The following is a 111,388-nucleotide window of genomic DNA, read 5'->3' as shown; positions in this document are numbered from 1 at the left end:
GGGTGAACAACAAGATCAAAGTGATAAAGCGCATGGCATATGGATTTAGGGACTCAGAATACTTTTTTCTGAAAATCAAGGCGGCCTTCCCCGGAAAGCCGCGATGAACCTGAAAAAAGGGGCCCTGAGGCCCCTACTCACCATCCGTTGCAACCGGGTCTGGCGACATCAGACCGCCTTTCGCAGGATCTGCTCCAGATAGTGCGCGAAGCTGTGGCCGTGGTGCTCCAGCAGTTTCGGGAACATGGAGATGGAGGTCATGCCCGGGAAGGTGTTGATCTCGTTGAGCAAAATCTCCCCCTCTTCGGTCAGGAAGAAGTCGATGCGCGACAGGTGGGTCAGCTTGAGCTGACGGAACGCCTTGAGCGCGTACTCGTGAATGGCGTCAGCCTGCGCCTGAGTCAGTCCCTCGGCCTTGAGCGCGGTCTCGGTGTGACTGGCACTGCTGTACTTCTCTTCATAGGTGTAGAACTTGTCCTGGGGTACGCAGATCTCCCCCGGATAGGTGGCCACCAGCTCGTCACCATACTGGTAGACCGCCACTTCCAGCTCGCGGGGCTTGACCGCTTTTTCGATCAATACCTGCTCGGAGTAACCGAAGGCATCGGCAATACCCTTCACCAGGTCTGCCTCGTTGCTGGCGGAGTAGCAACCCACGGAAGAGCCCTGGGAGGCCGCCTTGATGAAGACCTTGCCCCACTTGGCCAGCGCCGCTTTCGCCTCGATCAGGCTCGCCTCGCCTTGCTCGGTCAGGAACAGGTAGGGGGTATTGGGGATGCCGATGGCGGTGAGCCACAGCTTGGTGGTGATCTTGTTGAAGCACACCTTGCTCGCCTCGGCGTCACAACCCAGATAAGGCAGGCCGGCCAGCTCGAGGAAGGATTGCAGATCGCCGGTCTCACCGGGATAGCCGTGGATGCAGGGCACCACGTAGTCCACCGGACGGGCCACGCTGTCGAACGAGAGCAGCTTGTCCAGCCCCAGCTTGCACTCGCGACCGTCGGCGGAGAGCCAGCGGTCGGCAAACATCTCGACCCGGGTCACTTCGATACCGGGCAGGAGCCCGAGCTGTTTTTCGAGGAAATTGGCGCTGCGCAGCGAGACTTCGTGCTCGGAGCCGCCACCGCCGCACAGCAGCAAGACATGCATGTTCTTCATTAGATGTGATCCCTTGGGAGAAGCGGCTTCGTCATCACCATGTCAAACCCAACCGCATGAAAACCGGACGAAGCCAGAAACGAACATAAGTGCGGGCAGTGTAGCAAGGGAGGGGAAGCCTTGTCAGCCGATGGGGCGCACCTCCCCCTGCCCGGACAGATAAAAGTCTCTTCCTGTGTCAGAAACAGGATGAAATGCGCTCAGCGGGGGGGATCGACCCGCCCGGCGCCATTGCCGTTGACCCGAAACCAGCCGGCAATGCTGTAGCGCTCCCGGCTTGCGGGCAGCACCTCGTGGGGAAACTCTTCAGACAGGAAGAGCACCAGCCGCCCGCCCCGGGGGGAGACATCCATCAGAAACTGCTCGCTGTCGTCATAGACCCGCAATATTCCCCCCGCCTCTGGCTGCCAGTCGTTGTTCAGGTAGAACACCGAGGTGAGCCGGCGGTTGGATCGCCCGGCGAAGGCGTCGCGATGGGTGACGTAGAAGTCCCCCTGACGGTAGCGGGCAAAGTGGGCCTCGTAGTCGAACAGCCCCAGCATCAGGCTGCGATTGGCGGCCAGACGCAGGGACTCCATCCGGGCCAGATAGTCGGCCACCGGCGCGCCGAGGGAGGCGTCGAGCCAGTGGATCTGATCCCGACGGATATCGCGGTTGTCCTGATGCAGGGTCTCGCGCCCGATCCCCGCCGGTCGCCACTCGTCCGGCAGGCAGGCCTTGAGGGCATCCACCTCGGCGGCGGTTAAAAATTCATCCACTATCACCCAACCCCGGGTGTAGATGGCATCCATGACGGCTTGATAATCCAAGATAGGCTCGCAGCGAGGGGAGAGAGTGCGCTTTGTAGCGACTTCGGACCATCGGCACAAACCGGATTGCTTCTCTTGAGAAGTCCCGCCATCAATAGGAGTCTGGGGGGAACAGACGCCCTCCCCCTTGCTCCCCGGCCCTCGGCCCGTTAACGTGCAAGGATTGTCCCCGGGCGCCTTGTCGCCCCTCTTGCATCAGGAGAAACCATGCCCCTGCCCCTCATCCCCCTGCAACGACTCGATGGCACGGCCTGGTCCACCGCCGATCTGCAGGGCCGTGTCGTGCTAGTGGTCAACGTGGCAAGCCGCTGCGGTTTTACCCCCCAATACACCGGGCTTGAGGCCCTCTATCGCCAGTTCGGCCCCCAAGGCTTCGAGATCCTGGGCTTTCCCTGCGATCAGTTCGGCCATCAGGAGCCGGGCGATGCCGAGGAGATCGCCCGCTTCTGCTCGCTCGACTACCCTGTCAGCTTCCCCCTGATGGCCAAGTGCGAGGTCAACGGCGCCGGGGCCCACCCCCTCTATCGCTGGCTCAAGGAGCAAAAGCCCGGACTCCTTGGCAGCGAGGCCATCAAGTGGAACTTCACCAAGTTCCTGATTGACCGTGAAGGCCGGGTGATGGACCGCTTCGCCCCCCAGACCAGGCCGGAGGATCTGGTGCAGGCCATCGAGGGACTGCTCTGACGGGCGTGCGCCGAGGCCAGGGGGGCCCCTCTTAGCGCCCCCTGGCCTTTCCCTGCCGGGATGGCCGTGGCAACCCTGCTCGCGACACGGCTGCTGCGCGTGCGCCTCGCATCTGCTATATTACGCGCCCACTGTCTCTTGTGCGGTCGCTTTGCCGGGCTCAGGCCCAGCCTCGATGGCGGCCCACCCTATTTTCCATGTCGTGACGGACCAAGGCTGCCGTCACCCGTTGAGCCCAAGGCTCGGAGTGTCCCTCGAACATGTCATTCAATGAACTGGGTCTGTCACCGCACATCCTGCGGGCCGTCAAGGAGCTGGGTTACGAACAACCCACCCCCATCCAGCAGCAAGCCATTCCCGCCATCCTGGCCGGGCAGGACGTGCTGGGCGGCGCCCAGACAGGCACGGGCAAGACGGCCGGTTTCACCCTGCCCATGCTTCATCGACTGCTGGCCAACCACGGCCGTGGCGGTCGTCGCCAGGTGCGAGCCCTGGTGCTGACCCCGACCCGGGAGCTGGCCGCCCAGGTGGGCGAGAGCATCATCAAATATGCCCACCACCTGCCGTTTCGTACCCTGATCGCCTATGGCGGCGTCAGCATCAAGCCGAACCTGGACGCCATCAAGCTCGGGGTCGACATCCTGGTCGCCACCCCGGGCCGCCTGCTGGATCTGCTGACCCAGGGCGCCCTGACCCTGAGCGCCCTCGAGGTGCTGGTGCTGGATGAAGCGGACAGAATGCTCGACATGGGGTTCATCACCGACATTCGCCGCATCATGAAGGCCCTGCCGGAGGAGCGTCAGACCCTGCTCTTCTCCGCCACCTTCTCCAATGACATCAAGGCGCTGGCGGACGATCTGCTCAAGGATCCCACCCTCATCGAGGTGGATCCCAGCAACACCGCCGCCGAGCAGGTAAGCCAGCGCATCATCCAGGTCGATCGGGAACGCCGCCGGGAGATGCTCTCCCACATGATTGGCCGTGGCAACTGGCAGCGGGTGCTGGTGTTCGTGCGCACCAAGCAGATTGCCGACAGGCTCGCCCAGCAGATGCAGAAAGATGGCCTGGATACGGTCGCCATCCACGGTGACAAGAGCCAGGGGGCCCGCAACCGGGCGCTGGCGGATTTTCGTGAAGGCAAGGTGCGGGTGCTGGTTGCCACCGATATCGCCGCACGGGGTCTGGACATCGATCAGCTGCCCCACGTGATCAACTTCGAGCTGCCCCAGATGGCGGAGGATTACATCCACCGCATCGGCCGCACCGGCCGTGCCGGGCGCGGCGGCGAGGCCATCTCCCTGGTGAGCCAGGACGAGCTGGGTCAGCTCAAGGAGATCGAGGCGCTGATCGGCCAATCCCTGACCGTGGAGATCCTGGAAGGGTACGAGCCGAGCGGCAAGCCGAGCCGCCAGACCCTGCCGGGCAGCAAGCCGGTGCAAAACCCGCCCCGCGCCCGTGGCCATGCCAACGCCAAGGGCAAACCCGCCGCCGGGAAAGGCAAGGGGGATGGCGCCAAGAAGCCGGCCCAGCCTGCGCAAAACAAGTCCCGCAAGCGGGAAGTGGTGGGCGAGGACATCGGTTTCGCCCCCATGCGCCGCCTGCCCAAGGCCCAGCGGGGCGACTATCAGGACAACTCCAACGAGGAGTGAGGCGGCGCGAGCACTGCGTCCTGAACAACAAAAAACCGCCCGAGGGCGGTTTTTTTATGCTCTGGCGCCCTTAACCGGCGGCCAAGGCCATGTGCAGCAGGGGATAGGGCTTGCCCTGGCCATCCAGGGGGGAGCGCCCCGTCACCTCGAAGCCCAGGTGCTGGTAGAAGCCGACAGCCTGGGCATTCTGTTCGTTGACGTCCACGCGAGTCGCCCCCAGACAACGGATGGCGTGGTCCACCAGCTGGCGGCCGACCCCGCCCCCTCTCGCCTCGGGAGCGATGAACAGCATCTCGATATTGCCCTCAGCCACCCCGATAAAACCGACGATCACGCCATCCTGCCTGGCGCAATAAAGGCGCACGGCATCGAAATAGTGTTCGAGGATGAGAGGCTTGAGGGTGGCGATGTCTTCCTCTTGCAGGAAGTGATGGGTAGCGCGTACCGAGGCCTCCCAGAGAGCGATCAGGGCCGGGTAATCCTCGGTTTGTGCTGGTTCTATCTTCATGAATTGTTGGCTCAATTTATGGCAAAAGCGCCGATGCTAAGCCTTGGGGCCGAACCTCGTCAAGGTGCAGCCCTGGGCCTCTGCCTGCTTGATGACAAACCCCTTCTCGATGCCCGCCTTGAAGCCCAGCTTCTCATAGAGGCGATGGGCTTCATCGCGCCCTTCCCCCGAGAGCAGCATCACCTTGTAGCCATCCAGCCCCCAGGCCAGGGAGAGCGCCTGTTCAAGCACCTTCTGGCTCAGCCCCTGGCGTCGGAACGCAGAGGCCGTTACCACGTGCTCTATGATGCCAAAGGGCCTGCCGCCGTTGCTCAGGGTCGGGATCACCCCGAGCTGGCAGGTGGCGGCGAGCTCACCGCCCACCTTCGCCACGATGATCCGCACCTCGGGCCTGGCCAGCAGGCTCGCGAGCGTCTCCCTCGCCATGGAAAGCGGCATCACGGGATCCCGTGGTCTGAGCTCGGCGTAAAGGCTGAGCAAGCCGCCAGATCCTGCTCCCTGCACTCTCTGATCACCACCATGGCAACCCACCTGATCTGCCACTCCTCTTTCGGCTGATCATGCATGACGCCAGCATGGAGTGTGCGCAGGCATAATAGAGAAAGAAGATGCCTCCCCAGGTTGGGAAGGCATCGCGATCAACGGGTCTTGACCGCCTGGAGCAGGACAGAGACATCGGCGCCAACGCGGCGGGTCGCGATGGCTTCGCGAATGTCGCTCTCGCTGTAGCGACTGGCGGGGTAGACCACCACGCAGGCGGTGTCACCGGGAGCGAGGAAGTGTGTCTCGCCAAAGGGGGTGTAGCGGGTGGCGCCAATGCTGATGAGCGCATGGGCCGGGCGCCCCGCCTGGGCCAGCAGCCCCTGGATATGCTCGGCCGGGCCTTCGTCCTGCTGATGGTTGAACTTGTCGATGGCCCACGCCAGCAACTGACCGTGGAAGTAGCTGTAGTCCACCGCCGCGCTGTCGATCCCGTAGGGGTGCAGCTCCCCGTCCCGCTCCAGATAGCAGGCGATGCGGTAGTCATCGAGCTCGCATCCTGCGGCAAAGTGGGTCAGGGGCAGCAGGTTCGCGGCCAGCCCCTTGCTCTCTTCACCCCAGTTCTTCTTCTCGCTGATCTTGTTGGCATTGGGGCGACGGATGGAGCAGTCGTTGTAGGCGCCAAACGCCTTGGGATGGATGGCCACCACCTGCTCCCCCGCGTACTCCAGCTCGCACCACAGTGCCACCTCGGGTTCAATCTGCACCTTCTCGTCCCCGCTCACCGCCGCCTCCGGCAGGAAGATGGCATCGCCGCTCAGGGGAAAGACCCCGAGCTGGCCGGGATGGTTCGGCACATAGAAGGGGAACAGCGCCTTGGGGGCGACCTTGTCGTCAACCTTGACGGCGACGAAGTCCGCCGCCTCCCCTGCCTGCTCCAGGTGACCGGCGAAGTTGCCCGCCACGCCCAGTCCGATAAAGGGGGGCTGTGAGGTGATCTGCATCTGTGGCTCCACTGGCGCGGCCGGGGCCGCCGCCTCGTTGTCGTTGTTCAGGGCGGAAATACCGCCAAAGAGGGAGCTTATTAGAGCACAGCCCCCGTACGGCGCCCAGCCACCGGGCCACAAGCTGTGCACCAGGGCGGATTTCCCCTCACCATCTGGTCATAAAGTCGGCAGTCGATGCGAAGCTGTGATCCCGATGCTTGGGAGAGCCCGGCACTTTTGCTAGGCTGCCCTATTCATTTGCCGTTCGGGAGCCGTCGCAAGGCCATGGCCACCCACTTTCAGGGGCGCTTCGAGGTGGAGTTCAAATACCGCCTGACGGACAGCGCCGCCTTTGTGCATACCCTCACGGCCCTCAGCCCCGAGGTGATGGTGGCGGACAATCATGAGCAGGACTGCTACTTCGACACGGCAGATGGCGCCCTGGCCCGGGCAGAGAAGAGCCTGATCATCCGCACCATGGCCCCCAGCGGCATCCGGCTCTGGATAGTCAAAGGACCCGGACCCGATCGCTGCGAGGCGGTCAACATCACCGATGCGGACAAGGCGGCCAGCATGGTGCGCACCCTGGGCTACCAGCCGGTGCTGACCATCGACAAGCGGCGCAGCATCTATTTTCTGGGGGCCTTCCACGTCACGGTGGATCACCTGGCAGGCGTCGGTGATTTTGCCGAGCTCGCCATCATGACTGACGACGAGACCGCCCTGCCCGCCTACCGCGCGCAGTTGCTGGCGCTGGCTAGCCGGCTGGGACTGGCGCCCGAGATGCGGGAAACCCGCTCCTATCGCACCCTGTGCGAGCAGCGAGCCCCCCCCTTTGACAAGCGGCAACAAGAGGAATCTGCCCATGATCGACAAACTCGCCTGGCTGACCTTCAAGGAGGGACAACTGCTGTGCGCCCGCTCCCACGGCAAGGACATCTACTACATTCCGGGGGGCAAGCGCGAGCCGGGCGAGAGCGACGAGGCGGCCCTCGTTCGTGAAATCGAGGAAGAGCTCGCGGTCATCCTGAAACCCGACACCCTGGCGTTCGCCTGCGAGTTCAGCGCCCAGGCGGACGGCAAGCCGCAAGGGGTGAATGTCAATCTGCGTTGCTACACGGGGGACGCCGACGGCACGCCCGTCGCCTCGGCGGAGATCGCCGAGCTGCGCTGGCTGGACAGCCGCCACCTGGCCGAAGTCTCCCCCGTCTCCCGCCTGCTGTTCCAGTGGCTGGCAGCGCAGGGACTGATCCATTAAGAGACGGCGCACCTGACCGGATGATAATAGCACCGGCAGGAGAGTCCGCGCCCGAGACGTTAATCCCCCACGTGGGCCAAGAGAGAAGATGAGGACATTCAATGGAGATCCTTGAGGTCGAGAGCACCAGAGGCATCAAACCGGCGCTGATCGCCCTGCTGCAAGATTGCGTGGCCAGCGGTGCCTCGGTGGGCTTTCTGCCTCCCCTGCAGGAAGAGCAGGGGCTGGCGTACTGGCAAGGCATCGAGGGGGAGCTGGCGGATGGAGTGCGCAAGCTCTGGGTGGCGTTTGATCAGCACCATCTGGTGGGCGCCCTGCAGCTCTCCCTGTGCACAAAGGCCAACGGGGGCCACAGGGCCGAAGTGGAAAAGCTGATGGTCCACAGCCAGGCCCGTGGCAAGGGGGTGGGCCGCGCCCTGATGAACGCCATGGAGCAAGGGGCCCGGGACGCCAGGCGTACCTTGCTGGTGCTGGATACCCGGGTCGGCGACGTGGCCTCCAGCCTCTATCGCCAGCTCGGCTATCAGGAGGCCGGCCAGATCCCGGACTTCGCCCGCAATGGGGACGGCACCCTCGCCGCCACCCAGTTCTTCTACAAGCAGCTCTGAGGCAGACGGCCTGGCAAGACCGGACAGCGTGCCGGTCTTGCCCCCTCCAAGGCTCGGCGTACATAGGTTTTTGGTTCAATCAGACTCATCGGCAAGGAGCCATCATGATATTGGAAGTCGCCCATCTGCAGATCATTCCCGGCAAGGCCACTGACTTCGAGCAGGCCTTCGCCCGAGCCCAGCACATCATCAGCGCCATGCCCGGCTACCTGGGCCACCAGTTGCAGCGTGCCCTGGACGATCCCCATCACTACCTGCTGCTGGTGCAGTGGGCGCGGCTGGAAGATCACACCCGGGGGTTCAGGGGCTCCCCCCGGTACCAGGAGTGGAAGGCCCTGCTGCACCACTTCTACGACCCCTTCCCCAGGGTCGAACATTTTCAGGATGCAACACCGATCAGTGCCGCAAGCTGAACCTTGATCAGCTCGTCCCGTCACGGGCTGATCAATGGCGTCAGGCCAGGCGCTCGGCCCTGTGGGCAATCTGCGGCTCGGCAAAGGCGCTCTGGGCCGCGATGAGCTGCAGCTCGTAGGCATTCGCCTCCCAGGTCTGTCTCAGCACCGCATCCACCGCGGCGTTGGTGCGCTCGAAGGCGCTCACCCCATCATATCCCGCCTGCAGGTTGGCCAGCATCAGGGCGCTGATGAGATCCCCCACGCCCACCGGTTGGCGCGCGAAATCGTAAAGGGGACGGGCGATCAGATAGTCTCCCTCGGGGGTGGCAAGCAGCATCTCGAAGCGGCCGGGGACGCTGGCGGCGCGACCCAGGTGCTTGACCAGCACCATCTTCACCCCCTTCTCCAGCAACTGGCGTGCGGCGACCCGGGTCTGGGCCAGGGTTGTCAGATGGACATCGCACAGGGTCTCCAGCTCCAGCAGATTGGGGGCCATGATGTCCGCCACCGGCAGGGCCTGCTCGGTGAGAAAGCGGGTGACGCCCGGGGCGACGATGCACCCCTTCTCCGGATGCCCCATCACGGGATCGCAGAAATAGAGGGCCGCCGGATTGGCTCGTTTCACCGCCGCCACCACCGCCAGGATCTCGTCCCCCTGCTCCGCCGAGCCCAGATAGCCACTTAGCACCGCATCGCAGCGCGCCAGCACCTCGATATTGCAAAGCCCCTGGCACAAGGCGGCAATGTGGCCCGCCGGCATTGCCATTCCCTGCCAACCCGCCTCGTACTGGGTGTGGTTGGAGAACTGCACCGTATTGATGGGCCACACCTCCATGCCGAGACGGCGCATGGGGAACACGGCGGCGCTGTTGCCGGCACAGCCAAACACCACGTGGGACTGGATAGAGAGAATGCGTTTCATCGACACCACCGGACAAGAAGCCTGAGGAAAAGAGGCAATATATCGGATGAAGAGACGGCTCTTCCAGCAATTAACGCCCTGACTCCCTATTTATGCTTCTGCAGGCTTAACCTGCCGCATATTTGACCCCCGCTACCCTGTTTCTGTACAACCCTGGAGCCATCTCCCCGCTGCTGCGGGGTGATAAATGTACTTGTACGTCTCTTGTCTGATGGCATACAAGGTGATTTTTAAACCAGCCATGAACAGTCGGGATCAAGGATGAGGTCCGATGAAAAGGCGCCAGTCGGCAGTCGGCAGTCGGCAGTCGGCAGTCGGCAGTCGGCAGTCGGCAGTCGGCAGTCGCAAAGTAAGGCAACAAGGGCAAGGGTCAAGGAGACGTCGGAAGATCACAGGACAAAGGCGGCCTCCCCTTGCCTGACACCGTTGCAACGGCAAGCCATACGCAGTGGCGACAGCAAGTCACGTCACCAGTGCCGTGACTGCAGCGAGTCGCCAGCAGTCGTCAGAGGGAGCGCGGTGCTTGGGCGTCTCAATCCCGGGCGAAGTGGTAGACCCAGCCTTCGTCCGGTGCCATCTCCTCCGGCAGGTCCACCAGAGCAGGCAGCGAGGTGACGGCCCCTTCGGCCGCATATTGCAGGGCCATCAGGGCGCAGAGCGCGGCATCATAGGGATCCGTTCCAGGGATGAGGGACACCGGCAGGTGGGGTTGCAGCTCGGGCCGCACCGCAGAGGCTTTGCCCCCCATTTTGGCCAGGGCGGGATAGACCTCCAGCACCGCGCGCCCGGCAGCCCTCGCCTGTTTTGGCACCAGTTGCAGATCCCCGAGACGCGGCAGCATGGAGAGGGCCAGGGTGGCATTATTGCCGAGCCTGTCGAAGGTGGCGGAGAGGGGCTTCTTGCCATAGTGCTGATGGAGCCAGCGCTCGCAATCCCGGTAGGCGTAAGGGTTGTCAATCTCCCGCTGAGGCACGGGAAAGCCGCTCCCCCGCCCCGCCAGCAGATCGGCGAGGGCGCGGGGAAAGGCCAGGGGCGCATCGATGCCGAGAGCAAGGCGCGGGCAGGCCAGCACCTGCATCAGCGCCACCTCGTCTTGCAGGGCCGGGCGCAGCAGGGCATCCAGATCCGGCGCGACCCGGGAGCTCAGCCGAAACAGGGGGGAGATCCCGAGCCAGTGCAGACGCGACTCCCGGGCCTGCCAACCCACCACCGCCACCGCCTGGGCATTGCCCTGCCAACCCCTCACGTCCCAACCGATGCCGATGGCGTCCATGTGTTCCGTTGTCATGCCCCTGTTACCTCTGTGCAGCCTTGATGGAGCACAGGGTAATGGCTGCCCCTCCTAAAGCAAGGGCAAGTTGGTCCCTAGAAGGATTTCTTGAAGTTGATCAGGGGCAGAATGGGGAAGATGCCGTTCTCGGCGTAGTTGGCCAGGCCAATCTGCAAGCCGTCCAGGTGCTTGGTGGCATTGACGAATCCCAGCTGGAAGGTGGTGCGTTCGGCATAGTTGACGAAGCCGACGTTGGCCAGGGCATTGCCCTGGGCGATGTTGACCGCCCCCCAGTTGAGCCCCTTCACATTGTTGGTCAGGTTGACGAAGCCCAGATTGAGGCCGGTATCCTGCCCTTCGTGCCAGTTGACGGCGTTGATGGCGACCCCGCCAAACTGGTGGCGCACCCGGCTCGCGCCAAAGAACACACCAAGCTGCAGGCCGGTGAACTGATCCACATCGGAGAGGGCGAACACCGGCAGATCGATCCCCTTCACCTGGCCGGTGCGGCCGTAGAGGAAGGAAGCCCGTGCCCCTTCCACCTGATTGGACGAGGGCAGGTTGATACCGGGCAGGGAGATCTGGACCGGCGTGCTGGCCTGGGCGACACCGGCGAGGGTCAGGGCACCACAGCCGAGCAGCAGGGCGAACGGTTTCATCGGGGATTCCTTGTGAAGAGGGTGTGGCTCAAGGGTACCAGCGCAGGCCCCGAGGGACGAGACCCCGACCCTTTCCCTGCGTCACCTCTCGTCTGAATCCGGGGATGGCTCTCTCGGCGGATTGGAAAATTCAAACAGAAACTAACATTTATGTCATTTACACCAAAGGTGGATTGGTTGCAGAATGCTCAAACGTGTGTTTGAACAGAGCAAACAACACGTAACACAGGGATGACGTGCTGTACCCGCAAGAAGGGTCGATTGACCCGCAAAAACAGTGTTCTGCCGAACCGGAGACCCATGATGAATATGGACGTGATCAAGAGCTTTACCGAGCAGATGCAAGGCTTTGCCGCCCCCCTCACCCGCTACAACCAGCTGCTGGCCAGCAACATCGAACAGCTGACCCGGTTGCAACTGGCGTCCGCCAATGCCTACGCCGAACTGGGGCTCAACCAGTTGCAGGCCGTCGGCAAGGTGCAGGATGCCCAGAGCCTGGCGGCCCTCGGCACCGTGCAGCTGGAGAGCGCCAGCCAGCTCTCCCGCCAGATGCTGGATGACATCCAGAAGCTCAGCGCCCTCGGCCAGCAGTTCAAGGAAGAGCTGGATGCCCTGACCGCAGATGGCATCAAGAAGAGCACGGGCAAGGCCTGATAACCCCTGGCTGCCCGTCTTGCGGGCAGCCACATCTCCCCACGACTCGACAGAACGGGCAAGTGCCCGCCCCGGGTGTGGGTGAAGGAGAACACATGAGCCAATCATCTTACGGCCCGCTGTTCGAGGCCCTGGCCCACTACAACGACAAGCTGCTGGCCATGGCCAGAGCCCAGACAGAGCGCACCGCCCAGGCCCTGCTGCAGACCAGTCTGGACGATCTGGACAAGGTGCTGGAGCAGGGCAGCCAGCAGCCCTGGCAGCTGATCCAGTCCCAAATGAACTGGTGGCAGGATCAACTCAAGCTGATGCAGCACACCCTGCTCAAGAGTGCAGGCCAGCCGAGCGAGCCGGTGATCACCCCGGATCGCAGCGATCGCCGCTTCAAGGCCGACGCCTGGAGCGAGCAACCCCTTTATGACTACCTCAAGCAATCCTATCTGCTGACCGCAAGACACCTGCTGGCGGCGGTGGATACCCTGGAGGGCGTGCCCGAGAAGAGCCGGGAGCGACTGCGCTTTTTCACCCGCCAGTACGTCAACGCCATGGCTCCCAGCAACTTCCTGGCCACCAACCCGGAGCTGCTCAAGCTCACCCTGGAGTCCGACGGCCAGAATCTGGTGCGCGGCCTTGCGCTCCTGGCCGAAGATCTGGAGCGCAGCGCCGATCACCTCAACATCCGCCTGACCGACGAGTCCGCCTTCGAGCTCGGCCGGGATCTGGCGACCACCCCGGGCCGGGTAGTGCTGCGCACCGAGCTCTTTGAGCTCATCCAGTACAGCCCGACCACGGCGACGGTGGGCAAGACCCCGGTGCTGGTCGTGCCCCCCTTCATCAACAAGTACTACATCATGGACATGCGCCCCCAGAACTCCCTGGTGGCCTGGCTGGTCGCCCAGGGGCAGACGGTCTTCATGATCTCCTGGCGCAACCCGGGGGTGGCACAGGGGCAGGTCGATCTCGACGACTACGTGGTGGACGGGGTCATCGCCGCCCTGGACGCCGTGGAGGCGGCCACCGGCGAGCGGGAGGTGCACGGCATCGGCTATTGCATCGGTGGCACTGCATTGTCACTCGCCATGGGCTGGCTGGCGGCGCGGCGCCAGAAGCAGCGGGTACGCAGCGCCACCCTGTTCACCACCCTGCTGGACTTCTCCCAGCCCGGGGAGCTTGGCATCTTCATCCACGAGCCCATCATCGCGGCGCTGGAAGCCCAGAACGAGGCCAGGGGCATCATGGACGGGCGCCAGTTGGCGGTCTCCTTCAGTCTGCTGCGGGAGAACAGCCTCTACTGGAACTACTACATCGACAGCTACCTCAAGGGCCAGAGCCCGGTGGCGTTCGATCTGCTGCACTGGAACAGCGATAGCACCAACGTGGCGGGCAAGACCCACAACAGCCTGCTGCGCCGACTCTACCTGGAAAACCAGCTGGTGAAGGGGGAGCTCAAGATCCGCCACACCCGCATCGATCTCGCCAAGGTGAAGACCCCGGTGCTGCTGGTGTCCGCCGTGGACGATCACATCGCCCTCTGGCAGGGAACCTGGCAGGGCATGACGCTGTTCGGGGGCGAGCGGCGCTTCATTCTGGCCGAATCCGGGCACATCGCCGGCATCATCAATCCGCCGGATGCCAACAAATACGGCTTCTGGCAAAACGGGGCCGAGGCGGACAGCCCGGCGCAGTGGCTGGCGGGGGCGACCCACCAGAGCGGCTCCTGGTGGCCCGAGATGATGCGCTTTATCAAAGACCGTGACGAGGCAGAGCCCGTCCCCGCCCGGCAGCCTGTCGAGGGGCTGGAGGCGGCCCCCGGCAGCTACGTCAAGGTACGGCTCAATCCGGTGTTTGCTGGCGTCAGGAAGCAAGAAGAGGAACCCGCATGAGTACACAACCCCTTGCCGTGGGCATGAAAGCCAGCCTGACCAAGCGCTTCGGCCCGGCCGAGGTGGCCGCCTTCGCCGCGCTGTCGGAGGACTTCAACCCCCTGCACCTGGACCCGGACTTCGCCGCCACGACGGTGTTCGAGCGCCCAATCGTCCACGGCATGCTGCTGGCGAGCCTCTTCTCCGGGCTGCTCGGTCAGCAGTTGCCAGGCAAGGGGAGCATCTATCTGGGCCAGAGCCTCTCCTTCACGCTCCCAGTGTTCGTGGGGGACGTGGTGACGGCGGAGGTGGAGGTGATTGCCCTTCGAAGCGACAAGCCCATCGCCACCCTGGCCACCCGCATCTTCACCCAGGGCGGCGCCCTCGCCGTGACGGGGGAAGCGGTGGTGAAACTCCCTTGAGCGCCAGTGGCCCCCAGAGACACAACCAGCCCGGTCGGGCTGGTTTTATTGCCTGTGCTCGCCCCTTTTTCGGGGCAATTCGGCCCGGGCCCTTTCCCTGCCCCGCCTAACTGCCTAGAATGAGCCCCCGCTGTTTCAGCCATTCATCCAGCTAGAGGATTTCCCATGGAGACGTTTCTGCTCGAAGGTCACCCCTTCGTTGCCTTGTGTGACCTGATCAAGCATCAGGGTTGGGCCGATTGTGGCGGTGCCGCCAAGGCGCTGGTCGCCGAGGGCCTGGTGGAAGTGGACGGTCAGGTCGAGACCCGCAAACGCTGCAAGATAGTCGCCGAGCAGGTGGTCAACTTCAACGGCATGAAGGTAGTCGTGAAAGAAGGCGTCAGCCCCGAGATCCTCTGATCCTGACGCCCTGCCACGCAAGCGCTACCCAGCACAGTGGCCGAGCGGGCGGTCAACTTCAACGGCATGAAGCATGAAGGCCGTGGTGAAGGAAGGGAGCAGTCCCGAGATCCTTTGATACCGGCTTGAACAAGGGCGCCAAGCGCCCTCTGGCCTTCAGCTTGCCTTGATGGAGAGGGTCAGCACAAAGCGGGCCATGGCCTCGTCGCCGTTGCGCGACGGGCAGGTGGCCACCACCTGGATGGGGCGGTTGATGCGCTGACCGCTCGCCAGGGACTCGTCGATCATGGCGTCGATAAGCTCCCCCGCCGCGCAATCAAACTGCACGTCCCCCTCCGGGCGCTTCAAAAACTCCCCTTGCACATCCTTGAAGGCAAAATGCACCTTCTTGCGCCGCGCCCGCCCCTTCTCCATGACCAGGAGCCCCCCCACCAGGTCGGCACCGGTGGCGAGCGCCCCGAAATACATGCTGCCCAGGTGGTTGCGGGTGCGCCAGCCCAGCGGAATGCGGATGCGCAGCGCCCTGGCGTCCATCTGCTCGATGACGGGGGCACAGAAACCAATGACGGGAATGTAGCGCCAGGCGAACAGACGCAGGGCGAGGTTGGCTTTGAGGCGTTGCAGGTCCATTGCAAACTGATCCGATGAGTAAATGTGATACAAATGTTGCCAGTCTGCTTCCCGATAGACAAGCCTCCCGTGCCATCCCTGTGAGCGGCCCCCCAAAGGGTATTTGCAAAATTCATGCAATGGCCAGGTTCTATTTGCCTGGCAAATGATAAAACCGGCCTTTCCTGACCCCGGGTCGCCCCTCTCTTTTCCCTTTTTCCGATTTTTTTCAAGGTCCCGCCCCGGATGACGGGACCATGACGGCCATATCCGAATGAAACACAACGAGAAATACTCCCCGTCTGGGGGCTAGCCCAGGATCCCGCCCCCGCCACTGGGATTATTCGCAGTAACCAAACCCCCTCTCCCTCGCTAGGCTGTGTTCTCAAAATGCTGGTTTTCTGTCCACCAATAGCTCTCGTAAGTAACGAAGGCAGAAAGCCAGCTTGATAAAAGCAGCAAAACTTCCCGCCAGCTTTTCATATCTCGTTGAGAATCGGCGAAACTTCTTCAGCCATCCGAAGCACCGCTCGACCACATTTCGCCTGCGATAACGAGCTTTGTCTAATACCAGAGGTCGTCCCTTATGGTGCCGCTGCTGGTCGCTGCGCTGCGGGATGACTGCTTTTATCCCTCTGCGCCGGAGTTCGGCCCGCAAAGCCCTGCTGCTATAGGCCTTATCTGCGGCAAGATGCGTTGGTCGCGTGCGATAACGGCCTGATGAAGTCGGGATCCTTGCCATGGCCAACGCACTTGTCGCATATCTGATTTCCGCTGATTGCTCCGGCGAAAGGCAGAACCCCAGCGGTAAACCATTACCATCAGTGACCAAGTGAATTTTGCTGCCAAAACCACCACGAGAGCGACCAAGTGCTTGATTCACCGGAGTGTTTTTTTACGCGCTCCGGCAGCATCTTTGGATACCCTGACATTGGAGCCGTCCAGGCACCACAGGTCGAAATCGATGAGCCCTTCTTCATTGAGCTTGAGTTGCAGCGCTTCCAGAATGGCATCAATCCGGCCTGCATCCTGCCAACGCCGGAAGGTGTTGTAGACCGAATTCCATGGTCCGAAACGTTCTGGAAGGTCTCGCCAAGGAGCTCCGGTGTGGAGTATCCAGAGAATGCCATCGAGCACTTGGCGCGGTTCATGGGTAGGGCGCCCGATCAGGCTTCGAGAAGGAAACTGGGGCTCGATAAGCCCCCATTGTGCATCAGTCAGCTGATAACGGTGGGACACGGAATGGATCTTAAGCTGTTGAGAAGATGTGAGATTATATCTTCATCACTTTAAGAACACAGCCTAGGCTGTTGCTGGCCAGGAAGTAGCCACTCGGCACCGGGTCAACCCGTCTACCAATCTCACCATAAGGATAGAGAGATGAGTCACGTGCAACAGTTGTTCAACGGGGGCGAGAGCGCCGGTACTTTCCAGCTCAACTTCAACAACAACCGTGCCTACGAGCTGTTTGGCCGGGAGTACCTCAAGTGCTATGCCAACCTCAGCGCCAAGGGGAAGATGAGCAAGCCCCTGCCCACCGGGCCGCTGAGCTACACCGTCGACTTCGCCATGGATTGCGGCTGCAGTTCGGTGCTGTTTGACTTCAACCTCGCCTACAAGAAGACCTTCGGCAACCAGTTGCAGGCCCCCCTGTGGCGCGAGTCGGACTACGAGGCCGTAGCTGGTGCTCTGCCAGCTGGTGCGCGAGGCACCGGCCAACCGCCTGAGCAACCATGATCAGTTCGCCGAGGCCGAGGCCTTCTTCAACGACGTCAATCTGCCCGACACCGTCCGGGCGGTGGGCAGTGATCCCTATGCCGACAAGGACGGCCTGGTGGAGTTCATCGTGGCCAACGAGCTGCTGGACGATCCCGCAGTCATGGCCAAGCTGGCGGAACAGAAGGCCTACCTCATCGCCATCACCTCCGTGGTCACCGCCTACATCAACCGTTACGCCGAAGCCTATGGCGAGCAGTACAAGACGGACGCGGATCTCTGGGCCAGGGCCCTCTCCAAGATCCCCCTGATGGGGCCGAGCAAGATCGATCAGCAGAGCTACAGCCGCCACATCAAGGGGCTCAGCATCGCCACCGACTTCATCAACTTCATCATGGACGTGGTGGTGAGCCAGGGCACCACGGCGCTGGCCAGCTTCAACAAGTTCCTGCAAAAGCAGGGGGATGCCATCCGCTTCGGGGTGGAGAACAACAAGGACTTCACAAGACCATCACGGTGGGGGTCACAGTGGAAGTGTTCAAGGTGGGCAACGAGCTGGTCTATGTGCCGAAGATCAAGCAGTACCGCGTCAACTTCGACCGCCAGAACAGCAAGTTCACCTCCGCCTGTGCCAGCGCCGAGTTCGTCGACATCTACTTCAACTACCTCTATGCCGCCAACGTGTTCGACTACGAGGCCCTCAAGGACCCCGAGATCAAGCGCGACTTCGACAACTTCATCCAGAAGCAGCGCAAGGCACAAATTGAAGAAGCGGATACCTTCTTCAACGATGACTTCCCGCCCCTGGAGCCCAAGCTGGTCAGCCGCAGCAAGGTCACGGTGTAACCCTGCCTGTCAAAAAAAACAGCCGGCAGATGCCGGCTGTTTTTTTAGGTGGGCCTCAGGCCCGTTTCTCTTCAAGCCAGGCCCCCTGGCTCTGCATCTCGAACAGCTGGGCATAATGCCCCCCCAGCGCCATCAGCTCGCCGTGGGTGCCGCGCTCGCTCACCCACCCGCGGGAGAGCAGCAGGATTTCATCGGCATCCACAATGGTGGAGAGACGGTGGGCGATGGCGATGGTGGTGCGGCCACGGCGTGCCGCCGAGAGCGCCTGGGAGAGGGCGAGCTCGGTCTGGGAGTCCACGCTCGCGGTCGCCTCGTCCAGGATGAGGATGCGCGGATCCCCCACCAGGGCGCGAGCAAAGGAGAGCAGCTGGCGCTGGCCAGCGGAGAGGTTCTTGCCCCCCTCCTCCATCAGGGTGGCCAGGCCATCGGGCAGGCGGCGCACGAAATCGGCCAGCTGCACCTCCTCCAGGGCCTGCCAGAGCCGCCCATCCTCGATGCCGTCACGCCCAAGGCGCAGGTTCTCGGCCAGGGTGCCGACGAAGATGAAAGGATCCTGCTGCACCAGGCCGATGCTGCGGCGCACCGCCGAGAGAGCCAGGCCGTTCATGGGGTGATCATCGAAGTGGATGCTCCCCCGATCCAGGGGGTAGAAACCCATCAGCAGGCTGATGATGGTGGACTTGCCGCTGCCGGTGTGGCCCACCAGCGCCAGCATCTGGCCCGGCCGGGTGGCAAAGCTCACATCTTGCAGCACCTGCTGCTCCCCGTCGTAGGAGAAGCCCACCCCGTCGAAGCGTACCCGTCCCTCCAGGGGGCGCACCTCCCCGTCGGTGCTCTCGCGGGTTTCATCGAGCAGGGCGAATACCCGCTCCCCCGCCACCATGGCCTGCTGCAACTGGTTGAGCTGGTTGGTCATCTCGATGAGGGGCTCGATCATCCGCCCCAGATAGCTGATGAAGGCGTAAAGCACCCCCACCTGAATGGCCCCCGCCGTGCTCAGCCCCTCGTGGGCAAACAGGGCCAGCAGACCGATGAGCACCATCATGTAGAAGAGATCGATGAGGGGGCGCAGCAGGATGCCGTTGATCTTGAGGCTCTTGATCCGCGCCTGCCAGTGCTGCTGGTTCACCCCCGCAAAAGCAATGGCGAAGTGGCGCTCCTGCACCATGGCCTGGATCACCGGCATCCCCTGCAACGACTCGTTGAGACGGCTGTTGATGTCGGAGAGCAAGGATCGGGTCGCCCGCACCACGGGCACGCTCAGTTTCTGGTAGAGCCACATCACGGCCCCCACCGCCGGCAGCAGGGTGGCGCACACCAGCATCAGGTGAAAGTCCAGCAGCGCCATGGAGAGCAGGATGCCGCACAGGAGCACCACTTTTTGCACCAGGAGCCCTATCACCTGGACATAGAGGTTCATGATCGCCTCGGTGTCGTTGGTGATGCGGGAGATGAGGGAGCCCGAGCGGTGCTTGTCGAAATAGCGGGCAGGCAGGCGGATGGCGGTGGCGAACACCTGCTCGCGCAGACGCTGCACCACCGCCTGGGCGATGCGGTTGAAGCGCAGGGATTGCAGGTAGAAGCCGGCCGCCGACAACACCTGCAACCCCAGATAACCGGCGGCAAGGGCGGCGATGATGCCCCACTCCAGCCGGCGCGGCGCCAGGTAGTCATCGATGAAGAGCTTGATGAGCAAGGGACCCGCCACCTCGGCGCCGGTGGCGAGCAGCAGGCAGATGCCCGCCTGCACCAGCCAGCGGGGGTAGCTGGCGCAGTAGGCGAGCAGCCGTTTGATGGTTGGATTCACAGACTTGCCTCCAGCGCAACGTTCCACGGGAATTGACTCTCTTTGCTCCCCTCTCCGCTCGCGGGAGCCGGGCGGGGGGTGAAGGAAACCAGGGGCCTTGTCATCCTGTTCACAGGCTCTCCTCCACGTCCTGCTCCAGGCGCTGGTAGCGGACCATGTCCGCGTACCAGCCGTTCCTGGCCATCAGGGTCTCGTGACGGCCCCGCTCGCTGATCGCGCCCTGTTCCAGCACCAGGATCTCGTCCGCCTGCTCCACCGCCGTCATGCGGTGGCTCACCAGCACCAGGGTGCGCTTGTGGACCTTGAGGGCCAGCAGGATCTGCTGCTCGGTGTGGGCATCCACCGCCGAGAGGGCGTCATCCAGCACCAGGATAGGGGCATCCAGCAGCAGGGCGCGGGCGATGGCCAGACGCTGCTTCTGACCGCCGGAGAGGGTCACCCCCTTCTCTCCCACCTCGGTTTCATACCCTTTGGGGAAGCGACTGATGTCGTCGTGAACGCAGGCGATGCGCGCCACCCGTTCAATCTCCTCCCGGCTCGCCTCGGGGCGGCCCAGGGCGATGTTGGCCGCGATGGTGGTGGAGAACAGAAACGGCTCCTGGGGCACATAGGCAAACTGGCTGCGCAGCTCACCCAGCGACAGTTGCGAGATGGGCACCTCCCCCATGCGGATCTCCCCGGCCGTGGGGTTGGCCAGGCGCATCAGCAGCTTGAGCAGGGAGCTCTTGCCTGCCCCGGTGCGTCCCACTATCCCCAGCATGGCGCCAGCCTGCAGGGTGACATCCACCCCCTGCAACAGGGTGCGCTGCTCCAGCCGGTAGCCCAGCCCCAGCACCCGCAGGGGAAAGGCCGAGGCCAGCGCCATGGGATGGGCCGGCTCCTCGATGTCGCTGTGCTCCCCCAGCAGGCTTTCGATGCGCGAGTAGGCGGCGCTGCCCCGCTCGATGATGTTGAACAGCCAGGCGATGGCGAACATGGGCCAGATGAGCTGGCCGAGGTACATGGTGAAGCTGGTGAGCTCCCCCAGAGTCAGCTTGTCTTGCAGCACCAGGGCGCTGCCCCCTGCGACAGCCAGAAAATAGGAGCAGCCGATGCACAGGTAAATCACGGGGTCGAACTTGGCGTCGATGCGGGCCACCGCCATGTTGCGCTCCCCCGCCTGACGGGTCAGCTCGGCAAAGCCCTCGTCCTCTAGGGATTCGACCGCGTAGGATTTGAGCACCCGCACCCCGGAGAGGGCCTCCTGGGTCTTGTTGTTGAGGCGGGAGAAGGCCCCCTGAGCCGCCTTGAACTCCTTGTAGATCTGGGTCCCGAAGCGGTTCATGAAGAAGGCCATCACCGGCAGGGGCAGCAGGGAGAGCAGGGTCAGCTGCCAGGAGTACTGGCTGCACATGATGGAGAGCACCAGGATGCCGACGATGAAGGAGTCCACCAGGGTCAGTACCCCTTCCCCTGCGGTCATCTCCACCGCCTGGATGTCGTTGGTGGCGTGGGCCATCAGATCACCGGTGCGGTGGCGCTGGTAGAAATCCGGGCTCATGCGGGTGAAGTGGCTGAACAGCCGGTTGCGCAGCACGTAGGCGAGCCGGTAGGAGGCACCGAACAGCATGACCCGCCACACGTAGCGCAGCAGGTAGATAAGCAGTCCCAGGCCAAAAAGCCCCGCCAGATAGCCGGTCAGGGTGCCGCTGTCCAGGTCACCCTTGGCGATGCCATCCACCACCCAGCCCACCACCTTGGGGGGGATCACGGTAAACAGGGCCACCAGCATCAGCAGGGAGATGGCCACCAGATAACGCCGCCACTGATCCTTGAAAAACCAGCCAAGCCGCAAAAATACGCTCACAGAGAAGTCCTTGGTCGCGGCGCGCTGCCGCGTGATCATGAAGAGAAGCTCAATACAATCGCCCCCTGGCGGGGGCGAACGAGTGGGTCATCATAGCCTGAAGCGGGTGACTTGAGAACGATTGCTATCTTGCCCTCCCTCAGAGCCGCTTGTCGGGGGGCGAAAACGGGAAAGCGACCGACTCCTGCTGCTCCCCGGTGAGCAGGAAGTGGGAGACCTCCTCCCGGGTCTGGGTAAAGACCTGCTGCAACTGGTTGAGCTCCCCCTCGCTCAGCTCCTCCTGCAGCCGCAGCCGCCACTCCAGTTCCCCGGCCAGCAGTTGCAGGCGGGAAGCGGAGATGTTGGCCGAGACCCCCTTCAGGGTATGCAGCAAGCGGCACGCCACTTCGGGCTGCTGGCGACGCAGGGCGGTGCGGATGTCCCACAGATCGTCCTTGTGCTCGGAGAGGAACAGCTTGAAGAGGATCTGCAGCGCCTCCCTGTCATGCTCCAGCCGGCGCAGGGCATCCTCCAGATCCAGCACGCCCATGAGGGCCGGCGGCTTGACCTCGATGGGCACCTTGGGCTCCCCGCCGCTGCTCTTCACCCATTGCAGCAGGTTGTTGTAGAGATCGAGCTTGCTCACCGGCTTGGTGACATAGCCGTTCATGCCGACGCCAAGGCAGCGCTCCCTGTCCCCCGGCATGGCGCTGGCGGTGAGGGCGATGATGGGCACATCATGCTTGTCCACCATCTTGCGGATCTGGCGGGTGGCATCCAGCCCGTCCAGCACCGGCATCTGCAGATCCATCAGGATGACGTCGAACGGCTGCTCCGCCACCTGCTCCACCGCCTCGCGGCCGTTGTCCACCACGGTGACCTTGGCCTCCACCCGGCGCAGGTACTCCAGAATGAGCTGCTGGTTGACCCGGTTGTCCTCGGCCAGCAGCACCCGGGTACCACGCAGCAGCTCCCGGAACTGCTGCTGATCCCCCTGTGCCTCCGCCTGGCGGACCTTGCTGTCATGGGAGCTGCCGTTGAGCAGTTCGTCCACCTTGGCCAGCAAGGCGTTTTCGGTCATGGGCTTGGCCAGGAAGTGGGTCAGTCCCATGCTTTCCATCCGCCCGTGCAGCCCCTCCCTGGACCAGGCGCTGGTCATCAGGACAGGCAGGCGCCGCCACTGGCTGTGCTGGTACATCTCGAGGGCCAAGTCCAGGCCATCCTCCTGACCCATGCGCCAGTCGAGGATGGCGAGGCGGATGTGATGCCCCTCTTCACGCAGCACCTGACGGGCGCGGGAGAGGCTGTTGACCGTGATGACGGACGCCCCCGCCCGCCCCAGGATGTCCTTGGCCAGTTCCAGCACCAGCTCATTGTCATCCATCATCAGGATCAGGGGCTGGTGATCGAAGAAGACCCGGCGCCCCGAGACCCCGTACACCGCTTGGGAGATGGGGATCTCGAACAGGAAGGTGGAGCCCACCCCGGGTTTGCTCTGCACGGTGATCTCCCCGCCCATCAGCCCCACCAGGCGCTGGGAGATGTTGAGGCCAAGCCCGGAGCCGCCATATTTGCGGGTATTGCCCGCCTCCAGCTGGGTAAAGGGCTGGAACAGCTGGGCCTGCTTCTCCGGGGCGATGCCGATGCCGGTATCCCGCACGCTGAAACAGACCCGCATGGGATGCTGGCTGGTGAGGGTGATGGCCACCTCCACCTCGCCCCGCTCGGTGAACTTGATGGCATTGTTCACCAGGTTGACCAGTACCTGACCGAGGCGCAGCGGATCCCCGCGCAGAAAGTCGGGCACGGCGGGAGACTTGTTGATGATGACCTCGATGTGCTTGCGCTCCGCCAGATCCGCGAACATGGCGGCGAGGGAGTCGAGCTGCTCGCTGAGATCGAAGTCGATCTCCTCCAAGGTCAACTTGCCGGACTCCACCTTGGTGAGATCCAGAATGTCGTTGATGAGCAGCAGCAAGGTGTCCGACGAGGATCTGATCTTGTTGAGATAGTCCCGCTGCTGGGGATCCAGACTGGTTTGCAGTGCCAGGGCGCTGAAGCCGATGATGGCATTCATGGGGGTGCGGATCTCGTGGCTCATGTTGGCCAGGAAGTCGCTCTTGGCCTGGGCCAGCAGCGCGGCATGGCGAGAGAGCTCGCTCAGCTTCTGGTTGCGACGCCACAGGGTCGCGGCCACCAGCGAGAAGCAGAGCAGCGCCCCCCCCAGCACCATCAGGTAGAAGCGGCTCTTGAGGGAGGAGGCCCGCTCCAGCTTGCTCTGCTTCCAGGCGGGCAGTGAGCTCAGCCCCTTCATCTCCACCACCTGATTGCGCAGGCGATGGTACTCCATCACCTGCTGATTGAACTCCTGGCCCAGCCGGACGAGGGCCGTGACCCTCGGCTGCTCGCCATAGCGGTCAAGCAGGTGCTGCTGGAGTTGCAACAGTTGCCGCTGCTCGTTCTGATCCCAGCTGCGTCGGAGGTAGTGGTGCAGGCGCATGAGTTCGGTAAGGTCGCGGTACTGCGCCTCACCGACCGGCAGGGTGCCTTGCAACGCCTTGAGCTGGCCCTGGAAGCGGGGAGCCAGATACTCGATGGTCATCTCCATGGTGTAAAGCCTGGCGAGATCCAGCAGATAACCGTCGATGTCCCGCTGCAACGCCTGGGAGCCGGGGTCGTCCACCGACTCCGGATCCTCGTGCACCAGCCTGACGAACCTGTCCAGGTGACTGGAAAGCAGGCTCAGACGTTGCTGTACGCTGCCATCGCTGGCCTTCTCGCGCCCCAGCAGATAGACGGTATCGGTATTGACCCGATTGAGCACCATCTCAGCCGCCACGCTCAAATCGAAGGCACGCTGCTGCTGGCTGAGCAACTGCCAGCAATAGGCAGAAAAGCCCACCAGCGATACGATGATAAGGCCAAAGACAACACGATTGCCCCGTGCAACACTCTTCATCCCGTCTCGATTCTCATGTCATGGTCGGCCATCCGGTGACATCAGGTCACGGCCGGAGGCCAACTGTGAAAAACCACTGAGTGCTATGTTACCGTTAGTCGGCGCTCTGATTGCAATAAAGATGTTGCCGGGCCATGAAATAAGGAAGCAATTATGTCACTTGTCACCACCTATTGTAGCCAATGCTTTACCCGCAACCGCCTGCCTGTCGAAAAAGCAGACTCAAACGCGAAGTGTGGCCGCTGCCGTCACGCCCTCTTCGAACAAACCCCGGTGGCGGGGCGTCAGGCCAGCTTCGATGCCCTGATCCAGTCCGACATCCCGGTGGTGGTGGACTTTTGGGCAAGCTGGTGTGGCCCCTGCCTGCAGTTTGCCCCCGTCTTTCAGGAGGTCGCCCGGGAGCTTGAGCCCCGCCTTCGCTTCGTGAAACTCGATACCGAGCAGGAGGCCGCCATCGCAGGTCGCTATGGCATTCGCAGCATTCCTACCCTGATGGTCTTCCAGCGGGGGGAGATCCTGGCACAGCGCAGCGGCTCCCTGCCCAAGAGCCTGTTCAAGGAGTGGCTGCTCTCCTTCACCTCCCCTGTCAAATGAAAATAAAATGTTTCATTTCTGTTTGATTGAAGATCCATCTTCACTTGACTCTGTGAGTCGCCACATGATTTGACCATATCCCCCTGTTTCAAACAGGGGGATATATGTAACCTCGGCATCACAACAACAACCATAAATTAACCGAGAGAACGTTATGCACACATCGGCTGTACCTCCGACTCCCCCCTCACGCTGGCTGGACATCAAGTCCGGGATCGTCATCCTGGATCTGCTCCTGCTCTGCGCCATGCTGGCATGGCTCCCGTTTGACCCCATGGTCAACAAGGGGCTGGCCATCCTAATCTTCATCGCCATCCTCTGGCTGACCGAGGCGGTGAACATCACCATCACTGCCATCTCCATCCCGGTGCTCGCCACCCTGCTCGGGGTGTTCGACATGAGCAAGTCGCTGACCGACTTTGCCAACCCCGTCCTGTTCCTCTTCTTTGGCGGCTTTGCCCTCGCTGCAGCCCTCTCCAAGCAGGGACTCGACACCCAGATCGCCGGCAAGGTGATGCAGCTCGCCAAGGGACACCTGGGCTGGGCTTCCATCGTGCTCTTCACCATCACGGCCGCCCTCTCCATGTGGATCAGCAACACCGCAACCGCGGCCATGATGATGCCGCTGGCCCTCGGCATGCTGAAAGGGCTGGACGTTCACAAGGAGCGCCGCACCCTTGTCTTCGTGCTGCTTGGCGTCGCCTATAGCGCCAGCATCGGTGGCATCGGCACACTGGTGGGCAGCCCCCCCAATGCCATCGCCGCCGCCCAGATGGGCTTGGGCTTCACCGACTGGCTGGAGTTCGGCATCCCCGTGGTGATCATCTTCATGCCGGTAGGCATCGGCCTGCTCTACTGGGTGACCCGTCCCAATCTCTCCCACCAGGTCAGCACCGAGCAGGTCACCATCGAGTGGACAGGTCAGCGCAAAGTGACCCTGGCCATCTTCCTGACCACGGTGCTGCTGTGGATTGGATCCCAGCCTCTTGCCAAGGCGCTGGGCGGCATTCCCCAGTTCGATACCCTGATCGCCATGGGCGCCATCCTGGCCATCGCCGTCAGCCGCGTCGCCAGCTGGGATGACATCAACCAGAACACCGACTGGGGCGTGCTGCTGCTGTTCGGGGGTGGTCTCACCTTGAGCGCCATCCTCAAGCAGACCGGGGCCAACGCCTTCCTGGCGGAGCACCTCTCCAGCAGCCTCTCCTCCATGCCCATCTTCGTGATCCTGCTCTGCCTGGCCGCCTTCGTGGTGTTCCTGACCGAGCTGGTCTCCAACACCGCCACTGCCGCGCTGCTGGTGCCGCTGTTCGCCGGGGTGGCCGAGGCACTGGGGGTCTCCCCCATTGTGGTCTCCGTGCTGATCGCCGTCGGCGCCTCCTGTGCCTTCATGCTGCCGGTGGCAACGCCTCCCAACGCCATCGTCTTCGCCAGCGGCCATATCCAGCAGCGGGAGATGATGCGGGCCGGCCTGGTACTGAACCTGGTGTTCACCGTCATCCTGACCATGCTGGCCTATTTCATGGGGGATATCCTCCACTGAGGTTCGCCCCCTAATGCCCCTCCAAGCCCCGCATCGCCGGGGCTTTTTCTCGCCCCGAAACCACCGCACTCCCTACCCGCGACATCACGGCGACATTAACTTGCACTTAAGAAATCGCCTCCATGATGCTGACAACGGCCATCACGCAGCCATGGCTGACGATGGCGATGATCATGGACATCACGACAAGGGGATCACCTCATGGGTAAGACGATGCAGAACAACCGTGAAATCAAGGTATGGGATCCGGTGGTCAGGGTATTTCACTGGGCCACTGTGCTGTTGTGCGTGCTGAATCTCTTCATCCTTGAAGAGGGGGCGCGCAACCACCGCTATGCGGGATATGCGCTGGCCGGACTGCTGGCACTGCGCATCGTATGGGGATTCATCGGCTCCTATCATGCCCGCTTCGCCCAGTGGCTGCCGACACCGACCGGCGTCATCACCTATCTCAAGGAGACGATCAAGGGGCGCCACCCCTACTACGCCGGTCAAAATCCTTTGGGGTCCTTGATGATACTGCTGCTGTTGACCTGCCTTGTCGGCACCGCCGCCAGCGGGATCATGACCGAATACGGGCCGCTCTCCGGCACCCATCGCATGGAAGAGATCCACGAGTTCTTTGCCAAGGGGCTGCAGGTGGCCATCTTCGTCCATGTACTGGCCGTCATCGCCCTGGATCGTCTGGTACGGGGTGATCTCGTCAGGGCGATGATCACCGGCAAGAAACGGGTGCCGGCGGACACCCGGGTGGTCGACAGGCCCTGAGCCTCCCTCAGCCCGACAGATGAAAAAAAACCCCGCATCGCGGGGTTTTTCACAGGAGCAGACATCAGCCGACGCTGCAGCTCGTCAGTTTCCAGATACGGTCTACGTAATCCTGGATGGAGCGGTCGGAGTTGAACTTGCCCATGGTGGCAGAGTTGATGATGGCTTTCTTCGCCCACAGGGCCGGATCCCGGTACCAGGCATCGATCAGCTTGTGCGCCTCGGAGTAGGACTCGAAATCCGCCAGTGTCAGGTAAGGGTCTCCCCCTTCCAGCAAGGAGCGCTTGATGGAGGCCAGCTCACCCGGACGACCCGGCGTGAAGTAGTCGGTATCAAACCAGTCCAGCACGGCTTTCAGCTCGGAGTTGGCGTAGTAGAAGTCATACGGGTTGTAGCCGCGCACCTTCAGGGACTTCACCTCGTCCACATTCAGACCGAAGATGGCGCAGTTCTCGGCACCCGCCTCTTCGGCGATCTCGATGTTGGCTCCATCCAGCGTCCCGATGGTGATGGCACCGTTCAGCGCCATCTTCATGTTGCCGGTACCGGATGCTTCGTAACCTGCGGTGGAGATCTGCTCGGAGACATCCGCCGCCGGGATCAGCTTCTCGGCAAGGCTCACGCGGTAGTTCGGCATGAACACCACTTTCAGCTTGCCCTGAATACGGGCGTCGTTGTTGACCCGCTCCGCCAGCTTGTTGATGGCGTAGATGATGTCCTTGGCCAGCTTGTAGCCGGGCGCCGCCTTGGAGCCGAAGATGAACACCCGCGGATGCATGTCATAGTCCGGGTTCGCCAGCAGGCGACGGTAGAGCGCCATGATGTGGATGAGGTTCAGTTGCTGGCGCTTGTACTCGTGCAGACGCTTGATCTGGACGTCGAAGATCGCCTCCGCACTCACGTCGATGCCGGTTTCCGCCTTGATGACCTTGACCAGCTTCTCCTTGTTGTGGCGCTTGATGGTCATGAACTGCTGCTGGAACGCCTTGTCGTCGGCAAACTTCACCACGCTGCGCAGCTTGTCCAGTTGCAGCGGCCACTCCTTGCCCACCACCTCGTTGTAGAGTTCGGCCAGTTCCGGGTTGCAGGCCAGCAGCCAGCGACGGGGAGTCACACCATTGGTGACGTTGCACATCTTCTCGGGCCACAGCTCGGCATACTCGGGGAAGAGATCTTCCTTCACCAGCTTGGAGTGGATCTCGGCCACGCCGTTCACCTTGGAGGAGCCGATGACGCACAGGTTGCCCATACGCACCTTGCGCACGTCACCCTCTTCGATGATGGAGAGCTTGGCCTTGATGGCATCGTTGCCCGGCCACTTGGGCTCCACCAGCTCGTTCAGGAAGCGGGCGTTGATTTCATAAATGATCTCGAGGTGACGGGGCAGTACCTTCTTGAACAGGCTGACGGACCACTTCTCCAGCGCTTCCGGCAGCAGGGTGTGGTTGGTGTAGGAGAAGACCTGATAGCAGATGCCCCAGGCGGTATCCCAGTTCAGCCCCTCTTCGTCCACCAGCACGCGCATCAGCTCGGGGATGGCCACGGTGGGGTGGGTATCGTTGAGCTGGATGGCGATTTGCGCGGCAAAGTTGCTGAAGTCACTGCCATGCACCCGCTTGTAGCGACGCATGATGTCCTTGATGGAGCAGGCGCAGAAGAAGTACTGCTGGATCAGGCGCAGCTCCTTGCCGGCGTCGGTCTCATCGTTCGGGTAGAGCACCTTGGAGATGGTCTCGGCCTGGGCCTTCTCGGCCTGGGAGTCGATATAACCACCGGCGTTGAACACGTCCCAGTCGAAGAACTCGGAGGCGCGGGATTCCCACAGACGCAGGATGTTGACGGTGTGACCACCGAAGCCGACCACCGGAATGTCCCAGGGCACCCCTTTGATCTTGCGACCGGCGTGCCACACCTTCTTCAGGCCACCCTTGTCACCAAAGACGGTCTCCACGTAGCCGTAGAGCGGGATCTCCTGCACCGATTCCGGGCGGCAGATCTCCCAGGGGTTGCCATATTCGCGCCAGGAGTCCGGACGCTCGATCTGACGGCCATCCTGAATTTCCTGACGGAACAGGCCGTGCTCGTAGTGGATGCCATAGCCCACCGCCGGGTAGTTCAGAGTGGCCAGGGAATCGATGAAGCAGGCAGCCAGACGACCCAGGCCGCCGTTGCCAAGGGCCATGTCAGGCTCTTGTTCACACAGATCGGTCAGTTCCAGACCAAGTTCACCCAGCGCCTCTTCACAGACTTTGTAGAGGGAGAGGTTGTGCAGGTTGTTGGAGGTCAAACGCCCCATCAAAAATTCAGCAGAGAGATAGTGAATCGCACGAGTATCTTTCTTGAAGTGAGCCTGCTGAGTACGGGTCAGGCGCTCGTACACCTGTTCATTGACGGCGGCAGCGGTCGCTTTCCACCAGGCATCCGGAGAGGCTTTCTGTTCGCTTGTACCCAAGGTAGAACGCAGGTGACGCACGATACTCGCCTTGAGCTGATCTTTATCCAGTTGGAGATCCTGGTCTGTCTTCTTCTTGGTAGCCATAAACCATTTTCCTTCGTTACAAATAAAAAATGTCATCCCATCGGGTGGACCGGCGCTGTTGTTATCTCAGAATATGCTCCGGCGGGGGCATACTAGCTAAAGCCAAGGGTTTAAAAGTTAACGTGAGTCACACTTTAACGCATAAAAATGACAGTTTCACCATGAAAACCCTTTCCTTTAGCCAGCCTGAATGAAATATAAATTTCGTTTTAAATCATAGTGATATAAGAAAACAAAAAAGATAGTTTCATGAATAGGTTTTCAATGATTGCCTGTGACTGAAAATACGTGAAAATAACCGCCGACTAGGGAGAAATTGAAAGCGCTTTCAATTCACACCCCCTCGTCAGGTAATAAAAAGGATGCCCCAATCGGAGCACCCTTTGATTTCAATTAACCATGTGCCTTGAACTGATTGCTCATAGGGTCGTAGTGATACCCGATCTGTTGCAGACGTGTAGCCAGCTGATCTTCTGTCATGTCGTAGTAAGCCAGCAGCTCTTCCAGACCATCACACTCCAGCCGCAGCTTCTCGTTGATGATCCCGAGCAGAATGTTCGCATCCAGTCGTTGCAAGGTACTAACGTCCATCTCGCTCCCTCCTCTCCCTATACAGGACTGTATAACCATGAGCGCCGACCCGAAGTTTGTCTACAGGTTAAAAAACACCCTGTATAAGGAAGATATAAATATCCTTTTTAATCATGTAGTTAAACTCATCTCCTGTTAATCGGCTCACACTTTTAGCCACAAATGACTTGTCACTCCTTGCGAACAGAACTACTGTATGCGCATACAGCATGGTTATTCATACAGGAACGACATATGAGCCAGCCCCTGAATCTTTGCCCCCCCTCCTCCTCTGCCGGTCTGATCACCACCTGGCCCACTCGCCATCAGAGCAAGATGGGACAAGAGCAGCGGCGCGGCCCTCTCCATCAGGAAGCGCCGCTGCTGGATGCCCTGGGGCAACTGAGTCAGTCTGACAGTGGCTGGATCCTGCTCGTCGCCCCGCCCGGTCTGCCCGCCGCCGCGCAATTGCAGGCCAGAGGGATCAATCCTGCCAGGGTGCTTGTCGTGCACGCCCCCAAGATCAAGAATTGGCAGCGCCTGCTGGAGCAGAGCCTGATCAATGGTCACTGCGCCGCCGTGCTGACCTGGCTGCCCGAACAGGTCGCCCTGGACCGGAGCACATTGAGCACCCTGGGCCAGCGTGCCGGTGTCCTGACCCGCTTCTTCGAGCCCGCAACCCCTCTGGGTGGGGCACTGAGCTACGGCGGCCAGGATATCTACCTGAACCACTGATCGCCCCTTCGGCGTGACAGCCAATGCGCCGGCATTGCCCACCGGGTTATCCAGGCTTCCGACCCGGGATGCCATGGCGACAAAGACAAAGACAAAGCAGCACAGCAGCACAGCAGCACAGCAGCACAGCAGCACAGCAGCACAGCAGCACAGCAGCACAGCAGCACAGCAGCACAGCAGCACAGCAGCACAGCAGCACAGCAGCAGTAAATTTGCTCAGGCCCAGACCGTCAAATGGGGCCCGCAAAAAAAGGCGACCCGAGGGTCGCCTTTCAACATGCTGCTGTACGGGGGCTAATCGCCCTCCGTTTGCATCGAAGTCCGATTGATCAAGCCAGCTTGGTCTCCAGCTCGGCAATTTTGGCGGACCAGTAGGCCGGGCCGGTCTCGTGGATGTTGTTGCCCTGGGAGTCGACCGCCACGGTGACCGGCATGTCTTCCACCTCGAACTCGTAGATGGCCTCCATCCCCAGATCGGCAAAGGCCACCACGCGCGCCTTCTTGATGGCTTTCGCTACCAGATAGGCGGCGCCGCCCACCGCCATCAGGTAGACAGCCTGGTGCTGCTTGATGCTCTCGACCGTCTTGGGGCCGCGCTCGGACTTGCCGATCATGCCGATAAGGCCGGTTTCTCCCAGCATCATGTCGGTGAATTTGTCCATCCGGGTGGACGTGGTGGGGCCAGCCGGGCCGACCACCTCGTCACGCACCGCATCGACCGGGCCCACGTAATAGATGAAGCGGTTGGTGAAATCGACCCCTTCCGGCAGTCCTTCACCTTTTTTCAGCATGTCGGCGATGCGCTTGTGGGCGGCGTCGCGGCCGGTCAGGATCTTGCCGGAGAGCAGCACGGTATCACCGCTCTTCCAGCTGGCAAGCTCTGCCTTGGTGATGCCATCCACGTTGACCCGGCGCACATTGCCACCGGACTCACGGGTGATCTCCGGCCAGTCTTCCAGCCTGGGGGGTGTCAGCTCCGCCGGGCCGGAGCCATCGAGTTCGAAATGCACGTGACGGGTGGCGGCGCAGTTGGGGATCATCACCACGGGCTTGGAGGCGGCGTGGGTCGGTGCGGATTTCACCTTCACATCCAGCACCGTGGTCAGGCCGCCCAGCCCCTGGGCACCGATCCCGAGCTTATTGACCTTGTCATAGAGCTCGACCCTCAGCTTCTCTTCGGTGGTCTCGGGACCACGGGCAATCAGCTCCTGGATGTCTATGTGCTCCATCAGAGCTTCCTTGGCGAGCACCGCCGCCTTCTCGGCGGTGCCGCCGATGCCGATGCCGAGCATGCCGGGCGGGCACCAGCCAGCCCCCATGGTCGGCACCGTCTTGAGCACCCACTCCACGATGTCGTCGGAGGGATTGAGCATCACCATCTTCGATTTGTTTTCGGAGCCGCCGCCCTTGGCCGCGATACTCACTTCCACCTTGTTGCCCGGGATCATGTCGATGTGCACGACAGCGGGGGCATTGTCTTTGGTGTTCTTGCGGCTGCCGGCCGGATCCGCCAGCACGGAGGCGCGCAGCGGGTTGTCCGGATTGGTATAGGCGCGGCGGGTGCCCTCATCCACCATCTCCTGGACCGTCATGTCGCTGTCCCACTGTACCTGCATGCCGATCTTGACGAAGCAGGTGACGATACCGGTGTCCTGACAGAGCGGGCGATGACCTTCGGCAGACATGCGGGAGTTGATCAGAATCTGGGCCAGGGCATCTTTGGCGGCCGGGTTGATCTCGCGGTCATAGGCGGCCTTGGCGGCCTGCACGAAATCGAGGGGGTGGTAGAAGGAGATGTACTGCAGGGCGTCAGCAATGGAATCGATAAAGTCCTGTTTTCTAATGATGCTCATATCATCCTCACTGGTCCTTGTTATCGCTTGCGCGAGCAAGGGCTTCCATATGAGCCGGGCCTTCGGCAGGTGGCAAATGCACCTGGAGCCGGCAGACTGCGGCGTGTTTTTATAACGGTGTTTTTCTTAAAAATGCCGGCGGCCATGATACGCTTGACCACCCGAACCGGCTAGGGAGCCGGGCGCAAACTGTTGCCTATGTAACAAAAAATGAAACCAAGACTGCATATCCACCATTTCGACCCGCAGGCCTCGCTCCACACCTGGTTTGCCTGCCTGCAACACCAACCCTGGGCCATCCTGCTGGAATCCGCCGGCCCCCTGGGGGCTGACAACGGTTTTGACATCATCAGCGCCGATCCGCTTGCCACCCTGGAAACCCGGGGTACCAGCACCTGCCTCACCCAGGATAACCACCAGCACCATCATGACGGCGATCCCCTCGCCCTGCTCGCCAAGACCCAGCAAGCCCTGCTTGGGGAGCGCGTTGAGGATGACTCGGGATTGCCGTTTATCGGGGGAGCCCTGGGACTCTTTGGCTACGATCTGGGCCGACGATTCGAGCGTCTGCCCGCAGTGGCGCAACAGGACATCCAGGTGCCCGACATGGCGGTCGGGATCTACGACTGGGCGCTGCTGCGAAATGTCGCGACGGGACACTGGCAACTGGCCCACTGGGGTGATGAAGCCGGCCTCGCCCGCAGGCTCGACTGGCTGATGGCGCAGCGCGAACGACCCCCCCTCCCCCTTCGCCTGACCGGCCCCTGGCAGAGCAACATGACGCGGGCCGAATACGGAGACAAGTTTGCCCGTATCCAGGCCTATCTGGCGGCGGGGGATTGTTACCAGATCAACCTGACCCAGCGCTTCAGCGCCCCTTATCAGGGGGATGAATGGTCCGCCTATCTCGCCCTGAGCGCCGCCAACAAGGCGCCGTTCTCCGCCTTTGTCCGCCTGCCGCACAGCGCCATTCTGAGCCTCTCCCCGGAGCGTTTCCTGCTGCTCGACAAGCGCCATATCGAGACCAAGCCCATCAAGGGCACCCGGCCTCGCCACCCTGATCCCGCCCAGGATGCCAGGGTGGCCGAGTCGCTCGCCAGCGCCGACAAGGACAGATCGGAGAACCTGATGATCGTCGATCTGCTGCGCAACGACATCGGCCGGGTGAGCCGGCCGGGGTCGGTCACGGTCCCGCACCTCTTTGCCGTGGAATCCTTCCCGGCGGTGCATCATCTGGTTTCCACCATTCACGGAGAACTGGATGCGCGCTGGCAAGAAGTGGATCTGCTGCGGGCCTGCTTCCCCGGCGGCTCCATCACAGGGGCTCCCAAGATCCGGGCGATGGAGATCATCGAGGAGCTGGAACCGGTGCGGCGCAATGCCTACTGCGGCAGCATCGGTTATCTGAGTCAGCACGGAAGGATGGATACCAGCATCTGCATCCGTACCCTGATCGCCGAAGCCGGTCAGCTGCACTGCTGGGCGGGGGGCGGCATCATCGCCGACTCCGATCCCGACGCCGAATATCAGGAGACCTACGACAAGGTGGCCCGCATCCTGCCACTGCTCGATGCCCTTTGACCCCATCCGGCCCTGCGGGGCCGACACAAGGAGACCCATGGAGATGACGAGTGCCGAGCTGCTGACCCGCTTTTTGCTGCAGCGCCCCGCCCCCGCCCATCGCCTGGCACTGGCCGGGCTCAAACCTGCCGCCGTGTTGATCCCCCTGGTGGAGCGCCCCGAGGGCCTGCACCTGCTGCTGACGCGCCGCAGCGCCGCCCTGCGCCACCACCCGGGGCAGATCAGCTTTCCCGGCGGGCGCCAGGACCCGGAAGACCGGGACCTCATTCACACCGCGCTCAGGGAAACCGAGGAGGAGCTTGGCATTCCCCCCTCCCAGATCCGGATCATCGGCAGCCTCACCCCTCTCAATACCGTCTCACGCTACGATGTGCTGCCGGTCCTCGCCATGCTCGACCCAGGCTACGGGCTGACCCTGAGCCAGGACGAGGTGGCCCAGGCCTTCGAAGTCCCCCTCGCCCACGTGCTGGATCCGGGGCAGCACATAGCCCTGAGCCTGCCAAGGGCGGACGGACGTCACACCATCTATTGGATCCCTTGGGAGCAATCTTTCATCTGGGGGGCCACTGCCAGCATGATCCGCCAGCTTGCCCAACACATCTCGACATAACATTTCGACAACATGATGAGGTGGGAAATTATCCAGTTAACATTCAAATAACACTGCATTTGATAAATAAATTTTGATTTTTTATTCTTTTGATCACATTTCTACAAGAAAGTACGGGTTTTAGCCGCACAAAGGTGAATTTGATCAACATTTTTGATTAAAAAGAAAGTATTCTTGCGCCGACTAATTAAAACCACACATTCGGGGTGAGACACATGTCCAATACTGTCACTGGCGCACAGGATGTTGCAGCCGCACAGGAGCAAGGAATCAGCTCGGTCCAATCTCGCGGTTGGAGTAAACAAGACACCACCTGGGTGATCAGCCTGTTCGGTACCGCCGTCGGTGCAGGTATCCTGTTCCTGCCCATCAACGCCGGCATGGGTGGCTTCTGGCCGCTGGTAGTGATGGCGCTGCTGGTCGGCCCCATGACCTACCTGGCACACCGTGGTCTGGCGCGCTTCGTGCTCTCCTCCAAGCAGCCCAATGCCGACATCACCCAGGTGGTGGAAGAGCACTTCGGCGTGGGTGCCGGTAAATTGATCACCCTGCTCTACTTCTTTGCCATCTACCCCATCGTGCTGATCTACGGCGTGGGCATCACCAACACGGTGGAAAGCTTCCTGGTCAACCAGTTGCAGATGACGCCGCCCCCGCGCTGGATCCTCTCCATCGTGCTCATCATGGCCATGATGTCCGTGATGCTGGCTGGCGAGAAGCTGATGCTGAAAGTGACCGAGTTCCTGGTCTATCCGCTCATCGCCATTCTGGCGGGCATCTCCCTGTACCTGATCCCGGACTGGACCGGTGCGGCCCTGAATGAAATGCCGAGCACCAAGGATTTCGCCACCACCCTGTGGCTGACCATCCCGGTGCTGGTGTTCTCCTTCAACCACAGCCCGGCCATCTCCAGCTTCGCCCTGGCTCAGCGCCGTGATCACGGTGAGCATGCCGTCGCCAAGTCCGACGCCATCCTCAAGCGCACCGCCATCATTCTGCTGGGCTTCGTGATGTTCTTCGTCTTCTCCTGCGTGATGAGCCTGACGCCGGCCCAGCTGGCAGAAGCCAAGTCCCAGAACATCGCCGTGCTCTCCTACCTGGCCAACCAGCATGCGAGCCCCATCATCTCCTACTTCGGTCCGCTGGTTGCCTTCGTGGCCATCGTCTCCTCCTTCTTCGGCCACTATCTGGGTGCCCGTGAAGGTCTGAAAGGGATGATCGTCCAGAACATGCGCAGCTCCGGCAAGGCACCGAACCACAAGAAAGTGGAGCTGTTCATCATCGCCTTCTTCATCCTGACCCTGTGGGGCGTGGCCGTGATCAACCCCTCCATCCTCGGGATGATCGAATCCCTGGGTGGCCCCATCATCGCCACCATCCTGTTCCTCATGCCCATGTACGCCATCAAGCGCGTCCCGGCCATGGCGAAATACCAGGGTCAGATCAGCAACGTCTTCGTGGCGACCATGGGCCTTATCGCCATCTCCGCCATCCTTTATCAACTGGTCGGCTAAGCCTTCCTGCGATACCGTCGGGCCAGCATCTGGCCCGGCGCCTCCCACAGCCCGGCAGATCTCCTCTGCCGGGCTGAGTTCGTTGTGATCATAAGGTACTGGGCTCAGATGATCAGAGCCCCCTGCCCTCAAATCAGAGACAGCCCTTTCACCCACTCTCTTTCCCCTTGGTGACAGCTTGCCGCTCATATTCCTTCCCCAATGACACACGACCAAGACGTACTGTGTTATCCCGTCATCTGCTGCGCGCCATCGGCCTTGCCAGACAGAACACCAGAGCCCTTGTCCTTACCAGGAACGCCCGCTCTTCGGGGTTTAGCCCAGAGAGCCGACACCCCCACCCAATGGAGCCTTTCTTCAAGGTACTCAGGGAAAGTACCGGCTACAGGGCGCAGGCAAACCGCCGAGAGGGCCTTGACCGGGCTTCCCGTACAGCGTCCGAAGAGCAGATGACCCCTTCGGTCACCAGAGGGGATGTCACACGCCGCCATGCTGACAGCACAATCAGCCCGATATGCCCGGCGAATGCAGCGCCGGGCACGTTTGTACAGGGAATGGCTTGTTGGCGGTGGCGAGAACACGTAAGGCAGCCAACGGGCCCCTCCCGAGAAATCACACAGGGGGATCCGAGCACTGTCAGTGCCATGACACGGCGAGAAGGTGCAGGGCGCCTGACGCGCGCGCAAATAAAAAGCGCCCTCCGAAGAGGGCGCCTGTGCAGAGCGGAAAGTCTGAGGGGATCAAGCTTCGCGGCTGGGGACCGGGGCGGCATCCAGCAGGCTCTCATCCTCGGCCATGCAGGCCGCCGCAGTGAACAGCACGTCGGTGGAGCTGTTGAGGGCCGTTTCGGCGGAATCCTGCAACACCCCGATGATGAAGCCAACGGCCACCACCTGCATGGCGATGTCGTTGCTGATACCGAACAGGCTGCACGCCAGCGGGATCAGCAGCAGGGAGCCGCCCGCCACACCGGAAGCGCCACAGGCACTGATGGTGGCGACGACGGAGAGCAGAATGGCGGTTGCCATGTCCACTTCCATCCCCAGGGTATGCACCGCCGCCATGGAGAGCACGGTAATGGTGATGGCGGCGCCGGCCATGTTGATGGTGGCACCCAGCGGGATGGAGACCGCATAGGTGTCTTCCGGCAGGCGCAGCCTCTCGGCCAGGGCCATGTTGACCGGAATGTTGGCGGCGGAGCTGCGGGTGAAGAAGGCGGTCACACCGCTCTCTTTCAGGCAGGTCAGCACCAGGGGATAGGGGTTGCGCTTGATCTTCCAGAAGACGATGAGCGGATTGACCACGAAGGCGATGAACAGCATGCAGCCGATCAGTACCACCAGCAGCTGGGCATAGCCAAACAGCGCATCGAAGCCGGTTTCAGCCAGGGTGGAGGCAACCAGGCCCAGGATGCCGAGCGGAGCGCAACGGATCACGGCCTTGACGATGGCGGAAACCCCGTGAGACACATCGGAAATCAGTGATTTGGTGCTCTCATTGGCGTGACGCATGGCGATACCAAGGCCGATGGCCCAGGCCAGGATGCCGATATAGTTGGCTTCCAGCAGTGCTTTCACCGGGTTGGTCACCACGTTGAACAGCAGGGTCTGCAGCACTTCCGTGATGCCCCCCGGCGGCGTGATCTCGGTAGCGCCTGCCACCAGATGCAGGTTGGAGGGGAAGAGGAAGCTCGCCACCACTGCCACGGCAGCCGCCAGGAAGGTACCCAGCACATAGAGCAGCAGGATCGGTTTCATGTTGGTCTTCTGACCCTGCTTGTGGCCGATGATCGCCGACATCACCAGCACGAAGACCAGCAGCGGCGCCACGGCCTTCAGGGCGCCGACGAACAGGCTGCCGAGCAGACCCGCCGCCTTGGCCCACTCGGGCATGAACATCGCAAGAAGGATACCGAATACCAGACCGACTAGGATCTGGCTAACCAGACTGGTGCTGTTGACCAGTCGAATGAGGGGGTGTTGTTGTGTCATCAAGTAGTCCCTGTGCACTCATGGTGCGTGAATCATTAGTCCTGTTGGCAACCAGCCCCGCGCATTGGCACCGGTCCGTTGACGGTGACGCCGTGGGCAGCTCTTCTGGTGGATCTGTCCCGTTCGCGTGGGGTTGCGGACAAGAATATCCCATCTGCCATGGTTTTTTTCCACATAATCACTGAAAAATATCAGGGTTACCTCACAAAAAATCTACAACAATGTGATAACACAATATCAACCACGGTCAAAATGTCACCAAACCAGTCCGATCATCGGCCACCACTGGGCCAGAAGTGATATGATGACGCCCTTTTTCAGGGAGCCTTGCCATGATCACCTCTTTATTGACCCGACACTTCGGCTTTGATCGCTTGCGGCCCGGGCAGGAAGCGGTGATCAGTCGTCTGCTGGCCGGCAAGAGCGCCGCAGCCATCTTCCCGACTGGCGCGGGGAAATCCCTCTGTTATCAATTGCCCGCCCTCGCACTGCCCCACCTGACCCTGGTCATCTCTCCCCTGCTGGCCCTGATGCACGATCAGCTCGCCTTTTTGCGCAGCAAGGGGATCGCCGCCGCCACTCTGGACTCCAGCCAGACAGCGGAAGAGAGCCGGCGCGTGATGCAGCAGGCCAGCGATGGCCAGCTCAAGATCCTGATGATTTCGGTGGAGCGCCTCAAAAATGAGCGCTTTCGCCGCTTCATCGCCCACATCCCCCTGTCACTGCTGGTGGTGGACGAGGCCCACTGCATCTCGGAGTGGGGCCACAACTTTCGCCCCGACTACCTCAAGCTGCCGGATCATCGCCGTGAACTGGCCATCCCCCAGGTGCTGTTGCTGACCGCCACCGCCACCCCGGCCGTCATGGCGGACATGCAGGCAAAATTTGCCATCGACCGGGACGATCTGGTGGTCACCGGTTTCTACAGACCCAATCTGGATCTGGCCGTCCTCCCGCTGGCCGGCAGTGCCCGCGATACCTGGCTGCGCGAGGAGCTGCACCGGGATCCGGCCGCCCCCACCATCGTCTACGTGACTCTGCAACACAGCGCAGAGCAGTGCGCCGCGCAGCTACAGGCCAGCGGCATCCGGGCATGCGCCTACCATGCGGGGCTCGATCCCGCCCTGCGCAGCCAGATCCAGCATGACTTCATGGCTGGCAGACTCGACTGCATCGTGGCCACCATCGCCTTTGGCATGGGCATCGACAAGGCCGACATTCGCCGGGTCATTCACTACGACCTGCCCAAGTCCATCGAGAACTACAGTCAGGAGATAGGCCGCGCCGGACGTGACGGGCTTCCCTCCCGCTGCACCGTGCTGGCGAGCCGCGCCCAGTTGCCGGTACTGGAAAACTTCGTCTATGGGGATACGCCGGACAGGGACGCCATCGCGCACTTGCTCGATATCGTGCGCCAGAGCGGCGCTGAGTGGGAATTCAGCCTGCTGCGCCTCTCCAACGAGACCAACATTCGCCAACTGCCCCTCAAGACCCTGCTGGTCTATCTGGAGATGGCGGGGGTCATTGCACCGGCCTACAGCTACTTTGCCGAGTACCGCTTCAGGTTCGTACTGGAAAAACAGGCGATCCTCGCTCGTTTCAATTCCGAACGCCGCCAGTTCCTGGAGCAGGTCTTTGCCTGCGCACCCCAGGCGCGCACCTGGTGCACCATGGACTTCGAAGCGCTGTGGCAGGGATACCAGGGGGAACGCCAGCGCGCCGCGACGGCGCTGGACTACCTGCAGCAGCAGGGTTGGATCGAGCTTGAAAGCAAGCAGATGACCGAGGTCTATCGGGTGCTGAGCCAGCAAATCGATACCGCGACCCTGGCCGAAGAGCTGCATGGATTGTTTGAAAAGAAAGAGCAGAGCGAACTGGCCCGCCTTCAGGCGCTGCTGGCCTTTTTCACCTCGACCACCTGCCTCAGCCATGAGCTTGCCCGCTATTTTGCCGACGACGCGGCCCCCGAGCGGTGCGGGCACTGTTCCGTCTGCCGGGGAGAGATCGCCGTGTTGCCGCCGCTTGCATCACCGGGCTTGCCCAACGAGCACGGTTTGCGCGCCTGGTGCGATCCGCTGATCGCCCTGTGCCATCAGCGCCATCCCAGGATCCTGACCCGTTTCCTGTGTGGCATCGCCACCCCGCTGACGACCCGTCTCAAGGCCAGGGATCTGGCCGGTTTTGGCCAGTTGGCGGACCATCCCTTCGCCGAGGTGCTGGCGGTGGTGTCAGCCCTCTATCCCGCCGAATCCTGAGCTTGCAGGTTTGGCGCCGTTCAGGCGCTGAAAAAATAAGACCCTCGCGGATGCGAGGGTCAAGCCAACGGAAACGTGCTTAAACAGAGCTTAGTATCTGCACAATCACCCACTCTCTTGCTAAAGCGATGACTGCTCGACACAGGGCCAATCTAGAGCAGCCAGAATGTAGCGTCAATGTAAAAATTAGAGCAAAAGCATCAAACAAATAACGTTACGTTAACGTAAGCGACACGTCTTTTTACCCTCTATTCCCTGCCGCCCTTGCCCTTGCTGGCACCGCCCCCTGACAAAACAGAGCGTCACCATTTTCTCCCTCTGGCACACAAAGATTTATTTTTTATGTCTTTGACATTTGCATCACTGTCGTGGCAAAAATAATTTAACAGTCAGTAACATAGGTATGTCACTTACTGCTTCTTCCCGCACGAGGATCGGGAAGCTCCCGCACAAACTTAAACCAATGATGGCGATGGATTACTGGGGGCTGTTGACTAGGCTTAAGAGGTAAACAGAACAAAAGTAGTGATCCACTCTTTTTCAGGGCAAGCGACTATAACGAGGGCTAAGTTATGGGCATCTTCGAGCACTATCAACAGCGGTATGAGAAGGCCAGAGAGGAGGAGTACAGCATCCAGGAGTTTCTGGATATGTGCAAACAGGACAAATCCTGCTACGCCTCTGCCGCCGAACGTCTGCTGACCGCCATCGGCGAGCCGGAAATGATCGACACCTCGACCAATCCACGTCTCAGCCGTCTCTTTTCCAACCGCGTCGTCGCACGTTATCCCGCTTTCAAAGACTTCTATGGCATGGAAGAAGCCATCGAACAGATTGTCTCCTATCTCAAACATTCCGCTCAGGGTCTGGAAGAGAAGAAACAGATCCTCTATCTGCTCGGACCGGTTGGCGGCGGTAAATCCTCGCTGGCAGAGAAACTCAAATCCCTGATGCAAAAAGTGCCCATCTATCGCATCAAGGGCTCACCAGTGAATGATCACCCCTTCTGCCTGTTTGACATCGACGAAGATGGCGAAATCCTCGAGAAGGAGTACGGCATCCCTCGCCGTTATCTGCGCCCCATCATGTCTCCCTGGGTCGCCAAGCGCCTTCACGAGTTTGGCGGCGACATCACCAAGTTCAAGGTGGAGAAGGTGAACCCCTCCATCCTCGATCAGATCGCCATCGCCAAAACCGAACCGGGGGACGACAACAACCAGGACATCTCCTCCCTGGTCGGCAAGGTCGATATCCGCATGCTGGAACACTTCGCCCAGGATGATGCCGATGCTTACTCCTACTCCGGTGCGCTATGCAAGGCAAACCAGGGGATGATGGAGTTCGTCGAGATGTTCAAGGCCCCCATCAAGGTGCTGCACCCGCTGCTGACGGCGACGCAAGAGGGGAACTACAACGGTACCGAAGGGCTCTCCGCCCTCCCCTTCGACGGCATCCTGCTGGCCCACTCCAACGAATCCGAGTGGCAGCAGTTCCGCAACAACAAGAACAACGAAGCCTTCCTCGACCGTGTTTACATCGTCAAGGTGCCCTACTGCCTGCGCGTCTCGGAAGAGGTGAAGATCTATGAAAAACTGCTGTTCAACAGCGAGCTGACCGAGGCCAAATGCGCACCGGGTACTCTGGAGTTGCTGGGCCAGTTCTCGGTGCTGTCGCGGCTCAAGGAGCCGGAAAACTCCAGCCTCTATTCCAAGATGCGAGTCTATGACGGCGAGAGTCTCAAAGACACGGATCCCAAAGCGAAAAGCTATCAGGAGTACCGGGATTATGCGGGGGTTGACGAGGGCATGAACGGCCTTTCCACCCGTTTCGCGTTCAAGATCCTCTCCCGTGTCTTCAACTTCGACCACGCGGAAGTGGCAGCCAACCCGGTGCACCTCTTCTATGTGCTGGAGCAGCAGATAGAGCGCGAGCAGTTCCCGCAAGAGCTGCACGATCGCTATCTGGAGTTCATCAAGGGTTACCTGACTCCGCGCTACGTCGAGTTCATCGGCAAGGAGATCCAGACCGCCTACCTCGAGTCGTATTCAGAGTACGGTCAGAACATCTTCGATCGCTACGTCACCTACGCCGACTTCTGGATCCAGGATCAGGAGTATCGTGACCCAGAAACCGGCCAGCTGTTTGACAGAGCGTCTCTCAACAGCGAGCTGGAGAAAATTGAAAAACCTGCCGGGATCAGCAACCCGAAAGATTTCCGCAACGAAATCGTCAACTTCGTGCTGCGTGCCCGGGCCAACAATGCAGGCCGTAACCCCAACTGGACCAGTTACGAGAAGCTGCGCACCGTGATCGAGAAGAAGATGTTCTCCAACACGGAAGAGCTGCTGCCGGTTATCTCCTTCAACAGCAAAACCTCGGCTGAGGAGCAGAAGAAGCACGATAACTTTGTCGAACGGATGATGGAGAAAGGCTACACACGTAAACAGGTGCGGCTGCTCTCCGAGTGGTATCTCAGGGTACGCAAGTCATCCTGACCCTGCCGTGTTCAAGGGGGAGTTATGGCGCATTTTATCGACCGCAGGCTCAACGGCAAAAACAAAAGCGCTGTCAATCGGCAGCGCTTCATCCGCCGCTACAAGAAGCAGATAAAACAAGCGGTCTCGGATGCTGTCTCCAAGCGCAGCATTCAGGACGTGGACAAGGGTGAGAGCATCAGCATCCCGACCAAGGACATCGGGGAACCCCATTTTCATCAGGGTCATGGCGGCAAACGGGAGATGGTGCATCCAGGCAACGACCAGTTCGTATCTGGTGACAAGATTGACCGGCCCAAAGGGGGTGGCGGCGGCCAAGGGAGTGGCGAGGGCCAGGCTTCGGATCAAGGAGAGGGAGTCGATGATTTCGTCTTCCAGATCTCCAAGGACGAGTACCTGGACTTGCTGTTCGAGGATCTGGAGCTGCCGCGGCTGCAAAAGACCCAGCTCAACCAGCTGATGGAGATGAAGACCTATCGGGCCGGCTACACCTCCAACGGGGTGCCTGCCAACATCAACGTGGTGCGCTCCCTGCAAAATTCGCTGGCGCGGCGCATGGCGCTGCAGGCAGGCAAGAAACGTCAGTTGCGTGAACTGGAGGAGCGCCTGGCCCAGCTGGCTTGCGAGCCCAACGACCATTTCGCCGAAATGGCGCAACTTGAAAAAGAGATCAGGGAGCTGAAACGACGGATCGATGCGGTCCCCTTTATCGACACCTTCGACCTCAAATTCAACAACTTTGTCAAACGGCCCGTCCCCTCGAGCCAGGCGGTGATGTTCTGCCTGATGGACGTCTCCGGTTCCATGGATCAGGCTACCAAGGAGATGGCCAAGCGTTTCTATATCCTGCTTTATCTATTCCTGAGCCGGACTTACAAGAATGTCGAGGTGGTCTACATCCGCCACCACACCCAGGCCAAGGAGGTGGACGAGCACGAGTTCTTCTACTCCCAGGAGACCGGCGGCACCATCGTCTCCAGTGCGCTCAAGATGATGAACGACATCATCAACGAACGTTATCCCGCCAACCAGTGGAACATCTATGCGGTGCAGGCCTCTGATGGTGACAACTGGGCCGATGACTCACCCCAGTGCAGGGAGATCCTGATGCGCGACATCATGCCGCGGGTGCGTTACTACTCCTACATCGAGATCACTACCCGCGCCCACCAGACCCTGTGGCACGAATATGAGGCGGTGGCAGAGCAATACGCCCACTTCGCCATGGAGCACATTCGCAAGGTCGAGGACATTTATCCGGTGTTCCGGGAATTGTTCAAGAAGCAAGCGGCTTGAGGGATCACATATGGTAGAAACCGCAAGAAAGATAGCGCCGCTGGACGATGGTCCTGACTGGAACTTCGATCTGCTGGAGCTTTATCACCAGGAGATAGCCCGGGTCGCCAAATTCTATCGGCTCGACACCTATCCCAACCAGATCGAGGTGATCACTGCAGAGCAGATGATGGATGCCTACTCCAGTGTCGGCATGCCCATCGGTTATCAACACTGGTCATTCGGCAAGCGCTTTATCCACACCGAACGCAACTACAAGCGCGGCCAGATGGGACTCGCCTACGAGATCGTCATCAACTCGGACCCCTGCATCGCCTATCTGATGGAAGAGAACACCATGCCGATGCAGGCGCTGGTCATGGCCCACGCCTGCTATGGTCACAACTCCTTCTTCAAGAACAACTATCTGTTCAAGGCCTGGACCGATGCCTCCTCCATCATCGACTACCTGTTGTTTGCCAAGAACTACATCACCGAGTGCGAGGAAAAACACGGCATCGATGCGGTGGAGAAACTGCTTGACTCCTGCCATGCCCTGATGAACTTCGGGGTGGATCGTTACAAGCGGCCCCAGAAGATTTCTCTGGCCGAGGAGAAACGGCGCCAGAAGGCGCGGGAAGATTATCTGCAAACCCAGGTCAATGAGCTGTGGCGTACCCTGCCCAAGCAGCACAAGATTGCCGGGGTGGAAGACAGGCGCTATCCTGCCGAGCCTCAGGAGAACATCCTCTATTTCATCGAAAAGAATGCCCCCCTGCTCGAGCCCTGGCAGCGCGAGGTGGTGCGTATCGTGCGCAAGATCAGTCAGTACTTCTACCCGCAGAAGCAGACGCAGGTGATGAACGAGGGCTGGGCCACCTTCTGGCACTACACCATTCTCAACCACCTCTATGACGAGGGAAAAATCAGCGATCGCTTCATGCTGGAGGTACTGCACAGCCACACCAACGTGGTCTATCAGCCCCCCTACAACAGCCGGTATTACTCGGGGATCAACCCCTACGCCCTTGGCTTTGCCATGTTCACGGACCTGCGTCGCATCTGCGAACACCCGACCGAGGAGGACAGATACTGGTTCCCCGATTACGCTGGCACCAACTGGGTCGAGACATTGCATTTCGCCATGCAGAACTTCAAGGACGAAAGCTTCATCAGCCAGTTCCTCAGTCCCAAGGTGATGCGCGACATGAAGCTCTTTGCCATCGATGACGACGATCTGAAGAACCACCTCAAGGTGTCCGCCATTCACAATGAAGAGGGCTACCGACTGGTGCGTAGCACCCTGTCCGCTCAATACAACCTGAGCAACCTGGAGCCCAACATTCAGGTCTACAACGTGGCAGTGAAAGGCGATCGCTCCCTGACCCTGCGCTATGTTCCCCACAACCGCATCCCCCTTGGCGAGTCACGCCACGAGGTGCTCAAGCATCTGCATCAGCTGTGGGGCTTCGATGTGGTGCTGGAGCAGGACAATGGCGAGCTATCCGCAGATATCATCGGCCGTTGTCCGGACCGCAAGAGCATGACCTGACGTCAGTGCCGGGCATAAAAAAACGCGCCATCAGGCGCGTTTTTCTTGGATCAGGGCAATCAGTTGTCACACAGGTTGCTTGGCATGTCCTGACGCAGACGGGTCCAAAGCTTGCCAGACTCGATGCCGTACTGGCGTACCGTCATGAACACGGCTTCGTGATCCTTAGTTTCGGCCAGCTTGCGCAGCGTCTTGTAGTAGGCATCTGCGGTTTCCCGCGCCTGTTTGTCCGAGAAGTAGTAGCGGCCAACCCGGCTATATAAGCCCTTGAAACCGTTGAGAATCAAGGCATAGATGGGGTTGCCCGAGGCAAATGAAAGCTGGTGATGCAAACGGTAGTCGAAGTCCGCATAGGCCTCGGCCGTGTTCTCCACATCATCGGCACCCCGCAAGATCTCGGCGGCCTGTTCCGGGTTGTTGCGAATGGCGCCACGGATGAAGATGGTGCAGATGTTGGTCCGGGCGGAGAGCAGCTGTGCCACCAGATCCGGCACCTTGTCCTGATCGAGACGTGCCAGTGTCTCCAGAATGTTGAGACCGGAGGTTTCCCAGAAATTGTTGACCTTGGTCGGTTTGCCATGCTGGATGGTGAGCCAGCCATCACGGGCAAGGCGCTGCAACACTTCACGCAAGGTAGTGCGAGTCACGCCGATCAATTCGGACAGCTCGCGCTCCGCCGGTAGAATGGATCCAGGAGGAAAGCGATTGTTCCAGATGGACTCGATGATGTATTCCTCGGCAAACCCGGCAGGGCTTTGCGCTTTAATGACCATGTAATGACTCTGTTGTAGTGCGTAAAAAGGCCCCCGAATAATAGCAAAGCCGGTCATGCTGGCAAGCAGAAGGTCGGTCCTCTGCTCACATTACCCCGATCTTTTTGTTAAAAATATGTATGCGGCGACAAGTGAGGAGTCAACCAACACCAAATGATGGGAATATAAGCGTTTGCTCGCTGGGCAAGTTCAGCGACCTTATTTATAGTTATCGCTCCCTTGATTAAAATCATGTGCAATCAATCTGATACAGGTGAATATCCGGATGTTCGGCTCGGGTCGGGCTCGACTGCATAGACGCAGATATCAACAACAGAACAGAGAACCATCATTATGCCAATCAGCCTAGGGCGCGCGTTTACAAAGAACTTTTTGGGCAATGCTCCGCGATGGTACAAAATTGCCATCGTTCTATTCCTGCTGATCAACCCGATCATTTTCTACGTTGATCCCTTCCTGGCCGGCTGGCTGCTGGTTGTCGAGTTTATTTTCACCCTGGCCATGGCCCTCAAGTGCTATCCGCTGCAACCGGGCGGACTCCTGGCCATCGAAGCCGTGCTCATCGGCATGACCTCCGCCAACCAGATAAAACATGAGCTGGTGGCCAATATCGAAGTGCTTCTGCTGCTGGTCTTCATGGTGGCCGGCATCTACTTCATGAAGCAGTTGCTGCTCTACGTCTTTACCAAGATGCTGGTGCGCATCCACTCCAAAACGTTGCTTTCTCTCGCCTTCTGCCTGGTGTCTGCATTCCTCTCCGCGTTCCTTGATGCCCTGACCGTGATCGCCGTGGTCATCAGCGTCGCAACCGGCTTCTACGCTATCTACCACAAGGTGGCCTCCCGGGATGAGTCCGGCAATCTGCATCATGATGACGAAGAGATTGACGAGCTCTCCCGCCAGCATCTGAACGAATTTCGTGCCTTCCTGCGCAGCCTGATGATGCACGCCGCCATCGGTACCGCCCTGGGGGGCGTCTGCACCCTGGTCGGCGAACCCCAGAACCTCATCATCGGTGAACAGGCGGGGTGGCACTTCGGTGAATTTGCCATTCGCATGGCGCCAGTCACCATCCCGGTCTTCATCTGTGGCCTGCTGACCTGCATCCTGGTCGAAAAATTCCGCTGGTTCGGTTATGGCGCCCGCTTGCCCGAGCCCGTGCGTCACATCATGGAATCCTACGAGCGAGACGAAGACGCACAACGTACCCCGCAGGACAAGGCCAAGCTGATCGTCCAGGCGCTGATTGCCACCTGGCTTATCACGGGTCTTGCCCTCCATCTGGCTGCAGTTGGGCTGATCGGCCTGACGGTCATCGTGCTCGCGACGGCGTTCACCGGCGTGACTGAAGAACACGCGCTTGGCAAGGCATTCCAGGAGGCTTTGCCGTTCACCGCCCTGCTCACCGTCTTTTTCAGCGTGGTGGCGGTCATCATCGATCAACAGCTGTTCAAGCCGGTGATCCAGTGGGTACTGGCGGCCAAGCCGGAGGATCAGCTTGCCCTCTTCTACCTGGCAAACGGTCTGCTCTCCATGGTCAGTGACAACGTCTTCGTCGGCACCGTCTACATCAACGAGGTGAAGACCGCCCTGATCAACGGCGCCATCAGCCGCGAGCATTTTGATCTGCTGGCCGTGGCCATCAACACCGGCACCAACCTGCCGTCGGTCGCCACCCCCAATGGCCAGGCCGCATTCCTGTTCATGCTCACCTCGGCCCTCGCTCCCCTGCTGCGCCTCTCTTATGGCCGCATGGTCTGGATGGCGCTGCCCTATACCCTGGTGCTGGGGCTTGTCGGCTTTTTCTCCGTGGAACTGCTCCTCGGTCCTGCAACCGAATGGTTCTATCAGGCAGGATGGTTGCTGGATCATGGGGCACTGCCACTGCCCACCCCGTCCACACACTGATCATGAAAGGGGCTGTTCGGCCCCTTTCTTTTCAGATGGGGCTCTGCTCTAATTCAGCCACTATTTTTCTATGAGATATCAATCAGATGATCGAGTATCTTCGCCGCATTGCCAGTCATCGTCTGGCCTGGGGATTGCTGGCAGCCTCCGCTTTCGCGCTGGAACTCTGCGCCCTCTTCTTCCAGCACGTGTTGGGTTTGCACCCTTGCGTGATGTGCATTTATGAACGTATCGCCCTCCTCGGCGTACTCACGGCCGGCCTCCTCGGCATGGTCGCGCCAGAGCGCTGGTACCTGCGCTGGAGTGCCATGCTCCTGTGGGGTTACAGCGCCTTCTGGGGCCTGAAACTGGCGCTCAAGCATGTGGATTACCAGATGAACCCCTCCCCCTTCAACGTATGCGAGGGATTTGTTGACTTCCCTGCCTGGGCACCACTGGATAAGTGGGTTCCCTGGATGTTCTACCCGGACGGCGACTGCAGCGAGATCAGCTGGCAGTTCCTCGGTTTCTCCATGCCGCAGTGGCTCGTGGTCATCTTTGCCGCCTATCTGCTGGTGTTCGTCATCGTGGCTGCTGGCAACCTGATAAAAGGGCGCTGCTGCAACTAGTTCGTCACTCGACCCTAAGAAGGGAGCCCATGGCTCCCTTTTTATTTCCTCTTTATCGCCTCACGACCCCATGCCCAGAGGGCCGGATCTCCTTCTCCCTGTTCTGCCAATGAAGTGGCTGCCTGCGGGTGTGCATCATCGTAACAGGCCACAAGCGGGTCAAAGGGCGCAGCAGCGACCTGCCACTCGGCCTACCAACAAGAAGGGAGCCATCGGCTCCCTTCTTTCATGTCGTGCACGGCGATGTCACGCGCCTTCGGAGGTAGCCTTGCTGGCACTTCTCCTGGCCTTCACCATGCCGATCACCATGGGCAACAAGGAGACCGCGATGATGCCGAAGATGAGCAGGGTAAAGTTGTGGCGCACTACCGGCAGATTGCCAAAGAAGTGGCCGGCATAGACGAAGGAGAGCACCCACAAGAGCCCCCCCACCAGGTTGAACGCCAGGAAGCGGGGATAGGTCATGGCCCCCATGCCCGCCACGAAGGGGGCGAAGGTGCGCACTATGGGCAGGAAGCGGGTGATGATGATGGTCTTGCCGCCATGCTTGGCATAGAAGGCATGGGTCTTGACCAGATAGTCCCGGCGAAAGATTTTGGAATCGGGGTTGCGAAACAGCTGCTCACCGAAGAAGTGGCCTATGGTGTAGTTCACCACGTTGCCGAGCACCGCGGCGATGATCAGCACGGCGGCTAGGGTGTGCACGTCCAACACGCTGCCCACGGTGAGGGCACCTGCAGCAAACAACAGGGAGTCCCCCGGCAGGAAGGGAGTCACCACCAGCCCGGTTTCACAGAAGATGATGAGAAACAGGATGGCGTATACCCAGACGCCATAGTTCTCGAACAGCTCTTTCAGATGCACGTCAACGTGCAGAATAAAGTCGATGGCAAAGAGGATCAGATCCATTTTTTGGTACCCATGAAGTGAACGGCGTGGAGTCTACGCCAATGAGACCTGGCTCACAATCTCCCCATGGTCCCCTTTTTCGAATCCCATGAAGGGAGTCATTCAGTCCCCCCTTCTTTTCCCCTCTCCCTGAACGTAGGCTTCTGCTCACTCGGCCTTGTCCAGAGCGGCAAGCACCTCGCCGGGCAAGCATTTCTCCCAGCCCCACAAGAGGAGCAGCAACAAGGTAGCGTCGTCGAGCCAGCCAAGGAGAGGCACCACATCGGGGACAACGTCCACCGGGCTGATGCCATAGAGCAGAATAAGGATCACCAGCCCCTTCGCCCACCAGGGCGTGCCTGGGTGGCGAAAGCCTTGATAGAGGCGGCGCAAACGCCGCCAGATGAGCCAGCGTCTGGTGCTCATGACTCGATCAGCTCGCCGCGCAGCCGCTGGATCTGATCCCGCAGCGCCGCCGCCTGTTCGAACTCCAGATCCCGCGCATGCTGGAACATCTGCTCTTCCATCCGCTTGATCTCCTTGCTGATCTCGCTGGCAGAGCGGGCATGGTACTCCCCTTGCGGTTCGGCAGCCTTGCGACTCCCCTTGCCCGCCTTGCCCGCCGTGCGGCTGCCCCCCATGTCCATCACATCGCCGATGGCCTTGTTGAGCCCCTTCGGCACGATGCCGTGTTCCAGGTTGTGGGCGTGTTGCAGGGCGCGGCGCCGCTCGGTCTCTTCGATCGCAACCTTCATGGAGTTGGTGATGGTATCCCCGTAAAGGATCACCTTGCCGTTGAGGTTGCGCGCTGCCCGGCCGATGGTCTGGATGAGGGAGCGGGTGGAACGCAGGAAGCCCTCTTTATCCGCATCCAGAATGGCCACCAGGGAGACTTCCGGCATGTCGAGTCCTTCGCGCAGCAGGTTGATGCCCACCAAGACGTCGAACTTGCCAAGGCGCAGGTCGCGGATGATTTCCACCCGCTCCACGGTATCAATATCCGAGTGCAGATAGCGCACCCGTACCTCGTGATCCGCCAGGTATTCGGTCAAGTCCTCCGCCATCCGCTTGGTCAGTGTCGTGACCAGCACCCGCTCCTCCACCGCCACCCGCTTGCGGATCTCGGAGAGCAGATCGTCCACCTGGGTGCTGACCGGCCGCACTTCCACCTCAGGATCGAGCAGGCCGGTGGGACGCACCACCTGCTGCACCACGTCACCGCCTGACTTCTCCAGCTCGTAGGGGCCGGGGGTCGCCGAGACGAACACCGTCTGGGGCATCAGCGCCTCGAACTCGTCGAACTTGAGGGGCCGGTTGTCCAGCGCCGAGGGAAGGCGGAAGCCGTACTCCACCAGGGTCTCCTTGCGGGATCTGTCCCCTTTGAACATGGCGCCGATCTGCGGCACCGTGACGTGGGATTCGTCGATGATGAGCAGGCCGTCCCCCGGCAGGTAGTCAAACAGGGTGGGCGGCGGCTCACCCGGTGCGCGGCCGGAGAGGTAGCGGCTGTAGTTCTCTATACCGGAGCAGTAACCCAGCTCCTGCATCATCTCCATGTCGAACTGGGTGCGTTGGCTGATGCGCTGCTCCTCCACCAGCTTGTTGAGGTTCATCAGCTGCTCGCGCCGCCCCTTGAGCTCCTCCTTGATGTGCTCGATGGCACCCAGAATGGTCTCCCGCGGGGTGGCGTAGTGGGTCTTGGGGTAGATGGTGTAACGCACCACCGTCTGCTCGATGGCGCCGGTCAAGGGATCGAACAGGGAGAGGCGTTCTACCTCTTCATCAAACAGCTCCACCCGCAGGGCCAGCTTGTCCGATTCGGCGGGGTAGATGTCGATCACCTCCCCCCGCACCCGGAAGGTGCCGCGCTGGAAGGCCATGTCGTTGCGGGTGTACTGCAGTTCGGCGAGGCGGCGCAGGATATCCCGCTGATTGATCACGTCCCCCACTTTGAGGTGCAGCATCATGCTGAGGTAGGCCTGGGGATCCCCCAGACCATAGATGGCCGATACCGAGGCGACGATCACCACGTCACGCCGCTCCAGCAGCGCCTTGGTGGCTGACAGCCGCATCTGTTCGATGTGATCGTTGATGGAGGCATCCTTCTCGATGAAGGTGTCCGTGGTCGGCACATAGGCTTCGGGCTGGTAGTAGTCGTAATAAGAGACGAAATACTCCACCGCGTTGTCGGGGAAGAACTCCTTCATCTCCCCGTAGAGCTGGGCCGCCAGGGTCTTGTTGGGGGCCAGTATCATGGTGGGACGATTGAGGGTCGCGATGACGTTGGCCATGGTAAAGGTCTTGCCCGAACCGGTCACCCCGAGCAGGGTCTGATGGGCCAGTCCCGACTCGATGCCATCGAGCAACTGGGCGATGGCCCTCGGCTGATCCCCGGCGGGTTGAAACTGGCTGGCCAACTGGAATAACTTGCTCATGACGACTCCCGGCAAAAAACGGCAAGGGAGCAGTGTACCCCGAGTTGAAGGAGCTGGGTATCCGCTCACCCTCCCTGATGGCTATTGACCCCGAAATACGACCTCTGTATGATGCACCTCCTTGCCTGATATTCCCCCGTAGTTCAGTCGGTAGAACGGCGGACTGTTAATCCGTATGTCACTGGTTCAAGTCCAGTCGGGGGAGCCAATTCCTCACCATCTCGGTGCAAGTTATCCACTTTAGTGCTTTTCTCTTCCAATTTTAATGCACAAGCCCTTCCCTGCGGCCTGACTCCCTTTTGATCTCCCGATACTGACCAGCAGCGTTTTGTTCTGCTGCACATAACTATTTGATTTTTATAGAAACAATTTATTGCAGGTATTTTTTGAACAGTCCTTGCAGCCCAGTATCGGCGCGGCTTTCAGCCTGATCGCCAAGTTTCATGAACAGGGTTATCCACAGTTTCTGTGGGTAACTTGACCAAAGCCACGGTTCATCTGGGCTGGCAGCCATTGTCCCCGGTTTGCGCTGGCTGCCCCCGCTCTTCCCCATTTTCTGCTGTTTTTCCCTTCCCCCCTAAATGGGATGAATCGACTCGCGGTGCTGCCCGTGGGGGATTTTTTTTCGCTATGCCGCATCCTGCGGGTCAGCCCTCGCCGGATGAGTCATAAGTCTCTTTTGTAACCCTTCAATTTCCTCAGTGGAAAATGCTGAAAAACGTGCCCGTTTGCTCCCCATGCAGCAGGTAATAAATTGTCCACAGGAGTGTCATCCCCTCTCTGCTCGACAGCATATTTCACTCATTGACAGCGGGCCTTGCAGCGTAAAATAGAGGTGTTTTCCCCAGCCCCCCCTCACATCCCTATCTTCACCGAAGAGACCAGCACTTAACTGGCTGTTAATCCGCTTTGGCGCTTCTTTCTTGATACAGGATCCGGCACAATATCGGCCCCACTTTTTTCCTCGGTTTTTCCGGGCATGACCATAGATTTCGTGACATTGCTACATCAAAGCGACTCCCTGCTGCTGTTCGTGGTACTAGCCTTCGGGCTGCTGCTGGGCAAGGTACGCATCGGCAACTTCCAGATAGGCAACACCATAGGCGTGCTCTTCACCGCCCTGCTGTTTGGCCAGATGGGATTCCAGTTTTCCACCTCCACTGAAAACGTCGGCTTCATGCTGTTCATCTTCTGCGTGGGGATTGAAGCGGGGCCGCACTTTTTCAGCGTCTTCCTTCGCGACGGCATCCACTACATCACCCTGACCCTGGTGATCCTGCTGTCGGCCCTGCTGCTGACCGTGGGGCTCGCCAAGTTCTTCAATCTGGGGCCCGGCATGGCCGCCGGCATTCTGGCAGGTTCCCTCACCTCCACGCCGGCCCTGGTGGGGGCACAGGACGCCCTGCGAAGCGGATTGCTCAACCTGCCCCACCAGACCGACATGCAGTCGGTGCTCGACAACATGGGGATAGGCTATGCCCTGACCTACCTGGTGGGCCTGGTGGGCCTGATGCTGGTGGTGCGCTACCTTCCTTCCCTGGCCAGGCTGGATCTCAACACCGAGGCCCAGAAGATCGCCCGCGAGCGGGGGCTCTCCGACAGCGAGAGCCGCAAGACCTATCTGCCCATCATCCGCGCCTATCGGGTCGGCCCAGAGCTCGCCGCCTGGATCGGCGGTCGCACCCTGCGCGAAACCGGCATCTATCCCCACACCGGCTGCTATGTGGAGCGCATTCGCCGCAACGGCATTCTGGCCAGCCCCGATGGTGACGCCGTCATTCAGGAAGGGGACGAGATCGCCCTGGTGGGCTACCCCGAGAGCCACGAGAAGCTCGACGTCAACTACCGCAACGGCAAGGAGGTGTTCGATCGCAACCTCCTTGACCTGCAGATCGTCACCGAAGAGATCGTGGTGAAGAATGATGCCGTGGTGGGTCGCCATCTGGTGGAGCTCAACCTCACCGAGAAGGGATGCTTCCTCAACCGGGTGGTGCGCTCCCAGATAGAGATGCCCTTTGACCGCAACATCATGCTGCAAAAGGGCGACGTGCTGCAGATCAGCGGTGAGAAGCAGCGGGTCAAGCTGCTGGCCAACAAGATAGGCTTCATCAGCATCCACAGCCAGACCACGGATCTGGTGGCCTTTGCCACCTTCTTCGTGCTGGGCCTGCTCATCGGCTCCGTCTCCCTGGTGTTCGGCCAGATAGAGTTCGGCCTCGGCAATGCCGTCGGCCTGCTGCTGGCGGGGATCCTGATGGGCTACCTGCGTGCCAACCACCCCACGGTGGGCTATGTGCCACCAGGCGCCCTGCGCCTTGCCAAGGATCTCGGTCTTGCCGTCTTCATGGTGAGCACCGGCCTCAAGGCGGGGGGCGGCATCCTCGATCACCTGAGCGAAGTGGGGATGGTGGTGCTCTTCTCCGGCATGCTGGTGACCACCTTGCCGGTGCTGGTAGGCTACCTGTTCGGTGTCTGGGTGCTCAAAATGAACCCGGCCCTGCTGCTCGGCGCCATCACCGGGGCTCGTACCTGCGCCCCGGCCATGGACGTGGTGAACGAGGCGGCCAACAGCTCCATCCCGGCGCTCGGCTACGCCGGCACCTATGCGGTGGCCAACGTGATGCTGACCCTGGCGGGCTCCTTCATCATCGGCTTCTGGTTCTAGCCAAACGGGCCCGCAACACGCAGAAAAAGAGGAGCCTCGGGCTCCTGTTTTCATGGGCGGGCACTCCTGGATGGAATAGTGAAAATCGTGCTATGGGGACGGGTCTATCAAACCCAATAAGCTAAATCCCCCACAAGTCGCCACTTACACTCAATAAAACGAGTGAGGTGTAAGTGATGAAACGCGCATGGATGATTGTGATCTGGTGGTTCTGCTCCCTGACGCCAGCCTGGGGGGCCGAATCCGGCAAGCAGGTGGCCCCCGAGGCAGAGACGGAGAAAAGCGCCCTGAGCTTTGCAAACGACGAGCTTGCCAAACCCAGGCTGGGAGATCTCGACGTCATGCTGGAGCAGCGCACCATCCGAGTGCTCACCACCTACAACAAGACGGGATTTTTCATCACCAAGGGCGTGCAACGGGGGGCCACCTACGATGCCTTCATGCAGGTGGAAAAGCGCCTCAACGAACAGTTGCGCAAGCAAAAGGCGATCAAACGCCACCTCAAGGTGCACTTCGTCTTCATTCCCGTGGCCCGGGAAGCCCTGCTGAGCTCCCTCATCGAGGGCAAAGGCGACATCGCCGCCGCCAATCTCACCATCACGGACAAGCGCAAGCAACAGGGTATCGCCTTCACCGATCCCCTGCTTGAAAACGTGCGGGAGCTGCTCGTCTCCGGCCCCCTCTCCCCCAAGGTGGAAAGCGCCGCCGATCTCGGGGGCCAGCGCGTCTTCGTGCGCCCCTCCTCAAGCTACTACGAGAGCCTGCTCGCCTACAACCAGGCCCGCAAGTCGGCGGGAGAGCCCCTCATCGACCTCCAGCCCGCCTCGGAGGTGCTCGAAGATGAAGATCTGGTGGAGATGGTTAACGCAGGACTGCTCCCCTTCATCGTCATGGACGAGCACAAGGCCCGCTTCTGGCAAAAGATTTTCCCCGGGATCACCATTCACGACGCCCCCGTGTTCCGGGAAGGGGGCGTCATCGCCTGGGCGGTGCGCAAGGAGAGCCCCCAGTTGCTCGCCATGCTCAACGAGCAGCTCAAGGCGCTGCGCGGCAAGGCGACGGGAGACGAGATCCTGGCCCGTTATCTCAAGCAGAACAAGTTCGTCAAAAGCGCCGCCGCCGAGGCGGAGCGCAAGAAATTCCTGCAGGTAGTCGAGCTGTTCCGTGAATATGGCGAACGCTATGACATGGACTGGCTGCTGATGGCGGCTCAGGGCTACCAGGAGTCCGCCCTCAACCACCATGCCCGCAGCCATGTGGGCGCCATCGGCATCATGCAGATCATGCCCGCCACCGGCAAGGGGTTGAAGGTCGGCGACATCCGCCAGCTCGAACCCAATATTCACGGGGGCGTCAAATACATGCGCTGGATGATCGATCACTACTATGCGGACGAGCCCATGACCGCCCTCGACAAGGCCCTCTTCTCGTTCGCCTCCTACAATGCCGGCCCCGCCCGGGTGGCCAGGCTCCGTGCCGAGGCCAGGAAACGGGGGCTGGATCCCAACGTCTGGTTTCACAACGTCGAGTACGTGGCGGCGGAGAAGATTGGCCCCGAGACGGTCACCTATGTAGGCAACATCTACAAGTACTACATCGCCTACAAGCTGGTGATGGAGCAGATGCAACTGAGGGAGAAGGCCAGCGAGGCCCTGAAGCAGGAGAAGATGGTCGAGAAGGTCTCGGCAGCAGAGAAATCATAGGCACCTCAAACCCATGCCGGTTGCAGGCGGGGCTCCCTCTTTACCAGAGGCGAGCCCCGCTTCTTATTTCCACGTCTGCCCCTCCTTGCCCCATGACCAGAATGAACAGAATGGGCAGAACAGCCTTAATAGCCATTACGGTCAGATTGTTTTCCAACCAGACATGATTAATTAACCTTCTTGCAACAATCACAAGGAGAGCACCATGTTGCAAGGAACCCTCAAACGCACCCTGATCGGTAGCCTGCTCGCACTGAGCGTCGGCGTCCACGCCCAGATCAACGAAGTCCACTTCCTGATCCCGGGCGGCGCCGGCGGCGGCTGGGACAACACGGCCCGTGGCACCGGCGAGGCTCTGACCAAGTCCGGCCTCATCAACACCGCTTCCTACCAGAACATCTCGGCCGGCGGCGGTGCCAAGGCCATCGCCCACCTGATCGAGACCTCGGCACAGTCCGACAAGACGCTGCTGGTCAACTCCACCCCCATCATCGTCAAGTCCCTCTCCAAGGAGCTGCCGCAATCCTTCCGGGATCTCACCCCGGTCGCCGCCATCATCGCCGACTATCAGGCGCTGGCGGTCCCCCTGGACTCCCCCTATCAGAACTGGGCCCAGTTGCTGGCCGCCTATGAAGCCAATCCCGCCAAGGTGAAGATTGCCGGCGGCTCCGCCCGCGGCAGTCTGGATCACCTGGTGGCCGCCATGACCTTCAAGAATGCGGGGGCCGATGCCGGCAAGCTGCGCTACGTGGCCTATGACGCCGGCGGCAGCGCCATGGCGGCGGTGCTGGCCGGAGAGACCCAGGCCATCTCCACCGGCTTTGGCGAGGCAATGGAAGCGGTCAAGTCGGGCCAGATGCGGATCCTCGGGGTCACTTCCGACAAACGCCTGCCGGGGGCGGAGCAGATCCCCACCTTCAGCGAGCAGAACAACCCCACCATCTTCGCCAACTGGCGCGGTTACTTCGCCTCCCCCACCATCAGCCCGAAGAAATCCGCCGAGTTTGCCGCCCTGCTCAAGCAGATGTACGACAAGCCGGAATGGGAAGTGGTCCGCAGCCGCAATAGCTGGACCAACCTCTACCAGTCAGGTCCCGAGTTCACCGCCTTCCTTGACGGCCAGGAGCAGCAGATCGGCGGCCTGATGCGCGAGCTCGGCTTCATCAAATAACCCTCGCTGTCCCATCGCAGGCGGGCGCAGGCCCGCCGCTCATGTTGGAGTCAAAAGATGAACATTACCAAGGAGCGACTGGGGGGTCTGCTGTTTCTGCTGCTCTCCCTCACCTATGGCTACTACGCCACCGAGATACCGGGCTACCCCGGCGACGAATACGAACCCTTCACCGCCAGCACCCTGCCCTATGCCCTGGCAGGGATCGGGGCGCTGCTCTCCCTGCTGCTGGTGCTCTTCCCCGGGGGCGAGCCCCTGCGCCGGGAAGAGGGGGACTGGCGCCGGGTCTTCATCCTGCTCGGGCTCATGGTCATCTACGGACTGGGGCTCACCTGGTTTGGCTTCGTGCTCTCGACCATCGCCTTCCTGAGCGTGGGCATCCGGGTACTCGGTGAGCCCAGTCTGCGCTACGGCCTGATGATCAGCGTCCCCTTCTCCATCGGCTTCTGGGCCCTGCTCACCAAGGGGCTCAACGTCTATCTGGAGCCGGGTCGCCTGTTCACCCTGCTCGGTTTCTAAGGAGTCACCATGTTAGACGGAATCTTGCAAGGACTCGGCACCGCACTGCTGCCGGTCAACCTGATGATGGTGGTGCTTGGCTGCTTCATCGGCACCTTTATCGGCATGTTGCCGGGCCTTGGCCCGGTCACCGCCATCGCCCTGATGATCCCCATCACCTATGGCCTGGATCCAGCCTCCGGCATCATCTTGATGGCGGGGGTCTATTACGGCGCCATCTTCGGGGGCTCCACCTCCTCCATCCTGATCAACGCCCCCGGCTGCTCCGCCACCGTGGTCACCGCCTTCGACGGCTATCCCCTGGCCTGCAAAGGACAGGCGGGCAAAGCGCTGGCCATCGCCGCCTACGCCTCCTTCACCGGCGGCACCCTCTCCGCCATCATGCTGATGGTGGCGGCGCCCCTGCTCGCCAAGGTCTCCCTCTCCTTCCAGTCGGCGGACTACTTCGCCCTCATGGTGCTGGGCCTCTCCGCCGTGGCGGCCTTTGCCGGCAAGGGGCAGGTGCTCAAGGCGCTGATCATGGCGCTGTTCGGCATCATGATCTCCACCATCGGCATCGACCGCAGCGTCGGGGTGGACAGGTTCACCTTCGGGCTGCCGGATCTGCGTGACGGCTTCTCCTTCCTGCTGCTGGCCATGGCCACCTTTGCCCTCGCGGAGATCCTGATGGCGGTGCTGCGCCCCGGCAAGGACAACAGCGAGGAAGAGGCAAGGCAGATGCAGCAGCTCGGCAGCCTCAAGCTGAGCAAGGAAGAGGTCAGGGAAATCGCGCCTCCCATCGCCCGCTCCTCGGTGCTGGGCTTTCTCATCGGCGTGCTGCCGGGAGCCGGTGCCACCATCGCCGCCTTCATGGCCTATGGGGCCGAGCGCAACATCGCCGGCAAACAGCGCCAGGAGCAGTTCGGCAAGGGCAGCCTGCGCGGCCTGGCCGCCCCGGAAGCGGCCAACAACGCCGCCTCCACCGGCTCCTTCGTGCCCCTGCTGACCCTGGGGATCCCGGGCTCCGGCACCACGGCCCTCATCCTGGGCGCTCTGGTGGCCTACGGCATCCAGCCGGGCCCGCGTCTGTTCATGGAGCATCCGGATGTCTTCTGGTCGGTGATCATCTCCATGTATCTGGGCAACGTGGTGCTGTTGATCCTGAACCTTCCCCTCATCCCCTACCTGGCCCGGGTACTGGCGGTGCCGCGCCCCGTGCTCATCCCCATGGTGCTGCTGTTCTCCCTGACCGGGGTCTATCTGGTCTCCTTCAACACCATGGACATCCATGTGATGGCCATCGTTGCACTGATCGCCATCGGCCTGCGCCTGCTCACCTTCCCCATGGCCCCCATGCTGCTCGGCTTCATCCTGGGAGGCATGCTGGAGGACAACCTGCGCCGGGCCCTGGTGATCAACGACGGCAGCCTGAGCTTCCTGTGGGAGCGCCCCATCACCCTCGCCTTCACGGTGATCACCCTGACCATGTTGCTGCTGCCCGTCTGGCAGTGGTGGCAGGCTCGCCGGGCCCCCAAGGGGGAGCCTGCCACCAGCCACTGAATCGATGAGCCTCTGCCACCTCTGAACCTTGCCCATAACGCGCAGAGACCTTGATGCCCACGGGAAGCAAACCCTGATAAAAAGAGCGCCGAAAGGCGCTCTTTTCTTGTCTGGACAACAGGTTCCGGGCGACCGGATCACGGCTTGCGGTAACGCCGCTCCGGCCGCCCGACGGTGCCATATTCGAGCTCGGGGCTCGCCAGTCGCTGCCCCACCAGAAATTCCAGATAGCGGCGCGCCGTGGTCCGGCTCACCCCTATCCGGCTGCCTATCTCCTCGGCACTGGCGGCCTCCGGAGTCAGGGCCGCCAGCACCCGCTGCAGGGTGAGAGCATCGATGCCCTTGGGCAGTCCCTCTGCCGCAACCTGCTGCAACGGCGTACCGAACAGGGTGTCCACCGCCTGCTGATCGATGTCGGCCAACGCCGCCAGGGCGGCGATGCTCTGACGGTACTTCTCCAGGGTGTCGCGCAGCCGCTCGAACACCACGGGCTTCAAGATGAAATCCACCACCCCGAGGCGCATCGCCTCCTGCAGGGCAGCGGCTTCCCGCGCCGCGGTGAGCAGGATCACATCCAGACTCGCCCCCGCCTGGCGCAGCTCTCTCAATAGCGAGAACCCCTCTCCATCGGGCAGCCAGACATCCAGCAGCACCAGATCGGGCCGGAGGATCCCTATCTGCTCCCTGGCATCGAACAGGGTCAACGCCACCCCCAGCACCTCAAAACCGGCGAGGCGCTGCACGAAGCGGCGGTGGATCTCGGCAATGGCGGGATCATCCTCGACGATCAGGATCTTGATCACTCACACCTCCTTGGGAATGTAACAGACGACGCAACTTCCCTGCGTCGTGGCTTCGATGGTGATCTCCCCCTGCAGGGCATCCAGGGTCTTGCGCACCAGGGAGAGCCCGATACCGTGTCCTGGCTCGGGCTTGCTGCTGACCCCCTGTTCGAACAACCTGTCCGCCAACTGCGGGTCGATGCCGCCAGCCCCGTCTTCCACCTCCAGCACCAGATCCTGCCCCAGATCGCTCAGGGAAACCCGGATGGGCTGATAGGGCGCACCGTGGCGGCGGGTCGCCTCGAAGGCGTTGTCGATGAGGTTGCCCAGCACCGTTACCAGCTGGGAACCGCTGACACGGGCAGGAATATCGTGCAGACGGGCATCGGGATCGATCACGAGCTCAAGACCGAGCTCGTGGGCCCTGTGGTATTTGCCGAGCAGCAACCCCGCCACCTTGGGTTTGGCGATGGCCCCCATCAGGAAGCCGAGCAGGGTCTGCTCGGTGGCCGCCTCCCGCCCGATGAAGGCGAGCGCCTCCCGGGTGGCACCGAGCTCAATGAGGCCGGCGATGGTCCCGAGCTGGTTGTTGTGCTCGTGGGTCTGCACCCGCAGCAGATCGCTGTAGGCCTGCACCTGGGAGAGCTGGGCGCTGAGTTCCGCCAGCTCGTCCTTGCGGCGAAAACTCGACACGGCGCCGATCAGCTTGCCCTCGCGCACCAGCGGCAAGCGGTTGACGATGAGGGACTGGCCGTTGAGCACTATCTCCTCGTCAAACTGGGGGGTCTGCTCTTGCAGGATGGAGAGCATGCGACTGCCCGGCAGCAGGTGACCAATGGGCTGGCCGATGGCGCTCCTGGCGGTGGTGTCGTCCAGGCGCAGCAACTTGATGCCGTTGGGGTTCAGGGAGGTGAGGCGCCCTTGCTCGTCGATGGTGAGGATCCCCTCGCGCACCGTGCGCAGGGTACAGTCGAGCTCCGCATAGAGTCGCCCCATCTGCTCGGGTTCAAAGCCGAATATCGCCTTCTTGTAGCGCCGGGCCAGCCAGGCGGCTGCGACACTGTTGAGTACCACAATGAGCAATGTCATGGCCAGGCCAAAGCGCAAATAGCCCTGCAGATCCGCATCGATGTCCCGCACCAGATAGCCGACCGACACCACCCCGATGATCTTGCCCATCTCGTCCCGGATGGGCCCCTTGCCGCGCACCGAGACCCCAAGGGACCCTTGGGCCCTGGAGATATAGGCTTCTCCCTGCAGGGCACGCTCGGGATCATCCCCCACCATGGCTTTGCCAATCCGGTCCGCATTGGGGTGCACCAGGCGGCGTGCCTGCCTGTCCCCGATGACGATGTAGCTGGCCCCGACCTCGGCGCGGATCCGCTCCACCAGGGCATTGAGGCGGACCGTATCCGCCCGCTTCACCCCGGCGATGACGCCCGACTCCCGCGCCACCAGCCGTGCCACATCCAGGGCCTGATCCCCCACCTCACGGTAGCGCTGCTCGGCGACATAGTAGTAGCTGGCCCCGCTCAGCAACACCAGTTGCAACAGACTGACCAGACAGAGAATGAGCAGGAAGCGTCCTTGCAACCCGAGCCTCATGCCTCCTTGTCGCCTCGCAACAAGTCGAGCAGCAGACTGCCATCGCGCAGGGCCTTGTGCACCTGCACCGAGGTGGGTTTGGTGGGATCTTCGTAGAAGTGGGTGGATTCAATCTGCAGGCGCACCAGGTACTCGGCGGGCAACTGGCTTGCCAGGGACTGGTGCAACATGGGGAAGAGCAGTCGATCGGCCCGGGTGATCTCCCCCCCGAGCAGCAGCTTGCCCGGATTGAGCAGGCAGATGAGGTTCGCCAGCACCCGGGAAAGGCGGCCTGCTGCCTGGTGCAGGATGTCCTGACACAGGCTGTTGCCGGCCAGCGCCAGCTCGCACAGCTCGCGTATGGTGACGCTTTCGGGCAGATCGAACTCCTGCATCCGTTCGCGCAGCTCCCGATATTGCGCCTCCAGCGCCTGATTGGTCACGAGGGTGCAGGCGCAGCCGAAGCCACCGCAGTAGCAGCGCTGGCCATAGGGTTCGAGCTGCAGGTGGCTGAGATCCCCGAGCAGAGCCGACTCGCTCTCGATGAGCTGGCCATTGACCACCATGCCGACCCCGATGTCGTTGTGCACGAACACCAGCACCGCATCCGAGCAGTTCCTGGCGGCGCCCCACTCCCGCTCGGCCTGGATCCAGGTGCGCACGTCGCCGCTCACCAGCACGGGTACCGAGAAGGCCTCCTGTAGGGTGGGACCGAGGGGCCAGTTGCGCAGATCGTAATAGGGAAAATGCTTGACCATGCCGGAGTGGCGCTCCACCTGGCCGGGCAGGCAGAGGGCGATGCAGGCCAGACGCAGCGCCTTCTTGGGCAAAAAGCCCTCGATGGCCCGCACCAGGCTGGCCAGCAGCTCGGCACGCTCCGCCTCGTTGAAGACATGGCGATGGCGTGCCAGGGAGTGACCAGCGAGATCGAACAGGGCCATGTCCACATAGCCGCGCCCCAGGCGCATGGAGAGAAACTGGAAGCGGCGCTCGTTGATGCGCAGCAGGGTCTGGCGACGGCCACGCCCCACCGAGCTCTCGCCGCAGGTGACCACCAGGCCGCCGTCCAGCAGCTCGCGGGTGATCTTGGTGATGCTGGCCGGCGACAGGCCGGTCAGACGGGACAGATCGGTACGGGACAGCTCCTTGTGCTCCTCCAGGCTGGCATACACCAGGCCGTAGTTGAGCTGACGGATCAAATCGATACTGCCTTTCACGATCTCATTCATAGGGTTGGGGCTAACGAAAGGAACGAATGGCGCGATTTTCACACATTCTGCGCCGATCCCCAAATTTGCCGTCTGGAAATCCTGTCCAGACGGCAAAAATGTGATTAGTAACGGAAGCGGGAGACGAGTTGGCGCAATTTGTCACCCGTGCCTGCCAGGGCGCGGGTGGTGGTGCTGGACTCCCCGGACGCCTTGGTCAGCTCGCTGACGATCTGCTGGATGGCCACCAGGTTCTTGTTGATCTCCTCGGAGACCGCGTGCTGCTCCTCGGCGGCCGTGGCGATCTGGATGTTCATGTCGTTGATGGTGCCGACCGCCGCTACCATGCTGTCCAGGGAGCTGGCGATGTGGCTCGCCTCCTGCACCGTCTCCTGGCTGCGTGCCTCGCTGGCCTGCATCACCTCCACCGCCTGCTTCACCCCGCCCTGCAGGCGCTGGAGCATCTCGTTGATCTCCTTGGTGCTCTGCTGGGTACGGCCCGCGAGGGATCGCACCTCATCCGCCACCACCGCAAAGCCGCGCCCCTGCTCGCCCGCCCGGGCCGCCTCAATGGCGGCGTTGAGGGCCAGCAGGTTGGTCTGATCGGCGATGCCGCGAATGACCTCCACCACGGAGCCTATCTTGCCGGTCTCGTGGGCGAGCTGCTCGATGACCCCGGCTGCCACATGCACTTCGTCCACCAGCCGGTTGATGCTGCCGATGGCGCTGTTCACCACGCCGCGGGCCGCATCGGACTCGCGGGCCGCATCGCTGGTGGCGCTGGCGGCGTTGGAAGCGCTCGCCGCCACCTCCTGGGCGGTGGAGCTCATCTCGGTCACCGCGGTCACCACCTGATCCGTCTCCTTGCCGTGGCCCTGCATCTGCCTGTCCGCATGCTCGCTCAGGCTATGCAGCCGATCCACGGCCCCCAGCAACTGGTGACTGGTTTCCCCCACCTGGCTCACCACCGACTGGATCCGTTCGACAAAGCGGTTGAAGGCGGCGGCCAGCTGCCCCACCTCGTCCTTGCTCTGCACCTTGAGGCGCTGGGTCAGATCCCCGTCCCCGTCGGCGATGTCATTGAGTGCGGCAACCGCATCCGCCAGCGGGCGGGTGACCCGGTTGCCGATCACCACGGTGGCCGCCAGGGTCACCCCCAGGATCACTAGGATGAACAGCACCCCGGTTTTCAGGGAGCCATACATGGTCTCCTCCCGCTCGCTGCGCAGGGTGGCCAGCTCATTGTCGATGTCGTCGATGTAGAAGCCCGTGCCCACGACCCACTGATACTTGTCGAGCACCAGATTGAAGGAGAGCTTGGGGGCATCCCGCCCGATAGAGGGCTTGTTGGTCCAGTACTCCGAGAAGCCATCTCCTTCCCGCGCCGACTTGATGATCCCCTGAATGAGGAAGGCACCCTTGGTATCCTTGTCCTGCCAGCGGTTCTTCCCCTCCATCTCGGGCCGGGTCGGCAGCAGCACGGTATTGCCCTGATAGTCGTAGACGAAGAAGTAGCCGTCGCTGCCATAGCGCAGCGGCCGCAATATCTCCTTCACCTGCTGGCGCACTTCGGGGCTGTCAGGCTTGCCGTAGCTGCCCTCGATGGCCGTCTTGGCCAGCATCAGATAACTGCTGAGCAGCGCCTTGCGCTCCTTGATTGCCCTCTCCCGCGCCACCACCAGATCCGATTCCAGATCGCTCCTGGCCACCAGGTAGTTGCTGAGATTGACCACCAGGGCCATCAGCAGCACGGGGATGGCCCCCAGTAACAGGATCTTCTGCTTAAGTGTCATTGTGTCACCCTTTGTGCTGTGTTCATTGCTGCATGATGTCTGCCTAAACGGCATGGGAAGCTGGCCGAAAGGGAAGTGCGTTCGCTACAATCCCGCCACCTTTTATTATCGACCCGATGAGCTGACCCATGAGCCAATGTCCTTGCGGTTCCTCCCTCCCCCTCTCCCAGTGCTGTGGCGTGCTCCACGCAGGCCAGACCGCCGCCAGCCCGGAACAGCTGATGCGCTCGCGCTACAGCGCCTTCGTGCTGGGATTGGGGGAGTACCTGGTCCACAGCTGGCACCCTGACTTTCTGCACGGCCTGACGGCGGCCGAGCTCTCATCGACCGACACCCGCTGGGATGGCCTCGAGATCCTCGCCAGCCAGGGCGGCCCCGATGACATCCTCGGCATGGTGGAATTCAAGGCCTGGTTCCTGGAGGGGGACGAACGTCACTGCCTTCATGAGCGCTCCCGCTTCGTGCGCCATCAGGGGCGCTGGGTCTACACCGACGGCGAGCAGGATCCGGCGCCGCTGCGGGTCGGGCGAAACGACCCCTGCCCCTGTGGCAGCGGCAAGAAGTTCAAGAAGTGCTGCGGCTGAGGTTTCCCCCACGCCGCCCTCTGGCCAGCCCCCGGGCTGGCCTTCTCCCCTCCCGTCATGCTTTCCCCTGCCTGCCTCGACGGTGACGTGAGGTTCATCACATTTCGCTCATCACCTCACACTTAATGAGCGTTTACGAACATTAATTTGGCCCATATCAAACATTTTACGTCGTGGAGGCGCCACACTGGCCTCATCTGGAAGAGATGAGACGGGCACGAATGAAAAGAATCACCACACAAGTCGTCATCATAGGGGGGGGCGCCACCGGCGCCGGCATCATGCGCGATTGCGCGCTGCGCGGCATCGACTGCATCCTACTTGAGCGGGACGACATCGCCGCCGGCACCACGGGCCGCAACCATGGCCTGCTCCACTCCGGCGCCCGCTACGCGGTGACGGATCAGGAGTCCGCCCGCGAATGCATTCAGGAGAACCGCATCCTCAAGCGGATCGCCAGCCACTGCGTCGAGGACACCGGCGGCCTCTTCATCACCCTGCCGGAAGATGACATCCATTTTCAAAATACCTTCATGGACGCCTGCGCCCTGGCAGGCATCGACGCCCGCCAGCTGGATCCCGCCGAGGCGCTGCGCCTTGAACCCAACGTCAACCCGGCGCTGATCGGTGCCATCCAGGTGCCGGACGGCACGGTCGACCCCTTCCGTCTGGCTGCCGCCAACGTGCTGGACGCCAAGGAGCACGGCGCCCGCATCTTCACTCACAGCAAGGTGCTGGGGCTGCTGCGCACCCAGGATAGGGTGCACGGGGTCAAGGCCATCAACACCCGCACCGGCGAAGCGTTCGAGGTGGAGTGCCAGGAGGTGATCAACGCCGCCGGCATCTGGGGCCAGCAGATCTGCGAGTATGCCGACCTCGGCATCCGCATGTTCCCCGCCAAGGGCTCATTGCTCATCATGGATTACCGCCTCAACCAGCTGGTGCTCAACCGCTGCCGCAAACCGGCGGACGCGGACATTCTGGTGCCGGGCGATACCATCTCCCTCATCGGCACCACGTCGAGTCGCATCGATTACCACAAGATTGACCAGCTCACCGTCGAGCCCGAAGAGGTGGAGGTGCTGCTGCGCGAGGGGATAAAACTGGCCCCCATCATGGCCCGCACCCGATTGCTGCGCGCCTACGCCGGCGTTCGCCCTCTGGTGGCAGTGGATGGCGACGAGTCCGGCCGCAACATCAGCCGTGGCATCGTGCTGCTGGATCACGCCGAACGAGATGGCCTCCTGGGTTTCAACACCATCACAGGCGGCAAGCTGATGACCTACCGGCTGATGGCCGAATGGGCCACCGACTTGCTTGCCAAAAAGCTTGGCAACAGCAAGCCCTGCCGCACCGCCGAGCTGAGCCTGCCCGGCTCGCGGGATCCGGAGAAGGTCTCCGCCCCCGGTCTCTCGGTACCCGCCGAAGGCTCGGCCCAGTACCGCCACGGCGAGCGGGTCATCGCCTTTTTCCGCGACAACCCCAAGGCCAACGCCCTCATCTGCGAGTGCGAGATGGTGACCGCGGGCGAGATTGAATACGCCCTGCGGGAGCTCGACGTGGACAACCTGGTGGACTTGCGCCGCCGCACCCGCCTCGGCATGGGCCCCTGTCAGGGGGAGCTGTGCGCCTATCGCGCCGCCGGTCTGATGCAGGAGTACGGCAAGGCGGACGGTCGTCAGGCCTGCGTCATGCTGCGCCAGTTCCTGGAGGAGCGCTACAAGGGCACCCGGCCGGTGCTGTGGGGCGATGCCCTGCGGGAAGCAGAATTTACCTACTGGATCTACGAAGGGCTGTTCGGCCTTGGCGAGTGGACGGCCCCCCACCTGGTGAGCGAGCCCCCCTTCCCGCTCGATGCCAGCACCGCCAATTCCACCAAGGAGCGCAGCCATGAAATTTGACAGCATCGTGATCGGCGGCGGCATGGCGGGCCTCTCCGCAGCCCTGCGCCTCGCCGAGGCGGGCCAGAAGACCCTGCTGATGGCCTCCGGCCAGAGCGCCCTGCACTTCTCCTCCGGCTCGGTGGATCTGCTGGAGAGCGACGGGGATCCCCGCGCCGCCCTGCCCGCCTTCATGGCGGCCCATCCGGATCACCCTTACAGCAAGGTGGGGATGCAGAATATCGAGGGGAGTCTGGCCGACCTGCAACGCCACTGCGCAGAAGAGGGGCTACCCTTGATGCGCCAGGAGCACAACCACCAGCGGCTGACCCCCATCGGCACCCTGAAATCCACCTGGCTCTCCCCCGACACTTGCGCCTGCATGACCGATGCCCCCGCCCCGGACGCCATCCTGCTCGCCACCCTGGAAGGGTTTCGCGATTTTCACCCGGCGCTCGCGGCGGCGAATCTCGCGACCCACGCCCGTTTTGCCCACAGCCGCATCCTGACCGGGGAAATTCGCCTGCCCCAGCTCGCCCAGTTCAGCCGCAATCCCCACGAGTTTCGCTCCGCCGACATCGCCCGCCTGTTCGACAAGCAGGGGCCTGGCCAGCAGGACCTGCTGGCGGATCTGGCCCGCGAGATCAGCCGCATGGTGCAGGGATGCGGCGTGCCCGGCTGTCGCCATATCGTGCTGCCCGCTTGCCTGTCGCTGGGGCTGGTCGGCCCGCGTCTGAGCGAGCTGGAACGGCGCACCGGCTGCACCATCAAGGAGGTGGCCACCATGCCGCCGTCCCTCATCGGCATGCGGATGCAGGAGGCCCTCAAGCGCCGCGTCATGACCCTTGGCGGCACCTTCCTCACCAGCGAGCGGGTGCTGGGCGCCCGCTATGACGGCGACAAGGTGATCGGGGTGCACAGCCAGCACGGGGAGGATCAGCTGTTCGAGGCGGACCACTTCGTGCTCGCCTCCGGCAGCTTCTTCAGCCGCGGGCTGGAGTCGCGCCTCGGGGGCATTCGTGAACCCATCTTCGATGCCGACGTACTGAGCCTTGCCGAGCGCGACGCCTGGGCCGGCCGCCGCCTGTTCGACCACCACCCCTTCATGGGCTTCGGGGTCAAGACCGACGAGCGGCTGCGGGTGCTGCGCGGCGGCAGGCCCCTCACCAACCTCTACGGCGCCGGCAGCGTGCTGGCGCACTATGACCCCATTAAAGAAGGTTCCGGCTCCGGCGTGGCCGTTGCCACCGGCTGGCAAGCCGCTGGCCATATTCTGGCGGAGGGCTGAGATGAATCACATATTCCCACTCCAACGACACAGCGTGCTGGCCCACGACGATGCCCAATCCATGGAGGGCTCTGGCTCAGGTGTCGCGGTCGCCACCGGCTGGCAGGCCGCCGGTCACATTTTGAGTTCAGCCCAATGATGATTTCGCCCCATATCCCGTGCCTTCACACCCAACGGGAGGAGAACTGACATGCTACTGGATCATGCCAACCAGACTTTCGATCAGTGCATCAAATGCACCGTCTGTACCGCCTACTGCCCGGTGGCCAAGGCCAACCCGGCCTACCCCGGCCCCAAGCAGGCGGGCCCGGATGGGGAGCGGCTGCGCATCAAGAGCCCCGAGCTCTTTGACAGCGCCCTCAAGTACTGCACCAACTGCAAGCGCTGCGAAGTGGCTTGCCCGAGCGGGGTGCGCATCGGCGACATCATCGCCAAGGCCAAGCACCAGTACAGCGGCTTCAAACCGGGGATCCGCGAGTTCGTGCTCTCCCACACGGATCTAATGGGCAGCATGTCCACCCTGATGGCCCCGGTGGTCAACTTCACCACCGGCCTCAAGCCGATGAAGCAGGTGCTGGACAAGGCGCTGGGGGTCTCCTCCCACCGGGACTTGCCCAAATACTCACAAGGCACCTTCCGCGGCTGGTACAAGAAGCAGAAAACGACTCAGGCCCGCTTTGCGCGCCAGATCGCCTACTTCCACGGCTGTTATGTGAACTACAACCACCCCCAGCTCGGCAAGGAGCTGGTGCAGGTGCTCAACGCCATGAACATCGGTGTCCAGCTGCTTGCGCGGGAGAAGTGCTGCGGCGTGCCGCTGATTGCCAACGGCTTCATGGACAAGGCCAGGCAGCAGGCGGCTTTCAACATCCAGCAGCTGGAGAACACCCTGCTCGGCAACGAGATGCCGCTCTTGGCCACCTCCTCCACCTGCGGCTTCACCCTGCGGGACGAATATCCCCACCTGCTGGAGCAGGACAACCACAAGGTGCGCGATCGCATCTCCCTGGTGACCCGCTTCCTGTGGAACGAGTTCGATCGGGGCAACAAACCGGCCATGAAGCCCCTCAATCTGCACATCGCCTACCACACCCCCTGCCACCTGGAGAAGATGGGGGGCGTCATCTACACCCTCGAGCTGCTGCGGGCCATCCCCGGCGTCAAGGTGACGGTGCTGGACTCCCAGTGCTGCGGCATCGCCGGCACCTACGGCTTCAAGTCGGAAAACTACGACACCAGCCAGGCCATCGGTCAGGGGCTGTTTGATCAGATAAACCGGCTCAAACCCGATCTGGTCATCACCGACTGCGAGACCTGCAAGTGGCAGATCGAGATGAGCACGGCGTTTCGCTGCGAACACCCGGTGCACCTGCTGGCACGGGCGCTGGCCTGACCGCTATCCCCCGGTCCGCCCATCATCAGGGGCACCGGCTTGGAAGAGACACTCCCGGTCAATGCCTGCGCCCCCTCTGGCCGGCATTGACCGGGATCGGCGCGGCAAGGCTCTGACGCCGCCCGGGCAGCCCGATGGGAGGCCCGGGCGGCGAACTCTTTTGGTTGTTTGAACCGCTAGCACAGTGAAAAGCAGCAACAACACCCACTCTGTTAAAAACCACCTCCTATTGCCACCACCAGAAAACATCAAGCCAGCATATTCAGCCAAAAAAAAGAGCCGGCATTCGCCGGCTCTTTGCATCATCTCACCCCATCAGGGGTGCTGGATGATCAGGCTGTGCTGATCCAGCATGGATTGCAGGATGTCGTGAGAGGAGGAGCCGCTCAGGTTCCAGCCACTCAGATCCACGTCCTTCAGGGTGATCTGCTGGGTGACATTGCCATCCCCCGCCGGGGAGACCGACAGGCTCACGTCACTCAGGCCATTGCCGGTGCTGGTCACCGATGCCTGGAGATGACCCAGCAGGCCATCCACGCTGTTGTCGGTCACCCCCTTTAGCAGGTCCGCCAGATCGATCCTGTCCCCCTCCTGGGGACGGAAGTCGGTGATGGTGTCTATCGCCGGAGAGGCCGTCGTCCCCTCGTCACCACTGCCCCACACGAAGAGATCGCTGCCGGCGCCACCGGTCAGGATGTCGTTGCCCTGACCGCCCCGCAGCACATCATCCCCCATGCCGCCCAGGAGGCGATCATTGCCTGAGGAGCCGAACAGCCAGTCCCCCTGATCCGAGCCCAGCAGATCGTGGCCGCTCTGGCTGTGGATGGTGATGGTCTCCGTGGCCGAGCTCAGGGTGCTGCCACCCAGGCTGGATTCGGCACTCAGGGTGAGGGCATGATCCCCCGCCGGCAGATCCTTGAGGTAGATGGGCACGGACTGGTCCATCGGCAGCAACCAGTCGTTGCCATCCGCGTGGCCGACGCTCTGGCCGTGCTCGTCCACCACCTGGGCGTTGCCGAGGTTCTGGATCCGCACAGACAGCTCGCCCGGTGCAGGATTGACCACGCTGGCGCTGAGGTTGAGCGGCACCCAGGCCCCTTGCAGCGCAAGGATATCGTGGGTGCCGACCCCCAGTTGGGGATCGTCCGGCTCGGCCGTCACCTGGATGGCAATCTGGGTGCTGTCGGTCAGGACGCCACCGGCACCGGTATTGCCCTGATCCGAGGTGGTGATGCTCAGGTTGTCCTGACCCCAGAAGTCCCTGGCTGGCTCGTAGTGCAGGTTGCCTGCCAGCAGGCCGTTGAGATCATCGAGCGACCCGACCAGGGTCACCACGCTGGTCCCCGCCCCCTGCACCGAGACGGCGCCTGCCGCCCCCAGCAGGGTCAGCACACCGTGCTCCACCCGCAGCACCATGGAGATGGGGGCGCTGCCCGCATCCACGTCCTTCACGCTGATCCCGGTGAGCGACAGGGAGCCATCCTCTTTCACCTGCAATGAGCCCGGCACCTGAGTGACAGGGGCATCGTTGACCGGCTCGACCTCGATGGGCAGCACGTCGGTATCGCTCAGGGGACCACCGCTGCCGGTGTTGCCAAGATCATTGGTCACCATGGTCAGGGCATCCTGGCCATTGAAGTCCTGCTCGCCCTGATAGGTCACGCCCCCTGCGAGCAAGGCATTGATGGCATCCTGGGAACCGCTCAGCACCAGGGTGTTGCTGCCGCTGCCGCTCACCGTCACGCCACTGCCCGCCGCCAGCTCCAGGGTGCCGTGCAGCACGGAGAGGGGGCTGTTGCCCGCATCCACATCGCTCACCTGCAGCCCGTGAATGGTGAAGGGCTGATCTTCCTGCGCCACCTGGGGCGTCGTTGGCAGCTGGTTGACGGGGGCATCGTTGACCGGTTGTACCAGGATGGGCAGCACATCGGTGTCACTCAGGGCGCCACCGCTGCCGGTATTGCCCCTATCGTCCGTCACCATGGTCAAGGCGTCATTGCCATGGAAGTCCGGGTCGCCCTGATAGGTGACGCCGCCCGAGAGCAGGGCATTGAGATCCGCCAGCGTGCCGGTCAGCACCACATCGCCGGTACCGTTGCCGGTCAGGGTCACGCCGCTCCCGGCCGGCAGGGTCAGGGTGCCGTGCTCCACCGAGAGGCGCACTTCCATGATGCCGTTGCCCGCATCCACGTCCTTGACCTGCAGACCCTGGATGACGAACGGCTCGTCCTCCTGTGCCACCTGGGGATCATCGGGCAGCACGTTGACGGGGGCGTCGTTTACCGGGCTCACATCGAGATGGATGGTGCCGTTCACTTCGGGGCCGAGGGCGCCGTTGTCCAGGCTCTGGGCCGTCACCTTGATCGCCATGGCGCCGTTGGCGTCGTTGGTCACGAGCTCCACCGCGTCGAGCTTGCCGCCGTCCGTGGTGACCTGCCAGCGGCCACCGCCGAGATCCACTACGGTGCCGCTCACCCCGCTCGGCAGGCGGATTTCTGCCCCGTCCGGCACCCCTTCCAGGGTGACGCGCACCTGCTCGGGCCCGTTCTCGTGCACATTGCCGGCATTGCCGCCGGTGGCCTGGGTATCCCGGGTCTCCACCCCCAGGTTCAGGGTGATCACATCCCCTTCGGTGCCGCTCGCCTGCTCCTGCATGTCAGTGATGACCGCATCCCCCACCGGATTGACGGTGAAGCCCGCACTGGTTTCAAGGGGCAGGGTCAGCCCCTTGTCCAGGGTGAAGGCGCTCAGGGTCAGATCCACGGTGCCGCTGAAGTCCGCAGGCGGGATCAGGGTCAGCTTGGAGAAGTCGGTGCCCACAGGCACCTGCCACACCCCACCGCCGATGTTGACCGCCGGGGCGGACAGGGTGAAGCCATCCGGCACCCCCTTGATCTGCAGCCCGACGATCTGCTCGGAGCCATCGTTGTCGATGAGGCTGGCCCCCAGCCCCCCCAGGCTCACGCTGCCATCTTCCTGGCCCGTGACGTTCTGGACCGTGAGGTTGGCCGGATCGTTCACCGGCAGCACCTCGAAGCTCACGTTGCCGCTCCAGCTCCCCCGATCCTTGCCCGTGGTGGCGGTATCGAGAATATCCACCGTCACCGCCAGCGGCACCTTGCCGCTGAAGTGTTCTTTGGGCACGAACACCAGATCCTTCAGATCCGCCGGGTCGTTCACCGTGAGGGTGGAGACCGGCTGGCCGTTCTTGTCGAAGAAGTGACCATATTGGGGATCCACGGTCACGACCACCTGCTCCACGGTCTCGAAACCGCCATCGGCCACCGAGGGGCTGATGTCGGCGAGCTTGACCGAGAGATCGAGATGAATGTCGGTGTCTTCCAGGTTGTCAGGCTGGCCGTCGCCGTTTACGTCCTTCACGTTCAGTTGCAGCTCCGGCAGGCCGTCCGCCCCGCCGTTGATGTCCACCTCCGGGGTGATGGAGAGAGTGACATCCTTCTCCACCATCTTGGTGTCACCGCTCACGGTGTCGGTGTTGACCAGGCGCACATTGAAGTGCAGGCCGTCACCGGCATAGTCTTGCGGCAGGGTCAGGGTCAGGCGGTCGAGATCATCGAGGCCACCCGGCAACTTGATGAGGTACTCGCCGTTGACGAAGTCGAAGGTGAGCCCCTGTACGTTGACGCCCGGGGGGAGACCAGTGATGACGATGCTGAGCTCGTCATCCCCGCTGTCCGCCGTGCCCAGGGTCACCATCTGCTTGAGCTGGCTGCCGAAGTTGACGCCGTGATCCTCCACCCCGGTGATGGGGGCGCTGTTGTCAAAATCGACATCGGCGGCCACCTGGCCCGAGTGGGTCGCACCATGGAAGTCGGCACTGGCTGTGATCTCCCGATAGGCCGGGGCGCTCACATCCCCCTCGTTGTTGTCACCAAGGTCGATCACCCTGGCGCTCACCTTGAAGGTGACGGTGCCGGTGAAGCCATCCGGCGAGCGCAAGGCGTAGCTGCCGAGGGCGTCATGGGGCACGGTCCAGTTGCCCTGACCATCGTTGATCCCCCCCACCACAACAAAGCCGGGGGGCAGATCGCTGATCACCAGGTAGTCGATGACCTCATCACTGCTGGGGTCCAGATCCTCGAACACGAAGACGCCGTCCAGCGGGATGTCGTGCCCGTCCGGGCTCTCCAGCTGACCGGTCTGCACCAGGTTGCCATCGGGCTCCACCACCGCCTGGATATCCACATGCAGGGTGCCGTCGATCACCTTCTGGGCGGTGGCGCTGGAGTCCACATCCACTTGTGTCACCGTGACATGGCTCTGGAGGGTGGTGTCCCTGTCGCTGTCCTCGGGCCCTTTCACCAGCAGCTGGCCACCTCCGAGCAGGTTCTGCAGCTCGGCGTCGCTCAACTCCACGGCGCCGCCGCTCACGGTCAGCTGGGTCTCGACCCCGCCCACACGGATCCAGACTTCATACCCGGGTTCGATACCGGAGAGGCTGAGGTGGGTCACCTTCTCGGCGCCGTCGGTCAGGTCAGGCTGCCAGTCGAGGACGGTGAACTGATCCTCCAGGCCATGGCTGGTCTTGGCATAGTCGGTGGCGTCGATGGCCGGCTCCACCTTGATGGTGAGGGGCACGTCGAAGCTCTTGTGATCGCCGTCGTTCTCGGTCACCACCACGTGTCCGACCAGGTGCAGATCGGCGGTGCTGTTGAGGGGCGGCTGGATCTGCAGGTTGCCGAGGCTGGTCACATCCACCTGGTAGAGGGGATTGCCCTTGCCATCGAGCCCGGCGAAGGTTGAGGGTCAGCTCCTTGCCATTGCCGTCGAATACCCTGGCCCCTTCCGGCAGCCCTTCCAGCACCAGGTTCAGGGTTTCCGAGTGATCGAGCGGGGTATCCGTCCACTCCCCCGAGGTGAGCTTGAAGTCCAGCGGTGCCCGGCCATCCTCCTGGATGGTGATGCTGTAGCCGTTGCCATCCTGGGTCCAGTCGGTGGTATTGAGATCGAAATGGGGTTCATCCACTACCCCCACCAGATCCACGTGCAGGCTCTGGCTGCCGGTCTCCTTCTCGTTCACCACGGTGTGGGTCTGGCCGCTGGCATCGGTCAGGATGGCGGTGTCCTTCACCACCCCCTTGATGGTGAGATCGAAATCGACGTTGCTGTTTTTGGGCGGCAGCAGCTTGAGGTCATTGATGCGGTCATAGGGCACCTCGTAGTAGCCGTTGGTATCCAGAGTGACCGCCACCCCGCCCAGCAGCAGGTGGCACCGGCGGGCAGGCCGCTGATGCGCACGAACAGCTGCTCGGAGCCATCCGTGGTGTCTCCCAGATGGGCGAGCCCAATCTTGCTGCCCAGATCGATCAGGGTATCTTCCTTGCCCTGGATCTCGCGCACCGTCAGCTTGGCGTCGTCCGCCAGCGGGTTCACGTTGACAATCACCTCCAGCGGATCGCCGAGGGCCGTCTCCTTGCCGGTCACCACCGGGGTTTTCTCCGTGCTCACCGGGGTCACAATGAGTTTGATGTCACCGCTGTAGTCCTTGCCGGGCACCACGGTCACCTTGTTGATGTCGCCACCAGCCACCGTATAGAGGCCGTTCGCCCCCGGGGTGAGCACCTTGCCGTTCAGGGTCAGCGTGCCCTGGCCGGACGCCCATTTGATCTGGTAGCTCAGGGTCTCGGAGCCGTCCGTATCGGTGAGACCCGCCTTGACGTTGAGGGCGATGCCGCTGCTGTCCTCGTCCGTGGTGTAGTGCTGGTGCGTGCTGCCCACATCCCACAGGGGTTTGTCGGCAATGCCCTGCACCGTGATGTCCAGATTGCCGGTCAACACCGGGGGCTTGCTCCCCTCGGTGACCCCCACCTGCAACTGCACCGGGAAGCGCAGCGCAGCACCTCCGTTGTTGTAGCTCGAGTAGTCGTGGTTCGGCACAAAGGTGACACCGGTGAGCTGGAACTTGTCATCGGTGTTGGCCACCGCCACCATGGCCGCGGGCGGCACCTCATACCAGGTCTTGCCCCCCTGGGTGATGGTGGTCAGTGCGACGCCGTTGAAATAGAAGGTGCCCTGGGCGTTGGCTGGCGCCTGGATAAGCAACTGTTCCACATGCTCGCCCCGATCGAAATCCCCCACATCCAGGTTCATGGTGATGGGGATCCCCTGGCCCGGATCGCTCGCCCCCGCATCCTCCTGGCCGGTGACTGCGCTCACGGTGAGCTTGCCAGCCTCGTCCCGGATGGTCAGGGTCAGAAGACCGTCGTCGGTATCTCCGTCGCCATCCACCAGGTGGAAGCCTATCTGCTGTACCAGGGTGCTGTTGCTGTGATCGATGCCTGATTTGGCGGTGAAGCTGTAGTCACCCTCGGCATTGATCACCAGGGTGCCGATGATCTGCCCCGTGCCATCTGTCACCGAGATGGTGGTGTTGCCTGTGGCGGCGATGGGGTGCTCGGTGCCATTGATGGTCACCGCTCTCACCACCGCATCATCCGCCCCCTCGCTGGCAGTGGCCAGCAGATCGCCGGTCACTTTCGCCCCTTCATTCAGGGTCTTGCTCGCGTCCACGGCCACCGGCACGTCGTCCTGCACGCTCACATGACCGATCACTTCGGCGCTCAGATCCCCGTCACTGTCCCGTGCCTGCAATGGCAGCTGGATATCCAGCAGATCCTTACCCTGGACGCTGTGATCCAGGTTGCCGGTCAGCTCGAAGGTGTAGCGGCCGGACACATCCAGGGTCAGCTTGAAGATGAGCTTGCCTGCGCTGTCCTTGCCAAGGTAGACACCCGGCTGGCTGTCTGCCCCTATGGTGACCGCCTTGCCCCCCGACGTCAGGGTATTGAGGGCGTTGAAGCGGGCTACATCCAGTTGCAGGGAAACCACCCGGTCACTCCCGGCGGCGATCGTCACCTGGCCGATGGCAACCTCTCCCGTGCCTGACGGGCTGGTACCCCCATGCTGGCCACTGCCCCCGTTGAGGTCCGACTCCTTGACGGTCACCCCCTCGATGGCGGTGATCACGGGATCCGCAGCATCGGTGATCACCGCCGTGGTGCTACCGGTGATCACGCTGCCGTCGCTGTCGGTCACCTTCACCGGCAGGCTCAGGTTGAGCTTGTCGTCGGCACCGTGATCCAGGTTGGTGTGTACCGTCACCTGGTAATCGAGGGTTGCCTGGGTGTGGGCTTCGATGCGCCCCGGCACGCTCGGCAGGGTCACCGTCAGCACCAGGGTGCCGCTCGCAGTCACTGCCTGGAAGCTGTGGCCGTTGCTGCCCGCCACCTCTTGCCAGGTGAGGGTCTCGCCGTTGTGGGTGATGGCCTTGCCACTCCCATCCACGACTTGGCCCGAGAGGGTCAGCCGCACGTCCACCACGGGATCGGAGTCTGCAGTGATGGTCAGGGTGCCAGTGGCATGCTGATCATCGCCGGTCTGGTTGTTGGCGGCGCCATCGAAGCGCCCTTCACTCACCGTCACACCGGTCAGGCTGAGGGTCGGTTTGTCCCCTTCCGAAATGCGGATGTTGAGGGTGCCCGTGGTGCTGTCGTTGTTGCCGCTTCCCTTGTCGCTGTCGACGATGTTGAGCTTGAACGGCAGGTCGGTCGCAGTGCCACCGCTCTGGTGAACCCCCTGATAGAGGGTCACCTTGTAGTCAAAACCGTTGCTGGCGGCGTTGTCCAGCTTGCCCACCAGTTCGACCTGAAGCACCTCGACGCGCTGACCATTGACTTCCACATAGCCCTTCAGCACCTGGTTGCCCGGGATGCTGGCATCGCCGTCTACCAGCTCGTATTTGACGCTCTGGCCCAGGGCGGTCAGCGCTGGTTGCTCGCTGATGTCGGCAAACGACACCTCGCTCACCCGATCAGAGCCCGCATTGACCTGGAAGTGGCCGGTGCCGGTCAGGGTGTTGTGGCCGTCGAGCCCACGCTCATCCAGGCTCACCCCGCTGCCCGCCACGAAGTGCGGCGCATGGCCGTCCTTGATGGTGAGCGGCAAGTCGGTGGAGACCCTGTCCCCATCCTTGTCGGTCAGGGTGACGGTGAGCGGCAGGTCGAGGGACTCGCTGCCCTGGTGATCCAGCTCGGCCCCCAGGGCCACCTTGGCGGTGACGCTCCAGTTGCCGTTGCTCTCCACCAAATCCAGCTCGGCCCGCAGCACCTCGCGGCCGTCGGCGCTGGTCCCCACCAGCTCGCCGCTGGCATCCAGGGTGAAGGTCACCGGGCTGCCATGGCTGCTGTACTTGCCATCCAGGCTCTGCTGAATGGCTGCGATATCGAATTTGAGGCTGCTCGTGTCGAGCGCATCAGCCCCGTGGCTCACGGTGAAGCTCATGTGGCTCACCACATCCTTCGCCCCCTGGTTCGCCTCCGTCATCTCGGTGCCGGTCACGGCGCTGATGACCGGATTCGCCCCGTCGCCGATGGCAACGCTCAGGGTGGAGGAGACTTTATCTCCGTCACTGTCGGTGAGGGTGAAGCCCGCCTTGAGCAGACTGTCTGCACTCCCCTGATCCAGCGGCTGGTTCAGGGTGAAGACGTAGTGACCGTTCTGATCCAGCGTCAACGTGAAGACGTTCTGGCCGTTGACGGCGCCGCTGATGCTGTTGCCGCTGATGGTGATGATCACAGGCTGGCCGCCGCTGGTGAGCCCCTGCAGGCCAGGCTGGCTGGCATCGAATGCGATGTTGACCAAGGGATCGGCCCCGGCGGTGATGGCCAGATCCCCGGTGAGGGTCTGGGCTGCGCTCCAGTCGCTGTCCTCCACCAGGGTGAGGGAGACGGGGTCGACCTGGGGCAGCACGCCGTCGGTGATATGAATATTGAGGGTGCCAAGGTTGCTCTTGTCCCCGTCAAAGTCGGTGCCTTGCACCTGCAGCCCCAGGTTGACGCTGTTGGTGCTGACCGGTTGATCCAGCACGCCATCGAGCGCCACCTGGTACTTGCCATCCAGCCCCAGGGTCACGGTCAGAATGGTCTTGCCGCCCGCATCCAGCAGGGTGATGACGTTGCCGTTGACCTGATAGTGGGTCGGCTGACCGCCGCTGGTGAGGCCATTCAGGCCAGGCTGGTTCGCCTCGAAATTGAGCGACACCAGGCGATCGCTGCCCACGCTCACCGGCAACTGGCCATCCAGGGTCTGGCCCGAGGCCCCTTCCTGCAAGGTGACCCCGCTATCGATGCCAAGGCGGGGATCCACACCGTCGCTGATGGAGACAACCAGATCGGCGCGGGTCTCGTCGCCGTCGATCTCCTTGGCGGAAACGGTGAGCCCGAGGGAGAGCTGGTCGCTGCCCTGATGATCCAGAGGCCCATTGAGGGAGACGGTGACATTGCCGTCGATATCACTGCCATGTTGGCTGGCAGTCAGCTCGGCCTTCAGCACCTCGACCCGCTTGCCATTGCCATCCAGGTAATAACCCGTCAGCAGGCGATCACCGGTGAATTCGAAGGTCAAGGCGTGGCCGTCGCTGCTGATACCGCTGCCGTTGAGACGGGCCAGGGTTGCACTCTGATCCGCGAAGACGGCACTTGTTGCCACCAAGGGATCGGACTGATGGCCCACCACGAACTGGCTCTGTCCCACCACCGCCGCCGGATTGGTGAAATCATCCTCCGTGAGGCTGATGGGGGCGATGGTGAAGTCCGGTGGTGTGCTGTCTACCAGGTTGACGGTAAGATTGGCGCTCACCCGATCCCCGTCGCTGTCGCGGTACTCCAGGGCAAAGGGCAGGCTCAGGCTATCCTGGCCGTGATCCAGGCTCTGGTTCCAGACGATGCGATAGCTGCCGTCGTTGGCCAGGGTCAGGGTGAAGACGGTCACGCCCCCCGCGCTGGCGGTGAGGGTCTGGCCGCTGACCTGGTAGGCGAGCGCCGTCCCGTGGCTGGTCAGGCCAAGCTGATTGAGGGCACCTTGATCGGCGGCAAAACTCACCTGCAGGTTGCCATCAAGCCCGGCACCGGTGTGCAGGGATCCGGTGGCACTCACCGGCCCCTTGGCGAGATCCGCCTCGGAGAGGGTCAGAGTATCGCTCTGACCAATGAGGGGAGCCCCGTCAATAACCCGGTTGCCCGCCAGATCCGTCACCTCGGCGCGTACCTCGTAGGGGCCCGAGAGAGTGGTGAGATCCAGGCCATTGAGCTGCCAGCGGCCGTCACTGCCCACCAGGGCACTGCCGCTGAAGAGGGTCTGGCCATTCTGGCCAACCAGGGTGATGGTCACCCGCTGCCCCGCCTCCACGTCCGTGGTACTGCCGCTCAGGGTGACCTTGTCATGGCCGAGGATGCTGTCGGTATCGAGATCGTCGATGTCGATGGCTGCACGGGTATCCACCGTCACCGTCAGGGTGTCGCTGGCCCGGTTGCCCGCGATGTCCACCGCATCGACGCGAAAATCATGGGCGCCATCGGCCAGGGTATCGGGGATCTGATATTGCCAGTTGCCGTTGCCATCCACGGTGAGCACGACCATCACCTTGCCTTCCAGGGTCAGGGTAACGGTAGCGCCAGGCTCCCCCTTCCCTTGCAGTAGCGGTGTGGTGTCGCGGGTCAGATCATCGGTCTGGCTGGTGCCGGTGTCGCTCTCGTCCGCCAAATCCAGGGTAATGGTGGTGATGGTGTCGAGCAGGGTCTGGCCGGTGTCGCTGGCCCGGTTGCCGGCTGCATCCTGGGTATCGGCCTGGATGGTCAGGGGGCCGTCCACCAGCTTGCCGGTGACGTCGCCGAAGTTTGCCTCCCAGACGAAGCCGGGCAGCACCACTGTGGTGGTGGTCAGGCGATTGCCATCCTGATCTATCAGAGTGACGGTGACGGTCTGGCCGACTTCCACATCCTCGACAAAGCCGCGAATGATGACGCCGGTCGCCTCGTCGGCATTGATGATGTTGTCATCGGTCTGGGGTTCTGTGATGGTGATGGCTGCCAGCAGATCCTGATCTTCGGCATAGAGCAACTCGTCGCCCGGTTGAAGCGCCTCATGGCTGGTGTCAAATCCCGCCTCGGCCAGAGTCGCATCATTGATGCGATCCACCACCACGAAACCGCTGGCGCTGGAGCCGGCCACACCGCCAACCGTACCGGCCGCCGCGTTACCGGCCGCGGTCTCCTCGAATAGTTCGGTCGGGTCAGCCCCCGGACGGATCGCCTCCTGGAGGCTCGCCAGCTCGGCATCGGCACCGGCGGGCAGTACCGCCTCGTGCTAGGTGGGCTCGGGGCGTTCGCTGCCCGCCTCCGCCAGCTCCACCTGTCCGTCGGATTCGGTGAGCAGGCGCATCCCGGGCTCCAGTTGCATGCCAGGGGTGGCACGGCGCAAAGAGCCGTCCGCATCCATCACAAACACAGCGCCCTCCACCTTGGCAATAAGAGTCGGTTTATCGATTCGCAGCTCGGCCATATATCCTCCAACGGGTAAACACAGACTTCCCAGCACATGAAGCGTAAAGGGAAAGTCTCCGTGACAGGCGGCTATTTTACCGTCAATAACCCCCTATAACCCTTCGTCATTTTCGAAAATATCGAAAGTAAATGCCGCCAACCGTCCTATTAAATTCAATAAGACGCTATCAAGCCGCGAATATGCTGGAATAAAGCCCTTATTTTCCCTTTCATGAAAACAGATGGCTCTCTTGGCACCCATTTCTACGACAGCTTCTGTCACAAAGTCCCTTGACAGGGACCATGGTGATGGAAAACCGAAGCCTCCCCCTCACCCCTTCGCAAGCTTAATATTGAATTTAAATTCAATATCAGCAGTTTATTCTCTCTCTGCATGCGGTGTATCTCTCCGCCGCCTCTCGCCCAGCCCTCCTCGCCAACATGATGAACATCGATTTTACCTATTTTCATCAAAAGAGAACGGGTGGAAATAACCCTCGGATGAGGTTCAATAATTCCACCTGGATCGCACTTTTGGCATCCCTCCCCCCCCTCAATTGATCTAGCGCAACTCCCACGGGGATAAATAATTATCCATTTTACCCATTTGGTATTATCCCCCCGAGCAATTGCATAAACACCGATTTAAATGCAGCCATAACAATGGATCGGCCTGCCATGCCCGTCGATGATGAGCACAGATGTCCACACCAAGATGGAACGGTCAGGCCCGACATGGACTTTTATCTGGGAGTGATGACCGTGGGTTCATATGACAAGCTATTTCGACCAGGACTGGCAGCCCTGCTGCTGACCGCCCTGCTGGGCGCTGGCAGTCTGGCACAGGCGGCCGACGAGGCACAAAGCAAGGGCAAGATCGAGGCGCGCAGCGAGCTGTTCGCCAAGGATCACACCGATCAGTTCACCAGCTGGAAAGGCACCAGCGAGAGCCGCGAGCGCACCGACGCCCTGGCGGAAGATCCGCAGATGGTGGTGCTCTGGGCCGGCTACCCCTTCTCCAAGGATTACAACAAGCCGCGCGGCCACTTCTATGCGCTGACCGACGTGCGGGAAACCCTGCGTACCGGCGCCCCCAAGACTGCCGAAGACGGTCCGCTGCCCATGGCCTGCTGGAGCTGCAAAGGCCCGGACGTGGCCCGCGTCATCGACGAGAAGGGTGAGGATGGCTACTTCAAGGGCATGTGGGCAAAAGGCGGACCGGAGATCGTCAACACCATCGGCTGCGCCGACTGCCACGACACCGCCTCGAAAGAGTTCAAGGAAGGGAAACCCGCCCTGCACCTCTCCCGTCCCTATGCCGACCGGGCCATGACCGCCATCGGCAAGCCGTTCAAGGAGCAGGGACGCTTCGATCAGCAGTCTCAGGTGTGCGGCCAGTGCCACGTGGAGTACTACTTCAGCGGCCCCACCAAGGCGGTGAAATTCCCCTGGGACAAGGGTACGACTGTTGAGCAGATGGAAGAGTATTACGACGAGATTGGCTTTGCCGACTGGACCCATGCCCTCTCCAAGACCCCCATGCTCAAAGCCCAGCATCCGGAGTACGAGACCTGGCGCGCCGGCATTCACGGCCAGAACAACGTCGCCTGCGTCGACTGCCACATGCCCAAGGTGCAGAACGAGCAAGGCAAGGTCTACACCGACCACAAGGTAGGCAACCCCTTCGATCGCTTCGACCAGACCTGCCGCAACTGCCACACCCAGAGCAAGGAGATGCTGCAAGGGGTGGTCAAGCAGCGCAAGGACGCCGTCACCGAAATCAAGCTCAAAGTCGAGAAGCAGCTGGTGCACGCCCACTTTGAAGCCAAGGCCGCCTGGGATGCCGGTGCCACCGAGGCCGAGATGAAGGACATTCTGCAGGATATCCGTCACGCCCAATGGCGCTGGGACTTCTCCATCGCCTCCCACGGGGTGCAGATGCACGCCCCGGAAGTGGCGCTGCGCATGCTGGGAACCGCCCTGGACAAGGCCGCCGACGCCCGCACCAAGCTGGCACGCCTGCTGGCCGCCAAGGGGATCAGCCACGAGATCGCCATTCCTGACATCTCCAGCAAGGAGAAGGCCCAGGCCGCTCTTGGGATGGACATGAAGCAGATGAACAGCGACAAGGCCCAGTTCCTCAAGACCACAGTCCCCGCCTGGGATGCCGAGGCCAAAGCGGCCGGACGGCTCGCACAATGACGAGGCATGCGGGCCCGCAGTGTCGGGCCCGCAGCCGGATGGAGGCTTCCTATGGGTGATTTAACAATGGATTTCTTACGACTGATGCTGATGGCAGCCATGCTGCTGACCAGCCTGCAGGGCCAGGCGGCCGATGCGGCAACCGCCCCGGCACCTACTACACATGAAGTGGAATTTCTGCGCAGTGCCGACAAGGCCTGCACCGACTGCCACAAGGAGCAGGTCGAAGGCATGCACGGCAAGCACGGCCAGGCGACCAACCCCAACAACCTGGCGCCGGTAACCTGCACCAACTGCCACGGTCAACCCTCCCCCCAACACCGGGAAGGGGTCAAGGACGTGATGCGCTTTAGCGACAGCTTCAATAACAAACAGAGCACCGAGCGCTACCCCATCGCCGAGCAGAACGGGGTCTGCATGAGCTGTCACGAGCCCAAAGTGCTGCGCGAGGCGCTCTGGGCCCACGACGTGCACGCCACCAAGCTCACCTGCACCAGCTGCCACCAGCTGCACCCGGCCAAGGAGCCCATGGTGGCTATTCCGGAGAAGTCCCGCATCAAGCTCTGCGTCGACTGCCACAGCAAGCAGCATGAGGCCGTCAAGGCGGCCAAGGCGAACACCACCTCGGGCAAGGAGGTACCATGAGCTGCTCTCGCCGTCACTTCATGGCGGGGATGAGCGCGGGGGCCCTCATCATGATGACAGGGCCGACTCGCTCCCTTGCTACCCCCCTCGCCCACAGCCAGACCATCGACGGGGTCCGCTTTGGCATGCTCCACGACGAGACGGCCTGCATCGGCTGTACCGCCTGCATGGATGCCTGCCGGGAGGTGAATCAGGTGCCAGAGGGGGTCTCGCGCCTCGAGATCATCCGCTCCGGCCCCATCGGCACCTTCCCCGATGCCGAGTACCACTTCTTTCGCAAGTCCTGCCAGCACTGCGACAACGCCCCCTGCGTGTACGTCTGCCCCACCGGTGCCTCCCATATCCGCAAGGAGGATGGCATCGTCGACGTCAACCCGGATCTCTGCGTTGGCTGCATGTACTGTCTGGCTGCCTGCCCCTATCAGGTGCGCTTTATCAACCCTGTGACCAAGGTGGCCGACAAGTGCGACTTTTGCCGCAAGACCAACCTGGCGGCGGGCAAGGAGCCGGCGTGCGTGGAATCCTGCCCCACCAAGGCGCTGGTGTTCGGCAATCTGGATGACCCGGACAGCCCCATCGCCAAACGGCTGGTAAAGGAGACCACCTATCGCTACAAGCAGGCACTCGGCACTTCGCCCAAGATGTACCGCGTGCCCAAAGGGGAGATAAAGTCATGACGATGCAAGAGGCATTTCACTTCCCTTCCCTTGTGTGGGGATTTGTCCGATCGCCATCTACCGCAGTAACAGAAGGAGGAATGGATCATGTTGCATGATGCATTTCACTTCCCCTCGCTGGTGTGGGACTGGCCCATAGCCATCTACCTGTTCCTGCTCGGCATCTCCGCCGGGGCCACCACCCTCTCGGTGCTGCTGCGCCGCAAGGGAGCCGGCAGCGAGAGCGGCATCATCAAGGCGACTGCCATTCTGGCGCCGGTGAGCGTGGTGCTGGGGTTACTGATCCTCATCTTCCACCTGGCCCGCCCCTGGACCTTCTGGAAGCTGATGTTCCACTACCAGTTCGACTCCGTGATGTCGATGGGGGTCATGCTGTTCCAGGTCTACATGGCGGTGCTGTTCGCCTGGCTGGCAGTGGTGTTTCGGGCCGAGATCGAGACCTTGCGCCGTCACCTGCTGCAAGAGAAGTTCGCCTTTGTGGATAATCTCATTGCTTGGCTTGCCCGCATCGAGCGGCTACTGGCGCCACTCTTGCTGCTGCTTGCCGTGCTGTTGGGGGCCTACACCGGCTTTCTGCTGTCGGCGCTCAAGACCTATCCGCTCTTGAACAACCCGGTGCTGCCGGTGCTGTTCCTCATCTCCGGCGTCAGCTCCGGCATCGCTTCCACCATCTTGCTGGCGGTCACCCTGTTCAAGGAGAACCATCACAGCCAGGGGGTGAGCTTTGTCCACCGCTTCGAGCGGCCGGTGCTGGCGGTGGAGGTGTTGCTGCTGGTCTGTTTCTTTACCGGCCTCTACTTCGGTGGCGGCCAGAAGGAGGCAGCCATGTGGGCCGCCATCGGCAGCGGCTTCTGGGCTCAGGTGTTCTGGCTCGGGGTGGTGGGCATCGGCATGCTGCTGCCCCAGTTGCTGGCCCTGCTGGCCCCCGCGCCGCTGCGGGCCAGAAACGGCTATCTGGTGCTGGTCTGCAGCCTGACCCTGGTGGGGATCCTGCTGCTGCGCTACTTCGTGCTCTATGCCGGTCAAATGACAGTCGTATAACGGTATGATCACCAGCGCCAGCCACCCTCGGGTGACTGGCGCTGGTTTGTTGCTGGCCCAATGAATTTCTGGTGATGCCACACCCGTTGCTTGGCAATGTTTTCCCCCAAAGGGAGACGACGCGGCGTGTGTGGCATGACATGAATGACATCAAAGATTGAACCGGAGGTTGTGTGCTGGCGGAGCTCGGCTATCTCTCACTGTTGCTGGCGACCGGGCTCGCCCTGCTGCAAGGGCTGCTGCCCTGGCTGGGATTGCGGCTCGCCTCACGCCCGCTGCTGGGCTGCGCAACACCGCTGGCCATCCTGGTCGCGCTCCTGCTCGGGGCAGCCCTGCTGCTGCTCGCCAGCTGTTTTGGCCAGGATGACTTCACCCTGGTCTATGTGGCCCAGCACGCCAACAGCGCCCTGCCCCTAGGCTTCAAGCTGGCGGCCGTGTGGGGCGGCCACGAGGGCTCCATGCTGTTCTTCGTCTTTGCGCTGGGGCTGTGGGGCGCGCTGGTGGCCCTTTGCTCCAGGCGGGTCGATCCGCTGATCACAACCCGGGTATTGGCCATCATGGGGCTGATCGTCGGGCTGTTCGGCCTCTATACCCTGATCTTCTCCAGCCCGTTTGACCGCCAGTTCCCGGGGCCACTGGAGGGGCGCGATCTCAACCCCATGCTGCAGGATATCGGCCTCATCCTCCACCCACCCCTGCTCTATCTCGGTTATGTCGGTTTTGCGGTCAACTTCGCCTTCGCCATGGCGGCGCTGCACTCGGGCAGGCTCGATGGCGCCGTGGCCCACTGGAGCCGCCCCTGGGCGCTCGGCTCCTGGGTCTTTCTCACCGCCGGCATCGTGCTGGGTTCCTGGTGGGCCTATTACGAGCTCGGCTGGGGCGGCTGGTGGTTCTGGGATCCGGTGGAAAATGCCTCCCTCTTGCCCTGGCTGCTGGGCACCGCCCTGCTGCACGCCCTGGTGGTGTGCGAGAAGCGCGGCGCTTACGGCCACGCCGTGCTGCTGCTCTCCATCTTTACCTTTTCGCTCAGCCTGCTCGGTACCTTCGTGGTGCGCTCCGGGGTGCTCACCTCGGTACACGCCTTTGCGGTGGACCCCAGCCGCGGCCTCACCCTCTTGTTGCTGCTCGGTTTGCTATTGACCTGCGCCCTCACCCTGTTTGCCCTGCGGGCGGACATTCGCGCTCCCTATGCCCGCTTTGGCTTGCTGTCAAAAGAGGGACTGCTCGGCGCCGCCATCCTGCTGCTTTGCGTGGCCTGCGCCAGCGTGCTGCTCGGCACCTTCTACCCCATGGTGTTCCAGTCGCTCCATCTGGGCTCGCTCTCGGTGGGCGCCCCCTATTTCAATACCATCTTCGTGCCGCTGGCCCTCTGCCTGATGGCGCTGATGACCCAGCTGCCGCGCCTGCGCTGGCAGCATCTGGCAGCCCAGCGCCGCATCACGGTGCTGCTCCCATGCCTGTTCGGCCTGCTGGGGGGCACCTTGCTGAGCCTCGCCTATCCCGAACCGCTGCGGGCAAACTGGCTGGGGCTTGCGGCCAACGTGCTGAGCCTCTGGCTGATGGCCAGCCTGCTGCTCCCGCTCTTGCAACCGGTCGCCCTGCGCGAGCTCACCCTCAATCGGTTCGGCAGCCTGCTGGCCCACCTCGGGGTGGCGGTGTGCGCCCTCGGTATTGCGCAGGTGAGTCACCACAGTCAGGAGGGGGGCGCGGTACTCGCCGCAGGTCAACCCTATCGGCTCGGCACCTTCGAGTTTCGCTATGAGGGGAGCGAGCCCATCATCGGCCCCAACTACACCGCCGAGCGCATCACACTTAGCGTGCATCAGGATGGTAAAGAGGTCGCCAGGCTGACGCCGGAGCGGCGCCACTACAGCGTGCGCACCATGAACATGAACGAACCCGGGATCAAATGGGGAATGCTCGGCGATCTCTACGTGGTGCTTGGCGAGAAGATGGGACCCGGCGCCTATGCCATGCGGCTGCACTACAAGCCGCTGGTGCGCTGGATCTGGCTCGGCGGCCTGTTGATGATGGCGGGCGGCACCCTGCGCCTGCTCGCCCGCCGGCCGCTGCTGGCTAGCCATCCTGCGCCAGCGACCGCCCCCTGCCCCCGACTTGAACAGGAGTCCTTATGAACGCCCGTCTGCGCCTGTTCGTACCGCTCGTGCTCACCCTGGGGCTCGGTGCCCTGCTCTGGCTCGGCCTTGGCAACAACCCCTACAGCCAGGATGAGGCAGTCGCCGGGCGCACCCTGCCTGCCTGGCAGAGTGACGATCTGCTTGGTGGCCCCTCCATCCACACTGCGGCGCTCAAGGGGGAGCTCTTCGTGCTCAACGTCTGGGCCAGCTGGTGCCCCAACTGCCGCGCCGAGCATCCGCTACTGGGTGAGCTGGCCAGTACCGTGCCCCTCTATGGCCTCAACTACCGGGACAAGGGAGACGCTGCTCGCGCCTGGCTCACCGAGGCGGGCAACCCCTATCGCGCCGTGCTGGCCGACCCCGACGGCCGACTCGCGCTGGAGCTCGGCGTCTACGGCACGCCGGAGACCTATCTCTTCGCCGGCGACGGCACCCTGCTGACCCGCCATACCGGCCTGCTCACCCGGGAGATCTGGCAACGCCAGTTTGCCCCCCTGCTTGCAAAGGCCCGCAGCAACACCGCCAGCCAGCCCGAAGTGGAGAGAGAAGTGGAGATACAAGTGGAGAGAGAAGTGCAGGAGAGCAAGCCATGAGCCGTCTCGTCCACGCCCTGATCGCGCCGCTCTTGCTGGCCTTGAGCCTCGGGGCCCTTGCCAGCGGGGTCGACACCTATGAGTTTCGCCACCCAGAGCGGCAGACCCGCGCTCAGGAATTGTCCCGCGCCCTGCGCTGCCCCCAGTGTCAGAACCAGAACCTGGTGGAGTCCAACTCCCCCATCGCCCGGGATCTGCGGCTCGAGGTCTACCGCTGGGTGGACGAGGGGCAGTCTGATGAGCAGGTGATCGCCCGCATGACGGCGCGCTTCGGTGACTTCGTGCGCTACGATCCCCCCTTCAAGCGCAGCACGGCGCTGCTGTGGGGCGGCCCCGCCCTCTTGCTGTTGTTGGCGCTCCATCGCCTGCACAGGAGCCTGCATCGCCGGCAACCGGCGCGGGTGCCGCTTGTCGGCGACAGAGCCGAGGGGATGCTCGCCCACGACCCCAGGGCCGAACTGAACCGGCTGATCATGGCCGAGCAGCAGGCGGGGCTGGCCCCCCACAGTCGCCTCTACCGGGAGCTGGAGCTGGCCCGTCTCGCCAACGCCACCCCAACCGCCGAGCAGGCCCTGCGCGAGGGGCTGGCAAAGGACCGCACCGCCCGTCCGCTGCCCTGGCTGCGCTCCTGGATGCTGTTTGGGGCCCTGCTGCTGGCGCTGATGGCCGGTATTTATGCCGGCACCGGCCGCTATCAGGCGTGGCAGGCGTATCAGGCGCGCCCCGATCCGCTGGCGGGATTGAGCCCGCGGGATCTGCAGGACAAGGAGCTGGGCGCCTTGCACCAGCGCCTGCAAGCCAACCCCGCCGATCTCGACGGTTGGACGGCGCTCGGCCAGCTCTATCTCTATCGGGACGAGTACGAGAACGCCCTGCTCGCCTACCAGCGTCTCGCCCTGCAAGAAGGGGGTGCCAGCGCCGCGACTCAAGCAGCTCAGGCTACCGTGCTCTACTACCAGGCGGGCCAGCAGCTCACCCCGGAGGCGCTGAGCCTACTCGATAGTGCGCTCAAGCAGGACAAGGGCGAGGTGAGCGCCCTGATGCTGCTCGCCTCCGATCACTTCCTGCACGGCCGCTACTCCCAGGCCATCGCCCTCTGGCAGCAGTTGCTGGACGAGGAGCGCCCCCGCATCAATCGGGCCGCGCTGATCCAGGCCATTCAGACCGCAAGGATGATGGGAGGATGAAGCGGGGCAAAACGGCGATAATGCAGCGGGCCATCTTCCCTGCCGGGCGCCGTTTTAATCGCCATGGTCGCCATGAACAACCTTTTCATCATCCCAAGGCGCCGAAAGGTGCAAAAAGAGTCGTCATCCCGCCCCTCGCCAGCATATAGTGCGCCCCCGTGGTGGCGTGTCTGGCATGGCCTGACAGGCCTCTATGACTCCCTTTATCGGGCCTAATAGCCCCGATGCGGGGGATTTCAAGGTGCGCTGGCCCATAAAATGGAAATATCCGGCCACCAGACGTTGTGAAGCGTCAATTACCGTCATATAACTTAGCCAAATGTCCCTGTGAGTCGTAGTAGAGTCAAACCATGAACCTTCGTCCTTTTCTTCCCTTGCTGCTCGGCGCCTTCCTCCTTCCCGCCAGCATGGAAAGCGCCCATGCCAACCCGTTTTCTGCGACCTCTTCTTCCACCAACAGCCTGCTCGAACCCCGCAGCAACCTGCCACTGAGATCCGATGCCTACGTGGTCGTCAACCCGAAAACCGGCGAGACCCTGGCAGAGCGCAACGCCAACCGGGTGATGTCCATCGCCTCCATCACCAAGCTGATGACAGCGCTGGTGGTACTGGACGGCAATCAGCGCCTCAACGAGACCCTCACCGTCACCATGGATGACGTGGACAGACTCAAGGGCACGGGGTCGCGCCTCGCGGTGGGCTCGCGCCTGAGCCGCGCCGACATGCTGCACATCGCACTGATGTCCTCTGAAAACCGCGCCGCCTCCGCTTTGGGACGGCACTACCCGGGTGGCCGCAAAGCCTTTATCGAGGCAATGAATGCCAAGGCCCGCATGCTCGGCATGTGGAGCACTCATTTCGCCGACAGCACCGGGCTCAACCCCCGCAACGTCTCCACCGCACACGATCTCGCCAAACTGGCTGCTGCCGCATCCACCTACCCGCTGATCCGCCAGTACACCGCCTCCGAGCAGCGTCTGGTACGCAACGGCAAGCGCCAGCTGCACTACCTCAACTCCAACCGCCTGGTACGGGAAGGAAGCTGGCCCATTCTGGTCTCCAAGACCGGTTATATCCGCGAGGCGGGGCGCTGCCTGGTGATGGGAACCCGGGTCAACAACGAGCCCGTGGTCATGGTGCTGCTTCACGCCAACACCACGGATGAACGGGTCGCCGATGCCAGAAAGATCAAGAGCTGGCTGGAAACCTCGGGCCGCATGACCCTGACGGCGCAGTCCACTCCCCAGCCCAGGCTCTTCAGCAGCCAGTAACGGCTACGAGAACAAGGGCCCCCGAACCGGCAGGTGCGGGGGCCTTTTTCATGAGTGGCAATCACCCCCTATTGCCTCTTTCTGCTCCCCCAGTGATCCCGACCGTATGGTGCTTCGTTAAGGAGGCAGAGAGAAACCAAGGGCATCAACAGGGCCGCCACATGCACCTCAAACCCCATCTACCCGAGAAGATCTGTCCCGTCTGCCTGCGTCCTTTTGCCTGGCGGCGCAAGTGGGCCCGCTGCTGGCAGGAAGTGCGCTATTGCAGCGAACGCTGCCGTCGTCGGAAGGAGCACCCCTGATGGAGCTGCGCCTCATTCTCGGGGATCAACTGAACGCAGGTCACAGCTGGTTTCACACGCAGGATGCCGCTGTCTGCTACCTGATGGTGGAGCTGCGCCAGGAGACGGACTACTGCCGCCACCATCGCCAGAAGGTGCTAGCCTTCTTTGCCGCCATGCGCGCCTTCGCCGCCGCCCTCACCAAGGCGGGCCACCGGGTCTGCTACCTGACTCTCGATGAGAGCGCCCCCTGGCCCGATTTGCCGAGCTTGCTGGCGGCCCAGCTAGAAGCGCATCAGGCCGATCGCTTCGCCTGGCAGAGCCCGGACGAGTGGCGCCTTGCAAGCCAGCTGACCCAGTGGGCCTCAGGCCTTGCCATCCCGACCGCTGAGGTGGACAGCGAACATTTTCTCACCCCCCGCGATGGCTGGCGACGCTACCCCCACAGCCGGATGGAGTTCTTCTACCGCGCCCTGCGAAAGCAGTACCGGGTGTTGCTCGATGAGCGCGGCCAGCCCCTTGGGGGGCGCTGGAACTTCGATGCCGAGAATCGCGCCAAATTGCCGGCGAGCCAACCCATTCCGGCGCCCCTCACCTTTGCCAACGAGGTGAGCGACATCGATGCCATGCTGACCCGCCACGGCGTCGCCACCATTGGCAGTGCCGATGCCGACGCCCTGCCCTGGCCCGTCACCCGGCGCCAGAGCCGCGCACTGCTTGAACACTTCCTTGCACACTGCCTGCCCCACTTCGGTCGCTATCAGGACGCCCTGAGCGAGCGGGGCTGGAGCCTGTTCCACAGCCGCTTGTCGTTTTCCATGAACAGCAAGATGCTCCATCCCCTCGAGGTGATCCGCGCTGCGCAAGCTCACTGGCAGGCCAATCAGGCCACCATTTCCCTGGCGCAGGTGGAGGGGTTTATCCGCCAGATCCTCGGCTGGCGCGAGTTTGTCCGCGCCCTCTACTGGGAAAAAATGCCCGAGTATCGGCGCACCAACTTTCTCGGGGCCGAGCGACCCCTGCCCGGTTTTTTCTGGAATGGAGAAACCAGCATGGCCTGCGTACGTCACGCCATTCGACAGTCTCTGGAGCACGCCTATGCCCACCATATCCAGCGGCTGATGGTGACCGGCAACTTCGCCCTGCTGGCGGGGATCCACCCTGACGAGGTGGATGCCTGGTATCTGGGCATCTATGTGGATGCCATTGAGTGGGTGGAGCTGCCCAACACCCGCGGCATGAGCCAGTTTGCCGATGGCGGCCTGATGGGCAGCAAGCCCTACGCCAGCAGCGGCGCCTATCTCGAGCGGATGGGCCACTACTGCAAGGGGTGTCACTATCAGGTGAAGGCCCGCAGCGGGCCGGACAGCTGCCCCTTCAACAGCCTCTATTGGCACTTTATCTGGCGCAACAGGTACAAACTTGGCAACAACCCTCGCCTCGCCCTGCCCTATGCCAACTGGGATGGCCAAACCACAGAACAGCAACAAGCCATCCTGACGACGGCAGAGCATCATCTGCTCCACCTGGAACGGCTCTGAATCGACCGGATTTCATGCCAGAAAGTGAGCAAATGACAACATTGAGCGCCAGTTAACAAAATGTGAATAGCGATAACCACCAATGACATCGACACCAGTTGAATATCCTGTGGCGGCTGATTAAGGTGGAGGCCCCAGTCAAGGAGAGACAAGATGGACATAGTGGTACTCGGTGGTGGCGTGGTCGGTGTGACCAGCGCCTGGTATCTGGCCAAGGCCGGTCACAAAGTGACCCTGCTGGAGCGGCGTGACGGGGTGGCCCTTGAAACCAGCCATGCCAACGCGGGTCAGATCTCCCCGGGTTATGCTTCCCCCTGGGCTGCCCCCGGCATTCCCCTCAAGGCCGCCAAATGGCTGCTGCAAAAGCACGCCCCCTTCACGGTGCGGCCCACCTCGGACCCCTTCCAGCTGCGCTGGATGCTGAAGATGTTCGCCAACTGCACGCCAGCGGCCTATGCAGTCAACAAGGGGCGCATGGTGCGGCTGGCCGAATACAGCCGCGACTGCATGAAGCAGTTGCGGGGCGAGCTGGCGCTGGACTACGAAGGGCGCCAGCTCGGCACCCTGCAACTGTTTCGCAGTCAGGCCCAGCTCGATGCCAGCCAGCGCGATATTGCCGTGCTCGAGGAGTACGGCGTCCCCTATCAGTCTCTGAATGCCGACGGCTGCGAGGAGGTCGAGCCCGCCCTAGCAAGGGTGCGTGGCAAGGTGGTGGGGGGCCTGCGCCTGCCGGGGGACGAGACGGGGGATTGCTTCCGCTTCACCCAGGCCCTGGCTGACGAGGCCCGCAAGCTCGGGGTGAGCTTCGTCTTCAACTGCGCCATCGACGAGGTCGAGATCGCGAAGGGACGCGCCGTGGCGGTCCGTGCCGGCGAGCAGCGCTTCCAGGCCGACGCCATCGTCTGTGCCCTCGGCAGTTATGGCACCGGCTTCCTGCGCCCCCTCGGAATTGAGCTCCCCGTCTACCCGGTCAAGGGGTACTCCCTCACCCTGCCGATGACGGATGCCGAGGGTGCCCCGCGCAGCACCGTGCTGGACGAGACCTACAAGGTCGCCATTACCCGCTTCGACGAACGGATCCGGGTGGGCGGCATGGCCGAACTCTCGGGCTTCAACCTGGCGCTCAACCCCAGACGCCACGATACCCTGGCCATGGTGGTGAGGGATCTCTTCCCCCAGGGGGGAAATCTGGAGCAGGCCACCTTCTGGACCGGGCTGCGCCCCATGACGCCGGACGGCACGCCCCTGGTGGGCCCAAGCCCCATTCCCGGGCTCTGGCTCAATACCGGCCACGGCACCCTGGGCTGGACCATGGCGGCAGGATCGGGCCAGTTGCTCAGCGATCTCATCTCGGGCAATACCCCGGATATCAGCGACGAGGGGCTCACCCTGGCCCGCTACGGCTAGGCATTGGCCACCGTCTGTGCAAGTCTGCGAAATAAAGAGGGCGTGCCTGGCACGCCCTCTTTTTTCTTGCCCCCTGGCTATGACGACACCGGGGTCGCCTCCTCGCTCGTCAGTCCGGGTTTCAGGGCCAGGGTGAACAGGGCCGCCACCATGTCGGACTGGGTGATGATGCCCACCAGCTGCTCCCCCTCCACCACCGGCATGTGGTGCAGCCCCCCGTCGGAGAAGGCCTCCACCAGATCGTAGAGAGGCTGGTAGCGCCGCGCCGTCTGCACCTCCCGGGTCATCAGATCCGCCACCTGCTGCTGCTCAAGGGCCTCCTTCGCCCTCGGCTGGTGACCCGCCCGGTCGATCATCAGGTCGTGCAGGGTGATGATGCCGACCAGCCTCTCCCCCTCATCCACCACCGGCAGCGCCTTGATCTGGTGGTGGGAGAGCAGATGCCACGCTTCCATGGCAAGCGCCTGTGGCGTCGTCACGACGAGATCCCGCGACATCACATCCTGGCAACGCACCGTCCCCACTCGCCCCCGCAGGGCGTGAAGCTGGGCCTCCTGCAGCAGCTCCTGCAGATCCTGGCGGCTGATGTCCAGCAGTTCCTCGTGTTTTTGCAGGGCAAAGTCGATGTCCTGGGTGACGAGTCGGGCACTCGGCTGGGGATCCGCCGTCTGGTGGCGATTGGGCGCCACCTTGCCGCCATGGGGATAACGACGCCCCAGAGCGCGGTTGTAGATAAGTCCCAGACTCAGCAGCAACAGGGAGTTGAGCAGCACCGGCAGCAGCACGTAGCCGACCCCGAGCGCCCGGATCCCCTCGCCGCCGATGACGGCGGTCAAGGCCACGGCGCCGCCGGGCGGGTGCAGGCTGCGGGTGAGGAACATGGCGGCGATGGCCAGCATCACCGCCAGGGCCGAGGCGATAGCCATGTCCGGCACCAGGCTGGCACTCAATACCCCCATCAGGGCCGACACCCCGTTGCCCACAAGGATGGACCAGGGCTGGGCCAGGGGGCTGGCCGGGGCGGCAAACAGCAGCACGGCGGAGGCCCCCATGGGGGCGATGAGCCAGTGCACCTCGAGCCCCAACCCCCAGCGGCACAGCAAGGCGGTGCCGAGCAAGCCGATGAGGGCGCCAAGGGCGCCGTAACAACTCTCTTTGACGCTGGTATTGGTCGATACCGGCAAAAAATCCCTGAACTGCATGGTGCTCCCGCGGACGATAACATTTATTTCAAATGCGCAATTCTAGCCACTTTCCCCCGTCCCGCACCAGCCCCCCGCTCCGCCATGGCCATCATCCGCACGCGTTTTCCCTTCTTAACATTGTCTTAAGAGTCCGCTGGCACCCTTTACGCCATCCCAACACTGGAGCCCAACGGTATGACTCACCTCAACGATGCCCTGCGCCGCTTCGACGGCCAACGCCGGGTCTGGACGGCGGGACTGGAGCGAACCCTGCTCGGCTGGCTTGCCAGTCGCAGCGCATTGCCGCCCTCTTCGCAGGCACCCCGCCGGATCCTGGTCATTCGCAGCACCAACCGCATCGGCAACAACCTCTTCCTGCTGCCCTTCCTGCACCAGCTTCATCGCGCCCATCCCCACGCCGAGCTGGAGCTGGTGTGCAGCCCCACCGCCCTGCTCCCCTTCCTGGCCGATCTGCCCCTGCGGCACATTCATCAGATCCGGTTGCAGGGCAGACACCTGCCGGGCGCCCTCTCGGCACTCTCGCGTCTGCGCCGCCAACACTACGACAGGGTCTACGTCCCCTTCGCCTCCAGTACGGATCACTTCATCGCCGCCTGGGTACAGGCCCGTGAGAAATGCGGCTTCGACGATGGCCACGGGGATCTCATCTTCCCGCGTCCGCGGGCTGCGGACAGTGAGTGCCACTACGCCCACCAGCCCCTGCAACTGCTCGGCATACCGGGCAATCCGGCCGAACCCATTCCCCTTGGCAGCCTGTTGCAGGGGCCAAGCCCGGCCTTGAGTGCGCTGCGACGAGCCCATCCTGGCCGTCCCCTGATCGGCTTTTTCACCGGCGCCCGCAAGGGCAAGGGGCTCTCCCAGCCCCAGTGGCAGCGGTTGCTTGGGGATCTGCGCCGTCACAGCCCGGATGCCCTGCTGATCCAGCTCGCGGATCCCGCCGCCCCCGAGCACCTGCTCGGGGACGTGCACGTTTCCCTTGGCAACATGGGGGAGCTGGCCCGCTTCACGGGCGGCCTCTCCCTCTTCGTCAGCGCCGACACCGGTCCCCTGCACCTGGCTGCCGCCAGCGGTGTGCCCTGTCTTGGCCTCTTTACCCAGACCGACCCCGCCCGCTACGGGTGCCTGGGTGCCCAGCACCTCAATCTGGTGATCGAGGATCGCAATGCCATCCCCCTCGACCAACAGTGGCTGGCCGAGGCGCTCGCAAGCGCCCCTCACCCGGTGACGATGTCGGTTTCCCCCACCCGCTACCAGCCCGCCTCCCACCCCGCCCTGATCCCCCTCTAGGGAGCGGCCATGCAAAAAAGAGGGAAGGCTGTCGCCTTCCCTCTCTCGTCTTGGTGACACTCACCGGGCGCTCGTCCGGGTGAATGGAAGCCCTCAGGCCAGCTCGGCGCGCAGCGCCCGGGTCGCATCGACCATCACCTTCAGGGCTGCGGTGGTCTCTTCCCAGCCGCGGGTCTTGAGGCCGCAGTCCGGGTTCACCCAGAGCCGGTCTGCCGGGATTTGTTGTGCAGCCTTGCGGATGAGGTCTTCAATCCAGCCCTGGCTCGGTACGTTCGGCGAGTGGATGTCGTAGACGCCCGGGCCGATCTCGTTGGGGTAGTTGAAGCGCTCGAACGCTTCGAGCAACTGCATCTGGCTGCGGCTCGTCTCGATGGTGATCACATCCGCGTCCAGCGCCGCCACCGCCTCGATGATGAGGTTGAAGTCGCTGTAACACATGTGGGTGTGGATCTGGGTGCTGTCCACCACCGGGCTTGCGCTCAGGCGGAAGGCGCGCACCGCCCAGTCGAGATAGGCCTGGTGATCCTGCTTGCGCAGGGGCAGCCCTTCGCGGATCGCCGGCTCGTCGATCTGGATGATCTTGATGCCGGCGGCTTCCAAGTCAGCCACCTCGTCGCGAATGGCCAGGCCAATCTGCAGGGCGGACTGCTCGCGGCTCACGTCTTCCCGCGGGAAGGACCAGCAGAGAATGGTAACGGGGCCGGTCAGCATGCCCTTCACCGGCTTGTCGGTCAGGCTCTGGGCAAACTTCGTCCACTCAAGGGTCATGGGGGTCGGACGGTCGATGTCACGGGTGATCACCGGCGGCTTGACGCAGCGGGAGCCATAGCTCTGTACCCAGCCAAAGCGGGTGATGGCAAAGCCGTCCAGCAGTTCCCCGAAATACTCCACCATGTCGTTGCGCTCCGCTTCACCGTGCACCAGCACGTCGAGCCCGATGGCCTCCTGGCGCTCGATGGCATCCTTGATCTGGGCCTGGATGCCCGCCTCGTAGGCCTGGTCATCGATGCGCCCGGCACGCCAATCCTGACGCAGCACCCGGATTTCAGAGGTCTGCGGGAAGGAGCCGATGGTGGTGGTGGGCAGGAGCGGCAGCTTCAGATCCGAGCGCTGCGCGTCGGCACGCACCGGGTAGGCGCTCTGGCGATCGAAGTCACTGTTGGTCAGGCTGGCGAGTCGTGACTGCACCGCTTTCTTGTGAACCCGGCTGTCGGACTCCCGATCCACGATGGGCTGGCTGTAAGCCTCGATTTTGTCTAGGGCGCCGCCGTCCAGGTAGTTGGACAGCAGCCCCAGCTCATAGCACTTTTGCAGGGCGAAGGCGAACCAGCTGCGGGTCTGGGGATCCAGCTCGTGCTCCAGGGTCAAATCCACCGGGCTGTGCAGCAAGGAACAGGAGGAGGCCACCCAGAGGCGCTCGCCAAGCTTTTCTTTCAAGGCCTTGAGGGTCGGCGCCAGCTTGGCCAGGTTGGCACGCCAGACGTTGCGGCCGTTGATGACACCCGCCGAGAGTACCCACTGGGCCGGCAGGTGCGGGACCAGGGTCTCCAGCTGCTCGGGGGCAGCCACCAGATCCAGGTGCAGGCCGTCCACCTTCAGACTGGTGATGATGTCCCGCTGATGGGCCACGGACCCGAAGTAGGTGGTGAGCAGCAGCTTGCAGGGGCCGTTCAGGCGCTCATACGCCTTGAGGTAGGCCAGGCGCCACTCGTCCGGCAGGTCCAGCGCCAGGGACGGTTCGTCGATTTGCACCCACTCCACCCCCTGGGCCGCCAGTTTGGCCAGGATCTCCTGGTAGACGATCAGCAGGCGATCCAGCAGTTCGAGACGGGAGAAGCCGCTCTCTTTCTCCTTGCCAAGCCACAGGTAGGAGACGGGGCCCAGCAACACCGCCTTGACCGGCAGCCCAAGGGCCTTGGCCTCTTCCACCTCGTCAAAGAGCTGGCTCCAGCCCAGCTTGAAGCGCTGGTCACGGTAAAATTCCGGCACCAGGTAGTGGTAGTTGGTGTTGAACCATTTGGTCATCTCGGCAGCGGCCGCCGCCGGGCCGGTCGGCGCACGGCCACGGGCCACCCGGAACAAGGTGTCGAGGTCGGTGTCGCCGTGGCGGTGACGGGCAGGCACGGCGTCCACCAGCAGGCTGGTACCCAGCACCTGATCGTACCAGGCAAAATCCCCCACCGGCAGCAGGTTGACCCCGGCGGTACGCTGGGCCTGCCAGTGGCGCTCACGCAGGCTCTTGCCCACGGCGACCAGCTCGGCCTGGGTGGTTTCGCCACGCCAGTAGGATTCGAGGGCAAATTTCAGTTCGCGCTTGGCGCCGATACGGGGAAAGCCCAGGGTGTGTGCGAAGGTCATAGGTTCCATTCCTTATGCTCGTTTATCTGATGAGGATCTGGATTGTTTGGCCATCCAGATGTTTACACATCCAAAATGACAAGATAAGGTGACCTTGGCTATTGAATCCTCTTCAACTGGCTCTCAAGAATTTCTCAACTGACGCACAAAGGAGCAGTGCCATGGTCGCGCCCACCCCATCCAGCCCCCCTCAGAGCAGCAATCTGGGCATCGATCTCAAACACCTGAAGACCATCAGCGCCCTGGCCGAGCAAGGGTCCCTGGCCGGGGCCGCACTCACCCTCAACCTCACCCAGTCCGCCCTCTCCCACCAGCTCAAGGAGTTGGAGACCCGCCTCAATCTGGAGCTGTTTCTTCGAAAAAGCCGCCCTCTGGTGCTGACGGCGGCAGGCCAGCATCTGCTGGCCCTGGCCCGTCAGGTGCTGCCCGCCCTGGCCCAGACCGAGCGCCAGATGGTCGCCCTGCACAGCGGCGAGGCGGGCAGGCTGCATCTGGCCCTCGATTGCCACAGCTGCATCCAGTGGCTGCTGCCGCTGTTGCCGGACTTTCGCCGCCAGTGGCCCGGCGTGGATCTGGAGGTGGAGTCGGTGCCGGGTTTCGATGCCATCAGTGCCCTGCTTGGCGGCCAGCTCGATCTGCTGCTCACCTCGGATGTGCAGGCCCGCGGGGATCTTCACTTCGAGCCGCTGTTCGCCTTCGATCTCACCCTGGTGATGGCGCCGGATCACCCCCTCTGCCAGCAGCGGCGCATCGCACCGGACGATCTGCGGCCGGAGGTGCTGCTGGTCTATCCGGTGGAGCGGGCGCGCATGGACGTGTTCAGCCGTTTCCTGCAACCGGCCGGGGTGGAGCCCGCCCGTTGCAAACCGGTGGACAACACCTCTGTCATGCTGCAGATGGCCGCCGCCGGGCTCGGGCTCGCCGCCCTGCCCCGCTGGGCCAGCGAGGAGTTCGTGCGCCAGGGCCTGCTTGAGGCGCGCCCTCTCGGGGAGGGCATTCGCCGCCACATGTATGGCGCCGTGCGCGCCGCCGACAAAGATCAGGCCTGCCTGCAGAGCCTGTTCGAGCGCATCCGCACCCGGATGGCGGCCCAGTAAGCCGGGCACAAAAAAGCCGCCAGGATCAGGCGGCTTTCATCACGGGTTGCCCGCGCAGACGAAGAGTCGGGTATCAGCATTCATCACCCCTCACCCCACCCAGCCTTCGCGGGCAGTTGCCACACAGTTCCCCATCCCGGCGCTTGTAGTGCAGGCAGCAGCGCTGGCGCACATAGCCCGGGAAGGCCTCGTCCCGGGGCAGGCCCGCTTCGCACCAGCCCGTCAGATGTGCCGACGGCAGGCCACAGGATTCAAGCCAGAGGGGAGCATGGGACCTCACCTCCTCCCGACTCACCTCCCCGAAGAAATCGGGCACCCGCACCAGGGCCGCCAGCAGATCGTCCGCCAGGAGCGGGCGCACGAAACCGGGGCGCAGCCGCTGCGCCGTCCCAAGGAGGGTGAACAGCCCCTGCCAGTGCGCCTGGAGTCGCTCTCCTGCCGTCTTGATCAACACGCCGGCCTCCCCTCTGATCATGGGCTCGGCCGGCAGGGTAAAGCCCGACACCACGCCGGCCTCATGCCCCTGTCCCAGCCTGTCGAGGGCAGGCACGGCCTGATGGCGATAGACGGCCACCATGGCGAGATAGATGGATTGCCAGCAGAGCATGCCCCAGCTGCGGGTGAGCCAGTAGGCGGGCCCCGCCTCCGGGTGTGCCTGCTGCCAGTGCGCATGGAGGGCTGCGGCCACCTCGGCCGACGTCGCTCCGGTGGCATCCGTCAGTGGCGGGCGCACGTCACCGACCGCCACCAGGTTCCCCTTGAGGGACGGGATCAGGCTGGCCGCCGCCGCGAACAGGGCCTGGTGCTCCGAGACGAGGGCGCGATCCGCGTCCGCTTTCTCCCGGCCAAGGCCGTGCGGCACACCGCGCGCCCTCTCCTCGCCCATTCGTTGAAAGGGCCCCGGGCGCGTGCCGGGGCGCAAGGTCAGAATGCGTATTTGAGTCGCGCCTCCACGCTTCGTTCGGCCCCGAACCAGCAGTTGTTCTGGTCGTAGCAGGAGTAGTAGGTCTTGTTGAACAGGTTGCTGGCGCCAAGCGATACCCCCACTCCCTTCAGGCTTGCGCTGAGGGCGGCGAGATCGTAGGAGGCGGACATGTCCATCAGGAGGTAGTCCGGTACCTTGTCGGTGTTGGCGGCATCCATCTCGGCCTCCCCCACGTAGCGCAGGCCGGCGCCCACTCGCATCCCCTCGAGGTTGCCGCCGGGGTAGTAGTTGCTCCACAGCGACGCCATCTGTCTGGGGACCCAGACCGGCGTCTTGCCCTGCAGCGTGGTGGTGTCACGCGTGATCTCCATGTCCATCAGGGTGTAGTTGAGGGCCAGATCCAGCTGGCTGGTGAGATCGGCTCTCCCCTCAAGCTCGATGCCCCTGGAGACCGTCTCCCCGGTCTGCAGCTTGGGCCCGTAGACATTGTCCGGATCCGTCACCAGGGCGTTCTTCTTGGTGATGTGGAACGCCGACAGGGTCGCCGTCTTGCTCATGTCATCGGAGAGAAACTTGACGCCCCCTTCCCACTGGTGACCGGTCGCCGGTTTGAACGCCTGGCCCTGCTTGTCCGCCCCCGGCACCGGCTCGAAACTCTCGGCATAGCTCGCATAGGGGGAGAAGCCGCCATCCAGCTCATAGAGAGCGCCGACGCGGAAGGAGAGGTTGTCCTGATCGATGTGGGCCAGGGACTGGCTGTCCGCCCCCTGATAGAGGGTCCGGCTGTCGGTGTCCATCCGGTAGCGGTCGTAGCGGGCGCCGCCGATGGCCACCAGCCGATCGAGGCGCACCTGATCCTGCAGATAGACGCCGGTCTGGGACTGACGGATCACCTTTTTATCCTGGTAGTTGAAAGTGAGTGCCTCTGGGACTATCTGGCTATGGTTCGGGTTGAAAATGTCGATGCTGGGCGCCGAGTAGTCGAGGGTATCCCGGTAGAGGATATGGGCATCCAGGTACTGGTAGTCGACCCCGAGCAGCAGGTTGTGCTGGGCAGAGCCCGTCTGCACCTTGCCCGCCAGCTGGTTGTCGATGACAACGCCGCGAGAGTCTTCATCGGTGAGATAGGCGTTGCGGGCCAGGGTGCGGTTGTCCGCCGCCAGGGCCGCGTTGTAGGTGTTGCGCTGATAGGCGGACGCATCCATGTAGCGGGCATTTTGCAGCACCTGCCAGCGCTCGTTGAAGTCGTGGCTCAGCTTGTAGCCCAGCAGGGTCACGTCCCGGTTGTACTCGTTCCAGTTCTCGTCACCAAGGAAGGTGTCGCTGCCAAGCTGCCCCAGGGGGTTGGACTTGGCCGAGCCGCTGGCGGGCACAGTGGTGTAGATGCCGGCCTCGGGATCCTTCTGGTAGTAAAGGTTGAGGTTCAGCAGGGTACGCTCGCCGAGCTGCCAGTCCAGGGACGGCGCAAAGACGTAGCGCTCCTCCTTCGAGGTCACCGCCTGGCCATCCTTCTCCCGGGCCAGTCCCACCAGCCGATAGGCGAGCTGCTCGTTGATGGCACCGGTGCTGTCGAGGGTCATCTCCTTGAGGGTGCCCGTGCCGGTCGCCACGCTCACGTTGTGCTTGCTCTCCCGCTGGGGGCGCTTGGCGATGAGGTTGACCATGCCGCCGGGGGGCATGCTGCCATAGAGCACCGATGTCGGCCCCTTGAACACCTCCAGCTGCTCGATGGCCACCGGATCGATCTGGGGTTGCAGGTTCCAGTCGTTGTACTGGAGCAGCAGGCCGTCATAGAAGTTCTGGTAGTTGTCAAAGCCACGGATGTTGAACAGATCCAGCCGGTTGACCGCCCCGCCCCGCAGCTCGGTGTTGACGCCGGGCACATAGCGCAGCGCCTCGCTCACCGAACTGACACCGCGCAGCGACAGGGTCTCCCCATCCACCACCGAGATGGCCTGGGGCGTCTCGATGGGGTCGAGCCGGGTCTTGGTCGCGGTGTTGCGATAGGTCTGGCCGAGCACGGTCAGGGTCTCGTCGGCGGTGGCCGTATCCTGGCTGTCGGGCGCGGCGGCCTGCACAGAGCCTGCAAGCAGGGTGGAGATGGTCACGGCGACCAGGGTCAAAGGGGGGTGAACAAGCTGCATCTGCTCCTCGATTACTTACTGCATGTGAATAGTAACAAATATCATTTGCATTTTATTGTTCTATTTTGCCCCGATATTAACAATTTGGGGCATGTTGGCGGGGAAGCGGGAAAAGCGAGGGTGGCAGGCACGCCATCTCCTATCGGAGGCAACATGGCAACGTCGTCGAGGCTCTCTGAGAGGGTCCATCATGGCCGCCTGATGAAGGTCACCGCCTTCACTTGCATCGTCAACCGGCGAGTAGCCATCACATATTCAGAACATGGCGGCATTTTCACCACCATATTTACACTCATCTGACAAGTATGGTCGTGTGTGCCCTCCCCTTGTTGATCCTGGTCAATCGCTATTGATAAATGAGGCGATAGCATACCCACCCTTTTATCAGCCCTGATTGAGACAATACCAAGCCATCCGGCGATCGCACCCTGCTGGTGGAGCTGGACGGCTTCCACATCTTCGGCGCCTTGCAGGCCGTGATGGGAGAGGACAACCTCTTCTTCCTCCTCGGGGACCAGGCCCTCGATGGCCACGGCAGGACCCTGCCCGCAGCCCGCCTGCTGGAAGGAGGACAACGTCTGCAACAAAGCGAGCCCACCGCTCATCCCTATCGCCTGGTGGCGCTCAACGGTTACAAGGAAGTGCTGGCGTTTGCCTGGGCGTACAACCAGGAGAACCTGCTTGCCGCCCCTGTGCTGGCGCTGTTGCTGGGGCTGCTCACCTTCTATCTGAGGGGGCGCAGCGGCTCCCCCCGCAGCGAGCTCGCCAGAGCCATGGCGGCCCGGGAGTTCATCCCTTATCTGCAACCCGTGATGGACAGGCAGGGGCGCCTGCGCGGTTGTGAAGTGCTGATACGCTGGCGTCATCCCACACAAGGGATGATTGCCCCCAACCACTTCATTCCCCTCGCGGAGGAGTGCGGCTACATAGTACCCATGACCCGCCAGTTGATGGCCCAGACCCGGGATTATCTGGTCGGGGTGGCCAACAGGCTGCCCCCCGGCTTTCACGTCGCCGTCAATGTCTGCGCCCAGCACTTCAAAAACCGGGACATCGTCGCCGAGTGCCGCGACTTTCTTCGCGCTTTCCCGGGCCAGGATCTGCGCCTGGTGCTCGAGGTGACGGAGCGGGAGATGGTGGATGCGGACGAGCAGACCCGCGCCATCTTCGATGCCCTGGACGAGCTGGGCGTGCTCATCGCCATCGATGACTTTGGCACCGGCCACTCCAGCCTCTGCTATCTGCAGATGTTCCATGTGGACATCATCAAAATCGATCGCAGCTTTATCAAGGGAATGAAAGAGGAAGGCCCCTCCCGCCATATCGTCGAAAACATCCTGGATCTCGCCCATCGCATGGGGCTGGCTCTGGTCGCCGAGGGGGTGGAGACCCAGGAGCAGGTCGAGATGGCACGCCACTATGGCATCGACTACTTGCAGGGCTTCTACTTCGCCAAGCCGCTGCCACCGGCCCAGTTCACTGATCTCCTGGCCAGCGCCACACGCCCGGAGCCATCCCGGCGACATGCCGGGGTGAGCCTCCTTCCCTAACGGGGGGCGACGGGCAGCCAGTACTCCATGGTGGCCTCGGGCTGCTGGCCGTCAAAGCCGGGGGCATAGCGCTCCAGTTCGAAACCGTCCAGCCCCCGGTATGCCGACTCCGGCAGCCAGTGCAGGATGAACCAGTGCAGGCTCTCCCCCAGCTGGGCAATGGGTCCTTTGTGGGTGAGCACGGCATACTCCTGGGCCGGCACGTTGAGACTCGACAGGCCGGGGGGCGTAGGCGCCGTCGTGGCCACTCCGGCCCAGTAAGACAGTCGCTCCCCTGCCCCCGACACATCCACCACCCCCAGCCATTCCCTCGACAAGTCCAGCGCCCCCGTCTCGCGCAGCGCTCGCCAGATGGCGGGCACCGTCTGCTGAAAATCCGGTGAGGCATCGAACAACCCCCGGATCGTGCCCCTGACTCCCTGCAAGGTGAACGTTGGCAGGCTCTCTATGCGCACCTGCACCAGGTTGGGAGAGGCAGAGCGGGGGACCGCCGCCCGCACCAGGGGCGTGCGCAGCCCCAGCCGCAGGCCCCGCTTGCGATACGCCAGCGGCGAGCAGCCAAATTGCTGCTTGAAGGCGCGGCTGAAACTCACTTCCGAGCCAAACCCGTGATCCAGCGCCACATCCAGCACCCGCAGCCGGGTGGAGAGCAGCGCCTCCGCCGCCATGCTCAGCTTCAGCTCGCGCACATAGTGAGCCACCGTCTGGCCCGTCTCATGCAGGAATACCCGTTGCAACTGCCAGCGGGACCAGCAGCTCTGCCGTGCCAGCGCCTCCAGGGAGAGCGGCTGATCCAGATTGGCATGGATGTAGTCGAGCACTCGCTCGATGCGGGTGAGGTGGGCGCGCGCCTCGGGTGCCGGCTCACGGAGTGGGTGGGGAGAAGTCGGTGTCATGATGCGCTTGAGACCACGCCAGCAGAGGGCGCTCTGGCCCGGGAGGGCCACATTAAACAGGGGTGTCGCGCCGACCGCAAGGCCGGCGCACCGCCTGGCTATTCATCCCGCCCCGCTCAGGGTAGACGGCTCTGGCCATGCTCGGCAAAGTGGCTGCGAAGGGCGCTGATCACCCGCCGCACCTTCTCCGGGATCTCCCGCTGGGGGGTGATGGCATGGATCTCCATGGGAGGGGCCAAAAAGCCCGGCAGCAGCACGAGCAACCGACCGGTGGCGAGATCTTCTTCTATTTCACCTTCCGGTTGCAGCGAAATCCCCTGCCCTGCCAGGGTAAACTGGCGCAGGGGCAAGACGTTGTTGCACAGCACCCTGGGCTTGGGCTTGACCTTGTGGGCCTCCCCCTTCTCGTCCAGCAGCAGTATCCCGCCCCCCAGCATGTCCGAGGCCAGCCAGTCGTGGGCCAGCAGATCCGCCGGGCTGCGCGGCGTGCCCTTGCGTGCCAGATAGGCGGGCGAGGCACACAGCAGCATCCGGGTCTGACCCAGCCTGCGTGCCACCAGGGTGGAATCTTCAAGCGTGCCGACCCGCAGCGCCACGTCGATGCGATCCTTGATGAGATCCCGCTTCTCGTCGTCGGCAATGATCTGGATGCCCAGGCCCGGGTGCGCCTGCAGCAGTGGCGAGAGCGCCCGCGCCAGGGGCTGGCCCGCCATCCCCACCGGCGCGGTGATCCGCACTTCTCCGAGCAGGCTGTCGCGCACCTCCGAGAGGCGCAGCTCGGTGTCGTTCAAGGTCTGCTGCAACGACTGGCAACCCTGCCACACCACCTCCCCCGCTTCGGTCAGGCTGAGGCGGCGGGTGGAGCGGTGCAGCAGGGGCAGGCCGAGCTGGCTCTCCAGTTGACTGATATGCTGGCTGACGGCGGACGGGGTCATGCCGAGGGCCTTGGCGGCACCGGTCATGCTGCCCGCCTCCACCACGGCCGCGAAGATGGCGTAGCGTCTGAGCTGATCCATTATGAAGCCCTGCTTACAAGTGAATGCAATTTTAAGTGGATTATTAAATCACACTCGGGGGCGTAGGATAGCCCCATTCCCACAGTGAAGGAGAATTCCCATGAAGATTGCCCTCATCGGTGCCAGCGGTTTTGTCGGTTCAGCCATCCTCCAGGAGGCCGTCAGCCGCGGTCATCAGGTCACCGCCATCGTGCGTGACGTGAGCAAGGTCGCCGCTCACCCGCAAGTCACCGCCGTGGCGGTGGACGCCCAGGACAGCCAGGCACTGGCCAGGGTGCTCAAGGGGCACGATCGGGTGATCAGTGCCTACAACCCGGGCTGGAGTGCCCCGGACATCTACGATCAGTACCTCAAGGGGGCCAGCGCCATCGTGGCCGCCGCCGTCGCGGCCAACAGCTGGCTGCTGGTGGTCGGCGGTGCCGGCAGTCTGGAAATCGCCCCGGGCGTGCAGCTGGTGGACACCCCGGAGTTCCCGGCAGAGTGGAAGCAAGGGGCCCTCGCGGCCCGGGATGGTCTCACCGCCCTTCGCCGGGAAACCACCCTCGACTGGCGTTTCGTCTCCCCACCGGTGTTCCTCGAACCCGGCGAGAAGCGCGGCGGTTACCGCCTTGGCACGGATCAGGTGCTGTTCAGCGGCGAGCAGCCCGCCGGGATCACGGTCGGCGATCTGGCGGACGGGGTGCTGAACGAGGCGCAAGCACCGGCTCACCTGCGCCAGCGTTTCACCCTGGGTTATTGAGGAAAGGCGCGCCAGCAACCCTTCCCATGACAGTCACACGGAGGGAGGCGGATGCCTCCCTCCGCCTTTTCTCTCCCGCGTCTATCCCGTCACGCCAATGTCGCTCTCACCCGGTACGGCCGATCGCCGCCTGAGCCGCCCGTTGCTCGTTCCATTCGCTCAAGTCCGAATTCCATTTCGAATTTTGTATATAACTAAGAATATTTTGTTGCTTCCACCTTATAACCTCGAACAGTAGCATCACCCTCAACCCAAACGGCGCCACTCAAGAAGAGTGCGCCCCGGTTTCGCAACACCCCGCACGCCGGGGCACGCAGACCCCGTTCACGGAAAGTGAGGAGATGCCCATGACCACCCCATCATTGCCGATCATCGATCTCGCCGCCCTCAAGGGCACCCCGGCTGCACGCAGCCGGATGCTGGCGCAGCTTGGCCAGGCCGCCCGCGAAGTGGGCATTTTCTATCTGGTGGGCCATGATCTGAGCGAATCGGCGCGCCAGGAGACCCTGGCGCTCGCCGCCCGCTTCTTCGCCCTGCCACTTGAAGAAAAACTGGCGGTGCAGATGGTCCACTCCCCCCACTTTCGCGGCTACAACCAGGTGGGGGCAGAGCTCACCCGGGCACGGCCGGATCTGCGGGAGCAGTTCGATATCATGAACGAGGCCCAGGCCCTGCCTGTGGCGCACATTCGTGAACCCTGGCAGCGCCTCATCGGCCCCAATCAGTGGCCCGCCGCCCTGCCCGAGATGAAAACACGTCTGCTGGCATGGCAGGATCGACTGAGCGACATCACCCTCACCCTGCTGGACGCTTTCGCAGAGGTGCTAGGGCAGCCCGCCGGCGTATTTGACGAGAGCATTCGCGGTGCCCCCTACCAGCACATGAAGCTCATTCACTACCCCGGACAACCCGAAGGCAGCAGTGGTCAGGGGGTAGGTGCCCACAAGGATCCCGGCTACCTGACCCTGGTGATGCAGGACGATCACTCCGGGCTCGAGGTGGAGACGGCGGATGGCTGGATCCCCGCGCCCCCCTTGCCGGGCGCCCTGGTGGTCAACATCGGCGAGCTGCTGGAGCTCGCGTCCGACGGCTACCTCAAGGCCACCCTGCACCGGGTGGTGAGCCCACCTCCCGGGGTATCGCGCCTCTCCTGCGCCTTCTTCATGGCGGCAAGGCTGGATGCGACTGTGCCACTGCTTAGCCTCTCCCCCGAGCTGGCGGCGCTGGCCGAAGGGCCCCAGAGCGATCCCGCCAACCCGCTCTTTTATCAGGTGGGGGAGAACGTGCTCAAGGGGAGGCTACGCTCCCATCCGGATGTGGCGGCTCGCCACTATGCAGGCGAGCCGCAGCGCGAGCCAGCGCTAGTCTGACAACCCGCCACTCGACATTAAAAAAGGGGCGCGACGGCGCCCCGGATAACACAAGCAGTCGGGCAACGACCTGACAATGACGGAGTAAAAAAATGAAATTCAAGACCATGAGCGTGCACAGCGGCCAGCGGATCGATCCCCAGACCGGCGCCCTCACCACCCCGCTCTACCAGAGCAGCACCTTCAGCTACTTCAACGCCCAGGCGGGCAAGGAGCGCTTCGCCGGTCAGGCTCCCGGCTTCATCTACAGCCGCTTTGGCAACCCCACCACCGCCGAGCTGGAGCAGAAGCTGGCAGCCCTCGAAGGTGCAGATGAGGCACTGGTGGTGGCCAGCGGCATGGCGGCGGTGAGTGCCATCATGTATGCCCTGGCCGACAGCGGTGATGAAGTAGCCTATATCGGCCCCCTCTACGGCGGCACCGATGCCTTCCTCAAGCAGACCTTCAGCCGCGCCGGCATCAAGATCACCGCCTACGAGAGCGATCAGGCGCTGCTGGCCAACATCCGCCCCGCCACCAAGGTGGTACTCTTTGAAACCCTGACCAACCCCACCCTCAAGGTGGTGGATCCGCAGGTGGTGGTGGAGGCGGCCCGCAAGGTGGGTGCCATCACGGTGTGTGACAACACCTTCCTCACCCCCTACCTGCTGCGCCCGCTCGAGCTTGGCATCGACATCGTCATGCACAGCGGCACCAAGTACCTGGGCGGTCACGGCGACATCATCGCCGGGGTGGTGGCGGGCTCTCACGCGCTGATGAAGTCGATTCGCACCGTGGCCCTCAAGCACATCGGCTCTCCCATCGGCCCGCAGGAGGCCTACCTGCTGCAACGGGGGGTCAAGACCCTTCCCCTGCGCATGGATGCCCACCTGCACAACGCCCAGAAGGTGGCTGACTTCCTGGATGCCCACCCAGCGGTGAAGAAGGTGATCTACCCGGGCCTTGCCAGCCATCCGGGCCACGATGCCCTCGGCGCCTTCGCCAGCGGCTTTGGCGGCATGGTGAGCATCGAGCTGGAAGGCGGGTTTGAGCGCTGCGCCACCCTGCTCGACAACCTGCAACTCTTCGTGCAGGCGGTGAGCCTCGGCGATCTCGAGAGCCTCGCCTGCCATCCGGCCAGCACCACCCACGCAGCCATGGACGAGGCGAGCCGCCTCGCTGCCGGGGTCAATGACGATCTCATCCGCTTCAGCATCGGGGTGGAAGACGCCGACGATCTGATTGCCGATCTGGCCGCCGCCCTGGCCCTCCTCTGATATCCAGTAGCGATTCCGGGCGAGTGACGCAATAAAAAAGGTTCTTCGCGGGATCCTGGGAAAGTGGAAGTTGACAGACAGGGTGCTGGTAAACTGGCTGTCTCCAAACACACCACCACCATCACCCTGCTGTCGCCGTGCA

The 111,388-nt window shown here is 62.5% G+C and carries 85 protein-coding genes, 1 tRNA gene and 3 pseudogenes; 55 read left to right on the top strand and 34 right to left on the bottom strand.

Annotation, left to right across the window (positions count from 1 at the left end; all coding sequences use genetic code 11):
• A partial coding sequence (locus PG883_RS04285) for a transposase (protein ID WP_201872345.1) occupies nucleotides 1–107 on the top strand: 107 nt, incomplete at its 5' end.
• 61 nt (nucleotides 108–168) lie between these two features.
• Here the strand turns inward: PG883_RS04285 and PG883_RS04280 are convergent.
• Nucleotides 169–1,158, bottom strand: a complete 990-nt coding sequence (locus PG883_RS04280) for a D-alanine--D-alanine ligase (RefSeq protein ID WP_010674866.1) — start codon at nucleotides 1,156–1,158, stop codon at nucleotides 169–171.
• 200 nt (nucleotides 1,159–1,358) lie between these two features.
• Nucleotides 1,359–1,967: a 2OG-Fe(II) oxygenase gene (locus tag PG883_RS04275; RefSeq protein ID WP_270806983.1), complete on the bottom strand. Its 609-nt coding sequence runs from the start codon at nucleotides 1,965–1,967 to the stop codon at nucleotides 1,359–1,361.
• A 207-nt stretch (nucleotides 1,968–2,174) separates the two neighbouring features.
• On the opposite strand from PG883_RS04275, the gene PG883_RS04270 reads away from it, so the two are divergent.
• A complete protein-coding gene (locus PG883_RS04270; protein WP_010674868.1) occupies nucleotides 2,175–2,651 on the top strand; it encodes a glutathione peroxidase in 477 nt (158 codons plus the stop codon).
• A 260-nt stretch (nucleotides 2,652–2,911) separates the two neighbouring features.
• Nucleotides 2,912–4,300: a DEAD/DEAH box helicase gene (locus PG883_RS04265; protein WP_010674869.1), complete on the top strand. Its 1,389-nt coding sequence runs from the start codon at nucleotides 2,912–2,914 to the stop codon at nucleotides 4,298–4,300.
• 70 nt (nucleotides 4,301–4,370) lie between these two features.
• Here PG883_RS04265 and PG883_RS04260 read toward each other — a convergent pair whose 3' ends face one another.
• The 3 genes and pseudogenes from PG883_RS04260 to PG883_RS04250 all read right to left on the bottom strand — a co-directional run bounded on the left by PG883_RS04260 (nucleotide 4,371) and on the right by PG883_RS04250 (nucleotide 6,292).
• Nucleotides 4,371–4,808 carry an acetyltransferase gene (locus PG883_RS04260; protein ID WP_010674870.1) on the bottom strand — a complete coding sequence of 146 codons (438 nt, stop codon included), beginning with the start codon at nucleotides 4,806–4,808 and terminating at the stop codon, nucleotides 4,371–4,373.
• Between the two features lie 36 nt (nucleotides 4,809–4,844).
• Nucleotides 4,845–5,329 (bottom strand): annotated as a pseudogene (locus PG883_RS04255) (GNAT family N-acetyltransferase).
• A gap of 117 nt (nucleotides 5,330–5,446) precedes the next feature.
• Nucleotides 5,447–6,292: a DUF5718 family protein gene (locus tag PG883_RS04250; protein ID WP_010674872.1), complete on the bottom strand. Its 846-nt coding sequence runs from the start codon at nucleotides 6,290–6,292 to the stop codon at nucleotides 5,447–5,449.
• A gap of 267 nt (nucleotides 6,293–6,559) precedes the next feature.
• Here PG883_RS04250 and PG883_RS04245 point away from each other — a divergent pair.
• The 4 genes and pseudogenes from PG883_RS04245 to PG883_RS04230 form a co-directional block, all read left to right on the top strand.
• Nucleotides 6,560–7,123: pseudogene (locus PG883_RS04245) on the top strand (class IV adenylate cyclase); the annotation flags it as partial.
• A 16-nt stretch (nucleotides 7,124–7,139) separates the two neighbouring features.
• Entirely contained in the window at nucleotides 7,140–7,532 is a 393-nt protein-coding gene (locus tag PG883_RS04240) for an NUDIX hydrolase (RefSeq protein WP_010674874.1), read from the top strand.
• Between the two features lie 101 nt (nucleotides 7,533–7,633).
• A complete protein-coding gene (locus PG883_RS04235; RefSeq protein ID WP_010674875.1) occupies nucleotides 7,634–8,140 on the top strand; it encodes a GNAT family N-acetyltransferase in 507 nt (168 codons plus the stop codon).
• A gap of 104 nt (nucleotides 8,141–8,244) precedes the next feature.
• Nucleotides 8,245–8,553 carry an antibiotic biosynthesis monooxygenase family protein gene (locus tag PG883_RS04230; protein ID WP_010674876.1) on the top strand — a complete coding sequence of 103 codons (309 nt, stop codon included), beginning with the start codon at nucleotides 8,245–8,247 and terminating at the stop codon, nucleotides 8,551–8,553.
• 40 nt (nucleotides 8,554–8,593) lie between these two features.
• Here PG883_RS04230 and pdxY read toward each other — a convergent pair whose 3' ends face one another.
• The 3 genes from pdxY to PG883_RS04215 all read right to left on the bottom strand — a co-directional run bounded on the left by pdxY (nucleotide 8,594) and on the right by PG883_RS04215 (nucleotide 11,386).
• Complete coding sequence (pdxY, locus tag PG883_RS04225) at nucleotides 8,594–9,457, bottom strand: pyridoxal kinase PdxY (protein WP_010674877.1); 864 nt, start codon at nucleotides 9,455–9,457, stop codon at nucleotides 8,594–8,596.
• Nucleotides 9,458–9,989: 532 nt separating this feature from the next.
• The gene (locus PG883_RS04220) at nucleotides 9,990–10,745 is read right to left on the bottom strand and encodes a DUF429 domain-containing protein (RefSeq protein WP_183149899.1); all 756 of its coding nucleotides are present in this window, start codon (nucleotides 10,743–10,745) and stop codon (nucleotides 9,990–9,992) included.
• A 77-nt stretch (nucleotides 10,746–10,822) separates the two neighbouring features.
• Nucleotides 10,823–11,386, bottom strand: coding sequence for a VC2662 family protein (locus PG883_RS04215; RefSeq protein WP_039040884.1), 564 nt, complete (start codon nucleotides 11,384–11,386; stop codon nucleotides 10,823–10,825).
• Between the two features lie 303 nt (nucleotides 11,387–11,689).
• Between PG883_RS04215 and PG883_RS04210 the strand changes: the two genes are divergently transcribed.
• The 4 genes from PG883_RS04210 (at nucleotide 11,690) to ybcJ (ending at nucleotide 14,723) form a co-directional block, all read left to right on the top strand.
• Nucleotides 11,690–12,040 carry a phasin family protein gene (locus PG883_RS04210; protein ID WP_039040883.1) on the top strand — a complete coding sequence of 117 codons (351 nt, stop codon included), beginning with the start codon at nucleotides 11,690–11,692 and terminating at the stop codon, nucleotides 12,038–12,040.
• A gap of 95 nt (nucleotides 12,041–12,135) precedes the next feature.
• Nucleotides 12,136–13,923, top strand: coding sequence for a class I poly(R)-hydroxyalkanoic acid synthase (locus tag PG883_RS04205; protein ID WP_270806982.1), 1,788 nt, complete (start codon nucleotides 12,136–12,138; stop codon nucleotides 13,921–13,923).
• Nucleotides 13,920–14,324, top strand: a complete 405-nt coding sequence (locus tag PG883_RS04200; RefSeq protein ID WP_270806981.1) for a MaoC family dehydratase — start codon at nucleotides 13,920–13,922, stop codon at nucleotides 14,322–14,324. The genes PG883_RS04205 and PG883_RS04200 overlap by 4 nt, the downstream gene beginning before the upstream one ends.
• Before the next feature lie 165 nt (nucleotides 14,325–14,489).
• Complete coding sequence (gene ybcJ, locus PG883_RS04195; protein WP_010674882.1) at nucleotides 14,490–14,723, top strand: ribosome-associated protein YbcJ; 234 nt, start codon at nucleotides 14,490–14,492, stop codon at nucleotides 14,721–14,723.
• Nucleotides 14,724–14,879: 156 nt separating this feature from the next.
• On the opposite strand, the gene PG883_RS04190 is transcribed toward ybcJ, so the two are convergent.
• Together PG883_RS04190 and PG883_RS04185 are read right to left on the bottom strand one after the other, a co-directional pair.
• Nucleotides 14,880–15,353, bottom strand: coding sequence for a DUF4442 domain-containing protein (locus PG883_RS04190; RefSeq protein ID WP_010674883.1), 474 nt, complete (start codon nucleotides 15,351–15,353; stop codon nucleotides 14,880–14,882).
• A gap of 364 nt (nucleotides 15,354–15,717) precedes the next feature.
• A protein-coding gene (locus PG883_RS04185) for an IS5 family transposase (RefSeq protein WP_085943961.1) occupies nucleotides 15,718–16,571 on the bottom strand; the annotation gives its coding sequence in 2 pieces (ribosomal slippage) (nucleotides 15,718–16,229 and nucleotides 16,229–16,571; 855 coding nt in all).
• 141 nt (nucleotides 16,572–16,712) lie between these two features.
• Here PG883_RS04185 and PG883_RS04180 point away from each other — a divergent pair.
• Nucleotides 16,713–17,069, top strand: a complete 357-nt coding sequence (locus PG883_RS04180) for a hypothetical protein (RefSeq protein WP_010674886.1) — start codon at nucleotides 16,713–16,715, stop codon at nucleotides 17,067–17,069.
• A pseudogene (locus tag PG883_RS23925) lies at nucleotides 17,017–17,894 on the top strand (hypothetical protein). The gene PG883_RS04180 and the pseudogene PG883_RS23925 overlap by 53 nt, the downstream one beginning before the upstream one ends.
• A gap of 55 nt (nucleotides 17,895–17,949) precedes the next feature.
• On the opposite strand, the gene PG883_RS04165 reads toward PG883_RS23925, so the two are convergent.
• The 3 genes from PG883_RS04165 to PG883_RS04155 all read right to left on the bottom strand — a co-directional run bounded on the left by PG883_RS04165 (nucleotide 17,950) and on the right by PG883_RS04155 (nucleotide 24,485).
• Nucleotides 17,950–19,701: an ABC transporter transmembrane domain-containing protein gene (locus tag PG883_RS04165; protein ID WP_049636011.1), complete on the bottom strand. Its 1,752-nt coding sequence runs from the start codon at nucleotides 19,699–19,701 to the stop codon at nucleotides 17,950–17,952.
• Nucleotides 19,702–19,810: 109 nt separating this feature from the next.
• On the bottom strand, nucleotides 19,811–21,547 hold the full coding sequence (locus tag PG883_RS04160; RefSeq protein WP_029314593.1) for an ABC transporter transmembrane domain-containing protein: 1,737 nt from the start codon (nucleotides 21,545–21,547) through the stop codon (nucleotides 19,811–19,813).
• Nucleotides 21,548–21,686: 139 nt separating this feature from the next.
• Nucleotides 21,687–24,485 (bottom strand): hybrid sensor histidine kinase/response regulator, encoded by a 2,799-nt coding sequence (locus PG883_RS04155; protein WP_049636010.1) that lies wholly within the window; start codon nucleotides 24,483–24,485, stop codon nucleotides 21,687–21,689.
• A 153-nt stretch (nucleotides 24,486–24,638) separates the two neighbouring features.
• Between PG883_RS04155 and trxC the strand changes: the two genes are divergently transcribed.
• The 3 genes from trxC to PG883_RS04140 all read left to right on the top strand — a co-directional run bounded on the left by trxC (nucleotide 24,639) and on the right by PG883_RS04140 (nucleotide 27,390).
• Nucleotides 24,639–25,079: a thioredoxin TrxC gene (gene trxC / locus PG883_RS04150; RefSeq protein ID WP_010674892.1), complete on the top strand. Its 441-nt coding sequence runs from the start codon at nucleotides 24,639–24,641 to the stop codon at nucleotides 25,077–25,079.
• Between the two features lie 154 nt (nucleotides 25,080–25,233).
• Complete coding sequence (locus tag PG883_RS04145) at nucleotides 25,234–26,622, top strand: SLC13 family permease (protein WP_202041152.1); 1,389 nt, start codon at nucleotides 25,234–25,236, stop codon at nucleotides 26,620–26,622.
• A gap of 201 nt (nucleotides 26,623–26,823) precedes the next feature.
• Nucleotides 26,824–27,390, top strand: a complete 567-nt coding sequence (locus PG883_RS04140; protein ID WP_010674894.1) for a cytochrome b/b6 domain-containing protein — start codon at nucleotides 26,824–26,826, stop codon at nucleotides 27,388–27,390.
• 64 nt (nucleotides 27,391–27,454) lie between these two features.
• On the opposite strand, the gene PG883_RS04135 is transcribed toward PG883_RS04140, so the two are convergent.
• The gene (locus PG883_RS04135) at nucleotides 27,455–29,929 is read right to left on the bottom strand and encodes a glycogen/starch/alpha-glucan phosphorylase (RefSeq protein ID WP_270806980.1); all 2,475 of its coding nucleotides are present in this window, start codon (nucleotides 29,927–29,929) and stop codon (nucleotides 27,455–27,457) included.
• Nucleotides 29,930–30,322: 393 nt separating this feature from the next.
• On the bottom strand, nucleotides 30,323–30,520 hold the full coding sequence (locus PG883_RS04130) for a DUF4250 domain-containing protein (RefSeq protein ID WP_005323525.1): 198 nt from the start codon (nucleotides 30,518–30,520) through the stop codon (nucleotides 30,323–30,325).
• A 234-nt stretch (nucleotides 30,521–30,754) separates the two neighbouring features.
• Here PG883_RS04130 and PG883_RS04125 point away from each other — a divergent pair, with 234 nt between their 5' ends.
• Nucleotides 30,755–31,234 (top strand): cell division inhibitor, encoded by a 480-nt coding sequence (locus tag PG883_RS04125; protein WP_010674896.1) that lies wholly within the window; start codon nucleotides 30,755–30,757, stop codon nucleotides 31,232–31,234.
• A 329-nt stretch (nucleotides 31,235–31,563) separates the two neighbouring features.
• Here the strand turns inward: PG883_RS04125 and PG883_RS04120 are convergent, their stop codons facing one another.
• Entirely contained in the window at nucleotides 31,564–33,087 is a 1,524-nt protein-coding gene (locus PG883_RS04120) for a fumarate hydratase (protein WP_010674897.1), read from the bottom strand.
• A 210-nt stretch (nucleotides 33,088–33,297) separates the two neighbouring features.
• Between PG883_RS04120 and pabB the strand changes: the two genes are divergently transcribed.
• The 3 genes from pabB to PG883_RS04105 all read left to right on the top strand — a co-directional run bounded on the left by pabB (nucleotide 33,298) and on the right by PG883_RS04105 (nucleotide 36,792).
• Nucleotides 33,298–34,668 carry an aminodeoxychorismate synthase component I gene (gene pabB, locus PG883_RS04115; protein ID WP_010674898.1) on the top strand — a complete coding sequence of 457 codons (1,371 nt, stop codon included), beginning with the start codon at nucleotides 33,298–33,300 and terminating at the stop codon, nucleotides 34,666–34,668.
• 43 nt (nucleotides 34,669–34,711) lie between these two features.
• Nucleotides 34,712–35,278, top strand: a complete 567-nt coding sequence (locus tag PG883_RS04110; protein WP_029314598.1) for a CoA pyrophosphatase — start codon at nucleotides 34,712–34,714, stop codon at nucleotides 35,276–35,278.
• Nucleotides 35,279–35,493: 215 nt separating this feature from the next.
• Nucleotides 35,494–36,792 carry a serine/threonine transporter gene (locus tag PG883_RS04105; RefSeq protein ID WP_029314600.1) on the top strand — a complete coding sequence of 433 codons (1,299 nt, stop codon included), beginning with the start codon at nucleotides 35,494–35,496 and terminating at the stop codon, nucleotides 36,790–36,792.
• Between the two features lie 740 nt (nucleotides 36,793–37,532).
• On the opposite strand, the gene sstT is transcribed toward PG883_RS04105, so the two are convergent.
• Nucleotides 37,533–38,783 (bottom strand): serine/threonine transporter SstT, encoded by a 1,251-nt coding sequence (gene sstT / locus PG883_RS04100; protein ID WP_010674901.1) that lies wholly within the window; start codon nucleotides 38,781–38,783, stop codon nucleotides 37,533–37,535.
• A gap of 332 nt (nucleotides 38,784–39,115) precedes the next feature.
• On the opposite strand from sstT, the gene PG883_RS04095 reads away from it, so the two are divergent.
• From PG883_RS04095 to PG883_RS04080, 4 genes are all read left to right on the top strand, one after another.
• Entirely contained in the window at nucleotides 39,116–41,038 is a 1,923-nt protein-coding gene (locus tag PG883_RS04095) for a RecQ family ATP-dependent DNA helicase (RefSeq protein ID WP_114523010.1), read from the top strand.
• Between the two features lie 572 nt (nucleotides 41,039–41,610).
• Nucleotides 41,611–43,533: a PrkA family serine protein kinase gene (locus PG883_RS04090; protein ID WP_010674903.1), complete on the top strand. Its 1,923-nt coding sequence runs from the start codon at nucleotides 41,611–41,613 to the stop codon at nucleotides 43,531–43,533.
• Nucleotides 43,534–43,557: 24 nt separating this feature from the next.
• Nucleotides 43,558–44,829, top strand: coding sequence for a YeaH/YhbH family protein (locus tag PG883_RS04085; protein WP_270806979.1), 1,272 nt, complete (start codon nucleotides 43,558–43,560; stop codon nucleotides 44,827–44,829).
• A gap of 10 nt (nucleotides 44,830–44,839) precedes the next feature.
• A complete protein-coding gene (locus PG883_RS04080; RefSeq protein WP_010674905.1) occupies nucleotides 44,840–46,360 on the top strand; it encodes a SpoVR family protein in 1,521 nt (506 codons plus the stop codon).
• Between the two features lie 59 nt (nucleotides 46,361–46,419).
• On the opposite strand, the gene fadR is transcribed toward PG883_RS04080, so the two are convergent.
• Complete coding sequence (gene fadR / locus PG883_RS04075) at nucleotides 46,420–47,133, bottom strand: fatty acid metabolism transcriptional regulator FadR (protein ID WP_010674906.1); 714 nt, start codon at nucleotides 47,131–47,133, stop codon at nucleotides 46,420–46,422.
• 333 nt (nucleotides 47,134–47,466) lie between these two features.
• On the opposite strand from fadR, the gene nhaB reads away from it, so the two are divergent.
• Both nhaB and dsbB read left to right on the top strand, forming a co-directional pair.
• Complete coding sequence (nhaB, locus tag PG883_RS04070; RefSeq protein WP_010674907.1) at nucleotides 47,467–49,041, top strand: Na(+)/H(+) antiporter NhaB; 1,575 nt, start codon at nucleotides 47,467–47,469, stop codon at nucleotides 49,039–49,041.
• Between the two features lie 86 nt (nucleotides 49,042–49,127).
• Nucleotides 49,128–49,649 (top strand): disulfide bond formation protein DsbB, encoded by a 522-nt coding sequence (gene dsbB, locus PG883_RS04065; RefSeq protein ID WP_010674908.1) that lies wholly within the window; start codon nucleotides 49,128–49,130, stop codon nucleotides 49,647–49,649.
• 246 nt (nucleotides 49,650–49,895) lie between these two features.
• On the opposite strand, the gene PG883_RS04060 is transcribed toward dsbB, so the two are convergent.
• The 3 genes from PG883_RS04060 to uvrB all read right to left on the bottom strand — a co-directional run bounded on the left by PG883_RS04060 (nucleotide 49,896) and on the right by uvrB (nucleotide 52,972).
• Nucleotides 49,896–50,558: a DedA family protein gene (locus PG883_RS04060; protein WP_010674909.1), complete on the bottom strand. Its 663-nt coding sequence runs from the start codon at nucleotides 50,556–50,558 to the stop codon at nucleotides 49,896–49,898.
• 147 nt (nucleotides 50,559–50,705) lie between these two features.
• Complete coding sequence (locus PG883_RS04055) at nucleotides 50,706–50,963, bottom strand: DUF1232 domain-containing protein (RefSeq protein ID WP_041215068.1); 258 nt, start codon at nucleotides 50,961–50,963, stop codon at nucleotides 50,706–50,708.
• Nucleotides 50,960–52,972, bottom strand: coding sequence for an excinuclease ABC subunit UvrB (uvrB, locus tag PG883_RS04050; protein WP_052814371.1), 2,013 nt, complete (start codon nucleotides 52,970–52,972; stop codon nucleotides 50,960–50,962). Before uvrB ends, PG883_RS04055 begins: the two co-directional genes overlap by 4 nt.
• Nucleotides 52,973–53,104: 132 nt before the next feature.
• Here uvrB and PG883_RS04045 point away from each other — a divergent pair.
• From PG883_RS04045 to PG883_RS04020, 6 genes are all read left to right on the top strand, one after another.
• A tRNA-Asn gene (locus tag PG883_RS04045) sits at nucleotides 53,105–53,180 on the top strand.
• 771 nt (nucleotides 53,181–53,951) lie between these two features.
• The gene (locus PG883_RS04040; protein WP_029314601.1) at nucleotides 53,952–55,637 is read left to right on the top strand and encodes an aspartate:alanine antiporter; all 1,686 of its coding nucleotides are present in this window, start codon (nucleotides 53,952–53,954) and stop codon (nucleotides 55,635–55,637) included.
• 176 nt (nucleotides 55,638–55,813) lie between these two features.
• A complete protein-coding gene (locus tag PG883_RS04035) occupies nucleotides 55,814–57,340 on the top strand; it encodes a lytic transglycosylase F (RefSeq protein ID WP_257707701.1) in 1,527 nt (508 codons plus the stop codon).
• 205 nt (nucleotides 57,341–57,545) lie between these two features.
• Entirely contained in the window at nucleotides 57,546–58,511 is a 966-nt protein-coding gene (locus PG883_RS04030) for a tripartite tricarboxylate transporter substrate binding protein (protein WP_257707700.1), read from the top strand.
• Nucleotides 58,512–58,568: 57 nt separating this feature from the next.
• Nucleotides 58,569–59,030: a tripartite tricarboxylate transporter TctB family protein gene (locus PG883_RS04025; protein WP_017765437.1), complete on the top strand. Its 462-nt coding sequence runs from the start codon at nucleotides 58,569–58,571 to the stop codon at nucleotides 59,028–59,030.
• Nucleotides 59,031–59,039: 9 nt separating this feature from the next.
• Nucleotides 59,040–60,569, top strand: a complete 1,530-nt coding sequence (locus tag PG883_RS04020) for a tripartite tricarboxylate transporter permease (RefSeq protein WP_045524545.1) — start codon at nucleotides 59,040–59,042, stop codon at nucleotides 60,567–60,569.
• Nucleotides 60,570–60,706: 137 nt separating this feature from the next.
• On the opposite strand, the gene PG883_RS04015 is transcribed toward PG883_RS04020, so the two are convergent.
• The 4 genes from PG883_RS04015 to PG883_RS04000 all read right to left on the bottom strand — a co-directional run bounded on the left by PG883_RS04015 (nucleotide 60,707) and on the right by PG883_RS04000 (nucleotide 65,936).
• Nucleotides 60,707–61,372 carry a response regulator gene (locus PG883_RS04015; protein ID WP_128272607.1) on the bottom strand — a complete coding sequence of 222 codons (666 nt, stop codon included), beginning with the start codon at nucleotides 61,370–61,372 and terminating at the stop codon, nucleotides 60,707–60,709.
• Nucleotides 61,373–62,956 (bottom strand): ATP-binding protein, encoded by a 1,584-nt coding sequence (locus PG883_RS04010; RefSeq protein ID WP_043155894.1) that lies wholly within the window; start codon nucleotides 62,954–62,956, stop codon nucleotides 61,373–61,375.
• Entirely contained in the window at nucleotides 62,953–64,164 is a 1,212-nt protein-coding gene (locus PG883_RS04005; protein WP_029314606.1) for an ROK family transcriptional regulator, read from the bottom strand. Before PG883_RS04005 ends, PG883_RS04010 begins: the two co-directional genes overlap by 4 nt.
• Nucleotides 64,165–64,268: 104 nt before the next feature.
• Complete coding sequence (locus tag PG883_RS04000; protein ID WP_257707698.1) at nucleotides 64,269–65,936, bottom strand: methyl-accepting chemotaxis protein; 1,668 nt, start codon at nucleotides 65,934–65,936, stop codon at nucleotides 64,269–64,271.
• Nucleotides 65,937–66,064: 128 nt separating this feature from the next.
• Here PG883_RS04000 and PG883_RS03995 point away from each other — a divergent pair, with 128 nt between their 5' ends.
• From PG883_RS03995 to glpC, 5 genes are all read left to right on the top strand, one after another.
• Entirely contained in the window at nucleotides 66,065–66,520 is a 456-nt protein-coding gene (locus tag PG883_RS03995) for a YchJ family protein (RefSeq protein WP_257707697.1), read from the top strand.
• Between the two features lie 221 nt (nucleotides 66,521–66,741).
• On the top strand, nucleotides 66,742–68,421 hold the full coding sequence (gene glpA, locus PG883_RS03990) for an anaerobic glycerol-3-phosphate dehydrogenase subunit A (RefSeq protein WP_270806978.1): 1,680 nt from the start codon (nucleotides 66,742–66,744) through the stop codon (nucleotides 68,419–68,421).
• Nucleotides 68,411–69,688 carry a glycerol-3-phosphate dehydrogenase subunit GlpB gene (gene glpB, locus PG883_RS03985; protein WP_236277007.1) on the top strand — a complete coding sequence of 426 codons (1,278 nt, stop codon included), beginning with the start codon at nucleotides 68,411–68,413 and terminating at the stop codon, nucleotides 69,686–69,688. Before glpA ends, glpB begins: the two co-directional genes overlap by 11 nt.
• Nucleotide 69,689: 1 nt before the next feature.
• The gene (locus tag PG883_RS03980; protein ID WP_201972409.1) at nucleotides 69,690–69,827 is read left to right on the top strand and encodes a hypothetical protein; all 138 of its coding nucleotides are present in this window, start codon (nucleotides 69,690–69,692) and stop codon (nucleotides 69,825–69,827) included.
• A gap of 51 nt (nucleotides 69,828–69,878) precedes the next feature.
• A complete protein-coding gene (gene glpC, locus PG883_RS03975) occupies nucleotides 69,879–71,081 on the top strand; it encodes an anaerobic glycerol-3-phosphate dehydrogenase subunit GlpC (protein WP_010674925.1) in 1,203 nt (400 codons plus the stop codon).
• Between the two features lie 315 nt (nucleotides 71,082–71,396).
• Here glpC and PG883_RS23920 read toward each other — a convergent pair whose 3' ends face one another.
• The 3 genes from PG883_RS23920 to PG883_RS23910 all read right to left on the bottom strand — a co-directional run bounded on the left by PG883_RS23920 (nucleotide 71,397) and on the right by PG883_RS23910 (nucleotide 82,439).
• Nucleotides 71,397–75,794: a type I secretion C-terminal target domain-containing protein gene (locus PG883_RS23920; protein WP_406568577.1), complete on the bottom strand. Its 4,398-nt coding sequence runs from the start codon at nucleotides 75,792–75,794 to the stop codon at nucleotides 71,397–71,399.
• A 375-nt stretch (nucleotides 75,795–76,169) separates the two neighbouring features.
• Nucleotides 76,170–82,208: a retention module-containing protein gene (locus tag PG883_RS23915; RefSeq protein ID WP_406568199.1), complete on the bottom strand. Its 6,039-nt coding sequence runs from the start codon at nucleotides 82,206–82,208 to the stop codon at nucleotides 76,170–76,172.
• 36 nt (nucleotides 82,209–82,244) lie between these two features.
• Nucleotides 82,245–82,439, bottom strand: coding sequence for a hypothetical protein (locus tag PG883_RS23910; protein ID WP_213319250.1), 195 nt, complete (start codon nucleotides 82,437–82,439; stop codon nucleotides 82,245–82,247).
• Between the two features lie 737 nt (nucleotides 82,440–83,176).
• On the opposite strand from PG883_RS23910, the gene nrfA reads away from it, so the two are divergent.
• The 11 genes from nrfA (at nucleotide 83,177) to PG883_RS03915 (ending at nucleotide 95,403) form a co-directional block, all read left to right on the top strand.
• Entirely contained in the window at nucleotides 83,177–84,622 is a 1,446-nt protein-coding gene (nrfA, locus tag PG883_RS03965; RefSeq protein WP_104453292.1) for an ammonia-forming nitrite reductase cytochrome c552 subunit, read from the top strand.
• Nucleotides 84,623–84,673: 51 nt separating this feature from the next.
• Nucleotides 84,674–85,267, top strand: a complete 594-nt coding sequence (gene nrfB, locus PG883_RS03960) for a cytochrome c nitrite reductase pentaheme subunit (RefSeq protein ID WP_254231517.1) — start codon at nucleotides 84,674–84,676, stop codon at nucleotides 85,265–85,267.
• Nucleotides 85,264–85,944: a 4Fe-4S dicluster domain-containing protein gene (locus PG883_RS03955; RefSeq protein ID WP_270806977.1), complete on the top strand. Its 681-nt coding sequence runs from the start codon at nucleotides 85,264–85,266 to the stop codon at nucleotides 85,942–85,944. Before nrfB ends, PG883_RS03955 begins: the two co-directional genes overlap by 4 nt.
• A gap of 87 nt (nucleotides 85,945–86,031) precedes the next feature.
• Nucleotides 86,032–86,985 carry a cytochrome c nitrite reductase subunit NrfD gene (nrfD, locus tag PG883_RS03950; protein WP_254231518.1) on the top strand — a complete coding sequence of 318 codons (954 nt, stop codon included), beginning with the start codon at nucleotides 86,032–86,034 and terminating at the stop codon, nucleotides 86,983–86,985.
• Between the two features lie 173 nt (nucleotides 86,986–87,158).
• A complete protein-coding gene (gene nrfE, locus PG883_RS03945) occupies nucleotides 87,159–89,120 on the top strand; it encodes a heme lyase NrfEFG subunit NrfE (protein ID WP_257707320.1) in 1,962 nt (653 codons plus the stop codon).
• Nucleotides 89,117–89,716: a DsbE family thiol:disulfide interchange protein gene (locus PG883_RS03940; RefSeq protein ID WP_254231520.1), complete on the top strand. Its 600-nt coding sequence runs from the start codon at nucleotides 89,117–89,119 to the stop codon at nucleotides 89,714–89,716. The genes nrfE and PG883_RS03940 overlap by 4 nt, the downstream gene beginning before the upstream one ends.
• A complete protein-coding gene (gene nrfF, locus PG883_RS03935; RefSeq protein WP_254231521.1) occupies nucleotides 89,713–90,903 on the top strand; it encodes a heme lyase NrfEFG subunit NrfF in 1,191 nt (396 codons plus the stop codon). Before PG883_RS03940 ends, nrfF begins: the two co-directional genes overlap by 4 nt.
• Nucleotides 90,904–91,253: 350 nt before the next feature.
• A complete protein-coding gene (locus tag PG883_RS03930) occupies nucleotides 91,254–92,174 on the top strand; it encodes a serine hydrolase (RefSeq protein ID WP_029314613.1) in 921 nt (306 codons plus the stop codon).
• 161 nt (nucleotides 92,175–92,335) lie between these two features.
• Nucleotides 92,336–92,476, top strand: a complete 141-nt coding sequence (locus tag PG883_RS03925) for a DUF2256 domain-containing protein (RefSeq protein ID WP_080768040.1) — start codon at nucleotides 92,336–92,338, stop codon at nucleotides 92,474–92,476.
• A complete protein-coding gene (locus tag PG883_RS03920; RefSeq protein ID WP_201935956.1) occupies nucleotides 92,476–93,996 on the top strand; it encodes a cryptochrome/photolyase family protein in 1,521 nt (506 codons plus the stop codon). The genes PG883_RS03925 and PG883_RS03920 overlap by 1 nt, the downstream gene beginning before the upstream one ends.
• A gap of 153 nt (nucleotides 93,997–94,149) precedes the next feature.
• Nucleotides 94,150–95,403 (top strand): D-amino acid dehydrogenase, encoded by a 1,254-nt coding sequence (locus PG883_RS03915; RefSeq protein WP_042882483.1) that lies wholly within the window; start codon nucleotides 94,150–94,152, stop codon nucleotides 95,401–95,403.
• Nucleotides 95,404–95,480: 77 nt separating this feature from the next.
• Here PG883_RS03915 and PG883_RS03910 read toward each other — a convergent pair whose 3' ends face one another.
• On the bottom strand, nucleotides 95,481–96,605 hold the full coding sequence (locus tag PG883_RS03910) for an HPP family protein (protein WP_254231523.1): 1,125 nt from the start codon (nucleotides 96,603–96,605) through the stop codon (nucleotides 95,481–95,483).
• Between the two features lie 177 nt (nucleotides 96,606–96,782).
• On the opposite strand from PG883_RS03910, the gene PG883_RS03905 reads away from it, so the two are divergent.
• Entirely contained in the window at nucleotides 96,783–97,895 is a 1,113-nt protein-coding gene (locus tag PG883_RS03905; protein ID WP_202041661.1) for a glycosyltransferase family 9 protein, read from the top strand.
• A 93-nt stretch (nucleotides 97,896–97,988) separates the two neighbouring features.
• Here PG883_RS03905 and metE read toward each other — a convergent pair whose 3' ends face one another.
• Nucleotides 97,989–100,253, bottom strand: a complete 2,265-nt coding sequence (metE, locus tag PG883_RS03900) for a 5-methyltetrahydropteroyltriglutamate--homocysteine S-methyltransferase (protein ID WP_270806976.1) — start codon at nucleotides 100,251–100,253, stop codon at nucleotides 97,989–97,991.
• Nucleotides 100,254–100,414: 161 nt separating this feature from the next.
• On the opposite strand from metE, the gene PG883_RS03895 reads away from it, so the two are divergent.
• Nucleotides 100,415–101,350, top strand: coding sequence for a LysR substrate-binding domain-containing protein (locus tag PG883_RS03895; protein ID WP_257707316.1), 936 nt, complete (start codon nucleotides 100,415–100,417; stop codon nucleotides 101,348–101,350).
• 73 nt (nucleotides 101,351–101,423) lie between these two features.
• On the opposite strand, the gene PG883_RS03890 is transcribed toward PG883_RS03895, so the two are convergent.
• Together PG883_RS03890 and PG883_RS03885 are read right to left on the bottom strand one after the other, a co-directional pair.
• The gene (locus PG883_RS03890; protein WP_257707315.1) at nucleotides 101,424–102,212 is read right to left on the bottom strand and encodes a siderophore ferric iron reductase; all 789 of its coding nucleotides are present in this window, start codon (nucleotides 102,210–102,212) and stop codon (nucleotides 101,424–101,426) included.
• 62 nt (nucleotides 102,213–102,274) lie between these two features.
• On the bottom strand, nucleotides 102,275–104,419 hold the full coding sequence (locus PG883_RS03885; RefSeq protein WP_069785648.1) for a TonB-dependent siderophore receptor: 2,145 nt from the start codon (nucleotides 104,417–104,419) through the stop codon (nucleotides 102,275–102,277).
• Here PG883_RS03885 and PG883_RS03880 point away from each other — a divergent pair.
• Both PG883_RS03880 and PG883_RS03875 read left to right on the top strand, forming a co-directional pair.
• Nucleotides 104,405–104,719: a hypothetical protein gene (locus tag PG883_RS03880; RefSeq protein ID WP_270806975.1), complete on the top strand. Its 315-nt coding sequence runs from the start codon at nucleotides 104,405–104,407 to the stop codon at nucleotides 104,717–104,719. The genes PG883_RS03885 and PG883_RS03880 overlap by 15 nt on opposite strands.
• Nucleotides 104,720–104,853: 134 nt before the next feature.
• Nucleotides 104,854–105,969: an EAL domain-containing protein gene (locus PG883_RS03875; RefSeq protein WP_103858844.1), complete on the top strand. Its 1,116-nt coding sequence runs from the start codon at nucleotides 104,854–104,856 to the stop codon at nucleotides 105,967–105,969.
• On the opposite strand, the gene PG883_RS03870 is transcribed toward PG883_RS03875, so the two are convergent.
• Both PG883_RS03870 and PG883_RS03865 read right to left on the bottom strand, forming a co-directional pair.
• A complete protein-coding gene (locus PG883_RS03870; protein WP_270806974.1) occupies nucleotides 105,966–106,865 on the bottom strand; it encodes an AraC family transcriptional regulator in 900 nt (299 codons plus the stop codon). The two genes, PG883_RS03875 and PG883_RS03870, sit on opposite strands and share 4 nt — an antisense overlap.
• Before the next feature lie 116 nt (nucleotides 106,866–106,981).
• Nucleotides 106,982–107,881: a LysR family transcriptional regulator gene (locus tag PG883_RS03865; RefSeq protein WP_103858843.1), complete on the bottom strand. Its 900-nt coding sequence runs from the start codon at nucleotides 107,879–107,881 to the stop codon at nucleotides 106,982–106,984.
• 100 nt (nucleotides 107,882–107,981) lie between these two features.
• Here PG883_RS03865 and PG883_RS03860 point away from each other — a divergent pair, with 100 nt between their 5' ends.
• The 3 genes from PG883_RS03860 to PG883_RS03850 all read left to right on the top strand — a co-directional run bounded on the left by PG883_RS03860 (nucleotide 107,982) and on the right by PG883_RS03850 (nucleotide 111,246).
• Complete coding sequence (locus PG883_RS03860; RefSeq protein WP_041211536.1) at nucleotides 107,982–108,620, top strand: NAD(P)-dependent oxidoreductase; 639 nt, start codon at nucleotides 107,982–107,984, stop codon at nucleotides 108,618–108,620.
• A 347-nt stretch (nucleotides 108,621–108,967) separates the two neighbouring features.
• The gene (locus PG883_RS03855) at nucleotides 108,968–109,990 is read left to right on the top strand and encodes an isopenicillin N synthase family dioxygenase (protein WP_103858842.1); all 1,023 of its coding nucleotides are present in this window, start codon (nucleotides 108,968–108,970) and stop codon (nucleotides 109,988–109,990) included.
• A 92-nt stretch (nucleotides 109,991–110,082) separates the two neighbouring features.
• The gene (locus PG883_RS03850; protein ID WP_103858841.1) at nucleotides 110,083–111,246 is read left to right on the top strand and encodes a trans-sulfuration enzyme family protein; all 1,164 of its coding nucleotides are present in this window, start codon (nucleotides 110,083–110,085) and stop codon (nucleotides 111,244–111,246) included.
• Nucleotides 111,247–111,388: the final 142 nt, after the last annotated feature.

The sequence above is a fragment of the Aeromonas sp. QDB25 genome, from assembly GCF_027707725.1.
Lineage (GTDB): Bacteria > Pseudomonadota > Gammaproteobacteria > Enterobacterales > Aeromonadaceae > Aeromonas > Aeromonas caviae.
Note: the sequence above shows the minus strand (reverse complement) of the source record. Positions and strands in the feature narration are given on the sequence as shown.

Coding starts and splice junctions, on each gene's coding strand:
- PG883_RS04280 (WP_010674866.1), bottom strand. CDS start 1,158: ATGAAGAACATGCATGTCTTGCTGCTGTGCGGCGGTGGCGGCTCCGAG.
- PG883_RS04270 (WP_010674868.1), top strand. CDS start 2,175: ATGCCCCTGCCCCTCATCCCCCTGCAACGACTCGATGGCACGGCCTGG.
- PG883_RS04265 (WP_010674869.1), top strand. CDS start 2,912: ATGTCATTCAATGAACTGGGTCTGTCACCGCACATCCTGCGGGCCGTC.
- PG883_RS04260 (WP_010674870.1), bottom strand. CDS start 4,808: ATGAAGATAGAACCAGCACAAACCGAGGATTACCCGGCCCTGATCGCT.
- PG883_RS04250 (WP_010674872.1), bottom strand. CDS start 6,292: ATGCAGATCACCTCACAGCCCCCCTTTATCGGACTGGGCGTGGCGGGC.
- PG883_RS04240 (WP_010674874.1), top strand. CDS start 7,140: ATGATCGACAAACTCGCCTGGCTGACCTTCAAGGAGGGACAACTGCTG.
- PG883_RS04235 (WP_010674875.1), top strand. CDS start 7,634: ATGGAGATCCTTGAGGTCGAGAGCACCAGAGGCATCAAACCGGCGCTG.
- PG883_RS04230 (WP_010674876.1), top strand. CDS start 8,245: ATGATATTGGAAGTCGCCCATCTGCAGATCATTCCCGGCAAGGCCACT.
- pdxY (WP_010674877.1), bottom strand. CDS start 9,457: ATGAAACGCATTCTCTCTATCCAGTCCCACGTGGTGTTTGGCTGTGCC.
- PG883_RS04220 (WP_183149899.1), bottom strand. CDS start 10,745: ATGACAACGGAACACATGGACGCCATCGGCATCGGTTGGGACGTGAGG.
- PG883_RS04215 (WP_039040884.1), bottom strand. CDS start 11,386: ATGAAACCGTTCGCCCTGCTGCTCGGCTGTGGTGCCCTGACCCTCGCC.
- PG883_RS04210 (WP_039040883.1), top strand. CDS start 11,690: ATGAATATGGACGTGATCAAGAGCTTTACCGAGCAGATGCAAGGCTTT.
- PG883_RS04205 (WP_270806982.1), top strand. CDS start 12,136: ATGAGCCAATCATCTTACGGCCCGCTGTTCGAGGCCCTGGCCCACTAC.
- PG883_RS04200 (WP_270806981.1), top strand. CDS start 13,920: ATGAGTACACAACCCCTTGCCGTGGGCATGAAAGCCAGCCTGACCAAG.
- ybcJ (WP_010674882.1), top strand. CDS start 14,490: ATGGAGACGTTTCTGCTCGAAGGTCACCCCTTCGTTGCCTTGTGTGAC.
- PG883_RS04190 (WP_010674883.1), bottom strand. CDS start 15,353: ATGGACCTGCAACGCCTCAAAGCCAACCTCGCCCTGCGTCTGTTCGCC.
- PG883_RS04180 (WP_010674886.1), top strand. CDS start 16,713: ATGAGTCACGTGCAACAGTTGTTCAACGGGGGCGAGAGCGCCGGTACT.
- PG883_RS04155 (WP_049636010.1), bottom strand. CDS start 24,485: ATGAAGAGTGTTGCACGGGGCAATCGTGTTGTCTTTGGCCTTATCATC.
- trxC (WP_010674892.1), top strand. CDS start 24,639: ATGTCACTTGTCACCACCTATTGTAGCCAATGCTTTACCCGCAACCGC.
- PG883_RS04145 (WP_202041152.1), top strand. CDS start 25,234: ATGCACACATCGGCTGTACCTCCGACTCCCCCCTCACGCTGGCTGGAC.
- PG883_RS04140 (WP_010674894.1), top strand. CDS start 26,824: ATGGGTAAGACGATGCAGAACAACCGTGAAATCAAGGTATGGGATCCG.
- PG883_RS04135 (WP_270806980.1), bottom strand. CDS start 29,929: ATGGCTACCAAGAAGAAGACAGACCAGGATCTCCAACTGGATAAAGAT.
- PG883_RS04130 (WP_005323525.1), bottom strand. CDS start 30,520: ATGGACGTTAGTACCTTGCAACGACTGGATGCGAACATTCTGCTCGGG.
- PG883_RS04125 (WP_010674896.1), top strand. CDS start 30,755: ATGAGCCAGCCCCTGAATCTTTGCCCCCCCTCCTCCTCTGCCGGTCTG.
- PG883_RS04120 (WP_010674897.1), bottom strand. CDS start 33,087: ATGAGCATCATTAGAAAACAGGACTTTATCGATTCCATTGCTGACGCC.
- pabB (WP_010674898.1), top strand. CDS start 33,298: ATGAAACCAAGACTGCATATCCACCATTTCGACCCGCAGGCCTCGCTC.
- PG883_RS04110 (WP_029314598.1), top strand. CDS start 34,712: ATGACGAGTGCCGAGCTGCTGACCCGCTTTTTGCTGCAGCGCCCCGCC.
- PG883_RS04105 (WP_029314600.1), top strand. CDS start 35,494: ATGTCCAATACTGTCACTGGCGCACAGGATGTTGCAGCCGCACAGGAG.
- sstT (WP_010674901.1), bottom strand. CDS start 38,783: ATGACACAACAACACCCCCTCATTCGACTGGTCAACAGCACCAGTCTG.
- PG883_RS04095 (WP_114523010.1), top strand. CDS start 39,116: ATGATCACCTCTTTATTGACCCGACACTTCGGCTTTGATCGCTTGCGG.
- PG883_RS04090 (WP_010674903.1), top strand. CDS start 41,611: ATGGGCATCTTCGAGCACTATCAACAGCGGTATGAGAAGGCCAGAGAG.
- PG883_RS04085 (WP_270806979.1), top strand. CDS start 43,558: ATGGCGCATTTTATCGACCGCAGGCTCAACGGCAAAAACAAAAGCGCT.
- PG883_RS04080 (WP_010674905.1), top strand. CDS start 44,840: ATGGTAGAAACCGCAAGAAAGATAGCGCCGCTGGACGATGGTCCTGAC.
- fadR (WP_010674906.1), bottom strand. CDS start 47,133: ATGGTCATTAAAGCGCAAAGCCCTGCCGGGTTTGCCGAGGAATACATC.
- nhaB (WP_010674907.1), top strand. CDS start 47,467: ATGCCAATCAGCCTAGGGCGCGCGTTTACAAAGAACTTTTTGGGCAAT.
- dsbB (WP_010674908.1), top strand. CDS start 49,128: ATGATCGAGTATCTTCGCCGCATTGCCAGTCATCGTCTGGCCTGGGGA.
- PG883_RS04060 (WP_010674909.1), bottom strand. CDS start 50,558: ATGGATCTGATCCTCTTTGCCATCGACTTTATTCTGCACGTTGACGTG.
- PG883_RS04055 (WP_041215068.1), bottom strand. CDS start 50,963: ATGAGCACCAGACGCTGGCTCATCTGGCGGCGTTTGCGCCGCCTCTAT.
- uvrB (WP_052814371.1), bottom strand. CDS start 52,972: ATGAGCAAGTTATTCCAGTTGGCCAGCCAGTTTCAACCCGCCGGGGAT.
- PG883_RS04040 (WP_029314601.1), top strand. CDS start 53,952: ATGACCATAGATTTCGTGACATTGCTACATCAAAGCGACTCCCTGCTG.
- PG883_RS04035 (WP_257707701.1), top strand. CDS start 55,814: ATGAAACGCGCATGGATGATTGTGATCTGGTGGTTCTGCTCCCTGACG.
- PG883_RS04030 (WP_257707700.1), top strand. CDS start 57,546: ATGTTGCAAGGAACCCTCAAACGCACCCTGATCGGTAGCCTGCTCGCA.
- PG883_RS04025 (WP_017765437.1), top strand. CDS start 58,569: ATGAACATTACCAAGGAGCGACTGGGGGGTCTGCTGTTTCTGCTGCTC.
- PG883_RS04020 (WP_045524545.1), top strand. CDS start 59,040: ATGTTAGACGGAATCTTGCAAGGACTCGGCACCGCACTGCTGCCGGTC.
- PG883_RS04010 (WP_043155894.1), bottom strand. CDS start 62,956: ATGAGGCTCGGGTTGCAAGGACGCTTCCTGCTCATTCTCTGTCTGGTC.
- PG883_RS04005 (WP_029314606.1), bottom strand. CDS start 64,164: ATGAATGAGATCGTGAAAGGCAGTATCGATTTGATCCGTCAGCTCAAC.
- PG883_RS04000 (WP_257707698.1), bottom strand. CDS start 65,936: ATGACACTTAAGCAGAAGATCCTGTTACTGGGGGCCATCCCCGTGCTG.
- PG883_RS03995 (WP_257707697.1), top strand. CDS start 66,065: ATGAGCCAATGTCCTTGCGGTTCCTCCCTCCCCCTCTCCCAGTGCTGT.
- glpA (WP_270806978.1), top strand. CDS start 66,742: ATGAAAAGAATCACCACACAAGTCGTCATCATAGGGGGGGGCGCCACC.
- glpB (WP_236277007.1), top strand. CDS start 68,411: ATGAAATTTGACAGCATCGTGATCGGCGGCGGCATGGCGGGCCTCTCC.
- PG883_RS03980 (WP_201972409.1), top strand. CDS start 69,690: ATGAATCACATATTCCCACTCCAACGACACAGCGTGCTGGCCCACGAC.
- glpC (WP_010674925.1), top strand. CDS start 69,879: ATGCTACTGGATCATGCCAACCAGACTTTCGATCAGTGCATCAAATGC.
- PG883_RS23910 (WP_213319250.1), bottom strand. CDS start 82,439: ATGGCCGAGCTGCGAATCGATAAACCGACTCTTATTGCCAAGGTGGAG.
- nrfA (WP_104453292.1), top strand. CDS start 83,177: ATGACCGTGGGTTCATATGACAAGCTATTTCGACCAGGACTGGCAGCC.
- nrfB (WP_254231517.1), top strand. CDS start 84,674: ATGGGTGATTTAACAATGGATTTCTTACGACTGATGCTGATGGCAGCC.
- PG883_RS03955 (WP_270806977.1), top strand. CDS start 85,264: ATGAGCTGCTCTCGCCGTCACTTCATGGCGGGGATGAGCGCGGGGGCC.
- nrfD (WP_254231518.1), top strand. CDS start 86,032: ATGTTGCATGATGCATTTCACTTCCCCTCGCTGGTGTGGGACTGGCCC.
- PG883_RS03940 (WP_254231520.1), top strand. CDS start 89,117: ATGAACGCCCGTCTGCGCCTGTTCGTACCGCTCGTGCTCACCCTGGGG.
- nrfF (WP_254231521.1), top strand. CDS start 89,713: ATGAGCCGTCTCGTCCACGCCCTGATCGCGCCGCTCTTGCTGGCCTTG.
- PG883_RS03930 (WP_029314613.1), top strand. CDS start 91,254: ATGAACCTTCGTCCTTTTCTTCCCTTGCTGCTCGGCGCCTTCCTCCTT.
- PG883_RS03925 (WP_080768040.1), top strand. CDS start 92,336: ATGCACCTCAAACCCCATCTACCCGAGAAGATCTGTCCCGTCTGCCTG.
- PG883_RS03920 (WP_201935956.1), top strand. CDS start 92,476: ATGGAGCTGCGCCTCATTCTCGGGGATCAACTGAACGCAGGTCACAGC.
- PG883_RS03915 (WP_042882483.1), top strand. CDS start 94,150: ATGGACATAGTGGTACTCGGTGGTGGCGTGGTCGGTGTGACCAGCGCC.
- PG883_RS03910 (WP_254231523.1), bottom strand. CDS start 96,605: ATGCAGTTCAGGGATTTTTTGCCGGTATCGACCAATACCAGCGTCAAA.
- PG883_RS03905 (WP_202041661.1), top strand. CDS start 96,783: ATGACTCACCTCAACGATGCCCTGCGCCGCTTCGACGGCCAACGCCGG.
- metE (WP_270806976.1), bottom strand. CDS start 100,253: ATGACCTTCGCACACACCCTGGGCTTTCCCCGTATCGGCGCCAAGCGC.
- PG883_RS03895 (WP_257707316.1), top strand. CDS start 100,415: ATGGTCGCGCCCACCCCATCCAGCCCCCCTCAGAGCAGCAATCTGGGC.
- PG883_RS03885 (WP_069785648.1), bottom strand. CDS start 104,419: ATGCAGCTTGTTCACCCCCCTTTGACCCTGGTCGCCGTGACCATCTCC.
- PG883_RS03870 (WP_270806974.1), bottom strand. CDS start 106,865: ATGACACCGACTTCTCCCCACCCACTCCGTGAGCCGGCACCCGAGGCG.
- PG883_RS03865 (WP_103858843.1), bottom strand. CDS start 107,881: ATGGATCAGCTCAGACGCTACGCCATCTTCGCGGCCGTGGTGGAGGCG.
- PG883_RS03860 (WP_041211536.1), top strand. CDS start 107,982: ATGAAGATTGCCCTCATCGGTGCCAGCGGTTTTGTCGGTTCAGCCATC.
- PG883_RS03855 (WP_103858842.1), top strand. CDS start 108,968: ATGACCACCCCATCATTGCCGATCATCGATCTCGCCGCCCTCAAGGGC.
- PG883_RS03850 (WP_103858841.1), top strand. CDS start 110,083: ATGAAATTCAAGACCATGAGCGTGCACAGCGGCCAGCGGATCGATCCC.